The organism is Pseudovibrio sp. SCP20 (assembly GCF_057774105.1).
The window spans coordinates 688,032-802,445 of record NZ_JBYMDH010000001.1; the positions used below are offsets into that span (position 1 = coordinate 688,032).

Below are 114,414 nucleotides of genomic sequence, written 5' to 3' on the forward strand. Positions count from 1 at the left end.
CTTCAAATCAGCAGCTGATGCCCAGGCACCATCGCCGCCTTTCTTGCTGCGCTCACGATACTTACGCTGGTTGGCCGTCAGGCTTTGTCCGGCAAGCGCATCGTTTTGCGGAACCGGTCCATCAACTTGCTCGGAACCGGGCACTTCGCCATAAAGCTCTGGATGCTCAGAGGCGTTCTGCTTGTTCTCATTCCGATAGGTGTAAAGCTTCAGCTCATCTGGATCAGCGTCGGATCTCGCATTACGCGGACGTCCAAACTTGAAGCTCTTCAGGTACTCAATATCAATGATGTCCTTCATCTTCTCCTGAAGTTCAGGAGAGTTGTAGATTTTCTCCATGGCCTGCCGGAAAGCAGGGGAGTTGGACAGATCGAAATAAGCGGTACCTTTTTCGCGGATCGTAATATCGTTGTCTTCCTTGCCCTTCTTGGCACTGTCGACAATCTTGGTGAAACCACCGGCGCCCAGCTGTCCCACAACACCATATTTCGGGTTATCACCCGTATAGGCGTTCATGGCATCCAACGTGCCTTTCAGCTCATCATCCCCTTCAAGGCGCGTGAACACGGTCACGATACTCTTGATCAGGCTATCAGCTGTCTTGTGAGCGGCTTTACTTTCAGAGGCGATCTGTGCAATCGACGCTTCAACGGCCTTGTTATCGGCAACGGTGAGCTTGTCGTCTTTGGGGACGCTGGCTAGAATCTGCGCAGCCTGCTGCACATCATCAGGAAATTTGATGCTCAGCTCCTGGAAAACGCGTTTCGCCCAGCTCAGCTCGTCTTGATTTCCTGATCCCTCAGGTTGTTGTTGTGCTCCACCCAGCATAGACACACTCCTCAGAAAGATGACCATACGACTTCATCTCTGAACAATGTCGGGGGCGCATTGCATGGGCTTTAAAATAATCGATAAAATGTCTCGTGGCGTGTTCACAAAGTTCACGATGGTTATGCCAGCATTGTCATGTTGACACCGGTTTGATTAAAACTCGGCCCACCACCGTTTATAACAGGTTCTCCAGCACCTTCCGCGAAGCACAAGGCGCAAGAGAACCATTTAGGCTTTAACCGTGAGAAACAGCCTTTTGCCGCTGCAGGCTTAACGGATGACGGTCTCTCACGATCTTGTTATTGCGCAAAGTACTGTGGAGCTGACTTTAGGTAACTCCCATAGGCCTGTGCATTGGGGTAGGAGAACTGCTCAGCCAGCGGATTGCTGCGCTTGCGCTTGGCCGCTCCAATGTCCTGCAGCAACTCGTCAAAGTGCTTGAAGTGGAACGGAGCGGAGCACAGCCCGCCATAAACCTGCGCCGCAGGTCGGTCATCCCGTCGCCAGTCCAACATCTCATCAATGTTCTGACGCATCTGCGTGTCGGATGGCTGATTGGCCAACTGCCCATCTGCATACCGCACCAGCCAGTTGGCGATCATCTCGGCTGAAAGAACCGTACAGAAGCTGGAGTTGAAGCCCACAAACCCCATTTCTGGCAGGTCAGGGTTCACGGAAAGACGGTAAGTGCGATATTGCCCGTCATCTTCAATCAGCTTGTTACGATACTCCTCTGCCAAGTATGGAATACCCAGCTTCCAGCCAACGGCCAGCACGGACACGTCGCAGCCAACCTTGTCGCCTGTCGTCAACACAGCCTGATCACCCTCATAATGATCAATGGTGCCCTGAACCGGCTTGATCTTGCCGCTCTTAAAGCCCTCAAACAGACCGGGGGTAACGATGGGAATAGAGCAGGAGATGTCCTTCTCAATCGGCACCTTTGGCACCATATCCCACTTCTTCAGCCCCAACTGAAGCTTCAACAGCATCTCAAGCCCACGGAAGTTCGCCCAGATGAACGGCTTGGCCAGTGCAGCCATAGCCTTTTGCAACGGATTTCTGCCCCAGCTGTTGAACTGCAGCTCCTGCGCCCGCATGTAAAGCAACCGCTTGAAGTTAATGCCGCCCACAAAGTAAGGCACCCGCCACACGGGCTCGCGATACACCAGTGTTACCTGTGACGCTCCATTCTGCGCCGCGTTCACCGCCACATCAGTCGCTGATTTGGAACCGCCCAGCACCACGACCCGTTTGCCTTGAGCGCGGGAAGGATCAGTGTAGTCGGAGGAGTGCATCACCGCACCACCCTGTGCCTCAAACGCCTCCTGTCCGGGATGACTGATGATGTTCTTCTCAGAAAACTGACCAGTTGAAATAACAACAAAGTCAAAGTCCTCCTTACGAACCTTACCCGCCGCATCCAGTGTTAGCGTCCAACCCGGTTGGCCGTCTTCCCGCCGATCCATGGAAAGCACGGATGTGTTCAACTGAAACAGCCGATGCAGCTTGTGTTTGCGGGCGTAGGAATGCAGGTAGGCATGCACCTGCGGTCCTTTAGGCCATTCCGGATACTCATCCGGCATGGGCAGATCCGTATAGCAATACAGATCCTTCGGAGACTGTGTCTGCACCCCCGGATAGGATCTGGAAAGCTCCCAAACCCCGCCGAAATCGTGCGTGCGCTCATACCCGAACACCCGGTGTCCACGCTCGTCAAAGGCTTTCGCAGCCGCAAGACCGCTCACGCCGCCGCCAATGACGGCAACTTTCTTCTTCTTCACCATGTCAGCCACCCTTATTCAGCAGGTGGCGGAAGGAAGTCGACTTCATGAAGGGCAGAGATGCGCACAAGTTCTTCCGGATCTGTCACGCCGTCCAAAGCCTCAAACAGATCATAGAGCTTGCGGGAAGGGGCCACACCGAACACGCAGGTCGCTTCATCGCCGGAACGGTTGAAGATCCCGTGCGCAATTCCGCGTGGCATTCTGATCGTATCTCCCGGGCTGGCTTTGTGGCAGGCCTCTCCAAACTCCACCTCAAGCTCACCCGTAAGCACCGTGATCCACTCATCCTGTGTCGGATGAATATGCGGCGGCACAAATGTCCCGTCCGGTATGGCCGCATGCCAGATAAACACGTTTTCAGTCAGCACTTTAGGTGTGTATGTATGGCCAACAACATTCCAGCTGGTGTTGTCATTAATGCCTTCCCCCACAAGCGTCACACCCTGCAAAGCACCTTCCGGCGTCAAGACTTGATCAGACATAAATTCCCTCCTCCTCAATAGAATAAAGTGGCTGCTTAGCTCTGATTATTTATTTTGAAAATTTATCAATCTATCTTCGCATCTCCTCCGTCGTGAATACATAGAAATACTAGGCATTCAGGCGATGCGAATTGAGTTCATCTCGCATCTGCGAGATAACTATTTATCTGTTCTGGATAGATTCTTTTTTAAACTTAAAACAATGATATCTGCGAAGGTGAATAGTTCAAGCTTAAAATTTTACAAGAAGGGCAAAAAGGCAGGAAGGGGAGGAAAGATCGATAAATGCAAAAGGCACGTAACAAAGTCTAACCTGCGGAAATGATTGCGATTAGACTCCGTGCGGGTGGGGCAGGTCAAACGACCCCTAAATTTTTGCAGAGCCTTCTCAGAAGCGCGAAGACTCTGCAAAACGGAGAGACCAGCTGTTAGATGCGGGACATTTCGTTCACGGTAAACTCATCAACAGCACCTTCTGTTGCCACCATATAAGCAGCCAGATGCGGTGCATTCATGTGCTCCTGCCACAGCTCACGGTTCTCCCAGTTTTCATAGAACATGAAGTGGCCAGGATTTTCGTTGTCCACGTGCAGGTCATACTGTAGGCAGCCAGCTTCAGCGCGGGTGATATCAATCAGCTTTTCAAGCTCAGCCTTCACAAGATCTTCTTTGCCTTTGGCTGCATGAATGTTTGCGACAATGGTCAGGGGCATGGGAGTGATCCTCTCTTTTGTTTTCGTCACAGAGAACCTATATAGTCGCTATACCAATAACAAGTACGCACAATTTTGGCCTATAGGTACAGATTGTATACTATGGTGAGACAATGACCGATAAGAACCAGCGTTTTGAAAACTATGACTGCAGTCAGGGCTGCCCGGTAGAAGCAGCCTTGGAGCTGATTGGCGGTAAGTGGAAAGGTGTCATCCTCTTCCATCTGATGGAAGGCACCCAGCGCTTCGGTGAGCTGAAAAAGCAAGTGGGAACCGTCACACAGCGCATGCTGACCAAACAGTTGCGCGAGCTGGAAACAGATGGTCTCGTTTCAAGAAAAGTGTTTGCGGTCGTCCCACCACACGTGGAGTACTCCCTCACACCAAAGGGCGAAACCCTCCGCCCAATCATCATGGCCCTGCGCGATTGGGGCGTAGAACACGCCGTAAAAGAAGAAGCGGAAGCGTGATGAAACAAGAGCATCTCCACGTCATAAGAGGGAGATGCTCACCGGTGATCAGGTAAGAGCAGGGGGGCTCACGCCTTCATGCTCTAATGGTCGTCTCCAAACGGCCAGGAGAATGGCCAGAAAAACGGCCCGAGCCCGACAGTGCAGAAAAACAGGAAGTACGCACCAACCATCCGCACCAGATCCAGCTTATAAAGCGCCAGTGCCGCCTCATAAAACACGTAGGCACTGAACACCATAAACCCAAGCCCAATCAGCACCCGCAGGCAGATGATCACCATCTCCTGCACCGACCGCCCCTGATCCGACTGCACCACACCACCCATATCTCAATCCCTCATCTTCATCCAAACCACTCTCAGGATTCTAACAGATCCCCCAGTCACTCACATCCCACATTGTTGTGTGATGCCGTAAAGTTGTATCTCTGAGAGTAATTAGCGTCGCGCTGTGAGAACATTCAGGGCTAGTAATCGATGAGTGTAAAACCTAGGGTTGCTCTATGTTTGTGTATTAGCCCGAGAATTCCCAATGTCACCTCTGAAGATACTCAAAAGCCCGCTCTGGATTGCTGATATTGCGTTTGGGGGGAAGTCGTTTCGGGGCAATCCGATTATTGGGAGCAGATATCTGAACGAGCGCGGGTTTCATGTGTGGCGCATGGCACTGGCGGAGCGGATGGCGCAGATGCGACGCAGACAGATGGAGCACTTTCTGCTAGCTGAAGACCGGCAGTTCTTTCATGAAAATGGATATGTGGTGCGCCATAACGTATTGCCGGAGGATGTCTTCAAAGCAGTGCAGGATGAGCTGGAGCAGACAGAGTTTGCGGCGCGGGAGATGAAGCAAGGGCGGACCGTTACCCGTTTCATCGGTTTGACGCCTGCTATCTTGAAAAAACTACCTGGTCTGCAGGTCGCTGTGGGTGCCGATATCTTCCAAAAAGGCCTGCGCTATGTGGCGTCCAACAATGCAGATCCGCTTGTTTATCTGCATACCGTTCTGTGGGATCTGGAGGAAAAGCGCAAAGATCCGCAGACCAACTTTCATTCAGACACATTCCATCCTACTGCGAAAGCCTGGCTTTTCCTGAAGGATGTTGAGGTGGCAGATGGACCATTCCATTACGTACCCGGCTCACACAGACTGAATGAGGCACGCAGAAAGTGGGAGTATGAGCAAAGCCTCACCGCAGCAATACATAAGGATGGCAATCATGCTGTCGGATCGTTCCGTGTAACAGAAGATCAACTGCAGGAGATGGGCTTCAGCAAGCCTGTGTCATTCGCTGTCCCTGCCAATACACTCGTCATAGCAGATACACACGGCTTCCACGCCAGAGGCATCGCAACACGTCCGGGCCTCCGCGTCGGGCTCTATGGCTCTGTCCGTCGATCTCCATTCTCCCCATGGGCTGGAGGAGATGTTCGATCACTCCCCGGCATCAAGGGCCGCCAAACCGAAATCTTCGGCGCCTACCTTGATTGGCGCAGCAAAAGAGGGCATGGAGTATCTCATTTGGATGTTGGCAAAGTCAAAGCAATGGCACCGCGCATCCGCTAGTTGACTGTCTATACGGATGCTTTTGCGGTTAAAACATTTCAGACAAGTTTTGTGTGAGAGGCTTGCGTACTCTCACCTCTCCACCTTAACCACGCACCTCATCATTCCAGCCCGCTCATAGGTTTCTCAGTGCTGTGACTTGCCAATTTTGTGCAGAAAGGGCAAAAGACTGCGACTTGAGACTGTTTGAGACCGTCGTGAATGACTGAAGCAACAAAAAAACTCTATAATATCAATAGCCCCGTCTTCGCGGTCGCGCCGATGCTTGACTGGACGGATAGGCATTGCCGCGCATTTCACCGGGTCCTTTCCAAGAATTCGCTGCTCTATACTGAGATGGTCACCACTGGCGCCTTGATCCATGGCGACAGGGACCGTCATCTGAATTTCTCCAGGCAGGAGCAGCCGGTTGCCTGCCAGCTGGGTGGGTCTGATCCCAAAGCATTGGCTGAGTGTGCCAAAATGGTGGAAGACTGGGGCTACGATGAGGTCAACCTCAACGTCGGGTGCCCGTCTGACCGCGTACAGTCTGGTAAGTTCGGCGCTTGCCTCATGCTGGAGCCGGATCTGGTAGCAGAATGCATCGCGGCCATGAAGGATGTTGTTTCTATCCCGGTCACCACCAAATGCCGCATCGGCGTGGATGATCAGGAGCCGGAAGAAGCACTCAACGCACTGGCAGATAAAGTCATCGCCGCTGGCACAGACGCGCTGTGGGTGCATGCCCGCAAGGCGTGGCTGAAGGGCCTCAGCCCGAAGGAAAACCGCGATGTGCCGCCGCTGGATTATGACCTTGTCTACCGCCTGAAGCAGCGCCTGCCGGATGTGTTCATCGGCATCAACGGCGGCGTGGCAACACTGGAAGAAACCTCAGCGCATCTGGAAAAGCTGGACGGTGTTATGATGGGCCGCGCGGCCTATCAGAACCCGATGTTGCTGGTAGAGGTTGACCGTGTGGTCTACGGTGAGGACGGCACCGCGATCACGCCGGTTGAAGCAATGGACGCTTACCGCGGCTACATCGAAAACGAACTGACGTCCGGAACCAAACTGGCATCCATCACCCGCCACATTTTGGGAACATACCAAGGTGTTCCTGGCGCCCGCCATTTCCGCCGTATTATGACGGTGGAAGCCAACAAGGCTGGCGCTGGCATTGAGGTGCTGGAAGACGCGCTGGCAGCGGTTTCACATCATCAAAGCGTTGTGCTTGAAGCACGTGAGCAGAAAGAGGCAGCGCTGGTCTAAGCGTACTCCCGAAAAGTGGCCACCGGTTTTCGGACAAGAGTACGCGAGAAGAATGCGTACTCCCAAAAAGTGGTAGCCGGTTTTTGGGCAAGAGTACGCGCATGAAATGCAATTGGAATTGAGGAGGGGACAGCATGGACATGATTTCTGCGTCTATGCTGGGGTTCGGAGCAGCATTGATTGCTTCTGGTGCACTAGCAGGTTTTCTGGCAGGGCTGTTTGGTATTGGAGGCGGCGCGATCCTCGTGCCGATCCTTGTAACCATTCTGACAGAGGTGGGCGTCGATCCGGACGCCGTGGTCCACATCTCCGTAGCTTCGTCTCTAGGTGTCATCGTCCCAACCTCTTTGCGCTCCTTCTTCGCTCACAAGAAGAAAGGCGCTGTTGACCTGTCCTTGCTGAAAAGCTGGATTATCCCTGTGCCGATTGGTGTGCTGCTGGCCTCATACGTGGCGGCACTCGTTTCAGGTGATACGCTCAAAGGCATCTTTGCCGTGATAGCGTTTGTGGTCGCTATGCGCATGCTGTTCAATCGTGAAAGCTGGAAACTGGGATCAGATATTCCAGGCAACCCGGTGCGGGCGTTGATTGGCGTGATGATCGGCTTTTTCTCAACGCTCATGGGCATCGGTGGTGGCGTTATGAACAACACCTTCATGACCTTGTTTGGTCGCCCGATCCATCAAGCTGTTGCCACATCTTCCGGTGTTGGTGTGCTGATTTCTATTCCGGCAGTCTTCGGCATGGTCGCAGCCGGGTGGGGGGCTCCCAACCTGCCACCCTTCTCCGTGGGCTACATCAACCTGCTGGCCATTGCGCTGATCATCCCGATTACCATCTACGTGGCACCACTGGGCGCACACTTCGCCCACAACCTGCCAAAGCGCAAACTGGAGCTGGCCTTCGGTGTATTCCTCCTGATCGCCTGCGCAAGGTTCGCCTACAGCCTGCTGTAAGCTGCAAGCCATAAGAAACACAAAAGCCGCTGACATCCCTGTCCGCGGCTTTTCTTTTCTCTAAATACTGCGATTTCTTTTAACGCGCCTTCAGGATCAACTGGTTGCCTTCCACGCGCCAGCTGGCGAAGGTGTTGAGGGCGCTCATGCCAAGCAGGCTGGTTGAGAGCATCTCTTCCTGCGCCACAAATGCGGGGACTTCGTTCAGGCGCCAGTCTCCAATCTGCATGTCCTGCAAACGCACGCGGGCCACAAAGCCCATACCGTTGGCGGTAGAAACAGGGATACTGTAGGAAAGATTATTGGTGTCGATGCCAACCCGGCGCGCGTCTCCGTGAGACAAGGTGATGTGAGAGGCACCGGAGTCCACCAGCATGTCGACGGAAACACCATCCACCTGCACATCAATGAAGAACTGATGGTTGATGCCGCGGGAAATCACCATCTCGCCATCAGCAGATTGAGAGATGGAGCCGGGGAACAGCTCGGACATCACGCGGTCGCGCACGGTCATCAGCTCATAACGGAACGAGTATCCAATCACCAACAACAGTGCCAGACCGCCCCAGAACACCACGGCGCCAAACACTTCGCGGATTTGCGGGCGGCGGATAAATACGCCCATCATGATCACGATGCCCATGGCCGCAAGGGCGACCAGCCGAGGACCGTCCTCCTGAAACTTGTCGCCAAGAAACTCAGGTGTTCCAAGATATCCGGTGGCAACGCCAATCACCATGGCGCCGATGAGAATGACAAGGCCTATCGTCCAGCGCATTGCACATCCTCCTGTTTCATAGCCAGAAACTCAGCTTTTCGCGCAGGAAGCTTGGCAAGAATGGTGTGCTGAGCCTGCGCAGAAAGGGAACCCCATCCGGCAATCTCGCTGAGCAATCTCCAGCAACTCACACACATCTTCCATTCTTCATCCAGCTGGCACAGTTTTAAACACGGGCTGGCTGGTCTTTCTAAAGTGCCTGACAAAATACTGTCCTACAAAATCATCGGGTTCCAACCGCTGTGTTCACCTTAAATGCGAACTGCTTTAGCGCGTTGCGCCAACGGATCCCGGCGTGCTGATCACGATCTTCGCAGTGTTCCCCAAAAACTCGGTGAAACTGCGTCCAGCGTTTCCAAGACGTCCGCCAATGCTTTGCTGGCTGCGGCTCATCGTGCCTTGTTCAAGGGCATTGACCAGCTGCGGTCCAAACTGAGCAAGTTGCGCGAACTTGTCGTGGTTGACGCTATCCTGACCCTGCACATCCGTCAGGTCAATGACCACAACGCCCAGACTTGTCAGCTCTGCATCATTCTCAATGCCGCCCACACGTGCCTTGCCACCGGCAATGCGGCGAGAAAAGCGCAGCGCGCGGTCATCACGCGAAACCAGCACAAACACAGGGTTTGCTCTGTATCCAAGAGAGGTAATCATTGTTTTGAAAACATCAATATCGATGTCCGGCGAAGCCATCACAATGGTGACCTTCTTGTTCTTCAAAAGCCCGTGACCCTTCAGCTCCATCTGTCGCAAAGTCTCCAGCAGCAACAGGTTGCCGAGCGAGTGCGCCAGAATGGTCACCCGCTCCGCATCAGAGTTCACCAGCTCCCGCAGCACCTGCTCCAGACCATCGCGGGCAACGGTCACGCTGTTGGTGTCGTAAATGTAGTCGGTCAGATTGCCAGCGGATGCCCAGGTGAACAGGATCGGCACACGATTGATCTTGGCATCTGCCGCCATCTGCGCAAGGCGGAACACACCTTCAGAAAAGCGGGTGTTGTAGCCATGAATGAACAGCACAGCCTCGCGCTCGCGGCCAGCACGTTTTGCAATCGCTTGGTTGACCTGCTGGCGGAAAGCCGCATTGCCGTCAATGTAAGCCGCCTGCCGCACCACGAAGTCGGTGTTCGGATTACCCGGAGGTGAAGAGGCCCATTCAATCCTGCCGGGCTTGTGGGTCGGCGGAATGGAAATGGTAGCTGAAGCAAAGTCCAGCTCCTCAGCACGCTTGGAGGTGTAAAGCGCAGGGGGGTGTTCAGCACGCGCGCGCGTGGTCGCTACAAGGATATGAACATCCTTGGTCCCTTCGGCTTCTTCAAGCGAAATCTCAAGTGAATCCGGACCGGGCCTGGAGGCACAACCGGCAAGGACGGCAGCGGCCAGCCCAAGGGCAGCAGCTCGTTTGAATGCTGAAAGTGCACAAGCAAAGGATAGCTTCATAATGTCTCCGGCCCGAGAACTGTAAAAAGGGTTTCACGCGCTTGTAGGCAAACAATGCGCGTAGATTAAAGCTAAAATGCTAGCAAATGATTGCACAAAAATGGTTTCTTGCAGCGCCTTACCCACAAAAGCAGAGGAATGCCTCTGGTTTTTAAGGGGGCGAACACAGCTTCTAAAGAGAAAGGACGCCCAGCAGGAAGCCCAGTGAACCGATTTGTTGCGCAGCCCCCAAAACATCACCCGTAATGCCTTTGATTTTGGTGAGGGACAGCTTCGCCAGCGCCCACACCAGCACAAAGCTCACACCAGCCCCGATCACCACCTGCCAGAAGCTTAAGAAAAACAGGCTGACAGCAATCAGTGGCAACGCAAAGCAACCAGCCCAATAGACGGCAATGTTCTCAGGCACGCCAAAGCGCGTGGAAAGACCGCCCTGATACGCTGCTGGCATGGTGTGCCAGATCCAGACCATGCCAACCCGGCCAATCGTCTCAGCTGCCAGATAGCCAAGAGCTGTCCCAAAGCCGCCAAACGCCTCCAGCAAGGTGGCCAGCAGCAGCCAACGCAGGCTTAAGGAGAGCACGAGTGCCACAGTGCCAAACGCACCGATACGGCTGTCCTTCATGATCTCAAGCCGCCGCTCAGCCGTATGACCACCAAAGAACCCGTCTACCACATCAGAAAGGCCATCCTCATGCAGGCAGCCCTGAACAGCTGCGGCCACAGCAACCGCAATCAAAGCCACAACAGCGGCAGGCAGGGCGCTTTGTGAAAGCAGCCACAACACCAGCATGCTGGGCAGGGAAATCACCACACCGGCCAGCGGAATGCTGCGGGAGCGCAAACGAAAATCCGGAGCTGTGTTCAGATCATCCCAGCTTCCCAGCTTTGGCAGAGGAATACGGGAGAAAAAGCGCACCAACTCGGCCACCTCCGACAGAATATGGGAAGAGGAAGGAAGAGAATCTTCGTTGCGTTGATCGTCGGACATGATGGTTTCTCACAGAAATAAATCAGACCAGAAAGGCTGCCAAAATCAGTTAGAGCAACAATTTGTAGTTTGCAAAGCCGTGGAAACCACAAATAGTTGATAAGTCTCATTTGTATTCTGCTTCCGGTGGCTTATAGATCTGCGCAAACAACAAAGCGCAAAAATTCATTTTGCGGGTTAACTAATGCGTATCTCCGAAAAGTGGAAACCGGTTTTCGGACCCAAGATACGCGCAAACAAAAGTTAAAGTAGTTCAACCGCTCTAGGCTGAATGAGAACTGCTTTAAGTTCGGAGAAGCGTATGTCTCTTGCAACGTCTGCACTGCCATTCGATGATATCAGAAACCTGGTCGGCGCAATGCCGGGTCCAAGCCTTGAAGCGGTCGAGGCGGTTAAAAAACGCGATGCGCAGCTGACGAAGCCTCTGGGGTCTCTGGGCCGTCTGGAAGAGCTGGTGGAATGGCTGGCTGCCTGGCAAGGCCTGCCAATGCCCAAAGTCACCCGTCCGCTCGTAGCCGTGTTTGCAGCCAACCACGGCGTTGCTGACAAAGGCGTCTCCGCATTCCCGAAAGAAGTGACCGCGCAGATGGTCTCCAACTTTGCAGCTGGCGGCGCCGCCGTGAACCAGCTCTGCATTGCCTATGACCTCGGCCTCAAAGTGTTTGAACTGGCGCTGGAAATGCCAACCCCGGACATCTCCGAGGAAGACGCCTTTGAAGAATCCGAATGCGCAGCAACCATGGCCTTTGGCATGGAAGCAATCTCTGGTGGCACAGATCTGCTCTGCCTTGGCGAAATGGGCATCGCAAACACCACCGTAGCAGCAGCCATCTTCTACGCCCTGTTTGGCGGCACAGCAGAAGAGTGGGTTGGTCCGGGCACTGGTGTTCAGGGCGACGCGCTGAAGAACAAGATTGCCGTTGTTGAGCAGGCCGTGCAGCGGATCGGCGGTCCGGGCAAAGTTGAGCCTCTGGAAGTTCTGCGCCGGATCGGTGGCCGCGAAATCGCAGCAATGGCAGGTGTTATTCTCGCAGCACGCATGCAGCAGGTTCCTGTTGTTATTGATGGCTTCGTCACCTCCGCAGCAGCTGCCATCCTCTACAAGATGGACAACACCGCATTGGAGCACTGTGTGTTCTCTCATGCCTCCGCTGAACCAGCACACCGCCGCGCTCTGACAGAAATGGGCGGCAAGCCACTTCTGGATCTGGGCATGCGCCTTGGTGAAGGCTCCGGTGCAGCAATCGCAGCAGGCATCATCAAAGCGGCAGCAGCAACCCACTCCGGCATGGCGACCTTCGCTGATGCAGGCGTTGCAGCTCAGGACTAATTTGAGAATAACCCCTCCGCTGAGGAGGGGGATAAATTGAAAAAGGCCGCCTCACTCTGACGAACTGAGGCGGCCTTTTCTCATTTCAGCAAAGAACGCAGAAAAAACGCATTCCTTTCAAACCAACGCACATTTCAACGCAAATGCGGTTTGATGAGCTGCGTTAATCGACAAAGCGCCAGGTATCAGCGCCATCAAAATGGCGAACACGTATGTCTTTGACGTCCTCAGCAGGCACCAGACGCGTGTTCACCGCCATTCTATCCCCCTCAGGGTCAACCGGCGCCCAATGCGTGGTGTTCCCGCACGTCTTGCAGGTATGGAACTCCAGTTCCTTGTCGCCCCACACATACGCAAAAGTCGCGTCCGGGTCTTTTTCAATGGTCACGTTCTTCGGCGAACCATGAGCCCAGACGGTTCCAAAGCGACGGCAGGCAGAGCAATTACACTCTGTCAGCCACTCTGGGTTTTCCCGATATTCAAACTTAACTGCACCGCAATGGCATGAGCCACGTAGCATGTGTTTCTCCCTGATAATGAATTGAAGCACGATCCGCAAAAGCAAAGCCAGACGGCTCAAAGGATCACGCAGAAAAAGAAAGTGATTTAATCCAGAAACTGCCCTGTATCCGCACCATCAAAATGGCGAATGGGAATGTCTTTCACATCCTCAAACGGAACAAGCCGCGTGTTGACCGCCATGCGATCATAGTCCTCGTCCAGATCTGACCAGTGAGTGGTGTTTCCGCAGGTTTTGCAGGTGTGAAACGCGATCATCTTATCACCCCAGATGTAGGTGAACGTCGCATCCGGCGCTTTCTCAATGGTCACGTTCTTGGGTGAACCATGCGCCCAGATGGTGCCGTAACGACGGCATGCAGAGCAGTTGCACTCTGTAAGCCATTCTGGTTCTTCACGGAATTCAAACTTGACTGCGCCGCAATGGCATGACCCTCGAAGCATACAATCCCCCAACAGATGCATCTGGAACAAATAAGGAACGTATATCCTTATCCGGCCCGAAGCAAGGGCTCTCTGTCTTTGCCTGTGGTTGGGTCCGGCGTCGGGATCGGATCGATATGGCTCAACACGCGTTTGGCGGGCAGGGAGATGGTCGCCTGCGTTCCCTCACGCAGCTTAGAGGCCAGCTTAAACTCGCCCTCATGCATATGCGCCAAAGCCTGCACAATGGAAAGGCCAAGGCCAGTGCCTTGCTCCGCATCCTGAATAGCCTGCGTGCCCTGTCCAAAGGCCTGCAACACCACAGGGATCTCTTCCTCAGGAATACCGGCGCCGGTATCGCTGACGCTGATGTACTGTCCTCCAGCGCCATCAATGCCCACGTGAATGGAGATTTCCCCCTCAGGTGGGGTAAACTTCACGGCATTGGTCAACAGATTCAGCACCATCTGGCGCAGGGCTTTCTCATCCGCCCAGACCTTACTGAGGCCCTTCTCATAGACCTCGTGGATCTCGATGTTCTTCGCTGCTGCCCGCATATGCATCATGTGCTTGCAGGCCGCTGCCACATCGCGCAGACAGACAGGTTCTTCCTGTAGCTCATAACGGCCAGCTTCAATGCGCGACAGATCCAGAATCTCGTTGATCAGATTGAGCAGATGTTGGCCCGACTGATTGATATCCTTGGAGTAATCCAGGTATGTTTGATTATGCATAGGACCAAGAACTTCGTCCTTCATCACCTCAGAGAACCCGAGAATCGCATTCAGAGGTGTGCGTAATTCGTGACTCATTGTCGCAAGAAAACGCGTCTTGGCCAGGTTCGCTTCCTCCGCACGGCGCCGCGCTTCCTGAGAAATTGCATTCACCTGTTCCATTTCTGAAATCAGATGATCCTTCTCCGCGCGGTACTCAAGCAGGGTCAAAGCTGAGGTATGGAGCTGCTTGCTGAGGATGTAAAAGAACACTTGTGCCCCAATCGCCATCAGCCCCATCGCGTAGTGAGGCATGCTGTCATACTGCCAGAAACTGAAGATCAGGGCACCCGTAATTGGGGCTGTGGCAGCCAGCAAAGCGCCGGGCAGGGGAGAAGACAACATGGTCGCCATGGCAATGACGATCAGCATGGTCGCAAACTGGAATACACCGAACCCATAGTCCGTGTTGAACTGCAAGTTGCTGATGAAAAAGATAGCCCAAACAATGCCATAGAGCATATCGCCTGCAAAAAGTTCCCTGCGGATTGAGCGCAGATTACCTTCCTGACTAAGGCTCTTTTCCATGCGTTTTGTAGAGAGAATAATGATGGAGTGCGCGAGCAGCATGGCTACAAGCCAGCCGCCAGCCACCTCCACGGGAAGCCAGACGCTGGAGATGGTCGCGGCCACAATGGCGATCATCGGCATGGCATAGGCCACCGACAATCTGTTCTTCACGAACATCAAAATAAGATCAGCTTCAAAGCTGGGGCGGACCCCCTCGACCGTGCCAAGACGTTCGCGAGCATCCTTTACGGTACGTGCAACTTCGCGCCGGCGATTTGCTCGGGCGCGATTAATAGTTGTTTTGTCCTTACTATTCTGCGACGATCCGTTGTTCATGTATTCTCGGCCTCTGTGTGCCAATAGATTGACGGGATACTTGCCCTTTTGACCAGAATGAACATGATCTCTTAAGATTGCTCTGATTCATAGGGTTAACGTCGAGTTTACGGGGACCACAAAATGGTAGATTATTGCCCCATTTTGGGACAGTTTCTCCTGTAGATTGTGAGGGCAACAGCTCGTGATTGTTGGGAGGCACCATTGAAACTTTATAGCCATAGGCAAGCACCTAACCCCTTTCGCGTCACCCTGTTCCTTGCGGAGAAGGGCGTTAAGGTTAACATTGCCTACGTAGATTTCATGCATGGCGAATTGAAGGCAGAAGAGTTTAAAGCGATCAATCCTTGTCAGCGATTGCCCGTGCTCGTGCTGGATGATGGAACAGCCATTTCCGAAAGCTGCGCCATCTGTCGTTACATTGAAGAAATGAACCCTCTCAAGCCTTTGCTGGGCCAGACGGCCAAGGAAAGAGCGCTGATCGAGATGTGGAACCGGCGCGCTGATCTGGGCTTGTTAAATCAGGTTTCTCAGGTGTTCCGCCACACCAACCCGGCCATGGCTCCGCTGGAGCAGCCGCAAGTGAAAGAGTGGGGGGAGGCCAATCGCCCCAAAATTCTCGAAACACTCGCCATTTTCGACGCGCAGCTTGCCAACAATCACTATGTAGCTGGAGACCGATACTCCATCGCTGACATCACATTGTTCGCAGCAATCAACTTTGCCCGCGTAATTAAGCTGCAAGTCCCTGAAGAACTTGGTAATCTGCGCCGATGGTATGCAAAGATGATAGAGCGTCCGGGAGTGCAGGCAGCGCTTCAGGTGATGAAGGAAACCTCCAGCGCCTAAAAGAGCGCATAGCCGCGTGTCGGGTCTGTGTTGAGCAGCCCATCCGCCAGCCATTGCCTCATGAACCGAGGCCCGTTGTTGTGCTGTCGTCTACGGCGCGCATTGCCATATGCGGTCAGGCGCCGGGAACCCGCGTCCACGCCTCTGGCAGGCCGTTTACAGACCCTTCCGGAGATCGCCTGCGCGACTGGATGGGCATTGGTGAAGAGGTCTTCTACGACCCTGCCAAACTTGCAATTATCCCCATGGGCTTCTGTTTTCCGGGGTTGGATTCCAAAGGCGGTGACAAACCTCCAAGACCGGAATGCAAGAAAACGTGGCATCAAGAAATTTTCAGCAATATGCCGCAGATCGAAACATTGCTTGCAATAGGTGGCTACGCGCAGGCCTATCACATACCCGAACTCACCAAACCCCGCCTCTGGGAAACCATCGCTGAGTTCAGATCCGTCTGGGAAACCACCTGCGACCGCCATGCCAAAGGCCTCGGCCCAAGAGTTCTCCCCCTCCCACATCCATCCTGGCGCAACAACGCCCACATAAAAAAGCATCCCTGGTTTGAAAAAGAGCTCCTTCCGCTCCTGAAAGAAGAAGTCAGCAGCTTGCTCATGTGATTTGAGAGATTCTTTTTTTAATCCACCCCTTAATATGGCAACGCATTCCTTTAGCTCTTGCGAAATTCTATGTTGATGAAAATAAATTTCACCGATTTAAGGTGATGTAGAATGAAAACCTATATTCCTGCGAATATCTTGGCGTTTGAAGCTGGAATAACATTTCCCATGACCTTATGCTTCCTGCAATGATTTTGCGCCAAACAATAATTCCGGTGGGAGATAGGGGTATAATATGATCGATAGGATCGACCGTCGCATTCTGTCCATTCTACAAGAAGACAGCACCGTTCCTGTAGCTGAAATCGGCCGCCGTGTTGGCCTGTCCACCACCCCTTGCTGGCGCCGCATCCAGAAGATGGAAGAGGACGGTGTCATCACCCGCCGCGTTGCTGTGCTTGATCCAAAGAAGGTCAACGCAAAGGTTACCGCTTTCGTGGCTATCACCACCAATGAACACACCGACGACTGGCTCCGCAAGTTTGCCGACGTGATCCGCGAGTTCCCTGAAGTGGTGGAATTCTACCGCATGGCAGGGCAGGTGGACTACCTGCTGCGCGTTGCCGTGCCGGATATCGATGCTTACGACGACTTCTACAAGCGTTTGATTGCAAAGGTAAACATCGCAGACGTGTCCACGTCCTTCGCGATGGAGCAGATCAAATACACCACCGAGCTACCGCTCTCTTACATCGTCGCTGAAAAGCCAAAAGCGAACATGTCCTAAGAGTTTGAAGCGTTACGCACTATAAAAAAGCCCCGGTCATCTGATCGGGGCTTTTTGCGTTGTTATTTCTTATCCGCGTTGTTCAGCCGGGCAATCAGGCTGGATGTATCCCAGCGATTACCGCCCATGGCCTGAACTTCAGCATAGAACTGATCAACCAGCGCCGTCACCGGAAGGCGCGCACCAACCTCATCAGCTGCTTCCAGACAGATCTTCAGATCCTTGCGCATCCAGTCCACCGCAAAGCCGTGTTCGAACTCACCGTCACGCATGGTCTCCCAACGGTTTTCCATCTGCCAGGACTGAGCCGCACCACCGCGCACTGCTGAAATAGCTTTCTCAACATCAAGGCCAGACTTCTGCGCAAAGTGGATCGCTTCAGAAAGACCCTGCACCAGGCCAGCAATACAAATCTGGTTCACCATCTTGGTCTGCTGTCCAGCACCTACAGGGCCCATCAGGCCAGCGAACTTGGCGAAGCAATCGATGAACGGCTTTGCACGATCAAAGACCTCTTGCTCACCACCGATCATCACAGTCAGAACGCCATTTTCAGCACCAGCCTGCCCACCAGACACAGGCGCATCAAGGAAAGAAAATCCCCCTGCACGTGCTGCCTCATCCAGCTCACGCGCAACTTGCGCAGAGGCTGTTGTATGGTCCACGAAAATAGCGCCAGCCTTCATGCCGTGGAATGCACCGTTCTCGCCGGTTGTGACAGAGCGCAGATCGTTGTCGTTGCCAACACAAGCAAAAACAACGTCGCAGCCCTCAGCGGCCTCCTGAGGCGTTAGAGCGAATGATCCGCCATACTCTTTGGCCCATGCCTCTGCTTTAGCTGTTGTCCGGTTGTAAACGGTAACGTCATGCCCCCCGCGAGAGGCCAGAAAACCCGCCATTGGGTATCCCATTACGCCCAAACCAATAAACGCGACCTTTGCCATCGGACTATCCTTATAAACTTGAATCAGAGCGCAGCAACACTATCAGTTTCATCGGCAGATACCACGTAAATTCACCGGCTCTACCAATGAAAAAAGCGCAGGCTTTTGGACCTGCGCTTTCAAGTATCCATCAATGCCAGCTGGCTTATCTGTGCAAGTGACGCGTCAAACGAGCCTCAATGCGATCCCACGCCCGGCGCAGTGTTTCCACCATCACCAGATACGCAATTGCCGCCCAGACATATGCCTGGAAGTCATAGGTCCGTGAGAATGCACGACGTGTCTCACCCATCAGGTCGTAGATGGTGATGATCGCCACAATCGCAGAGCCTTTGATCATCAGGATGATCTCGTTGCCATATGGACGCAGAGACACGATCAGAGCCTGCGGAAGAATAATTTTCCAGAAGGTCAGCCACTTCGGAAGGCCCAGAGCAGACGCTGCTTCCCACTGACCCTTCGCAATGCTCTCAATAGAGCCACGCAGGATCTCAACTTGATAAGCTGCAGTGTTCAAAGTGAACGCCAGAACCGCACAGTTCCACGCATCACGGAAGAACCACCACATATCAACGGACTGCAGCGGCTCGCGGAACGTGCCAGCGCCGTAGTAGATCAGGAACACCTGAGCCAACAGCGGCGTGCCGCGGAAGAAGTAGACGTAACCATATGCAATACCGCCAAGAATGCGGTTCTTGCTCATCCGCATAAAGGTCATCGGAATGGAGAGCAGAACGCCCAGCAGCATGGAGACGGCAACAAGCTTCAACGTAATGATGAAACCTGAAACGAACTTCTCACCGTACTTGATGAGGAACTTCGCATTGTGCGTAATAGAAACAGGCAGAAGGCCGTCACCGCCAAACACCACAGCAACACTGTTGGAGTTCAGCAGGAACCATAGAATGCCAAGACCACCCGCAATCCAAAGGGTTAGCCATGTTGTGCCCACAACGCGGGCCGATGTCCACGGACGATGCTTTGGAGCAGGAGGTGGTGCCTTCGCTGCAATAGTCTTAGACTGAACGTAGCTCGCCGAAGCGCCCATAGTAACATCACTCATCTGGAAGCCTCCCCACGCTTAGCCCAAGCATCAAGGCGGGAAATGCCTCCGGAAGAAATCACGGCCAAAACAAGGTAGATCGCACAGGCGACGGCAAAGAACAGGAACGGCTCTTTGGTGGTGCGCGCCGCCATGTTGGAGTAACGAATGATGTCTGCCAGACCAATGATGGAAACCAGAGAGGTCTCCTTCAGGAGGATGAGCCACAGATTGCTCAGTGCTGGCAACGCCAGACGAACAAGTTGCGGAAGAATGACGAGACGCATTGTATGCGCATAGCCCAGACCCAGCGCAGCAGCACCTTCATACTGGCCTTGCTTGATCGCACGGAACGCAGAAAGAAACGCTTCAGAAGCGTAGGAGGAGAACACCAACGACAGGGCAATCATACCTGCGATAAAGGCGTTCACCTCAAAGTAGATATCCCCAAACAGCGAGAGCACTTGCTGAATGAGGATCTGACCGCCGTAATAGACGAGAAAGAGGGTAAGGAGCTCTGGAAGCCCTCGGAAAATTGTTGTGTAAACGTTGGCCGCAGCGCGCAGAGAAGGTTCTTGAGACTTCTTCGCAAGCGCCAGCAGAAAGCCTAAAAGCAAGCCGAAGGGAAGGCTTGCCAACGCAAGGGAGACGGTCATAACAATGCCAAGTGCTATCTCGTCGCCCCAGCCCATGTCCCCAAAGGACAAGAGTGTGAAAATTTCATTCATTACGGGGATTGCCCCTATTCTTTTTAGAACGGCGGGAAACAAGTCCCGCCGTCAGAGTGTTTTGCAGCTTGACGCCATCACTCTCCGTAGGCGTCAAAGTCGAAATATTTGTCGTTGATCTCTTTGTACTTTCCATTCTCACGTAAAGCAATAACCGCTTTGGAGAATAGGTCAGCCAAGTCTTGGTCGCTCTTACGAACGCCTACACCAACGCCTACACCATGTATCTCTGGAATAGGTGACATGGTACCGAGCAGTTTACAGCAGTTGCCGTCCTCTGACTTCAGCCAGTCAGAAAGAACAACTACGTCATCAACTACAGCATCAAGTCTACCACTTTCCAAATCGAGTTTATATTCATCAGCAGTAGGGTACAGAGACACTTCTGATTTAGTCAAAATGTCTTCAGCAAACACTGCGTGCGTCGCGCCAACCTGCGCGCCGACAAGAGCACCGTCCATACCCTCAACAGAGGCCTCGGTGATCTTGCTGTCTTTAGGTACTGCCACACCTGGAGGGGTCTGATAGTACTTTTCAGAGAACTGAATGCGCTGCTTCCGTTCTGGTGTGATGGACATGGATGCCATGATGGTATCGTACTTACCGGCAACCAGACCAGGGATCAGACCGTCCCAGTCAACCGGCATCCATTCACATTCAACTTTCAGTTCGGCGCAAAGCGCGTTGCCCAGTTCAATTTCAAAACCAACCAGCTTGCCGTCAGCGGTGGTGTAAGCAAACGGAGGGTAGGAAGCTTCAGTGCCAATTCGGACTTTCGTCCATTCCTTTGCCTGAACCTGAGTGGAAGCAAGAAGTGCGAGTGTTGCAACAGTGGCAAAGCGCATGAAGCCCATTTGTATTCCCCTTTGTAAATTCTTGGCAGGGGTCATCACGATGGCTCCCTGCACAGCCGGGGCGCATGTTTAAATGGAAGAAATTATATTTCAACCTATTTGAGTAGGTGTGTCGGCAGAAAATAGCCAATTTAATCCATCTTGAGAGGAGTAAGTTTCCATTTTGACCAGTTTTACGCATTCATATTCTGCAAAACGGTGATGCATCACAGAAACTTTCCCCAGCTTCGAATCTTTCCTGCTTCTTTTCAGCCCTTATTCTCCAAAAGCGTCCTGAGAGAAGTACTTGTCGTTGATCTTCTTGTAAGTGCCGTTTTCACGAATGGCGAGAATGGCTTGAGAGAAGCGATCTGCCAGCTCTTCCTGTCCCTTACGAACACCAACACCAATGCCCTGACCATGAAGCTCAGGCTGGATTGGCAGAGAACCGATGATCTTGCAGCAGGAACCAGCTTCAGAATCCACCCAGCTCTGCAGAACGCCCAGGTCATCAATCACCGCATCCAGACGACCGTTCTCAATGTCCAGCTTGTATTCTTCAGAGGTTGGATACAGCGCCACATCAGCATCAGCGTAAACTTCTTCCGCCACAACAGAGTGTGTCGTACCACCCTGTGCGCCAATCAGCAGACCTTCCAGAGCTTCTGGCGTGATCTCAGTAACCGGTGAATCCTTGGGAACCGCGATAGTTGAAGGGGTGTTGTAGTAGCTGCGGGAGAAGGAGATGCGCTCAAGGCGCTCTTCTGTGATGGACATGCTTGCGATGATCGCATCGTATTTGCCAGCAACCAGACCCGGGATCATTCCATCCCATTCCTGCGTGCCCCACTCACATTCAACCTTCATCTCTGCACACAATGCATTGCCGATCTCAACGTCAAAACCAGTCAGAACACCATCTGAGCCGGTGAAGTTGAATGGAGGATAAGCACCTTCAGTGGCAACACGCAGTTTGGTGATCTCATCCGCCTGAAGTGCTGAAGCAGCAGTGAAGCTCATAAGTGTGGCAAGCGCCATGCGGGCAAAAGACATCCGTGCATCCTTGTTCTTTTTGGCAGAGTGGTCGTTTTGGTTGTGCTCTGCATTTGTTGCCAAGGACACTATAAAAAATATGCCGGACTTCAACTGAAATAACGGAGATATCGGAAGAAAAATGCACCAAGTGCCGTTATTGTGAAGTGATATCCGTTATAATGACGGGTTGTGTGGAGGAAATATTTCTCTCACCAGGCTGAGTTAGTGAGAAAACTATACCTGATCGTCCCTCAAAGCTCTGAGGAGGGATTATGCGGAATCAAGCCGCATTTTCCAAAATGAAGGTCATCAGCTACCATTTTGCCAAACTGGCAATGTGGGCTGATCAAATTGGCAAAACAAAACCCCCGGGCGAACAAACACCCGGGGGTTCTGAAACCGACAGCTGATCGACAAGCTGTTCTTATTCGCCGTAAACGTCGAACTTGAAGTACTTGTCGTTGATTTCTTTGTATTTGCCGTTAGCGCGCAGAGCTGCGATGCCTTTGGTGAACAGAGCTGCAAGGTCTTCGTCGCCCTTACGAACGCCGATGCCTGCGCCTTTACCGTGGATCTCTTCAACAGACTGCATGGTGCCGAGGATCTTACAGCAAGAACCCTTGTCAGAGCTGATCCACTGTTCCAGAGCCATCACGTCGTCAACAACAGCGTCAACACGGCCGTTTTCCAGATCCAGCTTGTACTCTTCAGAAGTAGGGTAAAGAGCAACCTCAGAACCGTTCAGGATCTCTTCAGCGAACTGAGAGTGCGTGGTGCTGCCCTGAGCGCCAAGACGAACGCCTTTCAGGCCTTCAGGAGTTGCTTCGGTCAGCTCGGAGTCCTTGCGAACAGCAATGCCTGGAGGAGTGTTGTAGTACTTCTCAGAGAAGGAGATCTTTTCCATACGCTCTGGAGTGATGGACATGGAAGCAAGGATGGTGTCGTACTTGCCTGCAACCAGACCAGGGATGATGCCGTCCCAGTCCTGAGTAACCCATGTACACTCAAGCTTCAGCTCTTCACACAGAGCGTTACCAATTTCAATATCGAAGCCGGTCAGTGTTCCGTCAGCGGTTGTGTAGTTGAATGGAGGGTAAGCACCCTCAGTGCCCATGCGAACCTTTGTCCATTCTTTTGCTTCCGCGCCAGAAACTGCTGCCAACGCAATTGCTGCTACTGCTGCCAAACGCATAATACGCATATTATGTCCCCGAATTAATTATCTTGGCAGGGCTTCTTTAGGTAGGCCCCTGCATAACCGGGCCTTATGTTTCACTAAAAGCATCCGTAGATCAACCTATATGGTGGGCATATTAGGCTAATTAATAGCAAACTGACGATACTTCGCGGTAATATCTTGCAATTTTTCGCAGCTTTGAGGGTAAATTTGTTAAAATTGCAACTGCTGATCTAAGCGTGGAAAAAAGGCTCGCACGCGATTCTGAAAATGCGAGCCAGCAGAGTTACCTAAGGCCAATTTCATCAAAACTGACAAATGGCAGCAGATCACCTTTCTGAACAGAAGACACATCTTCCTTCAGTTCAATGAACCCATCCGCAAACGTCAAAGAGGACAAAAGGGCGGAGCCATCACTGTGATACTTGGTCAGTTTGATGCCTTCATCACTGACCACCCGGCGTCCACGCAGGAATTCACGGCGACCGGTCTTGCGATTGAAAATTTCAAAATCTGAAGCAATATATTGGCGTGGAGCTTCACCAAAACCGGACCCAGCAAGAGCTTCAAGCAATGGTCGTGCAAGGAATGCAAATGCAACAGTCGCGGCCACCGGATTACCCGGCAGACCGATAAAGACGCAGTCAGGTAACTCACCGACCATGAAAGGGCGGCCCGGCTTGACAGCAAGATGCCAGAAGGTGGTTTTGCCGAGTTTGGAAAGGGTGGCTGAAACAAAGTCTTTATCACCACCGCCAGCACCGCCAGAAGTCAGGATGACATCACATTGCTTGGAGGCAGCTTCCAAAGCGCTCTCCACAACCTCACGCTGATCTGCCAAAATGCCAAGATCAACCAGTTCAACCGGCAAATTGGCAAGCATCCCACGCAGGAGGAAGTGGTTTGCGTCAAAGATCTGTCCGTCTTGACGCTCAGTGCCCGGCCGGATCAGTTCATTGCCTGTCGAGAACACCCCAACCTTAAGACGCCTATATGTTTTGAGCTGGCCAAGGCCAATGGAGGCAGCAGCAGCAATCTCTTGAGGGCGGAGCAGGGCGCCTGCTTTAACAATAGGCGCACCCTTGATCTGATCCTCGCCCTTGCGGCGGATGTTGCAGCCAGCTGGATAGCTGCGGGAAAGCTCAACGCGGCGCTTGCCATCAGTCTCGCTCTCAGAGGAATCTTCCTGCGGCGCTACAAGATCAGCACCTTCGGGAACTGGCGCACCGGTAAAGATCCGCGCAGCTTCTCCCGGCTTCAGCGGTGTTTCTGGCATGGAACCAGCAAAGATCTCCATCACCACCGGAAAGGATGTCTGCCCTGACCCACCTTGTGCAATAGCGTAGCCATCCATTGCCGAGTTATCGAGCGGGGGCAGATCACACGTGGCTATGATATCCTCTGCGAGTACCCGCCCATAAGCCTCATAAAGTGACGTTTCCTCTGCAACGACTTTACAGTGACCTAATCCACGCAAGTGATTGAGGGCTTCGTCAAAGCTCAGAAAGGGCGTTTTCGTACTCATGCTTATTCCAGAAGATTTGCTAGTGGTGTTCTCTTTATTTACCAGAGGAACGCCTTAGGATTTGGCAAAAATCAAAGTTCTCACAGTGATCTGGTCGATTTCACGACTATTGCACGCGTAATTTGGCAAGATGCTCCAATGCGATCGGCACATCCTCCGGCGTATTGATGTTGAAGAATGGATCCACGCCGTTGTGGACCTCGAACTTTACGATGACAGGAGGATGGTCTTTAAAGAACCCTTTGATGCTGCGCCCGCCATTTAAAAGATACTCTTTCAATGGATCCGCAAGCGCAACAGGCCACAGACCAAACGCAAAGTGGTCTCGGTCGCCGCTGGAGCAAATCATCGGACAATCAGCGTTAGCTTCGCGATAGGATACCAGCACTTCTACCATATCCAAGGGAAAGAACGGTGTATCTACAGCAACGGTCAGCACGTCTCGTGCGTCAGGAGAGTGCTTCTCCGCCCAGCTCAACGCAGCATGCACGCCCGCCAACGGACCTAAATGCCCAGTCAGCTCATCTGCAAGTAATGGCAGTCCGAGGCTCTCATGCAGCGCGCCAGGCTCATTCACGCTCAAAACAACCTGCTCAACCTGTTTCTGCAAACGCGTCGTGACGTGTTTGAGGAGAGGAATGCCATCTAAGTCCAATAGTGCCTTATCTGCTCCGCCCATACGCCGGGATTTCCCACCGCAGAGCACGCAGCCCACTGTCAGGTTTTGATTGCTCAAAATATCAGACATTCTTGAGTTCCCACTTCCAACAAGCATGCAAATTACCAGACTTACTTGTGAAGCAGGCGAGCGCCGGGTGCAAAGCTTCATTCCGTCGCAAGCCACAAAAAAAAACGCTCCTAAAGGCAGTGGGAGGAGAGGTGCCTTTAAGAGCGTCGTGGAGCGGTGGTCATGCCACCGTGGGGAGCATAGGTATGAGCTACATCAGCGCAATTCTGCTGGTCAGCTGGCTTTCACTCATGTTCATAGAAAGCAGAAGCAACAGTTCCATCACCTCTTCACTGCATGTGCGATCAGGATGGGCAAGGAGATTGCCGAAAAACTTAAGATAATGGCTGTCCGCTTCCTCGCGCAGATCGCAAAAGTGCATCCAGCAATTATGAAAGAGCCTGAAATCCTGCTCTTCATTGGAAAGAACGGTCAGGTCGGAATGTCGCCTGTCTTCAAGCACACACTCAAATGTCCGCTTTACGGATGGCCAAGGCCCCTCCAGCAATTGGAACACATGATTGTCCGTCAGGATCAATGCGCCTGTGACGCCTGCCATGGAGTTGATGCGCCGGATACGTGTCAGCGACCGTTCAACTTCCTCATCAAGGCTATGGCGAAGCGCAGGCCAATGAATGCGACTTCTATAACATAACTGCGTAACACTCATTGTCAGATCCTCCAGTTCATGAAAGCCTGACAGCAAATTCTTCTAAAAATGTAAAATACAGTGTTTAAAACGCTGAAATGTCTCGCTTTTTGCGAAAAAGGAAAAGGCGGAGCACATGGCCCCGCCTTTCTCAAATCATGTAAGTCATTCAGACTTAGAGCGTAATGCGGTACATCGCAAAGCCGTCTTTGCCTTCACCTGCTGCCTCAATCTGCACGCCTTCTACGTTTTTCATATGTTTTTCAGCTGCAGGGCCGGTTTCGAACAGAACAGTTGTGTCTGCAACAGGCTTGAACTTCCAGTTCGCATCAGCAGATGGGTTGATTGTACCCTGTTCCACAATGTAGCGAACGATTACGTCACGGTTTGTATCCGGACCAACAAAGATGATCACATCATCATTGATGCCTGGGAAGTTGCCACCACCGCCAGCGCGGTAGTTGTTGGTTGCCACAACAAACTTCTGATCCATATCGATTGGCTTGCCTTCAAACTGAAGGTTCACGATACGGTTTGCATCAGGATGGGCCACATTGCCTTTGCCATCGTACTTGGAAGGCTGGGTCAGATCGATCTCGTAGGTGACGCCATCAATCACATCGAAGTTGTAAGAACGGAACTCAGCGTCCAGAAGAACCTGATCTTTCTTGCCTGCTTCGATCTGGTTGAACATACCAGCAGAACGCTCAAGCCATTCCTTCACGTCTTTACCGGTGATCAGCACTGCACGAGTGGTGTTCGGATAAAGGTAAAGGTCAGCAACATTCTTGATTGCGATATCGCCCGCAGCAACGTCAGTATAGTAGTCAGCACCACCGCGGCCACCAGCTTTAAACGGAGCAGCAGCAGAAAGAACAGGCAGACCAGCCCATTCCGTGTCTTTGAGCATTTCCTTGGTGTACCAAGTCTGTGCTTTAGACACGATCTGTACAGATGGATCATCAGCCACCAGAGCAAAGTAGGAATGCAGTGGAGCAGAGGTCTTACCAACAGCGCGGCGAACGTAAGACAGGGTCTTGTTGTGATCGTCCTCAACCGCTGCCAGCACTTCTTCATCACTTACAACAAGAGGAATACGCTTACGGCCTTCTTTCTTGTAGATGGATGGTACATCAGTAGTGAAGTTGGCAATGCGCCAGCCGTTGTTACCGTCGCGCTCAAGCATCAGGTCAATCACACCAAGGTGAGAACCCCAGAAACCGCCCATCGCAGCAGGTTTGCCCTGCAGCGTGCCTTTTTCTGCATCAACGCCAGGAATGCCTTCATAGTTAGGGCCTGGGAAGACATCGTGCTGGTGACCAGTGAACAGAGCATCGATACCTTCAACACCCGCGATGTGCAGTGCGGTGTTTGCAGCACCTTCTTCGTGCGCGCCACCAGCAATGCCACCGTGAACCAGTGCGATGATCAGGTCACAGCCCTGTTCCTTCATTTCCGGAACCCATGCGCGAGCTGCATCAACCATGTCACGGCTGTTTGCTTTGCCAACCAGATGACGGGAATCCCAGTTCATGATCATTGGAGGAACGAAACCGATGAAGCCCACTTTAATGGTGTGCTCAGTGCCTGCACCGTCTTTGATCTTCTTCTCAACGATTGTGTATGGCTTCAGGAACAGATCATCCTTACGGCCGTTGGAGCCTAGGGACGTGCCTTTGGAGACGTTAGAAGAAACAACCGGGAAGTTCGCGCCGGAAAGAACCTTCATCATGAAGTCCAGACCGTAGTTGAACTCGTGGTTACCCAGAGTGCCGGCATCATAACCCAGAACGTTCATGCCTTTGATGACTGGGTGCACATCACCTTCACGCATGCCGCGCTCATAGGCAATGTAATCGCCCATTGGGTTGCCCTGCAAGAAGTCACCGTTGTCTACCAGCATAGTGTTGGTTGCTTCAGAGCGCAGCTTTTTGATGATGGTAGCTGTGCGAGCAAGACCAGCTGTGTCCATTGGACGGTCTGCATAGTAATCATATGGAGCGACGTGGACGTGGAGGTCGGTTGTTTCCATCAAACGCAGGTGCGCAGTGTTCTCTTTTGCAAGAACAGAATACGGATGCACCATTGCAATGGCACCGGTAGCGGCCATGCCTCCCAGCACGCTACGACGATTCATCAAAATAGGATTAGACACGATTGCCTCCTAGCCCGTGGAAAATGCAGAACAGAATTGTCAGCATGAATTTCGCCCGATCCTCCCACTCCCGTGCGCAGCAGCAAGAGGGTTCTTAGCTTCCTAAATATCACGCATTACCCTCAGTTTGTTGAGTGATTGTATCAGGAGCATGAAACGAGCTCTCCAAAAGGTAAGGTAGATCCCCTAGCGTGCACTCTAATCCTCAGAAGACGCTGGGTTTTATCTTCAATGAAAGATTTTGCGGAATGCGCAAATATCTGTGAATTTGTGTTGGTGACCTCAACTTTGCGTGAACTCCGTTCAACTGATAGTGGCGTGGTTTAACAAAACAGATTGCGAATGCGCAAAGGACAAGGTGTATCTTTCATGAATTCTGTATTGCTCAATTCTTCTTGAGAAGTATACCAAGATACTAAAGAACCAATGGCAAAAGCTTGCAGTTTCAGCTGACAGGCATATTTACCAGCAAGATCATATTTATCCCTCTCTGCTTGGCAGAGGCTTTAAAGGGTGTGCACGATGGACAACGACAAACCAAAAGGATTGTGGGGGCGCCTGACAGGCGGGTTCACATCAGGCAAAAACCATAAGGATACCGAAAAGGCTATGGCTGGATTGACGCAAGAGCGCGTTCTTGAGGTGCTCAAACAGGTGAAATCTCCTGATGGCAAGAGCAATATTGTTGATCAGGATCTGGTCGCAGATCTGTTTGTCGCTGATGGCCGTGTCGTCTTTTCAATCAAGGTGCCTGCAGAACGAGCTACGGAACTTGAAGGTCTGCGCCAAGCTGCGGAAAAGGTTGTCGGCGTTCTTCCCGGTGCAGAAACTGTGTTGGTTGCATTGACGGCTGAAAAGCAGCCGGGTTCACCATCAACACCTCCTCCAGCTGCACGTAAAGCTCCGCCAAAAGGTCCTCCGTTGCCAGCGAAACAGGATGTTCCGGGCGTAAAGCACATCATCGCAGTAGCTTCCGGTAAAGGCGGCGTCGGCAAATCCACGACCTCCGCAAACCTTGCATTGGCCTTATCCGCGATGGGTTTGAAAGTCGGTCTGTTAGATGCTGACATCTACGGTCCGTCCATTCCCAAACTCATGGGCGCATCAGGACAGCCTGAAGTCACTGAAAACAGAATTATGAAGCCACTTGAAGCGCATGGTATCAAGTTGATGTCCATCGGCTTTCTGGTGGAAGAGGACACCGCCATGATCTGGCGTGGTCCTATGGTTGTCTCCGCTCTCAATCAGATGCTCCGTGAAGTGGACTGGGGCGAGTTGGATGCACTCATCGTTGACCTGCCACCGGGAACCGGAGACGTGCAGCTTACCATGGCTCAGAAGGTGCCACTGACAGGTGCGCTTGTTGTTTCCACACCACAGGATCTGGCGCTTTTGGATGCTCGCCGTGGTATCGCAATGTTCGAAAAAGTGGCAATTCCGGTGCTCGGCGTTGTCGAGAACATGAGCCACTTCATCTGCCCGGATTGTGGCGGAACACATGAGATCTTTGGACATGGCGGAGCAAAAGCAGAAGCCGAGAAGATGAAGGTTCCATTCCTTGGTGAAGTGCCATTGACCATGGAGATCCGCCAGCAGTCCGATACTGGCGTACCAATTACGGTGAGCAATCCAGATAGCCCGATTGCAAAAGCCTACGGTGTGATTGCAGCAGGCCTCTGGCAAGGTGTCATGCAGCCTTCCGGAGATGCAGCAAGATCAGCTCCCAAAATCGTTGTAGGCTGATAAGCTGACGATTGATTGATAAAGTCTAAGTGTAGAACGGCAGGGTCTTTAATGTGACCTCTGCCGTTTTTGCTTGTCGTGAGGCTAAGATGTTCTCTGCTCAGACGGGCAACCGATTTCAGTTCTCAATACAGTTGGCTTTTGCTTCATTTGCGCTGGGCGGGGTGCGGGGCATATTTGATTGGCTAAGCGGGACATAGTTCTTCAAGTTCAGCCTTGATCCAGTCAATAAAGACCTTGCATTTGTGCTTTTGAAAGGAGTTCTCCAAGCCAACCAACATGTAATGAGCGGTTGCAGGGATTCTCAAGTCAAACGGGTTTGTCAGCAAGCCAAGGCGCGCATCATAAGCACAAAGAACCTTTCGTCCCAGGATTACTCCAGCCCCTTCGATCGCTGCATCTTGAGCATGATCAATCTGCGAAAAGTGCATGCCTTTATCCGCCCAGGTCGTTCGAGAAACACCAGCCGATCTTAGCCAATCTTTCCAGCCCGGTGCATTCAAAAAAGTCGCCATGCTATCTTCGTGAAGCAGCGTAAAGTTCTTCAAGTCTTCCGGTTGCCGCATCTGCTCCGCCAATCGCGGTGCGCACATTGGTGTCAGATAGTCTTCCATAAGAAAGTCGACATGCAATCCCGGATAGGGGCCACGTCCAAAGCGTAGCCCAAGATCAACATCATCCTTATAGAAATCCACCAGTTTCAGATTGGCAGAGATGCGGAGCTCAATCTCTGGATAGACTTCCATGAAGCGGTAAATACGCGGTGCTATTACCTTTGAGGCTGTGCCGGGCCCCGTTGAGATGACCAGCACATTATCCTCGTTCATCCCTTTAACCCGGGCCACAGCTTCGCTGAAATTATCTAATCCAGCTTCCACTCCGGGCAACAATCGATGTCCTGCTGACGTAAGCTCGATAGCTCTGTTGAGTCGCACAAACAACTGCACCTGTAACTGCTCCTCAAGCATTTTGATCTGATAGCTTAATGCCGACGGTGTAAGCCCGAGCTCAAGAGCAGCCTTCGCAAAACTCAAATGTCTGGCAACACACTCGAATGCTCTGAAAGAGTTGAGTGGAGGAAGCGAATAACGCATATCACCTCAAATAATTTGATCTGATTGCTTGAAATTACTCGTTTGCCGAGATCTCCACCACAAGACTATTGTCCCATCGAGATGATGACTGGAGAATAATATGACGAACTTTGTTGAGACTGTGAGCTACCCAGAGCAAAAGCGACGATACACTACACCAATGCACATTCTTATGATGAAAGGCCGCTTCGAAAGATCCCGCGCATTTCACACATTATGGCAGAGCATTTTAAGATGCTTTAGTTCGGTATTGAAGTGGAGTAGGAGACACACACAATAGTAAGATTTGCACTGTGAATTTTAACGAAAAAGCAATAGAGTTAATGGAGAGTAAATTTATATTGTTTAATTTTAATTATGTAAAAATATATTAAAAACAATAAGTTATTTCGAATTTATGTATGTCGAACTTGAGCTAATAGCGCAGCGCCACTGTTGTAATTGCGTACTTCTAACATTCCTAAATTACTCCGAGAATTTGATTCATAAATTGGCAATAAATGAGGGCCTAGGGTGCCTCTAGTCCCAATGAGGAGTGGGACTTCTAGGGTTCAATACGGAGTTTAAAAATATGTTTGCTAAGTTTCTGAAAGACGATTCAGGCGCAACTGCAATCGAATATGGTATTCTTGCAGCTCTGATGGCTGTCATCGTAATTGCAGCAGTACCACTGCTCGGTGATAAAATCGTAACGCTATTTAATGGTATCAGCACAACCTTCTCTTACACACCATAAGAGAGTTAGGCTGAGTATTATTCAGCCCCGCATCTTGCGGGGCTGAACTCATTAAGTGCAATAAAACTACCCCCCTGTCATACTCATATGACGAGAAACAGATCCGGACTTATTATCCCTATCAATAATAAAGTCATGGCCCTTCGGCTTTCGCGCAATCGCTGATTCAATTGCTTCCGAAAGCACTTCATTTCCTTCAGATGCGCGCAATGCAGCACGAAGATCTTTCTGATCTTCCTGACCCAGGCACATGAACAATTGGCCAGTACATGTCACGCGCACACGGTTGCAGCTTTCGCAGAAGTTGTGAGTCATCGGTGTGATGAAGCCGAGACGACCACCAGTTTCCTCAATCCGCATGTAACGGGCAGGGCCACCGGTCTTGTACGGAATGTCCGTTAGTGTGTACTTGGCTGAGAGAGCTTTGCGCACATCGCTCAAAGGCAGATACTGTTCGTTTCGATCGCCATCAATCTCACCCAAAGGCATAGTTTCAATGAAGGTGAGGTCATGACCACGTTCGTGCGCCCACTCCAGCATTGGAATAAGCTCATCTTCGTTGAAGTTCTTCAGAGCAACGGCGTTAAGCTTGATTTTGAGCCCTGCCTTCTGAGCAGCCTCAATCCCGTTAAACACTTTCTGGATATCACCCCAACGCGTAACGTCCTTGAACTTCTCAGCGTTCAATGTGTCGAGAGAAACGTTGATGCGGCGAACGCCTGCCTCAAACAGCTCTTCGGCATATCGCTCAAGTTGTGTGCCGTTCGTTGTAATAGTGAGTTCATCAAGAGCTCCGCTATCCAGATGGCGCTTGAGGCCACGGATAAAGCTCATAATGTTTTTTCGAACGAGTGGTTCACCACCTGTCAGACGGATTTTCCGAACGCCTTTTTCAATGAAAACAGTGCAAAGGCGATCCAACTCTTCCAGCGAAAGTACGTCTTTCTTTGGCAGAAAGGTCATGTGCTCTGACATGCAATACACGCAGCGCAGGTCGCAGCGATCAGTCACAGAGACGCGAAGATACGTCACGGCGCGGCCGAACGGGTCAATCAATGCTGGGTGCGCACCCTGCTGTTTGTCCTCGGCATACTGCCCCATGGAAACCTCCACTTCCGTCTCTCTGAAACCGTCGAATTTAACAATTCTAATGTAGTACGCAATGAGTTAGCGTCAATCCATCAGTAAGGAGTTCCAGTGGATTTACCTAGGAAAATATCTTAGAACCACAGGCATAATTCCTAGATCATCAATACTGAGTTCCGTGAACTTGGGCAAGGACAAAAAAATATGTCAGATACACGTTGGCCTACGCAAATCCACTTAAAAAACAATGGGAAAAATCTTGAAATTACTTTTGATGATGGCCTCGAAGTCTCGTTTACCTCGGAGTTTCTGCGAGTGATGTCACCCTCTGCCGAGGTTCAGGGCCATACGCCAGATCAAAGAAAAGTGATCGCGGGAAAGAAGGATGTCTCGATAATCGGTGTTGATCCAGTCGGAAATTACGCAGTTAAACTGACATTTGATGATCTGCACGATACCGGCATTTTCACCTGGGCGTACTTCCAGGAGATGGAAGAGCAACGCGATTTTTTGTGGAATCGTTATCTGAAAGAACTGGAAGAACGTGGGCTCTCAAGAGAGCTGAGCTAAAAGGGCTGGCGAGCAACCAGCCCCAAGCATTCTAGCGTAGAACGACAACCTTCGTGCCAACGTTGACGTTGTCATAGAGGTGAATGACGTCTTCGTTTGCCATTCTGATGCAGCCTGAAGAAACAGCAGAACCGATGGTCCATGGCTCATTGGAGCCGTGAATACGATAGATTGTGCTGCCGATGTACATGGCGCGTGCACCAAGTGGATTGTTCGGGCCGCCTTTCATGAAGGAAGGCAGGATGCGGCCTTTGCGGCGCTCACGTTCGATCATGACCTTCGGTGGTGTCCAGCTTGGCCATTCAGCCTTACGGGTGATGCGGTGTGTACCTGCCCACTGGAAGCCTTCGCGTCCGACGCCAACACCATAAACCATGGCGGTACCGTTACCACGGATATGATAAAGACGACGATCTTTCGTGCTGATCACAATAGTGTTCGGGCCGTAGGAGCCATTGTAGCGGACTTGCTTGCGTTTGATAGGAGACTTGCCGTGTTGAGCGGAGCCATAAGTCACCCACTTCTTGGATGCATGATCAAAGAACTTTCCAGAAGCCGCAGCGTCTGCCTGTGTTCCGGTAAATAGTGCTGCAAAGCAAAGTGCAACACTCGCGATAAGTATGCGCATTGAATACCCCCTGGGATATTGTTGTTTGTTTTATCTCGTTTGCATGAGGGAATTTATGCAGCGAGTAGGGAGACGCTCGCAGCTTAGAATGTCAAATCTATTAATTGTTGAAGTAATACAGACTACAACTGCCGCTATATGCTACTTATAGCAAAGGATTTTACTAGGGATCCATTCGAAGCTGATTTACATTCGTCTCGAGCTTAATTTGCATCTAGCTAAAACACTAACTAATCGACAAAAGTAAGAGTGAATAATGCTAATTTGATGTTTGATTGATTGAAATTGTCACGAACTCTGGGCACAAAAAAGGGCACTTCGAAAAGCGCCCTAATTCAGTAAAACAGAAACCGAGTAGTTAGCTCAGGTTCAGCTCTTTAAAGAAGTCATTGCCTTTGTCGTCAACCACGATGAAGGCAGGAAAGTCTTCCACTTCGATCTTCCAGACGGCTTCCATACCAAGCTCTTCGTATTCAACCACTTCAACGCTCTTGATGCAGTCCTGAGCCAATCGTGCAGCTGGGCCGCCGATGGAACCCAGATAAAAACCACCATGAGCCTGACAGGCACGACGCACGCCCGCAGAGCGGTTACCTTTTGCCAGCATGACCATAGAACCACCAGCAGCTTGGAACTGATCGACATATGCGTCCATGCGGCCCGCTGTTGTTGGGCCGAAGGAGCCGGATGGCATGCCTTCAGGTGTTTTTGCAGGGCCTGCGTAATAGACAGGATGGTTCTTGATGTAATCAGGAAGCGGTTCACCGGCCTCAAGGCGATCACGCAGCTTCGAGTGTGCAAGGTCGCGGGCCACGATCAATGGGCCAGTCAGAGACAAACGGGTCTTGGTTGGGTGTTTTGTAAGCTCGCCAAGAATTTCGCTCATCGGGCGTGTCAGGTCGATCTTCACGACATCATCAGAAAGATCGTTGTCAGTGACTTCTGGCATGTAAACTTCTGGGTTCCGCTCCAGATCTTCAAGGAAAATACCTTCCTTGGTGATCTTGCCAGTCGCCTGACGGTCAGCAGAACAGGAAACACCAATGCCGATTGGCAGAGATGCACCGTGACGTGGCAGGCGGATAACGCGCACATCGTGACAGAAGTACTTGCCGCCAAACTGAGCACCAACACCGCTGGACTGAGTCAGTTTGTGAATTTCAGCTTCCATCTCCAAATCACGGAAAGCGTGGCCGCCTTCTGAACCTTCAGTTGGCAACTCGTCCAGATAACGCGCAGAAGCTAGCTTCACGGATTTCAGGTTCAGCTCAGCGGAGGTGCCGCCAATAACAATTGCCAGATGATAAGGAGGGCAAGCCGCAGTTCCCAGAGTGAGGATCTTCTCTTTCAGGAACTCAATCATACGATCACGGGTCAGCAGGCTTGGCGTGCCCTGAAAGAGGAAAGTCTTGTTTGCAGACCCGCCGCCTTTTGCCATGAACAGGAACTTGTAGGCATCATCACCTTCAGCATACAGCTCAATCTGAGCTGGCATGTTGTTCTTGGTGTTCTTCTCTTCGAACATGGAGAGCGGTGCCAGCTGGGAGTAGCGCAGATTCTTCTTGAAATAAGCGTCACGAGCACCTTCGCCAAGCGCCGCTTCATCGTTGCCATTGGTCCAGACCTTGCGGCCTTTCTTACCCATCACGATTGCTGTGCCGGTGTCCTGGCACATAGGCAAAACGCCCGCTGCTGCAATATTCGCGTTTTTCATGAGATCAAAAGCAACAAACTTGTCGTTTGCTGTTGCTTCAGGATCATCCAGAATTTTCCGCAGCTGCTCAAGATGAGAAGGGCGCAGGAAGTGGTTGATGTCTTTAAATGCTTCTTCAGCAAGCAGGCGCAAGCCCTCTTGCTCCACCTTCAGGACTTTTTCTCCGTCAAACTCAACTTCGCTAACAAACTCGGAAGTCAGCTTGCGATACGGGGTCTTGTCCTTACCCAATGGAAAAAGAGAGGTGTGAACGTACTCGGGAGCAAGTGTTTCAGACATCTTGGCACTCTCTGGCTATTTTGGTGTACAGCTGTACACTGTTGAATTTGCTGAGCGCCGTTTTATAGAGAAAAAGCCGAGGGGCAAAGCCCCTCAGCCTTCAAAATTCGTCAAATTTACTAGATTACGCCGAATTGACGAGAGACGTGGTGGAAAATGCAAGCCTCTCTCACGGGCAGGTCATCAACGTGTCGCGTAAAGATTCAACTTCACAGTAACTTTGTTGCTGACAGTGCTGTCTGGCACGCCATCGCCAATCTTGAAGTCACCGCGTGAAAGTGTGGCTTCACCAACAGCATGAGCAGTGTCACCTTCAATAGTCAAAGTGAACGGAAGGAACACAGCAATCTTGGCGCCTTTGAGCTCCAAAGTGCCAGCCGCTTCGTAAAGATCACCGCCCGCTGGAACCACATTGTCAACGCGGAAGATGGCATCTGGGTAGCTGGAAATGTCTAACCACTGTGCAGTGGTGATTGCACCTGCTGCCTGAGCATCTTCTGTCTTCACGCTTCCGGTGATGATGGTTGCCTGAATCTGAGCATTCTCAAGATCAGCTTTGTCGAAGATGATCTTTGCATTCCAGGTTGCAAATGTACCGGTAACGGTGTTCCCGTTATTGATGACTTCAAAGCCAAGCGTACTTTTGTTGCGATCTACGTACCATTCTTCAGCAGAGGCTGTAGAAGCGGCTGCTACCAGAATGAGTGCCAAAATTGCGCTGGCTTTAAAGAACAAGTCGGTCAATCGTTTCATAGTTTTCTCCGGATCCTCAAATTAAGCCTTTGAGGACAACATACGCTGTAAGACTTTATCCTTGGATATGAAGTAGTGCTTAAGGGCAGCTCCAACATGAGCGAGGATCACTGCGATAAACGCATACGCAGCCCAGCCATGCACTGCGGTGAAGAACGCAGACACATCCGCTTTTTGCCCCAAAAACTCAGGTGTTGGTAGGTGCGGAATCTCAAAGAGGTTAAAGAACACTGACGGAAGACCTAGCGGGCTGGATGAAACCAGAAGCCATCCTGTCAGTGGCATAATCAGCATCAGAGCATAAAGGCTGATGTGTCCCAGATGCGCTGCCAGCTTCTCCCAGCCAGGCATCTCAGCAGGCAGATCAGGTGTGATGCTTGTAATCTTCCAGAGAATGCGCAGCGCAACAAGTGCCAGAACGACAAAGCCAATGGATTTGTGAAGCTGATAAAGAGAGTAGGTTGCTGGCTCAAAAATTGGCAGGGTCACCATGTAGAGACCAAACCCAAGCATACCAATAATGAGCGTGGCTATGGTCCAGTGCAACGTGATCGCAACAATGCCATAGGCTGATCGTGTATTTCTGATCATGGAGAGATCCTTTGATCAAGGGAAGGGACGTTACAGCCCCTTCGCCAAGGTCATATGGCCTGCTAGGGCATTTGCTTCCGCACGCAGGCCAGAACCATTACTTAACGGTCGCTTCGAAGCTGATTTTGATGTTCACTTCGTCAGAAACGTAAGGAACAGCCATTGCCATGCCGAAGTCGGAGCGCTTGATGGTTGTTGTTGCGTCAAGGCCAACAGCCTTCTTCTTAGCCATTGGGTGCTCAGCGATCTGGTTCACAATCACTTCAAGGACGGTTGGCTTGGTAACGCCGCGGATAGTCAGGTCTCCGGTTACTTCCAGGTTCTTTTCACCAACCTGCTCAACCTTGGTGGACTTGAATGTTGCGGATGGGAATTTTGCAACGTCGAAGAAATCAGCGCTCTTCAGGTGCTCATCGCGTTTTGCCCAGAAGGTGTCGAGGGAGTTAACATCAATCTCAACATCAACTTTGGAGTTCGCAGGGTTTTCTTCATCGATGATCAGGGTAGGGGTCCAGGTGCCAAAGCGACCATCAGTGGTGGAGTAACCCAGGTGGTTGTAGTCGAACGCCAGATTTGCGTGGGACATATCAACGTCGTATGCAACTGGTTCAGCAACTGCTGCTGTTGCGAGGAAAGAAGCTGCAACTGCGAGCATTCCGAAGCGAACTGATTTCATTGTAATCTCCAATTTCTGTTGAACTGTGAACGTCAAGCTTGGGCATACAATTGGCACATGTTTCGGGAATTGCAATTAAACGCATTGTTCAGCCTGAGTGCACAATCACGGAAAAGTCAGCAATAACGCCGATTTTTGCAAACATTGTTACGGAAATGAGTTGTCACTGTGGCAACATAATGGAGATTGTAAAACCAGCTGATACAACTGAAAAAATATAAGGGTTTTACATCACATTTTCGTGTGTGATCTATCAGTTGCTGGCTGTGTGGTAATAGTGAGAAAGGAGGCACGCCAAGGCGCCTCCCAAAATAGCCCCTAAGGCTTGTAAGTGAAGAGAATACCGTTCTTGTCACGCAGAACTTCAAATTTCTCTTTCTTCAGCGCATCACGCAGATTTGGCAGAACACTCTTATCATCTGCGATAAGCATGTAACCACCAACACGAAGGTATCCAAGCATGCGCTGCAGAAGTTTGACGCGTGCATTGTTCGGCAGCTCGTGGAAAAAGCGGTCAGCCACAATCGCATCAAGGTCTTGAGGCGGAGTGTAACCAAGCGCATCAGCATGCACGATCTCAATCGGCAGATTTTCAACTTCAGCACGTTCCTGCAGCTGATTTAGGCCAACTTTGGAGCTATCGACTGCAATGACGTTGTAACCGCGTTTGGCGAGAAAAATCGCATCACGTCCTTGTCCGGCACCCAGATCAAGAATAGTTCCGCTATCGAAATCCAGGTTGGAAAACAATGTCGTAAATTGCTTGGAGGTATGGCCGAAGTAACTTTCGTCCTTGGCGTAAATCTTATCGTATTTCTGCATAACTCAGCCTGCATGGATCTTTAAAGGAAGCATATACAGGATCGCAGAAAATGAACAAGCCCAACCAGTGAGTTGCCAGCTGGGCTTATCGTTTTAAGTAAAGCTTTGCTTCATAAAAATTGTCGGACTACCCATATATGTCCCATCCGCATACTTCTCAAAGCCAACTCGCTCAGCAAGTGTGACACTGGCAATGTTTTCTGGCGCAATAATACAATGCGCTTCAGGAAATAAACGGGAATCCTTCAACCACGATAGACCAAGCTCGACCGCTTCACGCGCATAACCTTTGCCGTGGAACTTGGGAGAAATCACCCAACCAGCTTCAGCTAAGCCATCAAGGCTTGGTGTTATATCGCGTTTGAAGTCAGAAAAACCTACATCGCCAATCAGCTCGCCTGTATCTTTCTCAATGACAGCCCAATACCCAAAACCGGAAAGGCTCCAGTGCCCTGCGTACTTGAGAATACGCCCCCATGTGTCTGTAGGGCTGGAAGGCTTACCGGAAATGTAACGCACCACATCAGGGTCAGCCCACAAAGCACAGCAGGCGTCAAAATCAGAGGCCTGGTGTGCACGCATAATGATGCGCTCGCCTTTAAGTGTTGGCGCAGCCGTACAACGTTCTTGTTCTATAATCACGAAAGCAGTCCCCAAAAAGAAAAAGCCGGAGTGATGAACACTCCGGCTCCCCACAAAATTAACAATGAGCTTTAAAGGCCAAGCCCACCAATGCAAGAGTATTTGATGTTGATGTAATCATCGATTCCGTATTTGGAACCCTCATTGCCCATGCCGCTATCTTTGTACCCGCCAAACGGTGCATATTCCGTGGTGATCACGCCTTCGTTCACACCCACAAGACCGTACTCAAGGGCTTCCATCACGCGGAAAGTCTGGCCCAGATCCTGCGTGTAGAAGTAACAGGCAAGGCCGTACTCAGTGTCATTGGCCATCGCGATGACATCTTCTTCGCTCTCGAACTTGAAGACTGGTGCAAACGGACCGAATGTCTCTTCTTTTGCAACCTTCATGTCAGGTGTCGCGTTGAGCAGCAAAGTCGGTTCAAAGAAAGTCCCGCCCTGTGCATCCAGCTTGCCGCCGGTGACAACGGTTCCACCTTTCTCAATTGCATCTGCAATGAGTTCTTCAACTTTGGCAACTGCACCACCATCAATCAGCGGACCCTGGTTCACATCCGGTTTCAAGCCATCACCTACACGCAGTTGATCTTCAATCGCTGCCTTCAGCTTGGCAGAGAACTCTTCATAGATGCCCGCTTGAGCATAGATGCGGTTAGCACATACGCAGGTTTGGCCAGAGTTTCTGAACTTTGAGGCGATTGCACCTTCAACAGCCTTATCCAGGTCAGCTGAATCAAACACGATAAACGGTGCATTGCCGCCAAGTTCCATGGAAACTTTCTTCATGTTAGCCAATGCTTTGGAAGCCAGTTGTTTGCCAACCGGAGTGGAACCAGTGAAGGTGATTTTGCGAACCTTCTCGTTCTCGCAAAGCTCATCAGCAATCTGAGCTGCAGAGCCTGTGATGATGTTGATGACACCAGCAGGGATGCCAGCCTTCTCAGCCAGCTCGCCAAGGATTAGAGCTGAGTAAGGGGTCTGGCTTGCGGGCTTAGCAACAACCGTACAGCCGGAACCAAGAGCTGCGGCCAGCTTGCGGCCCAGCATGGAGCTTGGGAAGTTCCATGGAGTAATGGCGCCAACAACACCCACAGGCTCTTTGGTCACCATAATGCGGCGGTCCTTCCACGGGGAAGGGATCACATCACCATAAACGCGTTTGCCTTCTTCTGCGAAGAAACGAATGTAATTGGCCGTGATGGCAACTTCACCTGTCGCTTCTGCAAGAGGCTTACCCATCTCAATAGTCAGCAGTTCGGCAAGTTCTTTCTGGTTGTCAGTAATCACATCAGCCCAACGTAGCATAAGATTGCAACGCTCAACCGCAGTCATCTTAGACCAGACCGCAAATGCTGCCTGTGCTGCATCAATGGCGTCAGCCGTTTCAGTGCGACCAAATCGTGGCACGCGACCAATGATTTCACCGGTTGCTGGATTGTTCACTGAGATGGAGTTGCTTTCATCTCCGCTAACCCATTTGCCTCCTATGAGACAGGCTTCACGAAGGAGCGGAATTTCTTTGGTGAGTGAGAGTGTTGAACTCATGAGTATCTCCTGAATGAAGTCATATCCCAGCAGAAATGGGGAAGAGACAGAGAAGCAAGACTGGCTATTGGCGTAACCCGACTACACATATAAGTGGTAGATCTAGGAAAAACACCTAGTTCCCCTAGGATTTGCAAAGATTGATCCATTCTGCAATGCAAATCCATGGTCCAAACCACTGTCTCTTTCTCAATGGATTGCGGATAGATCCAAAACTCACGCAGTTATAAGCCGTTACAACGCAGTCTTTCGGACAGAGCCCGCCGGAAAAATCTGGAATGATATCATTCCCAAAATCCCGTTATCCAGTATGTTTCTGCTGTTTTGTCATCCTCGTTTCTTGCATGCCTCAATGCATCGAGGTTTGCACACCAATCGAGAGCAGGCTTCAATTGTGCTCCGGCGCAAAATATGTCACGAGCGATTTGTTAAGAACGCAAATAGTTTAAAGGCGCCTCATGTCAGACACGGTCAATCTCACATTACAAGAAGCACGCAAACTCACCATTGATGCTCTGTCTGCTAATAAAACAGATCCAGCAGTTGCTGAGATTGTTGGGCAAGCGCTGGTGAATGCTGAGGTTGATGGACAGGGAGGTCATGGTCTTTCCAGAATACCGTCCTACACAGCACAAACCCGCACCGGAAAAGTAGATGGCTATGCTAAACCGGAAGCCGAACTGATCACGCCTGTCGTGCAACGGATCGATGCCAAGTTTGGTTTTGCCTATCCAGCCATCGAAGTCGCTTTGCCTTTCCTGAAAGAAGCCTCAGCAAAAAACGGTTTGTCATTGAGTGCAATCCGCCATTCTCATCACTTTGGACAGGCAGGCGCTCATTGTGAGCGGCTGGCTCGGGATGGAATGGTTGCGTTCATCTTTGGCAATGGACCAAAGGCAATCGCTGCCTATGGCGGCAAGAACCCCATGTTTGGCACCAACCCAATCGCATTTGCTGCACCAAATGCAGACGGTGAGCCGCTTGTCATCGATCTGGCGCTGTCTCGCGTCGCCCGCGGAAAGATCATGGCTGCACAACGTACGGGCAACACTATTCCGGAAGGTTGGGCACTGAATGAAGAAGGTCAGCCAACCACGGATCCAGACGCAGCACTTGCCGGAACCATGATCCCGATTGGAGAGGCCAAAGGGGCCGCGCTGGCAATGATGATTGAAATCCTCGCAGCAGGTCTGTGCGGAACTGCGTTTGGGTTTGAGGCCTCTAGCCTGTTCTCAGGAGAAGGCGATGCGCCAAACCTTGGGCAAGTCATCCTCGCAATCAATGCAGATCTTGTCTCAGGCGGCTCATTCGCAGAACGCATGCAAACACTGGTAGCAGCTATTGAGGCAGAGCAGGGGGCTCGGTTGCCGGGTACCTCCCGCCTTGCTGCCCGTGAGAAGGCGCGTCTGAACGGCATCAATTTGCCAAAGCCAATTTATGAGGAAGCTGTCCGGCTCGCTGGGCGCACAGCCTAGTCGTACTCCCGCTCATAATAGAAGCCAGCTTTTGCATCCCCGTCTGAGCTGGCTTCCCCGCGCAGTTTAAGGAACTTGGTCACATCAATATCGACCGTCGCCGCATTATCACCCGTGGTTGGCTCCTGAGTGACACCCAGATAAATGCGCTCGTTGATGTACCCACCTACGGCCAGTTCTGGATTACCTTCCGCATCAAAGTTGATGTCGATATCACTGACGCCCAGTAGATTGCGTAGCGTGCCCAGAGGCCCTTCCGCTCCACTACCATCTGTAAGCGTAGCAATGGCGCTTGCAAGCCGAGCCAATTCAACCGGTGACAAATCATTGACAGATTCACCAAAGAGCAGCTGAGAGACGATCTCATCTTTCGGCAGGCTTGGAACAGACGTGAAGTCAATCACAGGAACGTTCGCAGGGCCACTAACCAAAACAGTCACCTCAGTTGAGCCAGAGGTTGTTGTAGCGGCAAAATCTAGAAACGGCACCAGAGACCCACTGAAGGTTACATTTCCGCGGCTGAGGGTGAGTCTCTTGGAGAGGATGTCGATCCGTCCGCGAACCAGCGAGAAGGCTCCCACGGTCTGAATATTGCTCACCGTACCGCCAATGTTGAGGGAGCCACCTGCTTCAGCATTCACACCGCGCCCGCGAATAAAGATCTTACCCGGAGCTTCAACATCCACATTCAATGTGGCTTTCTCTATTGGGCTGCTTTCATTGCCTTTCTTCGGGTTCTCACGACCTTCATCCTGAGCAAGCGCTTTTGATTGAGCTAGAACAGGCTTCGGTGCATTCAAATGTCGAACGATGACCGGATTGATGCTTGAACTAAAGGAACTTGGGATCTCAATATCAGCTTGCTCAATAACCACTTTGCCGCCAATTGCAGGTGGTGATCCCGCATCCCCAAGAGAACCTCGAAGCGACAGGTCTGCGTTAATCAAGGCGCTGACAAACGTTCCATCAACATACCGACCACCATCAATGACCAGATCGATCTGCGCAGGAAGTGCTTCACCCAAACCCAGCTTTCCATCCAGTTTGAGCGTTCCGCCATTGATGAACTTGGCGCCCAGAGCGTTGATGATAACTTCCTGCCGAGTGATCTGAATGGCACCGCTATAGTCATTCAGCGTCATGCCAGTTGAAAGCTGCGTTGTCTCCAGCTGATTTGGCCGTATCTCCATGGCAATCTGCGGATCTCGTAGACTTCCGGTAACCGAGCCGTTCAACTGGAAACCGCCGCTCCCTCCAAAGCCCAGTTCGATCAGTTTTGCTCCAACAACGTCTAGCGGGATGTTGCCGTTCGCAGTCAGTGAAACATTCTGAGCGCCAGCAATGCCGACTTTTCCGTTCGCTTGAAGGTTCAGCCCGGCGCCATTTGTAACCGCAGTTTTTTGATTGATCTCGTTCCCTGCAAAAGAGCCTGTGCTCGTGATTTGCAGCGGCAAAATTCTGTTATCTTTGAGAGGTTTTGCAGAGAAGTCGTTCAGTGCAAGGTTCCAACTGACTTCTGGCGTATCCACTTTGCCAAAGGCCCGAGCTTCTCCGTCGAGCGTTCCGCCCAGCTCCAGAGAGGGAACAAATGCATTAGCCAGCGAAAGCGGCAGTTGGTTCATCCTGGCGGTAATGTTCAGCTCAGTGCTGTCTGTGCCCGAAACTTGCAGGGATCCACTTCCGAGTTCCAGTTCAAAGGAAGTGACAGTACGACGATCTTCCAACAATGAGATGGTGGTAGGCTGCTTGAGATTGGCTTGAATGCCTTTGTAGAGCCCTTGCAGCGTGTCGATTTTAACCTGAAGTCCGTTAGGTATGGCCTGTAACACTCCGCTACTTTTCAGATTGTCATTGTTTTCCGCAAAAGCCGCATCAATTGTGAAACCGGTAGCAATGGCTGAGCTGGTTGAACCTTCAACCGGTGTTGCTTCAACAGTGAGAGCATTCAGAGCCACACCTTCAACCTCAACGCCCTCCAGCTTGATACTGGCATTGGCAGAAGGGCGTGTGAAAGCTTTGTGGATCCATCCCTTGGCCATGAAAGAGCCAACGGAGCTTTCCGCAAAACGAAGGCCTTCGCTGCTAAGATCAAACTCAACCTGAGTGTGGCCATCTTTTTGCTGGATATCGATCTCTCCTTGTGCCCGGCCTTCCATCTCAGTCAAGGCCAGCGGAGAAAGTGTGCTAAGATCATTGGCTGCAATTGAGAAGTGCCCCATCAATCCCAAGGGAAGCTGGGCAAGATCATCCGCATGAGCATTACCGGAAATCTTGTTGCCACCCAGATCGAACTCAAGTGTTGGAACTGAGAGTTTGCTATCTTCACTCACCAGCTTGAACTGACCGGCCAGTTCTTCTCCCTTGAAGCGCCCGCTCAGATTGATGTCCGCATTGGGGGCTGTCTCCGAAAGCTTAGCATCTGCAGAAAGTCGCAATTGCTCGAGGGGCACACCATCCATTTCGATCCGCTCAGACTGAACCTCTAACGTCACATTTGGTGCATTGGCACTGCCTGATATCGTGCCGTTTGCGGAGAGCATACCTCGGACGCGTGGCTCCAGAAGTTCAAGTTCGCGAATTAGAGCAGAGAAGGCACCCTCTGCTTGCTTGTCTTGTAAGCTGCCATGGGCTTCAATCTGGCCAAAGGCATTCTCAAAGCGAAGTGTCTCCAACTGTCCATAAGAGGCCAGCAAATCATTGCTGTTGAGTGTGGCTGAAAGCTTAGCAGTAAACCGGCTTGGAGAAACAAGAATACGGTCCAAACTCTCATTCTGCAGGCTCACCCGGCTGCTGGAGCCTTCCAGATTAATGTTTCCTGACTGTTTCACGAAATCTGCCAGAACTGAGAGTTGAGCTTCCGCTGAACCAGCAAACTCTTGCTGCACAAAGCTCGAAACAAACCCAAGATCTGAGATTGAGATAGTTCCCTGTGCCTGCCCGTTGTTTGGAGTAACTTCGACCAAGCTAAACCGTGCAGTCGCTCCAGCCGTCTCCGCATGAAGCTCGCTCAGCTCCAGTTTTTGCTGGTTGGGAAGAGCGGTTCCCTTCATGGAAACCGTTAGGCTCTCAAGCGCTTTATCTTGTAAAGCTGTAAAGTGAGTGCCATTGACCTGAAGATCGGCTTGTAAAGGAATGGAAATCAGCTGCTCAGATATCTTCGCTCCATCACCTTTTGCTCTAAGAGTAATCTGGCCTACATCAACATCTTGCGTTGCCAACTGATTTACGTTTGCGAACAAATCCCAGTTCAGGTTCTCCAGAGGCCCGGAAGCGGAAGCATTGAGAGCGAAGGATCCTAGCCCAACAACTTGACCATCAGTGACCAATTGCAGGGGACGGTTGCTGCCTTCTATAGTCTGAGCCTGCATTTTTGCGATTAATGCACTACCATCAGCCGAGTAGTCATTCTCCATCTGCAATACAATGGTACCAGTCGAAAGCTTAGCTTGAGCCGACAAAGGCAGATAACTCTCGTTCAGCGTAGCTGTTGCAAACCATGATGTTTGTCCGGCAAAGAGGCTGGAGGCCGTTGCCGGGAGAAACTGAGCCAGTTCACCTGATAGGTTTGTGGTCAGCGTTTTTTGCGTCCCGCTTTGCGTAAGCGAAACATCGCCTTCGATCGCACGGGCATTGTTCAAATCGACCTGAAGGGAGGAGGTCCAATCTGACAACGGTCCGCCACCTTCCATACGAAGCGCAAAACTAGGTGCTCCTTGAAGGTCGAGGAGATGTGCGGCCAAGCCGTTTGCTGCCTCTGAAACAGTCGCCTTGAAGTTGAAGATACTGTCAGCTGGAGCAAAATCTACATCTAAGTTTGCCGATCCTTGTATCTCGCCAAAGCGGGTGATGCTAATCTGGCCTGTAACTTTTTCCGGAGTGCTGGAGTAGGCTGCTGAACCAGCGATCATAAATTGCGCAGGCATCCCGGCAATCTCTGCTGGAAGTGTAACCTCTGAGATCTTAAGTTGCTTAAGCTCAATAGAGCTGAAGGGAAGGGAGAGACCCGTCTCTGCTGAGGTGGTCGGCTCTTCAGTAGTTGTTTCTGTCGCTTCAGGAAGACGCGCGAGCATCACCTGCTGCGCTGCAATCTCTTGTACATCGAGTGATCCGACCAAAAGAGCAAGAGGGGACCAGCGTATGGCAGCCTGCTGCACCGCCAGCCACTCGCCCTTCGTGTCTTCAAGTGTCACGCGTTCAGCATAGATGTTACCCGCCGCTGTAAGCTGGGGTTGGTCGATTGTAATGTCAGGCAAAAACGAACTGAGTGTAGAGCCAAGGAACTGGCGTCCGGCACTAAAACTAGTCGTCACTACAAGTCCGGCATAAATCACCAGCACCAGCACAAGAAGAAGGGCCAGCAGTTTGCCAAACAGGGCAGTGATGCGTCGAACCAGTTGCATTCGTTCTTTGATCTTTCTTTATTGTACGCGCCAGACACAGGCGCACCTACTAGAAGGCCTGACTTAAACCAATATAGACCGCAAAGGGCGGGTCATTGCGTTGAGGCTCCAACGGAACGCCCACATCCAGCCGCAGCGGACCAACAGGCGTGAAGTAACGCACACCGCCACCTACGCCGACACTCAGCGGCTCGTCAAAGTTTGGGAACTGGGTTGAGTAGGCTGCACCTGCATCAACAAACCCAACCAGCCCGATGGTTTCAGTAATACGTGTTCTGACTTCACCATTGAACAACACAAAGCTGCGGCCCCCGGTGACTTCATCATTGATGCGAGGCCCAACGTTTTTATAGGCATAGCCGCGAATGGTACCACCACCACCAAGGAAGAAGCGTCGTGCAGCAGGCACATCCTGAACGGCTGGCGCAATGATTGCACCAGCTGAAACCCGTCCAGCTAAAACAACACGATCTGTGCCAAAAATCGGCAGATAGCTTGCAATGGAGCCTTGAGAATATAGGTTCTCAGTATCGCCAAGTACGTCATAGGCCGGTTCAAAGAACAGCTTAGCTTCAATGCCGTGGGTCGGGTTCAGCGTATCATTGCGTGTATCATAGGTCAGATCCGCAGGGATACCGAGCAGGAAGTAATCATTGTTGCCAAACACATCCCGTTCGTTGGCAAAGTAAACCTCAGCTCCAATCCGCCCACTTAAGGCCGGAGTAAAATCGCGTGAGAGATAAGCGTCATAAGCAAATGATGTACTGCGATAGTTGTCTGGGTTTTCCTGAACAGCTGCCACGCTCGTTGAAAACGCTGTTAAAGGTCCGATTACACCTGGTTTTTCAAAGGTGATGCGAGCCGCATATTCAATCTGCTCATTGTTGACGGCAAGCAACTGCCCGACAGCACCAGTAACTGAAAGCCTCTCGGCTTTGCCAAATAAGTTGCGATGACGCCAGTACCCTTCAACGCCAACGCCTTCGTTGCTGGAGTAATTTGCACCAAGCCCGAAGACCTTTCGAGGTCGTTCAGCGACAACGATCGTGACTGGTAACTCTCCATTTGGATCGAGCTGGTCTGCAGGTTCAAAACGTATGCTGGAAAAGACTTCCAGATCGCGCAACCGGCGTTGCGCTTTAGATATGACATTAGCGTCCCACTGCGCTCCGCGAGGAAGGTTTGCATACGTGCGAACGAACTCCGGATCCATGTTGGCTGTGCCTGAGACTGAAACCGGACCAAACTTGGCATAGGGGCCGCTGTTAACACGCAGTTTGACCTTAAGTGCACGATTGGCATGATTGGCCAGCAGCTGCCGGTCAGCAACCTTCGCAAACGGATAGCCCTCATCCTTCAGGAAACTGACGGCCTGACTTTCTGCAGTAAGCACCTTCGCAGAAAGCGCGGGTGTACCTTCTACCAAGCCAAGTGTCTGAGCATCTGGCAAATCGAGGCCGTTCTTCGTGGCGGGTCCTTCGTAAGAGACTTCAGCTGAGCCAAAGTGGAACTGCGGTCCGCGATTGACAACGACGAGAACAGGGATGGGGCGCTCAGTTATCTTTTCAGGATGCAAGATCGCCTGATTAAGGGGCATACCAGCAACGTCGATCTCAACAAGCGCGCCATAATAGCCGTCTTCATAGAGCTTACCGATCAGACGTTCAAAGTCCTTTGTCGCACGAGCAAGAACACCACTTGCGCCGGAAGGCAGTTTTTTGACATCCTGAACCAGAAGGCTGACAGATTGCAGCTCTTCTTCCACGTCACTTGGTGCTTCTTCATCCTCACCAGTGACCCGAAACTCTACAGTATAAGGGGTTGGGTCTGGAACGCCCACATTCTGATCTTCATCACTCTCGGCTTTTTCGCCCCATAAATGATATCCAAAGAGCTCAAAGGCATGAGTTGGAGAGGCGGAACTCAGAGCAAGGAACAGGCACGCAAACAGCACAAGAAGCCGCGGTACCTTAAAAGGCCACGCCAAACGAGAGGCAAAACTGCCTCGCTTACTTGTTTGCTTGTAAAGCAACTAGGAAAAGCTCCCACAACCTTCAAATATGCAGATTATTCTCAGCTCAAAAGCTCTTGGGATTAGCTCTGAGAGAATCTGCCCACGCGATAATTAAAATTCGCATGACTTGCCCATTGAAAGCAAACCGCAATTGTCACCTCTGTGGTAACAGCACTGAAAAATGGGGCAAGGATTTGGAGAGCTGGAAAAGTCCCGGTGAAAAAGTGCTTCACCGGGACAAATCGATCAGATTTCTTCGTCAGGACGACCAATACAGGTGTAAGAGAAACCGTGTTTTTCAACTTCGTCCTTACCATAGATGTTCCGAAGGTCGACAAGGACCGGCGAAGCCATCTCTTCTTTCAGGCGACCAAAGTCGAGAACGCGGAATGCATCCCACTCGGTTACAATCACGAGGGCATGCGCATCCTTTGCAATCTCATAGGCGTTGCTTCCGAAAGTCACATCATCCATGAGCTCAACGGCAGCTTCCATGCCTTCTGGGTCGTAAGCGTGAATATCCGCGCCTTTGTCCTGAAGCGCCTGCACAATTGAAAGAGCGGGGCTGTCGCGCATGTCATCTGTGTTCGGCTTGAAGGTCAGACCAAGAACAGCGATCTTCTTGCCACGCACATCACCGCCAACAGCTGCAGCCACTTTCTTGGACATTGAGCGTTTACGCTGGTCATTGATAGAACAAGTGGTCTCAATCAGACGAACTGGGCTGGAGTTGTCCTGTGCTGTTTTAACGAGAGCGAGCGTATCTTTCGGGAAGCAAGAGCCACCATAGCCAGGACCGGCATTCAGGAATTTGGAACCAATGCGGTTATCAAGGCCAATACCACGCGCCACATCTTGAACATTGGCACCAACTGCTTCACTCAGATCCGCAATTTCGTTGATGAAAGTAATCTTCATCGCCAGGAAGGCGTTACCAGCGTACTTGATCAACTCAGAAGTACGGCGGCTGGTAAACAGCAGCGGAGAGTGATTGAGATAAAGCGGGCGATAGACTTCTGTCATAACCGCTTTGGCTCGCTCGCTGGAAAGGCCAACCACGATACGATCAGGACGTTTAAAGTCGCTGATCGCAGCTCCTTCACGCAGGAACTCTGGGTTGGAGACCACTTCGAAGTCTGCATCTGGATTTGTCTGGCGAATAATACGCTCAACTTCATCACCAGTTCCAACAGGAACAGTGGACTTTGTCACAACAACGGTAAAGCCATCCAGTGAAGATGCGATCTCTTCTGCTGCGGCATAAACATAGCTGAGATCAGCGTGTCCATCACCACGGCGGGAAGGGGTGCCAACCGCAATGAAAACAACGTCTGCTTTACGGACGGGCTCTGCAAGCTCAGTGGTGAAGCTCAGGCGTCCAGCCTTTACATTGCTTGCAACAAGCTCTTCCAGTCCCGGCTCGTAAATTGGGATCTCACCGTTCTTCAGTTTTTCAATCTTGTCTTCTGCTTTATCTACGCAAATGACTTCGTGACCAAAATCAGCGAAACAGGTGCCTGACACCAACCCCACGTATCCGCTGCCTATTACTGTAATTATCATTGTGTCTCCTGCACGAGCCGACCGCTTTTGGGTGTGCAAATAGGTTTGTTAGAGTTGAAACGCAATAGTACATAACCTGAGATGAAACACATCCCACAGTTAGGTATAGCCCCCTGATAAAGAGGTATCCTTGCCTGAAAAAAGAATGACATTGTGGTAAAATTGTAGTCGAATTGTGACGAGTATAAGAGAGTAATGCACCTTCATTTATCTAAACTTCTAGGAGAATACATTTCTTTTATAAGTAGGAAAATAATGCCTACTAAGAATTGAATGGTTAATATGTCAATTTAGATAAAATTACATTAGTCAACTCAATTACTGTAATAAGTATAAGTACGCCCGTTTTCTCGTGTTTCGAAGCTTATTTTGATTCTACTCCTTGCATATGCAGATGCTAACTTAAAATTGCTAATAGTTTATCCCAAGGATTTTTCGCGTTAAACGGGAACTCAAATATGGAGAGGATGTGGCAAAAATATGCCTCTCTGCTTTTTGTCCTACAAAATTTAAAGGTATAAAAATTTGAGGGTGAAATGCATAATTTTCCGAGAAATGGCAGAAAACAGGACCTGTAAATTGAATTAAGATAAAATTGTAAATAAATTTTATTCTTATTTTCTATTATAATTACTATAGTTTTCTGTAGGGTTTTACTTGGTTTTGAAGGTAAAAAATCTTCAAGAGAAATTGACAGAATGTGTTTCTCTGATTTACCAGCGATATATTCATTTGGGAATGAATGGGTTGGGGTTATGTATTTAATTGTTGATGAACAACAGCTTGTAACCGATGGGTATGCATCTGGATTTGAGCGCGAAGGCATCTCGACAAGCGGCTTTAGTCCGGACGACTTTCGGGATTGGCTAAATACTGCGCCTGATACAGAGTTTGAGGCCGTCGAGGCCATTTTGATTGGTGAGATTGGTGAACGAGATAAGTTTTCTCAGATTATTCGCCGTAGATGCTCACAAAAACCGGTTTTGGTTCTAAATAGCAGTCCTGTACTTGAGCAGACTTTGAAACTGTTTGCTGCTGGTGTTGATGATGTTGTTCGCAAGCCGGTCCATCCGCAGGAAATCCTTGCGCGTGTAAATGCGATCAAGCGTCGAACAACAAACCAGAGCATCAATGTTGAGCTGGGTGATCTGACGGTTTACTTCGATGGAAGGGATCCTGAGATCAAAGGTAATACGCTCGCATTGCCACGCAGAGAGCGCCGTATCCTTGAGTACCTTGCGCAAAACAACGGTCGCCGCCTGACAAAAACTCAGATCTACAACTTCGTCTATGGCATCTTTGAAAGTGAAGTAGACGAGAACGTGATCGAAAGCCACATCAGTAAGCTTCGCAAAAAGCTGCGCAGTCAGATGGGATACGATCCCATCGATTCAAAGCGCTATCTTGGCTATATTATCAATTCGCTGTAACAACAAAAAAGGCTGCATTTGCAGCCTTTTTTGTTGTTCAGGGTAATCTCAGTAAATCTTATAGTAATTGTGCAAGTTCGTTGAAGGCATCCTGGCTTGAAGGTGCGTCCAAGCCCTGTACAAGCGCACTATAGATTTTAGGGGCAATCTCAATAGCTTGATCCAAGAGTGGGTCTACACCCTCTTTATAACCGCCCATCATACGCAAATCTTTAGTATCCTCGAACTTGGCGATCATAGCCTTGAGCTTCGTGATAAGTTCCCGCTCCTGAGGAGACCAGCAGCTCTGAGCGAGGCGTGAAATGGAGCCCAGCACGTTAACGGCTGGATAGCGGCCTTCCTCAGCAATATGCCTGTCCAGAACCACGTGACCATCCAGCAGACCACGAATGTTGTCGGCAACCGGATCGTTATGATCATCGCCGTCCACGAGAACGGAGAAGATAGCAGTCATCATGCCGCTACCTTCTATTCCAGGTCCCGCGCGTTCTAAGAGGAGAGGGAGCTCGGAGAAGACGCTTGGAGGGTATCCTCGAGATAGTGCAGGTTCACCTGCCGCAAGCGCCACATCGCGCAGTGCATGCGCATAACGTGTCACGCTGTCGACGATAAGAAGAACGGATTGTCCCTGATCTCTGAAGTGTTCTGCGACAGTCATCGCAGTCTTTGGAGCAAGGCGCCTCATCATTGGGCTCTCGTCGCCCGTGGCAACAACGACGACTGATTTTGAGAGTTGATCTCCAAGGGTCTCTTCGACAAACTCACGCACTTCGCGACCACGCTCACCAATCAAGCCGATCACAACGGTATCGAAGGAGTTACTTCGGGCAATCATGGAAAGCAGCGTAGATTTACCGACACCTGAGCCTGCAAAGATACCAAGTCGCTGGCCGTGGCAAATCGGTGTGAAGAGATCAAGGACCCGCACACCAGTCAGTGCAGCGTCTTTTACACGCGCCCTATGAACCGGGGGAGGAGGGAGATTATTGAAAGAGGCGAGCGTGGGTCCTTCAGTCATTGGTTTCAGACCGTCGATAGGATGCCCAAACGCATTGATGATGCGCCCCCTCCAACTGTTGTCAGGGTAGAAGCTGAGTTCACCGCAGCGTTTGACTTTAATGCCCAGTCCAAGATCTGATCTGGACGCATAAGGCTTTACGAGCACGCTATACGGTTCAATTCGGATGACTTCGCCAAACTCTTCACCGTTGTTGCTCATATAGGAGACTTGATCTCCTAAGTTGACGCCGCCGGAAAGGCCTTTAACTCTGAGGTGATTAGGGGTAACCTCACAGAGGGTCCCACTTATCTCAATATTCCATGAACTTGATGGAATCTGAGCGGTAAGTTCCTGAATGCGCGCAAGGGCGGTCATAAACAACCTATTGAAGTGTTAGCTGTGTGCAATCGTATTGCGATGTCGTTCCTGCAGCTGCTTGAGCAGATCTTCAGGGAGCAAATTTCGAGCGTCCTGAGAAAGCTTCTCTACAGTCGGGAGTGTTGAGGACTCGCTTGGATCCTCAGAAGCTTCATCCACCTCTGATTTGCCGGCAAGCGCTTCAATCAGTTTATCTTCGCTTCCCATGGAAATTGCTTCAGCCGATGCGATATCGCCGAACAGTGGCGGGATTTCTTTGGACTTAACCGGAAGAATAGGTGTCCCCCGTTGCAAAGAGGAGGTCATATCCGGTGCAGGTTGTGGCATAGGTGGAGGAGTGCTGATCTTCTGCTCAATGACATTCAAAGCTGTCGCGTTGTCTGTCTTGGCGTTTTCGGCATCCAGTACACCAGTGATCTTCATTTCAGCGATATTGCCAGCAACAAGACCAGCCATACCCAGAGGGCCGGCAATCATGCCATAAAGAGAGCTGCCCGCGACGCGAGAGCGAACAGATGCTTCATCACCGGTGATCTCGCGGTAAAGCGTGTTGACTCCGGGAATATGCTGCAGGGGATTGATAATATCCAGTAGCTCTCCAAGGCTAAAGGGCTCAGAAGATGATTTCTGAGTGACTTTAGCCGTGTTGGTTCGATCTTCGCCGGTCGTGGCATTGATTGATTGTACTGGATTAACCGCCATTAGCCTTCTCCCAGCTTACGAATAGTCTGCTGCCGGATGCTTTCAACGCTCTGCATCATCGAGTTTGTGCTCTCAAATGCACGGGTGATGGTGATGAGCTTTGTGATTTCGGAGATAGGATTGATGTTAGCGCCTTCCACAAAACCCTGGGCAAATCCATTCTCAGCAAAGTCCAGAACAGGTTCTGCAATCGCATCTGGAATGACGCCAGAGTTCCCTGTTCGGCTCAGTTTTGCATCTTCTGGTATAGAGAAGAGGCCAAGAACACCAACCTGGCGGCCTTCCTGATAGATCGTTCCATCCTTGGAAATCTCTGGTGGGCCACCCAGTGGATCAAGAATAATAGGTGCATTGCCGCTATCAAGAACTGGATTGCCCTCGATGCTACGAAGAATGCCATCTACACCAATCTGGAAGCGGCCATCGCGGGTATACGCCACGCCATTGCCAGTCTGAATGCCGAGCCAGCCAGATCCTTCGATGGCAACATCCAGAGAGTTCCCTGTCTGCTTAATGGCACCAGCCTGTCTGGAGATGTAATTCTCACCAGTAGAAGCGAAGGTAACAGGATCTTTGCCAGGGCGTTTAACGAGGCTGTCGAACTTAACTTCGTCCGCCCGATATCCCGCAGTTTCCATGTTAGCCACATTACGTGCAACAGTTTCCAACCTCCGCTCAAGAGCCATTTGGCCGGAAAGGGAAACATAAAGAGAAGGGACGACCATAGTTAAGTCTCCAGATCCAAACGATAAAATTCGCAAAACTCTGCAAACTTGGATCGCTGCTGCTATGCACAAAGCATGTACAGAGGCGATCAAAGCAAACCTATCTGCACTCAAATACGCGTAGAGAATGCGTCAGATGGCTTGTCTGAAGCTGTATGACGGATTGCGCTGGTTTGTTTTTCTGTACGCCAGCTTCGGACAAGTAAGCCTCGCTACCACAAACTAAGAAAAGTGCTTGTCCGGTAAGTGTGTGGAGCGCAAATTGAATATTCTAGTTGGCCTCGTGATCGTTATTGGATCAATAATTGGTGGTTATGTTGCTATGGGTGGCTATATGAAGGTGCTTTGGCAACCTTTTGAGCTGCTGATTGTTGGTGGAGCTGCCTTCGGTACCTTTGTGGTGGCTAATACCTTTAAGACGATTAAGGATACCGGCCGCGGTATTCATGAGGCTTTGATGAATGCAAAGCCGAAAAAGCGTGATCATCTGGATACGCTGAGTGTGCTTTACGGGCTTATGCGAACTCTTCGCGCAAAGGGTCGTAATGATGTTGAGCAAATCATTGATAATCCGGCGGAATCTGAGTTGTTTCAGCGTTTTCCGCGGGTTCTTGCCAACGTCTCTCTAACAAGTTTTATTTGCGATTACTTCCGTCTCATTATTATTGGTAACGTGCGTCCGCATGAGATCGAAGCTCTGATGGATGAGGAGTTGCATACTCTTGGTCGTGAAGAGATGAAGCCTTACCAGGCTCTCAGTATTGCTGCTGAAACACTTCCTGCGCTCGGTATTGTTGCTGCTGTGTTGGGTATTGTGAAGGCGATGGGGGCTATTGATCAGGAGCCAGAGATTCTTGGTAGTCTGATTGGTGCGGCTCTGGTTGGTACGTTCCTAGGCATTTTCCTATCCTACGGCATCGTTAGTCCAATTGCGGTGAAGATCAAATCTATCCGTGAGCAGCGCTACCGTCTTTACATTGAAGTTAAGCAGACGCTTCTCGCATTCATGAACGGTGCAGCGCCTCAGATTGCACTTGAGCATGGTCGTAAGACAATCGGTGCTGATGATCGTCCGACAATTGATGAAGTTGAAGCTGAAACTATGAATGCTGGTCCTGTGACGTCCGCAGCTGGGAGTGAAGGTTGATGGAGCCGCAAGATCTGGATGTAGGTGATGAGGTTATTAGCCCTCAAAACGCCAAAGTTGATTTGCCTTCCCGTCTGCTGGATGCTGCAGGTCTGGGTGTTGATCGTCTTCCAATGCTTCATGTGGTCTTCGACCGTATGGCGCGACAGTACATCGATACGCTTCGACAAATGGCGGCTACAGCTCCTTACCTGGCTGTGCAGTCCGTTTCGAATGAGCGGATTGGTGATGCGCTTGAGCAGTACGAGGATCGTGCAGTAGTTGCCGTTCTTCATGCTCAGGAGTGGGATGCGCGCATTCTACTTGGCTTTGATCGCACCTTTATCTTTTCTATGGTTGAGGTTCTGCTCGGCGGAGACGGGGAAGAGGAGCCATTTCTTGAAGATCGCACTCTAACCAACGTGGAGCAGCGTCTCGCCTATCGCATGTTTGAAGAAGCTGCGACTGCGCTTGAGACAGCTTTCGAGGCAATCGCGGACACGTCTCTGAAAGTTGAGCGTCTCGAAAACCGTATGGAATTTGCGCAGACGGGTCGTAAGAGCAATCCTTGCGTGCTGGCAAAAATGACGGCTGAGATCATTGGTCGTGAAGGCGAAATCTTCATCATTATTCCGCAGTCAGTCCTTAATCCGCTTCGTGAAAATCTGACGCAGGTTCTTTCTGGTGAGGTAGCTGGTCGTGATACACGCTGGACCAAGCAGTTCCAGCAGGAAGTGCAGCGGACTGAAGTCAAACTCACTGCGATCCTTGAAGAGCAGCGTATGACGCTGGAAGAGGTTGCGCAGTTCGAGGTCGGACTTGTTCTTGAGCTTAATGCTACGCCGAAAACTGCCGTTCAGCTCGAATGTAATAGTCAGCCATTGTTTAACTGTCGCCTTGGGCAGGTTGCAGGATCTTACACTGTGCGCGTCGAAGAGTTGATCGAGCAGGAAGGGGAACTTCTCGATGATATCTTATCTAATTGATGGATTTTTACTTTTTGCTCTTTTGATCACCACTTGGCGCGTCGTTGTGATGTACCGACAGCTTAAACGGCTTTCGAGTTATCATGAGGAGTATCAGCGGATTTTTGATCAGACCTCAGAGGCGATGGATAATATCGGTCTGTCTTTGCAGGAAATCCGCGTTCGTGGCGAAGAGATTCTGAGCAATCTCGGTCAGCGTATTGATGAGGCGCGTGAAGCGACCGTTGATATCTCTGGTGTGATCCTTCAGGCGCAGACTGAAATGAAAGCACTTCAGGAGCACATTGAGTGGCTGAGCAAGAAGAGTGATGAAGTCGGTATCAGTATGGATGATGCACCGCCGCGTCCAGGTGGAGACAGAGGGCGTAGGTCTGGTCGCGCTGCAAAGCCAGCTGCCACGCGCGCTAAGCAGAAGCAAAAGCCGGTTTCAAGCGCTTCCTCAAATGCAGCAGCTCTGCTTCTCGCTGGTGGGTTGGCTAAGCCTGCTGCAGAAGAAAAAGCTGAAAACACTGCAGTGTCGGCAATTGATAATCAGAACGTCAGAGTAAGAAAAGTTTCTTTCGGCCAGAGCGCCACATTCCGATCTGTAAATGTAAAGGACGACGAAAGTCCTGAGAAGGAGAATGATCCGCAATGAGCAGCTCAAATGAAATGAGTGATGAAGCCCTCGCACTGCAGTGGGAAGCAGCTGCTTCTGAGGCCGAGATGGACATGGATATGGCAGCTCCGGCTGCGTCAGCCCAGCCTGCGGCATCTGCGCCAGAGAAGGGCGTCAGCGATGAAAACGTTGATCGTAACCTAGATGCAGTTCTCGGTATTCCTGTCGACATGCAGGTGGTTCTTGGCTCTGCGACCATGCCAGTGGCAAGCTTATTGAAGCTGGGTCGTGGTGCGGTAATCCCACTTGATCACCGTGTTGGTGAGCCGGTCGATATCGTCGTGAATGGTCGTACCGTGGCGCGTGGCGAGATCGTGGTGGTTGAAGATGATAACTCCCGATTTGGTGTGTCGCTGACCGAGATCGTAGGTGCAAAAGGCAACTACGCCTGATCTCACCTGAGCTGTGCTTGATTTATATGTGTATCCGAGGCGCGTAGAGAATGAACAGTGTTGTTCCAGCTGAAATGGGAAGCGTCATTTCCAAAAAGAATGGCCATCAGAAAGCAGCAGCTTTGCTGTTGGCTATGGGAAGTGACAAGGCAACTCGTGTTCTGAAGCATTTCGATAATGACGAAATGCGGATGATCATCCGGGCTGCAGCTGATCTGGGCACAGTTCCTGCCAGTGAACTCGATGAGTTGATTGAAGAATTCATCGAGTTGTTCTCAGGCGGGGTCAACCTGTTCGGCACAGCGGAGGGTGCGGAAAGCCTTCTGAAAGGCATTCTGCCAGAAGACCAGGTCGCAGAAATTATGTCGGACGTTATGGGCTATTCCAAACGTTCGATTTGGGACAAAGTCTCGCAAATTTCGGAGCATGTTCTTTCTACCTACTTGCAGAAAGAACATCCGCAAACGGCAGCAGTTATTCTTTCCAAAATCTCTGCCAGTGGCGCAGCGCGTGTGATTTCCCAGATTCCGCGTAGAAAGCGTAATCAGATCGTCCGTCGTATGTTGACGCTGAAGCCAATCGTTGAGGATGTCATGGAGGAGGTGCAGAAGACGCTGCACGAAGACTTCATGGTCAACTTCGCGAGAACTGTGGGTACAGATGCGCACGTACGTATGGCTGACATCCTTAACAAAATGGAACGCGACGATCTTGAAGATACATTGGGCAATCTGCGAGAGGCTCTGCCAAAATCTGCAGAACAGCTTGATGCACTGCTCTTCACCTTCGATGATATCCAAAATCTGGATCTGCGTACCAGAACTGCTATCTTTGATGATGTCACCAGTGAAGTCATTACGGCAGCTCTTAAAGGCACCAACCCAGAATTCCGTCAGGCTATCCTTGCAAGTATGGCCTCCCGTGCACGCCGTATCGTTGAGAGCGATCTGGCTTCCGGCGAGCCTATGACACAGCGCGAAGTTATGGATGCGCGTAGAGCGATCACTGACCTTGCTCTGGAAAAAGCCAATGCGGGTGAGATTGATCTTGAGATCGGGCGTGGAGAAGAGGTCTACGTCTAAAGCTTCGGCATGACTTTTTAAATTTGTCAGACCACCTTGAGAAGCGGCAGGTTTCATGTCTGAAGATCAGGATCCCGATAGCAAAACCCAGGAACCCACGGAGAAAAAGGTCCGTGATGCCTTGGAGAAGGGTAACATCCCAGTCTCCAAGGAAGCTTCTGTGCTTGCCTCTATGCTGGGTCTCCTGCTGATCCTGTCCTTCATAGCTGTCGATAAGGCGCAGGGGCTAGTACAATTTCTGAAATGGTTTCTGGATAACCCAGGCGAAATCAGTTTTGTCAGTGCAGCGGAGCCTCTTCAGTTGATGTCTGCTGTAGCGTTCGAGTTGATTTGGTTTCTTGGTCCAATTGTGGCCCTTCTGATTTTCTTTGGCTTGGCTTCATCTTTTATGCAGAACACGCCGCGACTTGTGCTTGATCGTATTGAACCGAAGCTAAGCAAAATCTCTTTGAAGAAAGGATTTGGCAGACTCTTCAGCGTCAATGGCGCTATGGAGTTTGTGAAGTCTCTCTTTAAACTGGTGACGGTCATCGTTGTTGCTACGTTGGTTTTGAAATCGCAGCAAGCAGTTGCGTTAACGTCCATGTACAGCGATCCAACTCAGCTGCCACAGCTTATTTTGTCTGTGGCGATGACGTTGCTCTCCGGTATCTGTGTAGCCACCATTTTTCTGGTTGGCTTCGATTTGGTTCTCGCCCGTTTCCAGTGGCGTAAGAACTTGCGTATGTCGCATCAGGAGCTCAAGGACGAGTTTAAACAGGCGGAAGGTGATCCGCTGATCAAAGCTCGCTTACGTTCTCTCGCGCGTGACAGAGCGCGTAAGCGTATGATGTCATCTGTTCAGGATGCGACAGTTGTTGTTGCAAACCCGACCCACTTCGCCGTTGCGCTGTATTACGAGCGTGATGGTGACCAAGCTCCGCGGGTCGTCGCAAAAGGGCAGGATATTATCGCCCTGAAAATCAAGGAGCTTGCCTATATTCATGATGTTCCGGTTGTTGAGGATCGACAATTGGCACGTTCACTGTATGCCGCCGTAGAGATAGATCAGAGTATTCCAGAAGAATATTATCGCGCGGTAGCAGAAATTATTTCATATGTTTATTTAAAGCGCTAAACACTTAGGTGAAGCGCATTTTCGCCTTGCGAGGGTAATTTTGTCGATTAAGACCACTTTGAAGAATAATGACTTGCCAGCAAAGTCTGAAGATGTCCTGCGGGAAGCCTTAATTGCAAACGCGATGAAGCCGATTGCCGCTGAACTGCGGCTTTGTGACTTGTCGTCGCTAGCTCGTCATATCCTTTCCAATGAATCTGCAAATCTCACTGATTTGTTGGAGTCCTCAACCGAGCTTTATTTTAAGCCAGAAACATTGATGTATGCGGGGACGTCCTCCATTGATTTGAACTGGAACGGGGACGTGACGGTTTGTCTGCACATGAAGTTCACCAATGACGGTGTCAGCGTCATGTTCCACTTGTTCTTACTGGCATTAAACTCAGCTGTTGATGTAAAATTTATCGCCTTTGATCAGCCTTCTGATGATCCGCAGGAGAACACAAAACGGCTGGAAACTGCGCTTTCAAACGCGCGCTTAAACTCCTAAATATAATTTTTACGTTTTATTAAGTTAAAATTTTAAGATAAAAAGATATACTTGACTAACTAAGTATATCTTTTTTGCCTTTCTCGGAAATATTGATTCCACCAGCTACGGACAAGATTGCACTGCTATCCACTTTGAGCAGTTTTTGTAGTGGAGTGGAATTTTTGGAGCCCGTATATCTTTTTAGTTTGGTTTCGCGGCAAAATTCTTGGCTGTCAGTTCGTCAGTCAACAATTTCCGAAAATATCGCGAACGTTGATACTCCTGGTTTTGCGAGTAGGGATGTCGAGCCTTTTAAGGATGTCCTGGATAAAACCAGTATGCAGATGGCTGCAACGCAAGCCGGTCACATTAGTGAGGATGGAACGAATTCTCGTCGTGTTCGCGTGAATGATGGTGAAGCGTGGCAGGTGACGGTTTCCGACAATTCCGTTTCCCTTGAGCAAGAGCTGATTAAGTCAGGTGAGGTCGCTAGGCAGCACTCGCTTAACACCCAATTGGTTGGGTCCTTCTACGGTTTGATGAAGTCCAGCTTAGGGAGATAAGTTTTATGATTGATCCACTTGTAGCTTCTCTGAAAATTTCCTCCTCTGGTTTGAGGGTTCAGTCGCAACGCATGCGCATTGTTTCTGAAAACTTGGCGAACGTTCAGTCAACTGGCGATACCCCAGGTGCAAACCCATACCAGCGCAAGACGATCACTTTTAAAAGTGAAGTGGATCGTGCGCTCGGAGCTAATCTTGTTGCTGTAAAAAATATCGGCTCGGACAAAGGTGATTACCGTGTTGAGTTTGATCCATCGCATCCAGCTGCTGATGAAAACGGCAACGTAAAATATCCAAACGTTAATACTCTGATTGAACTTGCAGACATGCGTGAAGCCTCCCGTTCTTATGAGGCTGGTCTGCAGATGATGGTGAAATCCAGAGAAATGATTACCCGTACAATTGATTTGCTGAGGAGTAGGTAATGGCGGATCTTTCGGCGTTGAGCACAGTATCTCGCGTATCGACGTTTACCAGTGGTGTAAATGACGTTTCTTCTACTGCTCGCACCCGTCAGTACCTGGTTGGTGGTCCTCAGGGCACTCAGGCGACACAAGGCGTTCAGGGTAGCTTTGCCGATACAATGGCAGATGTGGTTCGTGAAACCGCAGGCGATCTGAAAACTGCTGAAGCAACTTCTGTTGCTGCTGTGCGCGGCGAAGTTTCCGCTCAAAAGGTGGTTGAAGCTGTAATGAAGGCAGAGCTTTCCTTGAAGAGCGCAGTTGCTGTGCGTGACAAGGTTGTTGAGGCCTATCAAGAATTCTCTCGTATGAGTATCTGATTGTTTGAGAAAAGGTTTTACTCATGAAAGCTCTTGCTATCGCTGCGACGGGTATGTCTGCTCAGCAGAAAAACCTCGAAGTTATTTCCAATAACATCGCAAACATGAATACGACTGCGTTCAAGGCATCTCGTGCAGAATTTTCTGATCTTCTATATCAAATGGATCGTGCGGCTGGTGTTTCCAACCGCGGCGGCGCAGCCCCAGTTCCAGAAGGTATTCAGCAGGGCTTGGGTGTGAAGACTGCAGCTGTCCGTAAGTTGCATGCACAAGGTGCTCTACAGCAAACCAATAACGCTTTCGATCTTGCGATTGACGGTCAGGGTTGGTTTGAGATTACAGGTCCTGATGGTGAGGCGCTTTTCACTCGTGCAGGTGCTTTTAACGTGAATGGCGAGGGTGCTCTTGTCACGCTCGATGGTTATGAAGTCCAGCCTGGTATTACGGTTCCGATTGAAGCTGTTAAGGTGACTGTCAATGAAAGTGGCGAAGTTTTCGCAACTTACGCTGATGGTAACCCGGCGACAAATATTGGTCAGCTGAGCCTGACGAGTTTTGTGAATGACGCTGGTTTGAAAGCAATCGGCGGCAATCTGTTTCGTGAAACTGAAGCCTCTGGTGCGCCAAACACTGGTATCGCAGGTGAGGGGCCTCTTGGCGTAATCCGTCAGGGTTACCTTGAAGGTGCCAACGTTGATCCAGTGAAGGAAATCACTAGCCTGATCAGCGCACAGCGCGGCTATGAGATGAACTCCAAAGTTATTCAGGCTGCCGATGATATGGCTGGAACCGTATCTAAGGGCATTCGCTAGGGCCTGAGCATGATTGCCTCAAAGCGCCTCTCTAAACTGGCATTGCTATTATGCTGCGTGCCGCTGGTAATTACAGCGGCATCAGCGGCAAGTCGGCGCGAAGTTGTAAAGCTTCCTGTGCCGGCCATGATGATCTACCCGGGCGATAAGATCGAAGAAGGAATGCTTCGTGAGCACGGGTTCTTCAAAAAGTCTGTTGCGCAGCTTTCGATTGTTAGTCGGATGCAAGACGTGGTTGGTCTGGAGGCGCGGCGTACTCTTTTCCCTGGAAAGCCTATCCCAAAAAACGCAGTTCAGGATCCGGTTGTTGTAAAGCGCGGTTCCTCTGTTCTGCTTGTGTTTAAGGAAGAGGGGCTGGAAATCCGCGCTATTGTTGAGGCGCAGGAATCCGGCGCAATTGGTGCAAACATCAGGGCGCGTAACCCTGATACTGGTTTAAGTGTTTTAGGCAAAGTGCAAGAAGACGGATCTTTGCTGGCTGAAGGAGAATAAAATCGTGCGTTCTGTAGGCCGTTCTCTGGGGGCAATGTACCTTGCTATTCTTGCATTGTTTTTGTCATTTGACAGCGCATCCGCGCTCGTTCGTATCAAGGATATAGCTGACCTGCGCGGTATGCGTTCAAACCAGCTTGTTGGCTACGGTATTGTGATTGGCCTGAATGGCTCTGGCGATACAATGCGTAACTCTCCTTTCACTGAACAGTCCCTGCAATCCATGTTGGAACGTATGGGCGTGAATGTTCGTGAAGCGAACTTGAGTTCACGAAATGTAGCAGCCGTTGTCGTAACAGCTGAGCTACCACCATTCATCGGCAATGGTGCTCGTATTGACGTTTCTGTGGGATCTTTGGGGGACGCGAAGTCGCTTCAGGGTGGCACATTGCTCGTGACGCCTTTGATGGGTGCTGATGGTAACGTGTATGCAGTAGCGCAGGGCTCTGTTTCAGTCTCTGGTTTCGCTGCAGAGGGTGATGCAGGCAGTTTGACGCAAGGCGTACCAACTGCCGGTAATGTTCCAAACGGTGCTCTGATTGAGAAAACCCTGCCGGACTATTTCTCCTCTATGCCGCAGTTGGTTCTGGAACTTAAAAATCCAGACTTCAAAACCGCTGTGCGCGTAACTGATGCGATCAATGCATTTTCTCTGAACCGTTATGGCCTGAAGCTCGCAAGTGAGCTTGATTACAGATCTGTTCAGGTGCAGCGCCCAGCTGGCATTAGTTCAGTGCGATTTATATCTCAGATCGAAGGTCTGATGGTTCAGCCTGATACGCCTGCTCGTGTTGTTGTCGATGAACGTACAGGCACCGTTGTTATTGGTCAGAACGTTCGGATTTCAACAGTTGCGGTTACACATGGCAATCTGACGGTTCGTGTCTCTGAGCGTCCGGAAGTGTCTCAGCCTAATCCGTTTGCTCAGCAAGGTGAAACCACTGTTGTACCACGCACGGACATCGATATTCAGCAGGAAGATGGTCAGTTGCAGCTGATTGGTGGTACCGACTTGCAGACTTTGGTGCGTGGTTTGAACCGCATAGGTCTGAAGCCAAGCGGCATCATCGCAATCCTTCAGGCGATCAAGCAGGCAGGGGCTCTGCAGGCAACTCTCGTGGTCAAGTAAGACCGTACGGCATTTGGATAAGCCACGGGCAAGCTTGTGGCTTCAATGTACCGCTAAACCTATTGGAACTGAGTTGTAATGCCTCTCTTAAAGCTCTCTAAGAAGACGTTCTTTCCCCTTAAGTGTGCAGCGGTGTCTCTTGGTTTGTGTATTTCACTTGCCACAGCAAGCGCGCAAACAGCTGAAACTGAAACAGAAGATCTGAGCGCTGCGATTGAGCAAGCGAAGAACTATTGTGAAGCAATCGCTGATCAGGCAAAGGATGCTCGGATTGCATGGCAGATGCGGGCGCTCTTTGATGTTGAGCATCAGATGAAAGCCAAAATCACTGAGCTCGATGCCAAAATTGCTGAGCTGCGCAGTTGGGTGCAGCGCCGGGATGAAATCCTGCAGAGAGCTGAAGGGCATGTCGTTGATATTTATGCAAACATGCGCCCAGACGCAGCCGCGTTGCAATTGACGTCTCTGGACGATGAGACTGCTGTTTCTATTCTTCTTCAGATGAAAGCGCGTAAAGCAAGTTCAGTTCTCGCTGAACTCTCTTCTGAGCGTGCTGCTTACCTGACTGACATGATGGCAGAACTTACAGCTCGTAAAGCCGGCAAACTGAATATGGGAGTTTCACAGTGAAGCGCACCTTGGTATGCATTCTCGCCGCAATTACGCTCACTGGCTGTAATGCCATGAAGAACGTCGGCAAGGAGCCGCATCTGACGCCGTTAGGGCAGGGGCTCCAGCCAAGTGTTGCAAGCCTTCCGGCAACTCCTGCAAAGAGCAGTGGACGTAGTAATCGAGCGTACCACGGCCTCTGGGCTGATGGAGAACAAGACTTCTTCCGTGATCCGCGTGCGAAACAGGTTGGCGACGTACTGACTGTCGCAATCAAGATCAAAGACAAAGCGAAGCTTGATAACTCAAGCGAGCGCAAACGCGATTCCTCTCGATCAACTGGTCTGAAAGGTGCATTTTCCTGGGCCGGCGTGGACTCTGGCGAGGCAGATTTGAGTGTCTCTGGGACTGGCGCTACCGCTAGCAAAGGCGAAGGTGCCATCGATCGGAGTGAAGAGATCGAACTATCAATCGCAGCGGTTGTGACCAATGTGCTTCGAAACGGAAATTTGATCATTTCTGGCCAGCAGGAAGTGCGGGTGAACTATGAAGTTCGCGTTCTCTCTGTTGCAGGTATCGTTCGTCCTGAAGATATTACAGGTCGCAATACCATTCAGTACGACAAAATCGCTGAGGCGCGCGTTTCTTATGGAGGCCGAGGCCGCATGACAGAAGTGCAGCAGCCGAGCGTTGGTCAGCAAGTTATTGATATCATTAGCCCGTTCTAAGGGAGGCTCCGATGGCTATTAAAGCTCAGTTGCCAAAGCCGCAGTTGCCAACCTCCGAGAACTCTTGGGTGAGTGTCGCGATAGCTGCAGCGGTTGTTACTGTTGTTGCAGGTGCTGGTGGAATGGGGATCGGTTCAACGCTGGTTGATCAGGTTCACAGCAAGTATCTAGAAGAGCAGAAAGCCAACAGTGGTGCTCTGATCAATCCGGAATACACCGAAAGTAGTCAGATTGTTTCTTTGAAGCCGATCGTGACCAACTTGCTTTCTTCTTCAAAGAACTGGATCCGCATCGAAGCATCTGTTGTTCTTATGCAGCGTGGCATCGAAGAGCAGGACCATTCGCTTCTGGTGAAACAGGTAGAGCAGGATCTGCTTCTCTACGCGCGAACGCTTGGTCCTCGTCAGCTGGAAGGCACGCGTGGTCTGCTGCGTCTGAGAGATGATCTCAATGAACGCGCTAAGATGCGTGGCGGAAAATTCGTGAAAGAACTCGTACTTGAATCCGTGGTGATTCAGTGATGCGTTATCTTGCGTTTTTTACGGGATTTTTGAGTTTATTTGCGTTGTTTTGGGTGGCTCCGGCCTCTGCGCAGGAAATCAGCCTAAGTGACTTGCTCCCAGCAGGGCAGGCATCCGCAAGCGGTCGCATTATCCAATACGTCATGATCCTTACGGTGCTGTCTTTGGCGCCAGGTATCCTGATCATGGTGACGAGCTTTACCCGTTTCGTCGTGGCACTGTCTTTTTTGCGTTCCGGTATAGGGCTTCAAACGACACCAGCAAACATAATCCTCATCTCGCTGGCATTGTTCATGACCTTCTACGTCATGGCACCAACGTTCGATGCCGCCTGGAAGAACGGCCTTCAGCCACTCATAAAGGAAGAGATCTCCGAGGAAGTAGCCTACGAGGAAATGACGAAGCCTTTCCGGCGCTTTATGTTGGATAACGTGCGCGAGAAAGATCTGGTTCTCTTCGACGATCTGGCTGTCAGTGCATTCAATTACGAAAAAGATGCGCCAGTGGAAGAGTTGGACCTCCGTGTCCTCATCCCAGCCTTCATGATCTCAGAACTTCGCCGTGGTTTCGAAATAGGCTTCCTGATAGCTTTGCCCTTTGTTGTCATCGACATGATCGTTGCAACAATAACCATGTCCATGGGCATGATGATGCTCCCACCGACGGTGATCTCGCTCCCCTTCAAGGTGCTGTTCTTTGTCCTGATCGACGGATGGTACTTGTTAACCGGCGGGCTAATAAGGTCGTTTACATAGTGTTAAGCATAAAGAGCCCCTTTGAGGGGCTTTTTTCTTGCTAAGTTACGAGAGTCAGGTTCGCGTAAGTTTGGAGAAGCAAGATTTGTAATCTGTTACAGGCTTTGATCTTCAAAGTGCATGATGCAACTCTGTAACTCCGGCAATTTGATCCGGAATGTCCCAATTCTTCTTACTCAGGGACAAATATTATGTCTTCTCTTTTGACTAACTCCTCCGCAATGGTCGCGTTGACCACTCTTCGTGGTATCAACGACAGCATGGCAATGACACAGAACCGCATTTCTACCGGTATGCGTGTTGCTGATGCATCCGACAACGCGGCTTACTGGTCTATCGCAACAACCATGAAGTCTGATAACTCAGCTCTTTCTGCTGTAAAAGACTCCCTGGGTCTTGGTGCTGCGACTGTTGACGTTGCATTTACTGCAATGGACCAGACAGTTGATATCGTTAGCCAGATCAAAGATAAGCTGACTGCTGCTACCAACGGTACTGTTGACCGCGGTAAGATCCAGGCTGATATTGAGCAGCTTCAGAAGCAGCTTGAAACCATTGCGTCTTCTGCAACCTTCTCCGGTGAGAACTGGCTGCAGCAGGACATGGCAACTGACGCTCTGAACAAAGAGATCGCTGGTTCCTTTACCCGTGATGCTGCTGGCAACACACAGATCGAGAACATCGTTGTTGACACTCGTACAACCGTTCTGGTTGATACGCGCGCAACCGCAGCTGATAACACTGGTATTCTGACAGAAAACCTCATGGGCGATGCTCATGGTACCCTTGCAATGACACGAGGTGATATCAACTCTCTCGATGTTCCTGCAGGCGCTGGTGGAGATGGTATTCTCCGTAAAGCTGTTGAAGCTGCGATTGTTAAATATTATGACGGGCTTGATGATGCAGCAAAGGCTGATTTTGGTATCACTGACTCCGGTACCCCAATTGCTGATAAAAATGCGACAGAAATTGCTGCTGAAGTAACTGATCGTCTTGAAGCGCTGTCTGGTACATCTGCAACGACGCTTGAAGCGATTTCATTCCTTGATGTTGATATCTCCGAGCTTGGTAACAATGCTGTAGATAACGGCATTCTTGCAGCTTACATCGACGTTGTTGACGGTCAGCTTTCTGCGATCACCGATGCGGCTACTGAACTTGGTTCTGCTAAGGCTCGTGTAGACATGCAGAAAGAATTTGCAAGCAACCTGTCTGACGCAATTGATCGTGGTATCGGTCAGCTTGTTGATGCAGACATGAACGCTGAATCCACTCGTCTGCAGGCTCTTCAGACCCAGCAGCAGCTTGGTATTCAGGCTCTGTCTATTGCAAACTCTGGTTCCCAGAACATCCTCAGCCTGTTCCGTTAATTCGGAAAGCTCTGAGAACCTTAGAAGCATTAAGGCCCCGGTTAATCGCCGGGGCCTTTTTTAATCTAATTTATTGTTTTATTTATATATTAACTATAGTTCAGTGCGATTATGTTGGATGCTAGTAATTGAGATCGTGGTCAGGTTCGCGTAAGTTTGGAGAAGCATGATTTGAAGTCTGTTACAGGCTTTGAAATTCAAAGTGCATGATGCAACTCTGTAACTCCGGCAATTTGATCCGGAATGTCCCAATTCTTCTAATTAAGGGACAAATATTATGTCTTCTCTTTTGACTAACTCCTCCGCAATGGTCGCATTGACCACTCTTCGTGGTATCAACGACAGCATGGCAATGACACAGAACCGCATTTCTACCGGTATGCGTGTTGCTGATGCATCCGACAACGCGGCTTACTGGTCTATCGCAACAACCATGAAGTCTGATAACTCAGCTCTTTCTGCTGTAAAAGACTCCCTGGGTCTTGGTGCTGCGACTGTTGACGTTGCATTTACTGCAATGGACCAGACAGTTGATATCGTTAGCCAGATCAAAGATAAGCTGACTGCTGCTACCAACGGCACTGTTGACCGCGGTAAGATCCAGGCTGATATCGAGCAGCTTCAGAAGCAGCTTGAAACCATTGCGTCTTCTGCAACCTTCTCCGGTGAGAACTGGCTGCAGCAGGACATGGCAACTGACGCTCTGAACAAAGAGATCGCTGGTTCCTTTACGCGTGATGCTGCTGGTAACACTCAGATCGAGAACATCGTTGTTGACACACGTACAACCGTTCTGGTTGATACGCGTACGACAGGTGATAACACTGGTATCCTAACGCAGAACCTTAATGGTGGTGATGCAATTGTAGCACACGGAACGGCTGGTGACATGAGCACGCTCTCTGTTACCGTTGCTGCTGGCGATGAGGACGGTATCATCCGTAAGGCTACGGAAGCTGCTATCTTGAAGCACTATGAGGGGCTTTCTGATGCAGATAAGGCTACTTTCGATGCGACTGTTGCCCTAGCTTCTGGTGATACTATTGCAGAAGAAGTAGCTGCCAAACTTGAGACGCTTTCTGGTTCTACCACAGCTGGTACTATCGATCCAATTTCCTTCTTGGATCTTGATATCTCAAGTCTCGGCAACAATGCTGTAGATAACGGCATTCTTGCAGCTTACATCGACGTTGTTGACGGTCAGCTTTCTGCGATCACCGATGCGGCTACTGAACTTGGTTCTGCTAAGGCTCGTGTAGACATGCAGAAGGAATTTGCAAGCAACCTGTCTGACGCAATTGATCGTGGTATCGGTCAGCTTGTTGATGCAGACATGAACGCTGAATCCACTCGTCTGCAGGCTCTTCAGACCCAGCAGCAGCTTGGTATTCAGGCTCTGTCTATTGCAAACTCTGGTTCCCAGAACATCCTCAGCCTGTTCCGTTAATTCGGAAAGCTCTGAGAGCCTTAGAAGCTTTAAGGTCCCGGTTAATCGCCGGGGCCTTTTCTATTTGCTGTAACGGAATGTTACTTTAAACACTTTCTGATGATGTAATTTGATAATCGATATATTCTGCGTGGATTTCATAAAATCTTATGGTTCGATCAGTTTGGCGTAAGTTTCGTGAGTCAATCTAATTTTCTGTTACAGGCTTTGAAATTCAAAGTGCATGATGCAGTTCTGTAACTCCGGCAATTTGATCCGGAATGTCCCAATTCTTTTTTGTTAAGGGGCAAGTATTATGTCTTCACTTTTGACCAACTCCTCCGCAATGGTCGCATTGACCACCCTTCGTGGTATCAATGATAGCATGGCAACCACACAGAACCGCATTTCTACCGGTATGCGTGTTGCTGATGCATCCGACAACGCGGCTTACTGGTCTATCGCAACAACCATGAAGTCTGATAACTCAGCTCTTTCTGCTGTAAAAGACTCCTTGGGTCTTGGTGCTGCGACTGTTGACGTTGCATTTACTGCAATGGACCAGACAGTTGATATCGTTAGCCAGATCAAAGATAAGCTAACTGCTGCTACCAACGGTACTGTTGACCGCGGTAAGATCCAGGCTGATATTGAGCAGCTCCAGAAGCAGCTTGAAACCATTGCTTCTTCTGCAACCTTCTCCGGTGAGAACTGGCTGCAGCAGGACATGGCAACTGACGCTCTGAACAAAGAGATCGCTGGTTCCTTTACGCGTGATGCTGCTGGTAACACTCAGATCGAGAACATCGTTGTTGACACACGTACAACCGTTCTGGTTGATACGCGCGCAACCGCAGCTGATAACACTGGTATTTTGACCTCAGATTTGATGGGTACGGCTGTTGATACTAGTGCTACCGGCGGCATTAATATGGCTATGGGTGATATCGGTTCGTTAGAGGTTGATTTGCCCGCCGGTCCTCCTGCATCGGTTGATGGTATACAGCGTAAAGCGATTGAAGCTGCAATTATTAAAACCTTTGAGGGTCTTCCTGAAGGCACGGGTGCAGGTACTCAGGGTAACTTTGATGCCGCTGCAGCCCAAACTGTTGGTGCTGCTGTAGCTACCAGACTTGGTGCCTTGACTGGTGGTACAGAGTCATTCTTGGAACTCGACATTTCCACGCTTGGCAACAATGCAGTAGATAACGGCATTCTTGCAGCTTACATCGATGTTGTTGACGGCCAGCTTTCTGCAATCACCGATGCGGCTACCGAACTTGGTTCTGCTAAGGCTCGTGTAGACATGCAGAAAGAATTTGCAAGCAACCTATCTGACGCTATTGATCGTGGTATCGGTCAGCTCGTTGATGCGGACATGAACGCTGAATCCACTCGTCTGCAGGCTCTTCAGACCCAGCAGCAGCTTGGTATTCAGGCTCTGTCTATTGCAAACTCTGGTTCCCAGAACATCCTCAGCCTGTTCCGTTAATTCGGAAAGCTCTGAGAACCTTAGAAGCTTTAAGGCCCCGGTTAATCGCCGGGGCCTTTATTTATATTTATGATAAAAATTTAGATAAAATTATAATAAGTCAGGTTAGCGCAAGTTCGATAAAATATACCAGTATTTGAGATAAGCTTTCTTAAGCTTTATCTCGTGTTGGGTGGATTGAGTTAAGCGGTGCCGGATGTTGAGTAATCAGTTGAATATCCCTGGAGTAGGGGAGCGGGAAATCGAGCATCTGGATCTCTCTGAGCTTGCGTCAGAAAAGAAGCTCGAAGGTTTGACATTTGCTCTGCGTGGCAATGAGCGCTTCTGGAGTTCTGTTGTTGCTCTTGCGCGCGATGTTCTCTTTGAACAAGAAGGGCAGCTGCGCCAGATTGACTGCGGCGCCAATACTATTGTTGCGATCAATGCAACCGCGGATCGTGTGAGTAAGCGTCTTAAGCAACAGAGTTGTGGTCTCTCGGTGAATGGCCTGCCGAGCATTCAGCGCATTTCGAATGCTGGTGTCTATCTCTAATCAGCTTTGGTTTTTCAGCGAAAGCGCCTTAGGTCGCTGAGAAACCGTGGATTTTCAATCAATGTAAATCCTGATCACGTTCGCGCAAGGTTGAAAAGCGAAGGTAGCGCCATTGATACACCTGCAGAGGTCGCAATGGCAGCTCGTGAAAACGCCGAAAAAATCTATAGTAATCTGGCAGAGTTAGGTGCGAAGCGCCTGATAGTGCTCGCATTTATTGGGTTATTTACGTTTGTTGCGATTGGCGCAGCAGCATATCTCTTGTCCCGTCCAGAGCAGGAAGTGCTCTACGCAAACCTTGAACGGGATGATGTTACTCAAATCGGTATGGCGCTTCAGGCCAGTGGTATTCCATTTGATGTAAGTGCAGATGGCTCAGCTATTTCTGTAGGTGTTGGTGCAACAGCGCGTGCACGTATGTTGCTGGCGGAAAAAGGACTGCCGCGCGGGTCCGGCGCAGGTTATGAGCTCTTTGATGAGATGGGCTCCCTGGGTCTGACGTCTTTCATGCAAAGTGTAACCAAGATCCGTGCCCTTGAAGGTGAAGTTGCGCGTTCCGTTCAAAGTATGCAGGGTGTTAAAGCTGCGCGCGTGCATCTAGTACTTCCTGAGAAGGCGACGTTCCGCCGTGAAAACCAAAAGCCGACTGCATCTGTTCTTATTCGCACCGAAGGTATTCAAACCAACTCCATCGCACAGTCCATTCGCTATCTGGTTGCGGCAGCGGTTCCAGGTCTGACAGCAGAGGCTGTAACTGTTCTTGATACTGAAGGTCAGTTGCTTGCGGCCGGTGAAGATGCGCAGAGCGCGTCGACAGGCCGGAAGGCAATGTTGGAATCTGACCTGGCATCGCGCAAAGAAAATGCGATCCGTCAGGCTTTGGCGCCTTACCTCGGTGTCAATAATTTCGAAGTCAGTGTCTCCGCATCTGTCAATACAGACAATCAGCGCGTTTCTGAGACTTCCTATGATCCGGAAACTCGTGTTGAGCGGTCCTTCCGTGTTGTGCGTGAAAACGCAACCTCGCAAAATGCGAGCCTTGAAAATCCAACAACTGTTGAGCAGAATTTGCCTGAAGAGGCTGTGTCTTCTCAGTCTGGTGAGCGATCCTCTGAAGAGAATGAGCGCCGCGAAGAGTTGACCAACTACGAGATTTCTTCTCGTACCGTCGAAACCATTTTTGACGACTATCGCATCGAGCGCATGAGTATTGCGGTTCTTGTCAATCGTGATCGCCTTGTTGAGGAAATGTCTCGCCGTGTTGAAGGTCAAAAGGGCGATGCGGTTGTTGAGGGTGAAGCTGCTGACCTGACTGCCAAGGTTGAAGAAATTGAAGAAATCATCGCGACTGCAGCTGGTGTTGATACAGCGCGCGGCGATAAGGTCTCTGTTTCTGCCGTAAACTTCGTTCTTGCCGGTCAGCAATTGGCGGCTATCCCAGAGCGCACCTGGCAAGATGTGCTGATGCGCAATATGGGGTCCGTTGTGAATGCTGGTGCCATCCTCATTGTAACGCTGATGATCATCTGGTTTGGCCTGCGTCCTGCTGTTGCCTTCCTTATTCCGAAAACAGAAGTCGTCGAGGAAGGATTGCCGGTTGGCGCGAATTCCAACAGTGCTGCAGTGCGTGATGGAGAGATCGAAGGCGAAGATGGTCAGCTGCCAGACTACTCAAATGGAGATGGTCTGGGCGGTGAAAGTGTGGATGCCACTGTCGTGAATCGCGATAATCTCCGCAAGCTGGAACGCGCTGTTGAGATGGATGACATGCAGGCAGCAATCATTCTGAAACAGTGGATGTATGATCAGGAGCGTGCCGTATGACGCGCGGCATCAATGACTTCCTAGCTGATTTTACCACGGATACGGGCGTTACCACTAAAGACCTGCAGGATATGCAGGAAGTTATCTCCATGTTGCCGAAAGGCTACGGAGAAGGTGGTGACTGGGTCAATCGCGTATTCGAAGCTTACGAAAACGGCTTTTCTGAAGGCGAAGAGGCTGCAAAATCTGGTGCCGAAGAGCGCATCAAGAAGATGAAGGAAGATCTGGAAGTCGAGCTTGCTGCACGCGAAACGGCTTTTAAGGAGGGGGAGGGTGAGAAGCTTAAACTGGCTTTTCAGGAATCCCTCGTAGAAATTGAAGATCGTCTTTCAAAAACGGTCTCTGAAATTCTTGTGCCTTTTATCGAAGAGAGTGCGCGCAATCGTGCGGTAGCGTCACTCGTGCAAGTGCTGCGTCGTCAGCTTTCCGAGACCCCGGAGATTCTGATCAATGTGTCAGGGCCGGAACACCTTTTTGATTTGTTCAATAAGAAGACTGGTGAACTTTCAAACACCATTAAATTTTCTGAAAACTCCAGCACTGATCTTGAGGTGAAGGTGTCAGATATGACTCTTTCAACCGGTTTGACGGAATGGTGCGAGGAGCTTCGTAATACGCTGGGAGAGTAGTAGCCATGGCGTTGGAACCACAAGAACTGATTATCGTTCGCAGGCGTAACAGCGACATGATCACCACACCTAAATCAGGTGTTTGGAAGATTGCATACGCTGACTTTGCAACAGCAATGATGGCCTTCTTTCTTCTCATGTGGTTGGTCAATGCATCCGACGAGGCCTCTCAGCGCGGTATTGCAAGCTACTTCAATCCGATCAAACTGGTTGATTCAACCGCGAGCCCAAAAGGCATTCGTGATCCGGAAGAAACGCCATCTCCTACTGATAGTGACGAGGGTGTCGACAACGGTAAGCCAATCGGTGCTGGTGGTACTGAAAAACAAGGTCCGACTTCCGGCGGTGGAGCTGATAAAGCAGAGCCAATCTCAGACCGCGATACAGGTGAGAACTCCACATTCGCTGGCGCCAATGCTGAAGACGGCGGTGCAAAAGCGACCAGTGTGTCCAATCGTGATTATGAGCGTGAAGCCCGCTACACCGAGGCGCAGCTCTTCGATAATCCATATGCTATTCTTGCAGCACTTGCTGCTGAAGCGGAAGCAACTGTAGAGACTGATGGGTCTCCAGGCACTGGTGGTATCGGTGCTTTGAAGATGGCAAAGACGCCAGTTCTCTTCGCACTTCCTAACCGCGACCCTGACGGTCAGGGCCTTGCGGATGGCACTAGTTTCCGAGATCCGTTCGATCCTTCTGGTTGGCAGGAAGATGAGCTGCCAGGTAATGCTCCGCTTCTTGCGCAAATTCCCATCCTTCACGAGAAGGAGGAGGGTATAGCTGCGAATGAGCTGACTGCTGAGCAGATTAAAGTTCTTGAGGAAGCCTCTGAACTAGCTCGTGGCGGTAAGGTCCTGCCATCCGTTGCAGGTGAAGCATCTGCTGAGAGCTCAGTTATCGTGATTGGTGATGCACCTGACGGCGAAGGTGAGAAGTTGGCTGAAGGAGAAATCCTGAAGCAGCTGACTCAAACCCAGGCTGATGAAGCAGGTGAAGATGCCGTGATGACACGCCTTGTTTTTGCTGAGGTGAAAAAAGGTGAAGCTGCGGCGAAGGTTGATGAAAAAGACGTTCCAGAGCTGGTTGAAGAAACCGAAGAAACGCTGAAAATTGAGATTGTCGAAGCAGAACCAACTCCGGCAGAGCCTGTATCCGAACCAATAGAAGTTGCTCAGACAGATCCTGAAACTCTCCCAATGGTCCCTGCAGCCAAACCAACAGAAGCAGCTCAGGGAGCGGAGTCTGGTGATGATGAAGACGACGAAGGTGATAAACAGCTCGTCTCTATCGCAAACTCCGTCGGGGCTGCACTGGATGGCCTTAAAACTGGCGCAAGCATTGAGTTCACGCATTCCCGAGATGGCGTACTGATCCGTATTATGGACAATGACGATTTCGGAATGTTCGCAGTTGGATCTTCAGAGCCGCATCCGGATGTTGTGAAGGCAATGGAAAAGATTGCCAAGGTTCTGGAAGAAGAGAACGGTGAGATCGTCATTCGCGGACACACAGATGCACGTCCATTCAAGTCCAAGCGCAATGATAACTGGCGTTTGTCGACTGCGCGTGCACACATGGCTTACTTCATGCTTGTCCGTGGTGGGCTGGATGAAAATCGTATCGTTGGCATTGAAGGATACGCTGATCGCCGTTTGAAGGATGTTGAAGAGCCATACGCACCACAGAACCGTCGCATTGAAATTATGCTGATGAAAGGGCAGGCCTGATGCCAGTGAGAACTGCAAGACGTACTGGTACTTCTCTTCTGAAATCAGCTTTGCTCTCTGCTGGTTTGCTTGTGGCTGCCGGTCCTCTCGCAATGGCACCGCAGCCTGTATCAGCACAGATGATTTCAACAGCTGACCCAGATCTGATGGTTTTGGAACTGCAGATCCTTCAGGATGAGATCATCAAGGGTAACCTTGAAGCGTACAACCTCCTGCAGCCATCACTTATTGTCATCGGCCGTCGTTTCCTTCGGTTGGATCGCGAGTTGTGGAAGCAAGAGAAGAATTCCCGCGCTGCAATCTCATTCATGCTCAGTGGTGGTTCTGGATCTGTATTTCAGGAGCTTGCAGTTCAGGGCGTTGTGTTCAATGCGGATCCAAATTTGTTTGCAGGCGCGATGGCCTACTCGCAGGGCAACCGCCAGATGGCGCTGAACCTGCTGCTGAAGGTCGACCCGCTCACGCTTCCGGTTGCGGTTGCCGGGCAGGTAGCACTTGCACAAGCAATTCTGATCTCAAACACCGATCCCGCTGGAGCGCAGCGCTATTTCGATCTCGCGCGCCTCATGATGCCAGGAACACTGGTTGAAGAAAGTGCGCTTCGCAGGCAAGCGCCTATGGTTGCAGAGCTTGGAGATACCCAAAAGTTCGAGCGCCTGTCTCGCCGTTATCTCTTCCAGTACAGCACCTCCGTATTCGCATCTGAGTTTCGCGATACTGTCGCCGATGTGATCAGTGGATCTGAGTACCTGAAGAAAGAAGATGAATGGGACCGCGTTTTTCAATTGGTCTCAGAATTTGATGCCGAGTCCCAGAACATTCTCCTGCTTCGTTTGGCAAAAGCAGCCTTGGTCAGCGGCAACACTGCATTTGCGGTCAAAGGTAGTGAAGCCTTTCTGGAGCACGGTTCCGAGAACGCTGAGCAGATTAATGAAGCCAAACTCTATCTATCTGCGGCAAAAGCTTCTGGTGAAGATTGGGAAGAGGCGATCACAGGTTTGGTTGATGTGAAATCGACAGATCTAAGTCCCGAAAATCAACTGCTTCAGATCAGCGCTATTGCAATGGCAAACACCATTCGGGAGTGGCCGCAGCCAGAAACGCCGGATGCTTCCGAATATGTTCCTTATGTCCCCAAAGTTGGGCTGAAGAGCAAGCTTCACAATGTCGACGTTCTGAATCCGTTCGAAGATGCACTGAATGATGCCGATGAGGCACTGAAAGAGGCCGAGTTTTGATGAATACCACTCTTCCAAACATTGATCGTAGTGCACCTGTGAAAGACGCAGCAGAAGCGCGCAAGGATGCGGCCCGCAACGATAATGATAACGGCAAGGAGCGTTTTGATAAGGTCATCGATAAGGTTCGTGATGACCGGAAAGTTCCTGAACGCCGCAATCCTGCTGATGACCGGAAAGGAAGCGCCGCTGACGAGAAAAACGCTTCAACTGGTTCTGAAGAGACCGAAGCCTCTGATGCGTTGAAGGAGCTGATCAAGAAGGCAAGTTCGAACACAGCTGGTGAGAATGTCGCTCAGATGCCGGATGGAGCGAAAGACGCTGGCGTAAGTGGAGAAAATCTGCCGGATCCGACTGAAGAGTTGGTAGCTAAACAGCTTGTGGCCAATGCAATCATGACCGCTGAGCAAAAAGCCGGCCTGCAGATGAGTGCGGTCACAGGTCTTGTGAATGCCTCAGGTTCGGCCTCTGTAGACAAAACAAGTGCGATGGCACAGGTGTTGAATGCACTGGGGACGCGTGATCAAAAAGCTTTAAATGGTGATGTTCAAACGTCTGCATCTAAGTCAGACATTGAGGCTGTTAAACAGGGCGCGACGGCTAACAGTGATATCAAGTCAGGCATACAATCTGCAAAGCTGGACAGCAGTGGTGCGATCAACTTGCCAAAGAATGATGGCCTCACAGTCGGCAACAAGCAAACACCTGCTGATTTCCTTCTGAAGCAGGGAGCGGCTCAGCCTGAGGCCTCTGCGAACCAGAGCGCTGGTAAGGCTGCAGGTGGCGAAGTCAAAGTTGTGAGTGTTGAGACGCATCTGCCACCAGCTGATATGGGGCGTCCAGCACATCAGGTTGCAAGTGTGCTGACGAAGCAGCTTCCAGCTGCCGCATCAGCGGCCAAAGCGGCTCAGGAAGTCCTGGCACAAACAGCTGAGGCACAGGCTGCAAAGCCAATGAAGGCGCTCGAAATCCAACTGCGCCCGGATAATCTCGGTGTAGTCCGCGCGAATATTCAGATGCGCGGTGGCGAGCTGGAAATTTCCCTTATCACCAGCACTCAGGAAGCTGCTGATATGTTGAAAGGGGATCGTCAGGCTTTGGCACGTGTGCTTCAGGATGCTGGATATCGCACTGAGACTCAGAACATCACCGTCAACTTCAAAGACGAGATGTCTGATCAGATGCGTCAGCCAGGTCAAAACCAGGAGCGTTTTGGTCGTGGCAACAACAGTGACAGTGAAGCAGGTGAGGGCGGTTCTCAGCAAAACTGGGATGAGCAACCTCAGGCAGAGTTTGCCGGAACAGGGCAGAATGAAGCGAACACTCAAGATCTTCGCAGCGGCATCTATCTGTAGCCTTCTGGCAGTTTCTGCTCATGCAAGCGGAAAGAAAACTGCCATTCGGCTCTGCGAACGTCAAATGCAACACGCGGCACAAAAATATGACGTGCCGCTTGGCATCCTGTATGCGGTTGGTCTGACTGAGACTGGCCGCAAAAATTCCCTGCATCCTTATGCCCTGAACATCGCGGGGAAAGCCTATTTTGCCGATAGTGCAACTGAAGCGCTTGCAGCAATCAAGAGATCCCGCAATCGTGGCGTAAAGCTGATTGATGTTGGCTGCATGCAGATCAATATTTATTATCACCTCGATAAGTTTCAGGATCTCAAGGCAATGCTGGATCCCACCCAGAATGTGGGGTACGCAGCAAGGTTCCTTTCCGAGCTGAAGCAGCGTGAAAAAAGCTGGACAATGGCAGTCGCCAGATACCATGCAGGGCCTAACAACAATCCCGCACAAAAACGCTATGTCTGCCGTGTTATCAAGAACATCGTTGCTTCAGGCTATGGCCGCTGGACGCCGAACTCATTAAAATTTTGTAAATAATTCAACGGGTTTCGGGTCAGGCTCAGACAAGATTAACAAGCTTTACTGCGATGAGTTAATTTTGCAATTGATGTAGCTAGGAGCAGACCATGGGCCTCTACGGAATTATGAATACCAGCGTGTCAGGTATGAACGCGCAGTCGAACAAACTCTCAACTGTCGCGGACAATATCTCCAACGCCAATACCGTAGGCTACAAACGCTACAAAACAGCATTCTCTTCCCTCGTCGGCTCTGGTGGTACGTCCGGACATGAATCCGGTATCGTGAACACAACAGTTGTTCAGACCGTTCGCCAACAAGGTGCCTTCAACTTTACCTCTCGCGGTACAGACTTGGCGATCAACGGTAAAGGTTTCTTCCAGGTTCAGGATTCTCAGGGTAGTACTTACTACACCCGCGCTGGTGATTTCGTTCTCGACAAGAATGGTCAAATGGTGAACTCAGGTGGCTACAAGTTGCTGTCTGCTGGCGGTGCGCCGGTAACTGTCGATCTCAATACTCCTGTCTGGCAGGCGAGTAGTGAGGGTGAGCTTGGTGTGAATTTGGCGTCTAGTACACCCGTACGTACCGGTGCTCCGAGTTACCCGGGAAACTTTGACTACAAAACATCGGTCAGCGCTTATGATCAGAATGGTAATGTAGTTAAGATCGATCTCGTTTACTCAAAAATCGGTCAGAATATGACCGGTAGTACGGTTGATGATTCAACCTGGAAAGTTCAGGCCTACAATCAAGATACTCCGCCAGTTGAACTGGCAAACGTTGATCTGGTTTTTAATGGTGATGGTACACTTCAGACTGGTTCGCCTGATGAGCTGGCATTCACCGTGCCAAATGGTGAGACGCTGACTCTTGATCTGAGTAAGACAGTAACTGCAGGCGATAAGTTCAGCGTCAACAAGGTTGATGTGGACGGTTATGGGCCTTCAACTATTAAGACCATTCGTATTGAAGCTGATGGTCGGGTATTTGGGGTCTATGAGGGAAGTGCTGAAAAGCTCCTTGACCAAATTCAGATCGTTAACTTCTCTAACCCTGACGGCTTGCAGGCAAAAAGCGGTAATGTTTATGCCGCAACAGATGCCTCCGGCGATCCAGCGGTAGGTTTTCCAGGAGATAATGGATTTGGTTCTCTCTACTCAGGTGCGGTTGAGGGGTCTAACGTGGACCTTGCTGCTGAGTTGACCGAAATGGTTCAGGCGCAACGTACCTACAGCGCGAATACGAAAGTATTCAATGCAAGTTCTGAGCTTCTTCAAGAGCTGAATAACTTACGTTAAGGGCGCTAAGTATGTCACTTACCTCCGCAATGCTTACGGCGCAGTCTTCCATTGCAGCACGCTCTGCTGAGATGGCGATTGCGTCGCGCAACGTCGCTAATGTCAATAATCCAGGCTACTCTCGTCAGGAGGCGGTAGTTCAGAATATTGTCAGTGACACTGGCTCTGTTGTTTATGTTTCGCACGCGTCGCGGATGGTCAATCAGGCGGCGTTCAAGGCAACTCTGAAGACTGGTAGTGCTGCAATTGCATCTGGCTCCTATGCCAATATGCTGGATCAGCTCAATCCATCTGGGCAGGTGCCTTTTGGTACGAGTATTGCCTCAGGAATTGGTACATTAGGTGAAGCGATCGTGTCATACGGCAACGATCCTTCAAACCAGGTATTAGGTCAGTCGGTTGTGAACTCTGCTACCGCACTGGTTGATGATATAAAGCAATCTTCTGAATCCTTGAAAGAAACTCGCCTTGAAGCTGATGCAGCAATGGGGCGTGCTGTCGATAACATCAATAACATCCTTTCAGACTTGGAAGAAGTTAACGGTAAAATCGTTACTGGTTCAAATGCTGGCCAGGATGTGAACAGCCTTATGGATCAGCGAGATGAAATGCTGCGGGTCCTTTCTGAGGAAATCGGCATTACGGTTCTCGATCAGGAAAACAATGGTGTCGCAGTTTACACTGACAGCGGTGTGACACTTTTTGAGAAGGTGGCTAGAGAAGTCTCCTTTGAGACATCTTTGTCGCTTGGATCAGGAGAGGTCGGCAAGAACATCTTGGTTGATGGGATCGCGGTGGCAGGGCCGGGCGCAACAATGCCGGTATCCGGGGGTGCGATCGCCGGTTATGCGAAAATTCGTGACGATACTCTTGTTACGATGCAGACCCAACTCGATGAAGCTGCAGAAGCATTAGTTGATGCCTTTCAAGAGACACAGCCAGGTGGAACAGCACCTCAAGATGGCCTGTTTACTTTTGCTGCCGGTACTGGAGATCTAATTGGTCGCTTAAAAGTGCATGATGCTGTGAATCCTGCAGCTGGTGGGGACGTAAAGCTTTTGCGTGACGGTGGTATCAATGGTGCCGCGTACAAACACAACACCGGCGATAATGCAGGCTATTCTGACCTTTTAAAGAGCTACGAAGCGGCTTTAAATCAAGAGCGAACATTTGACCCATCCTCAGGCGTGAACCCAACATCAACACTGAAAGATTTCGCATCCAACACTGTCAGTTGGTTTAGTGCAGAGCGCAAGATCGCGACGGAAACATCAACACTTGATGCATCGGCTTTCAGTTCAAATGCGCAAATGCTCTCCAATAAAACGGGTGTGAATATTGACACCGAAATGCAGCGCCTCTTGACGATTGAGACCGCTTATTCTGCATCTGCACGACTGATGACGGCGGTTGATCGAATGTTCCAAGAGCTTCTGAGCGCAGTGAGGTAACTATGGTTTATACAGTATCAACATTATCTAGTTCGATCCGGCTCTCAGACTATCTGACTGAACAGCGTGCGCGGTTGGATAAAGCCGTTATTGAGAATGCTTCAAAGAAACACGCTGACATGGGATTGGCATTAGGAGCGCAAACTGGTGCTTCTACGTCTTTTCGTTCAGAGTACTCACAGCTGGAAAGTCAGTTGGATACGAACCGCCAGTTGGTTACACGACTTGATGTGATGAACACTGCGTTGGACAACATTCACGAGAGCAATGCTGACTTCCGTTCTGATCTTATTGCTTTGAAGAGCAACTCCAACAATCTGAAGACAGCCTCTAATCTCGCATATACTGAACTGGATAAACTCACTAACGCTCTCAACACAAATGTGAGCGGCGTTTATGTGTTTGGTGGGATTAACACAGGGACTGCACCTGTAAACGACTTTAAAAGTCTACCAGGTGGACCTGAAGTCCAGATTGAACAAGCTTTCCAAACATTCTTTGGTCATTCCATTGATGATCCTGCAACAGAGTCCATTCCTGCAAAGGGGGATCCTGCTGGTAAAGACTGGGAGACTTTCCTCGATAGTGCAGGGTTTAAAGATATCTTTGGCGCGGATTGGACGACGCACTGGTCTTCTGCAACTGACGAAAAGATGACGTCCACGATTGAAAATGGTGTGACAACTACCGGCTCGGGCTCTGCAAATGAAAAGGCATTTGGTGAGTTGGCCGAAGGGCTCTCTATCGTTGCGGTGTTTGGGAAGCTCAATCTCAATACTGAGGCTGAGAAGTTTATCACTGATCGTGCAGTGAACAGTTTGAACAGTGGTGTCGATAAAACCATCGTTATCGAAGCGCAAAATGGTGCGATCAAGACGAATGTTGAGCGCACCAACTCAGATATTATCGCCAAAAAAGACGTTTTGAACATGCGCATCAATGACCTTGAGAACATTGATGAAAACCGCGCAGCAGTAGAATTGAGTCTTGCTCAGACTCAGCTTGAGGCGACTTACGCTATTACTGCAAAAATCAAAGACCTGAACATTATGAAGTATCTGTAGGTGTTTAAGGATACGAGTGAAACACTCTTGGAGTACTGAATGTATCAAATGTCTTACGCCGAAACGCTTGAGGATTCTTCTGAAGATAGAAGAGGGCAAGAGCGTGAACTGTTTTCTCTGGTAGTTGCTCAATTGCAGGCCGCAGACGAGCATGGAAGTGCATCGAGCGAAGCAGCGCAGGCATTGACCTCAGTTCATCGCCTCTGGAGCATCCTGATCAGTGATTTAGGGAGTCCCGAAAATGGGCTTCCCGGTGAGTTGCGTGCAGATCTCATTTCCATCGGGATCTGGTGTGTTAAGCAAGCTGATTTGATCCGTGAGGGGAAGTCTGACGATTTCAAGAGCCTGATTGAGATTAATGAACTTGTTCGTGACGGTTTAAGTTAAGCGAGGGAACTCTTATGCGTTTGCACCTAAAAGCAGGTGAGAAAGTATTTATCAATGGCGCTGTTTTGTCATTCGAGCAAAAGACGTCAGTAAAGCTTTTGAATGACGCAAGTTTTCTTCTTGAAGCTTATGTCATGCAGCCAGAAGACACAACGACGCCACTTCGTCAGCTATATTTCTATGTTCAGAATGCGTTGATCGATCCTAAAACTGAGCTGGAAAGCCTTCATGGTGCTCTCTTGATGCTTGCGTCAATCCATAGGGCTGTTGAAAATCCTGAGCTTATTGAGGGGCTAGGGATCGTCGAAAAGAAGATCAAGGATAAGAGATACTTCGACGCTCTTCGTACTCTGAAGAAGCTCTTCGCTGTTGAGATGGCTATTTGGTCTGAGGAACAGTCGAAGAGCGAAAGCGAACAGTCTGAAAACGTTGTTATGCCATTTGCTCGCGCAGTGGGCGAGAACTAAAGGAAATTGAGATGAGTGTTGACCCGGTAGGATCCGCCAATGGAGCTTCATCCAACGAGCCTGTTTTCAAGCCACAGGGCAGTGAGCAGGCGTATTTGGATTACAATGCGTTCCTGATGCTTTTCATGGAGTCTCTGAAGAGCCAAGATCCGACAGATCCGCTTGATACAGCTGAGTATATGGGCCAGCTGGCGCAGTTCTCTGCAGTAGAACAGTCCACTAAGACTAACACTCACCTGACAGCGATGCTGCAGCAGCATTCTATCAATCAGGCGAACAATCTGATTGGCGCGACTGTCGAAGTGCCAAATGCAGATGGCACTGAGACCACCACCGGTGTGATCAAGTCAGTTCAGATCCTGACTGACGGCTCTATTGCGACACTGGAAGACGGCACAAAAGTCGCTCTCGTACCAGGTATTGAGATTTCTCGCCCTCAGGCAGATCCTCAGCCTGAAGCTGATGCTTAAGGTGGAAGTGAGACCATCCGGCGATGAATGAGGCAGATGCACTCGATATTGTGCGAACAGCAATTTGGACTGTTATTACAGCGACAGGCCCCGCAGTTGCGGGCGCCATGTTCGTTGGTTTGATTATCGCCTTGTTTCAAGCTCTCACGCAAATTCAGGAAATGACACTCACGTTCATTCCTAAGATTGTTGTGATCTTTATTTTGATTGCTATGACCGGACCATTTATCGGTTCACAGATCTTCTCACTGACTGAGATGGTCTACGGTCGCATTGAGCACGGGTTCTGATCCCGGCAGTTTCAGCTTTTATTCTTCAAGCGAGGAGGGGATAGGTCAATCACGATCCCCTCCAGACCACCCTCACACAAGCTTCCTTCTTCAATGTTTCGGCCTAAGTAGCCGCAGTATGCTTATGCCGAATTGAAGGGTGCGAATGTCTCAGACCGTGACGGGGATTGCTGCTCCAAACAGCAAACGTGATATTGGATTTGCAGTCGGAATTATCTTCATTCTGTCTGTACTGTTTCTCCCCATGCCGACGTTCATGATCGACTTCGGCCTTGCAATTTCAGTCGCATTTTCCGTTCTCATTCTGATGGTGTCGCTGTGGATTCAGCGCCCGCTTGAGTTCTCCTCTTTCCCGACCATTCTATTGATTGCGACCATGCTCCGGTTGGCGCTGAATATTGCGACAACCCGTGTCATACTGGCGAACGGTCACGAAGGTCCTCTGGCGGCAGGGTATGTGATCAACGGCTTCTCGCAGTTCGTCATGAGCGGCGACTTCGTGATTGGTCTGATTGTCTTCGCAATTCTCGTAACTGTGAACTTCCTCGTGATCACCAAAGGTGCCAGCCGTATCGCTGAGGTCGGCGCGCGTTTTACTCTGGATGGTATCCCGGGCAAGCAGATGGCAATCGATGCTGACCTGTCTGCAGGGATGATTGACGATAAAGAAGCGCAGCGCCGCCGTGCTGAACTGGAGGAAGAAAGCTCTTTCTTCGGTGCTATGGATGGTGCGTCCAAGTTCGTGCGTGGTGACGCGGTCGCTGGCCTCATCATTACCGTTGTGAACGTTCTGGGCGGCATCATCATTGGTGTAACCCGCTACGGTATGGATCTGGGCGAAGCGGCTGACGTCTTCACCAAGCTTTCTGTCGGTGATGGTCTCGTTTCTCAGATCCCAGCACTGATCGTATCGTTAGCAGCGGGTCTGCTCGTTTCCAAAGGGGGCACAAGAGGCTCAGCAGAGCAGGCTGTTCTTGGCCAGCTGGCAGGTTACCCACGGGCGCTTGCGGTTGCTGCTTTGTTGCTCATGCTGCTGTCATTGCTGCCAGGCCTTCCATTTCTGCCGTTTGTTCTGCTCGGCGGCGCGCTCGGCTTTGCGGCCTATATCATTCCACTGCGGGTGGAAGAGGCGAAAGCTGAGCAGGCAAAAGCTGAGCTGCAGAAAGTTGAGATGGAAAAAGAAGTCAAGAAAGAGTCCGTCAAGGACAGCCTTGAACTTGCTGAAATCGAAATGCGCCTTGGCAAGCAGCTCACCGCGCGCCTTCTTGCTGCCAAGCCTGAGATCGGCAACCGCATCAACAAGATGCGCAAGAAGTTTGCTGAACAATACGGCTTCGTGGTTCCGGAGATTAAGGTCACCGACAACCTCAATCTGGAGCCGAAGAGTTACGAGTTCCGCATCCACGGCACCATTGTCGCCTCTGAGAATATCAAGGTTGGCGAGCTGATGGTCATCGGTGGTAATCGTGAACTACCAGCATTGCCAGGTACAGAAACACGTGAGCCAGCATTCGGTATGCAGGCCATGTGGATCCCGACTGCATTTGAACATGAAGTAAAGCGTCAGGGCTACACCACAGTCGATAACCTTTCCGTGGTGCTGACACACCTGTCTGAAGTGATCAGAAACAACCTGTCCCAGCTGCTTTCCTATAAGGACATGCGTAAGCTGCTGGATCGTCTTGATCCAGCCTACACCCGTCTGATCGATGATATCTGCCCGCAGCACATTTCTTACTCTGGCCTGCAAGCTGTATTAAAACTGCTTTTGGCGGAACGTATCTCCATCCGAAATCTGGCCCTGATCATGGAAGCGATTGCTGAGATTGCACCGCATGCCCGGCGTCCGGAACAAATCGCGGATCACGTGCGTATTCGCATGGCAACGCAGATCTGTGGTGATATCGCAGGCGATGGCAGCCTGAAGGTTCTGCGCCTTGGCAACCGCTGGGATCTCGCATTCCATCAGGCACTGCGCCGCGATACCAATGGTGAAGTGATCGAGTTTGATATGGAGCCACAGCAGGTCGAAGAGTTTGCTCGCGACAGTGCTGAGGTTATCCGTGAGCACATTTCCTCCGGTCAGCGTTTTGCTGTGGTGGTTGCGCCTGAAGCGCGCCAGTACGTGCGCATGATCACCGAACGTATGTTCCCAGCTCTGCCAATTCTTTCTCATCTGGAAGTGGCGCGCGGCGTAGATATCGAGGCATTAGGATCAATTTCGTGACCCTAGAAAATGCTCCAGAGGCGATCCTAAGCGTCTTCGTGGTGTTCTGCCGCGTTGGAGCATGCCTTATGGCCATGCCAGGGTTCTCGTCACCTCGTGTCATGGTGCAGGTGCGCCTGTTCATAGCCATTTCGGCAACTCTGGCGATCTCACCGCTCATTCTGGTGCTGGTGGAGCCAATCATTTCTGCAGCATCTTTGGATGAGCTGCTGCGCATCATCTTCGTTGAATTGTTGATCGGCTTTCTGATTGCTGCATTTGGGCGTGCTTTCTTCGGCATGCTGCAAATGATGGCCGGGGCCGCCGCCAACGCGTCTAGCTTTAACCAGCCGGCACCAATCGTCGAAGAATTCCAGCAGCTGCCGCCTATGGCGGGTCTGATCACTCTGACGGCCACGGCCATGTTGTTCATCACCGGTGCACATGCCGATGTGTTCATCGGGTTAGCGGAGAGCTATCAAGCTATACCGGTGGGGGGAGACTTTGTTCCGTCAGCCGCAGTTGATCAGTTTTCGACCAAGCTCATGCAGGGATTGCTTCTGGCGTTGCGCATCACCAGCCCGTTTCTGATCTATGGCATCGTTGTGAACCTGACACTCGGTCTCACCAACAGGCTCATGCCGCAGATGCCTGTTTACTTCGTTGCGCTGCCTGTTGTGGTGATGGGTGGTCTCTTTGTTCTCTGGCAGATCATCACAGAGCTTTTGCGCCTGTTTTATGCTGGTCTGGGAGACTGGTTGGTATTGCAGTAGTCCATGGATAAAGCACGCGTCACACGCCTTCGTCGCATCATGAAGGTTCAGGAACAGAAAGAGCAAATGATCAAGTACGACATTGCTGTTCTGGAAAATGAAATTCAGCGCTGTGATGAAGAGGAGGGGAAGCTGGTCAGCCACTGGGGGCAGCACGAAGGGGAACTTCGTGAGGTGATGAACCGTGCGATCTCCAGACGCCTTGATGCAAACAACCGCAGCAAGTCTCTGAAGCAAAAGCAAAAAGGTGAGTTGCTCGAAAAGTTGCTGGATCAGAAGCGTCAAACCAACATGACCGAGAAGCATCACGACAAGGCGCTGGTCTCTTATCACCGGACTGAAGAAAAGAAGCTGCTTCAGGAGATTGCAGAGCTGCACGCAGATATCAGTAAGGTCAGGTCCAGATAAGTCTCAGAAACTAGGGTCTTTTCGACTATACATGCCCTTCTTGTGACTAATGGGAGTGCTTATGGCCATTCAGCCTGTCAGCGACCTTGTTCTGGACGTTATTAATCAAGCGGATCCTACAGAAGTGAGAGCAGCTACCCGTGCGCTCAAAGCTCCCGCCGTTGTTTCAAAAGATCTTCCGGTGTCTGAGCCGTCCTGGGCGTCCAGCAGTTTCTCTAGATTTATGGCAGAAGCTGAAAGCGCAAAGGCGAAAGGGCAGGAGGGTGTTGAGCAACTCAACTCGATGGCCAACCGCTACTCCAAGAAGCTGGACAATGCTGATCTTGGCGAAAAGCTTGAAAGCGCAATCCTCCAGACCTTCGTGAAGTCCATGCTACCGAAGGAAATGGAAACTGTTTACGGCGGTGGAACGGCTGGTACCATGTGGAAGGGCCTGATGGCTGAGCAGCTCGCCAACCAGCTGGCCAAATCCGGGTCTATCGGTCTGGCTGAGATGCTCCTGCCGGATACCATTCGTCCAACTCTCCCTAAAGAAGAGGCATAAATGTCTGAAGTGATCGACAGCGAACGCAACGAGCTGGTTCTGCATGAAGAAAAGCCGGTGGTTCAGGATGCCGAGCAATCAGAGGACAAGGATGCCTACATCCTGCCTGAGGATTACATCGCCCTGTCCAAAAGCATCGACCGTGTAGACAATCTGCTGAACGCAGAAAACGAAGCGCTGGTCGGCAAAGGGGATATCGATCTGGAGGAGAGTGCGTACCTGAAAGGGCGCGCCATGCTCGATCTGGATATGGCTGGTAAAGCCGTTGGCCCGGAGAACCTGCCAAGCGAGATTGTTGTCCGTCTGCAGGACCTTCAGGAAAAGCTGTCAGTCAACATGAAGCTGCTGTCTACCCAGCTGAATGCTGTGAAAGAGGTCTCAGGTATGCTTTCTCAGGTCATGAAGGATCACGATTCCGATGGCACTTATGAATCAATGGTTGGAAGCTGGTAAGAGCGTATGTTGAAAGTTCTCGTAACCGGAGTTTGGATTTGTCTTGTAACGGTTGTTGCAGCGTATTTCACTGCACTCTACAAGACGGATTTTGATCCGATGCTGCAAAAGAATGCGCATCTGGAAGGCTTGGATTATCAAAGCACCCCAACAATCAATGTGCCGGTGCTAGAAGACGGTAAGATCCACGGTTACATCGTAGCTCAGTTTGTTTTCACCGTTGATAGTGAGCTGCTTGCCAAGCTCGCCGTTCCACCACATGCATTTATTGTCGATGAAGCCTTCCGCCTGATTTACAGCAAGGCAGACAAGGAATTCGCTCAGCTGAAGAAGTCCGATCTTAAGCAGCTGACGGAAGAGGTTCGTGATCGCGTCAATGAGCGCTTCGCAACCGACATCGTGCAGGACGTCCTCATTCAGGACTTCACCTTCCACGTGCCTGCGAGTTTGAGGGACAATATCATGGAGAATGCTGCACAGCAGGCAGCGGCTTCATGATGTATCGACGACGATTGATCAGATGAATTGCCAGTATAAGATTTTGCACCGGGCCGTTGGCGCCGTTGATGCCCAGGATGAAGGGCGTGATATCAGAGCCAACGCTGTAGTGGTCATGCGCCCTGCAGCAGCGCCGCCTTCCTATGAGATCCTTTATGCCCCTGTCATGCTCTCACAAGTGTCCACGGGCATGTTTGAGGGCAAGACACCACACGGTGAGATCCGTGTACGTCTTTCAGGGATCTACGGTGCAAAGCGACCGGTCATTCAAAGAGATCAACCGTACCTGCTCCTGTTAGGAGCCAGTGGGCGAAATGCCCGCATTGATGTGTTTACGCCCCCAAAGAGTGGGCAATAAAAAAGCGGAGCATGTGCTCCGCTTTTTGCTTTTCAGTCATCTGATCTGATTAAACGCTGTCGCCAGCCTTTTCTGCCTGCTTCACTGCAAAGTTGGTCAGGTGATCCATCATCTCAACAGTTGCAGCTTCAGCCTTCTCAGCATCGTTGTTTGCCAAGGCTTCAGCCAGCTTGTGGTGACGAATAGCAGAATCTTCGAGCTTCTCAGCACCGCGGAAGGCGCTCCATGCCCGGCGGCTCATAGTCTGCAGAGGAGCCACAGCGCGTGCTGTAAACGGGTTACGGGACACAGCGCAGAGCACTTCATCAAACACCTTGTCAGCCCGCAGGTAGCCCTTCACATCGCCTGCACGTGCCTGTGCGAGGATTTCCTCAGCACACTGATGCAGAGCTTCGCGCTCTTCCGGTGTCGCACGCTTAACGGCAGAAGCCACCAGAAGCTGCTCTAGAGGCTTTCTGGTTTCCAGCACCAGCACGTACTCGGAGGTTTCGATCTCTGAAACGAACAGCCCTTTACGAGGGCGAATGACGATCAGGCCCTCGGTTGAAAGGCGCTTGATGGCTTCGCGCACTGGGGTCCGGCCAATTCCGGTCCGTTCGCAAAGGTCGCCTTCAGTCAGGGCCATGCCCGGAGCAAGGTCAAGGTTGACGATCAACTCTTCAATCAGACGATAAGCTTTATCAGCAAGGCTCTCCTTTTTATGGGTCGCCAGAATCTGCTCAATAGCCATTGGGTTTCTTTCTCATCCAGGCTTTTTTGTTCCCAGGTGCTGCGCAAAAAGTACAGCAGTGGCAGCCCTTATAGGCGGCGGAACAGAAAATTGTATTCTTCACTCGCGTAACGTTGAGTGATCCACGAAAAAAGGGCCTGCGTTCAAGCAACAGCAGACCTGTCATCTCTTAATATCAGGTTTCCCCTTACCTGAGTATACCTATCTTTGCTGATGTTCAGCAGGAAAATAGTTTCCTCTTGGTTTAGGAAAGCCCTGTTTGCTCAGTAATGTGGAGGTTTCTGGTTGGCTGGTGCTTGTTCAACCAACTCCTGAATATCAAGCAGGTGGTCTTTCATCTGTCCCATTGCTGAAACGAGTCGGTCGATCACCTGTGCCTGATTGGAAACCACATCATTGAGCGTTTCGATCGTCTCGTTCTGATGTGCGATATGCACTTCCAGATCGTCGATCCGTTCCTCAAGACTCTTAGTCATAACTTATCCTAGAACGTGCCTTCGCCTGCAGTCTTCCGCGTTAAGACGGAAGCTACGCATACATGTACATGTCACTGAAACAACCTAAGCCAAAGGCAAGCAGCTTCAGTAGGCGTCGTAGCGGCAGAGGTCTTCCAAATGACCCAAATTGTCAAGTGAAGCAATTGCGGCTGCGCAATTAAAATTCAAAAATGCGCAGCTTAATGAAGTTCTATGGCATCTCCTGTGGGTTTATCCCGTGCTTTTTTACAAAGCGGTTTCGATTTTTCGCAATATTACCTATCTGGCTAATTGCAATTTATGGTAATTTCTGATGGTTATCCTATAGGTAAAGATTAGGAAGATAACGAGAAGTGGTAAACCTGCTGACAGTTTAGTGATAGAGTGTAATCACACTGGTGAGGCTTTACGAGGACGTTAGGTAACGTCAATTGGACTTTCTCGATAAGGGGGATGCATGTCTGTCAAAAGAGAAGAAACGCGAAACCCTCTTGAGGAAGCGGAAAAAGCCAGCGGTCGCTCTGATCAGGAACTGTTCGGCATTGGTGATCTGGCTGAAGAATTCGAGATCTCGACCCGCTCCATTCGCTTTTATGAAAGCAAGGGGCTCATCTCTCCTCAGCGTGTGAATGGCGTACGCATCTATAACCGCAAGGACAGGGCGCGTCTGGCGCTAATCCTGCGCGGGAAAGCCATCGGTTCCTCACTCTCCGAGATCAAGCACTTCCTCGACCTCTATGGTCAGCACGGGGAAGGGCACCGTCAGCAGCTTGAATACCTCGCTTCGCGAACAGGGGAAGTCCTCAAGGAGCTCAGTGCAAGAAAAGATGCATTGGAAGTGACTATTTCTGAGATCCAGTCCATACATGACGAGTGTATGGCCAAGCTTACAGAAGAATAAACTCAGCCCAAAACTGTTGGAATTACAGGCTTGTGTGACACGCTTTACGTGTGTCTGCAGGCCCGTAGTCGTATAAGCTCCTGATAGTATTGTGTAAAAACTGTATAAATATTCGTCTCCGATTCTAAAGTATAATTACCTCCTCGCGAATATGTGGTAAGAATACCTATGTAATTTCAGGTAAGTAAGAAGGAATAAAACAACCTGAAGATGCAGTTCTAGGTAGTCGTACCGATTAGACAGTGCTTCTGAAATTTTTAATTATTTCCGAAGTCAGAAACGAAACTTAATGCTCTAAAATCATCTGTCGAAGAATTAATCGCACATACTTGTGCGGTGTCGGTGATTTGGTTTGAGCTATGAGTGAGTAATCTCGTCGCGGAATTACGTGCAAGCCGAAATCGAAAAGCCCGAAGGATGCTCGTCCTCGCAGTCATGCGTGTGCACCTTTGCGTTGAGAAAACGGTCTTCCATCCTCCCGCTGCCTGAATAGTCCCTCACGGCAAAGATCCCTGAAGAAACTGCAGCAATAAGCAGTAGTGAAGAACAACTGGAACAAGCAAAAATAACGGAATGAGAACACTGATGTCCTTGAAGAAAAGCCTCTTGCTTGGTGGTAGCCTGTTCGCAGCAGCAGTTGTGGCTGGTCCTGTAATGGCAAAAACTCTCGTGTACTGCTCTGAAGGGTCTCCGGAAGGCTTTACACCGTCTCTCTACACCGCAGGGACCACATTTGATGCAAGCTCGCGTCAGATCTACAACAAGCTGGTAGAGTTCAAGCCTGGTACAACCGAAATTGTTCCGGCACTGGCAGAAAGCTGGGAAGTCTCCGACGATGGCAAGGAATACACCTTCCACCTTCGCAAAGGTGTCAAGTTCCACACCACAAAGTGGTTCACACCAACGCGCGACTTCAACGCTGATGATGTAATTTTTTCATTCGACCGTCAGGACAACAAAGACAATCCGTATCATAATGTGTCCGGTGGTACTTACGAGTACTTCAACGCGATGGACATGCCTGATCTGATCGACAGCATCGAAAAAGTTGACGACTACACCGTCAAGTTCAAGCTGACCCGTCCAGAAGCACCAATGATCGCAAACCTGGCGATGGGCTTTGCTTCCATTCAGTCAGCTGAGTACGCAGACGCGATGCTGAACAGCAAGGAAACCTTCGATCAGAAGCCTGTTGGCACTGGTCCTTTCCAGCTGGTTGCTTATCAGAAAGACGCTTTGATCCGCTATAAAGCGAACCCGGATTATTGGAGAGGCAAAGCCCCACTGGACAATCTGGTGTTTGCAATCACTCCGGACGCATCCGTACGCTACCAGAAACTTGCCGCTGGCGAATGTCATGTCATGGCTTATCCAAACCCGGCTGATCTGGAAGCAATGTCCAAAGATCCAAACATCACCCTCCTGCAGCAGGAAGGTCTGAATGTTGGTTATCTGGCCTACAACACCCAGCAGGCACCGTTCGATAATCCTAAAGTGCGTAAAGCGCTGAACATGGCGATTAACAAACAGGCCATTCTGGATGCAGTGTTCCAGGGTGTGGGGCAGGTTGCGAAGAACCCGATCCCGCCGACCATGTGGTCCTACAACAATGAAGTTGTTGATGATCCATATGATCCGGAAGCTGCAAAAGCAGCGCTGGAAGCTGAAGGTGTCACAGATCTGGAAATGAAGATCTGGGCAATGCCTGTACAGCGTCCTTACAACCCGAACGCACGCCGTATGGCTGAGCTCCTTCAGGCTGACTTCGCAAAAGTCGGTGTTGACGTCGAGATCGTGACCTACGAATGGGGTGAGTATCTTAAGCGGTCTGCTGACGAGAAGCGTGACGGCGCAGTTCTGCTGGGCTGGACCGGTGACAACGGTGATCCGGACAACTTCCTCGCAGTACTTCTGTCCTGTGACGCTGTGGGTGGCTCAAATCGTGCACAGTGGTGTAACGATGAATTTAATGAACTCGTTGAAAAAGCGAAACAGGTATCTGACGTAGATGAACGCACGAGACTTTATGAAGAAGCTCAGGTAGTATTCAAGCGTGAAGCGCCTTGGGCAACTATTGCGCATTCTCTCGTCTCTGAGCCTATTAGTGTTCGTGTTGAAAACTACAAGATTGACCCCCTCGGCGGTCATTACTTCTATGGTGTAGATCTGAAGTAGAAATAATTTTCCGCTGGACAATTTGTATCCCGGCGATGTATTCGCCGGGATACTTTTTTGGAAAAGTCTTCCATACCGCAGGTGGTTTCCTGCGGATAAACAATCCTCTGATTGGTGTGACTGAAGTATGCTTCGTCTCATATTTAAAAAACTGGGTTTGCTCGTCCCGACTTTTATCGGGGTTACATTGACCTCGTTCTTCTTCATTCGCCTGCTTCCAGGCGATCCAATTTTGCTTCTGGCTGGCGAGCGCGGTGTCAGTCCTGAGCGTTACAACGAGCTGATGGTCCAGTTCGGTTATGATAAACCGGTCTGGGAACAGTATCTTTCTTATCTGGGCAATTTGTTCCAGGGCGACCTTGGCGTATCTATCGTCACAAAACAGCCGGTTCTTCAGGAGTTTATGACCCTGTTCCCGGCAACCGTAGAGCTCTCCATCTGTGCGATTATCTTCGCCGTGGTTGTTGGTCTTCCTGCAGGTATTATCGCGGCAGTTAAACGCGGTAAGACTTTGGACCACACCGTGATGACAACAGCTCTGGTTGGGTATTCCATGCCAATCTTCTGGTGGGGCCTGCTGCTGATCATCTTCTTCTCCGGCATTTTGGGATGGACGCCGGTATCAGGACGTATCTCGCTGCTCTACTGGATTGAGCCTGTCACCGGCTTCATGTTGATCGACACGTTGCTGGCTGATGAGCCAGGTGCATTCGCATCCGCGGTGAGCCACCTGATTCTTCCCACAGTCGTTCTTGGCACAATTCCACTGGCTGTGATCGCTCGTCAGACACGATCTGCCATGCTGGAGGTTCTGGATGAAGATTATGTGCGTACCGCGCGTGCAAAAGGTCTGTCCAACTTCCGCGTTATTGGCATTCATGCACTGCGTAATGCATTGATCCCTGTGATCACCATCATCGGCCTTCAGATCGGCGTTCTGTTCGCCGGTGCGATCCTGACTGAGAGCATCTTCTCATGGCCAGGCATCGGCAAGTGGATGGTTGATAGTATTTTCCGCCGTGACTACCCGGTCGTTCAGGGCGGTCTCTTGATGATTGCTGCAATCGTCATGATCGTGAACCTGATTGTGGACCTGATGTATGGTCTGATTAATCCGAAAATTCGGCATACGGAGTAAATCATGGCTGACGTGACACAAAATTCCGCGCCGGATACCCGGTTTGAACTTATCGTCAACTTCTGGAGACATTTCCGCACCAACAAAGGGGCTGTTGCGGGTCTGATCTTCTTTGTCGCGCTTGTGATTATCGCACTTGGCGCCGTGGTCATCGCACCACACTCACCAATCGAGCAGTACCGCGATGCGCTGCTGCTGCCGCCTGCATGGCAGGAAGGTGGGGACTGGTCCTACATTCTCGGCACCGACGCTGTTGGACGTGACCTGCTGTCCCGTCTGATCTACGGCAGCCAGTTCTCGCTGTTCATCGGTGTGGTGGTTGTTTCTGTAGCGCTCGTTGTTGGCGTCTGCCTCGGTCTTGTGGCTGGTACGTTTGGTGGTTGGATTGATACCATCATCATGCGCATCATGGACATCATCCTGGCGTTCCCATCCTTGCTGCTGGCTCTGGTGCTTGTTGCAATCCTCGGTCCATCGCTCATCAACGCGATGATCGCGATCGCGATTGTTCAGCAGCCATACTACGTGCGTCTGACCCGTGCATCTGTGATGTCCGAGATGAGCCGCGAGTATGTGATGGCCGCACGCGTGTCCGGTGTTGGCACTCTGCGTCTGATGTTCGTGACCGTGCTGCCAAACTGCATGGCACCGCTCATCGTTCAGGCTGCGCTGTCCTTCTCCACCGCGATCCTCGATGCTGCAGCTCTCGGCTTCCTCGGCATGGGTGCGCAGGCTCCGGATCCGGAGTGGGGCACTATGCTTGCTGAATCCCGTGAGTTCATCCTGCGTGCGCCATGGGTCGTGACCTTCCCGGGTCTTGCGATCCTGTCTACCGTGCTGGCGATCAACCTGATCGGTGATGGTCTGCGTGACGCACTCGATCCTAAGCTGAAGAGGAGCTGATCATGGCCCTTCTTGAAATTGAAAACCTCACAGTTGAATTCGACACAGTCGATGGGCGTTTTCGTGCTCTGGATGGTGTGAGTTATTCCATCGAGGCAGGCGAAGTGCTTGCCGTTGTGGGCGAGAGTGGCTCCGGTAAATCCGTCGCCATGCTTGCTGTGATGGGCCTTTTGGCAAATAATGGTCACCTGTGGGCCGATAAGCTGGAGTTTGAAGGCTACGACCTTCTGACCATGTCTGCAAAACAGCGCCGTGAGATCATTGGTAAAGACATTTCCATGATCTTCCAGGAGCCAATTGCCAGCCTCAACCCATGCTTCACCGTGGGCTCTCAGATCGATGAGACTCTGAAAGAGCACACCAGCATGAGCCGCGGCGAGCGCAAAGCACGTGCGATCGAACTTCTGGAATCTGTTGGGATGCCAGAGCCGGCAAAGGCTCTGAAAAAGTATCCGCACCAGATGTCCGGTGGTCAGTGTCAGCGCGTCATGATCGCTATGGCAATTGCCTGTAAGCCAAAACTGCTGATCGCGGATGAGCCAACCACTGCGCTTGACGTGACCATCCAGAAGCAGATCCTTGATCTTCTTTTGGACCTTCAGCACGAAAGCGGCATGGGCCTGATCATGATCACTCACGATATGGCTGTGGTGGCAGAAACTGCGGACCGCGTGATTGTGCAGTACAAGGGCAAGAAGATGGAAGAGGCTGATGTCTTGTCTCTCTTCGAAAGCCCGAAAAACGCATACACCAAAGCTCTGTTGTCAGCGCTTCCGGAAAATGCGACAGGAGATCGTCTGCCAACGGTGTCTGATTTCCACCTTGGTGATGGAGGTGCATCCTAATGGCTGGCGATATCATCCTCGAAGCACGTAATCTGGTGCGTGAGTACCGGACCAAAGAAGGCCTCTTCGGCAAAGAGCACGTCAACCGTGCGCTGAAGGGCATCAGCTTCTCTCTGGAACGCGGCAAGACCCTTGCTGTGGTTGGGGAATCCGGCTGTGGTAAATCCACACTCGCCCGTATCCTGACCCTGATCGATCCGGCAACCGAAGGTGAGCTCCTCATCGAAGGCAAGCCAATCGATATTTCCAAGGAAAAGCTGTCCAAGGACATGCGCTCCAAAGTGCAGATCGTGTTCCAGAACCCATACGGTTCTTTGAACCCGCGTCAGCGCATTGGGGACGTGCTCACTGAGCCGCTCATGATCAACACCGACATGACACCGGCAGAGCGTCGCGACAAAGCGATGGAGATGCTGGTTAAGGTTGGCCTTGGTCCGGAGCACTACAGCCGCTACCCGCACATGTTCTCCGGTGGTCAGCGTCAGCGCGTCGCCATTGGACGTGCTCTGGTGCTTAATCCGTCACTGCTCATCCTCGATGAGCCAGTTTCAGCGTTGGATCTGTCCGTTCAGGCGCAAATCCTGAACTTGCTGGCGGATCTGCAGGACGAATTTAACCTCACTTACCTGTTCATTTCTCACGATCTGTCCGTGGTGCGCTACATCGCAGACAAGGTGATGGTGATGTACTTTGGTGAGGTGGTTGAGTACGGCACCCGCGACGAAGTGTTTGGAAATCCTCAGCATGAGTATACCCGTACACTCTTTAACGCGACGCCTCAGGCGGACATCGCGCACATCAAGGCGCGACTGGCTGCTTCTCAGTAAGCTAAGTTAGCAATTTAATATACAAAGCGGCGGTTCCCAAGAGGGAGCTGCCGCTTTGTCATTTCATTAACGATTTTCCCCATTCAGTGCAATGTTGAAACAAATTCTTTGAAAAATACGCAATTAAGAGGAGATTTTACCGACAATTACGTATAAGGTACTCCCGTTTGCAGCTGTTGCGTATGGGGTGTGCTGGGGAGGACACAACGCAGCGGAGGGGAGGCTCAATGTTGTGCTCTATCCGCGCTATTTCTTCCCGATAACACTCTGAACTCGGCTTTCTCCTGGTGGGGAAGTTCGTAGGCTTGAGGTGAGCCTGCGGCATGGCACTGCAAAATCCTATGAGAAGAACTGCATCAAGCAGCTTCGACAAAATGATCAAAGGCCTAAGCTTTTGCATTCACTTTAGGTGATTGGGGACACGAGAAATGAAAAAATCAATTCTTATGGGCAGTGTGTTTGCTGCGACATTGGCGTTTGCTGCACCAAGCATGGCAAAGACGCTTGTATACTGCTCAGAAGGTTCTCCTGAGGGCTTCACACCAGCTCTCTACACAGCTGGTACAACATTCGACGCGTCTTCCCGTCAGATGTTCAACCGTCTGATCGAATTTGAGCGTGGCGGCACCAACATCGTTCCAGCTCTGGCTGAAAAATGGGAAGTTTCCGAAGACGGTAAGGAATACACCTTCTATCTTCGCAAAGGCGTAAAGTTCCACACCACAAAGAACTTCACTCCAACCCGCGACTTCAATGCAGACGATGTGATCTTCTCCTTTGAGCGTCAGGGCAAAAAAGATCATCCGTACCATCTGGTATCCGGCGGTACCTATGAGTACTTCGGTTACATGGATCTGGCGAACCTGATCGAAAAAATCGAACGTGTTGATGATTACACAGTTAAGTTCGTGCTGAAGCGTCCAGAAGCACCAATGCTTGCAAACCTGGCAATGGACTTTGCTTCCATCCATTCTGCTGAATATGCAGACAACATGATGGACAACAAGGATGCATTCGACCAGAACCCGGTCGGCACTGGCCCATTCCAGATGGTTGGTTACCAGAAAGATGCGATGATCCGCTATAAAGCTCACCCAGACTACTGGGCAGGCAAAGCGCCAATCGACAATCTGGTCTTCGCAATCACTCCGGATGCATCTGTTCGCTATCAGAAGCTGAAAGCAGGCGAATGTCATGTAATGCCATTCCCGAACCCAGCTGATATTGAAGCAATGAAGGAAGATCCTGCGATCAACCTGATGCAGCAGGAAGGCCTGAACGTTGGTTATCTGGCTTACAACACCAAAGTTGCGCCATTTGATAATCCAAAAGTTCGCCGTGCTCTGAACGCAGCAATGAATAAGGATGCGATCATCGACGCAGTCTTCCAGAGTGCTGGTAAGGTTGCTAAAAACCCACTTCCACCAACAATCTGGTCATACAACGATTCTATCGAAGATGATGTTTATGACGTGGAAGCTGCAAAAGCTGCTCTGGCAGCAGAAGGCGTTAAAGATCTCAAGATGAAGATCTGGGCAATGCCAGTTCAGCGTCCTTACAACCCGAACGCACGTCGTATGGCTGAAGTTATTCAGTCCGACTTTGCTGAGGTCGGTGTAGAAGTTGAGATCGTTTCCTACGAGTGGGGTGAGTACCTGAAGCGCTCTAAGGAAGAAGATCGTGACGGTGCTGTTCTTCTCGGCTGGACCGGTGACAATGGTGACCCAGACAACTTCCTTGCTGCTCTTTTGAGCTGTGAAGGCGTTGGCGGTTCCAACCGTGCTCAGTGGTGTAATGCTGAGTTCCAGGACCTGATTTCTAAAGCGAAGCTGACTTCAGATATCGCTGAGCGTACCAAGCTTTATGAGCAGGCACAGGTGGTCTTCAAGCGTGAAGCTCCATGGGCAACCATCGCTCACTCAGTTGTATCTGAGCCAGTCTCCGTAAAGGTAGACAACTACAAGATTGACCCATTCGGCGGTCACATCTTCTACGGTGTTGGCCTGAAGTAATTCAGAGCTCTCTGATCTACGAAAAGCCCCGGCCTTGTGCCGGGGCTTTTTTGTTTGGGTATACGGGAGTTGAAAAACTTATCCCCCTTGCTTGAAGTCATGCCCATACTAAACCCATGCCTACGTAACGGGCTGCTGGCGGAGCGACCGTCAGTGTGTCGTAGGCTGGGCGGGGCTATTGGAAGAGGTAACGCAGCTTTCGGTGGTCCGGTGAACCGAACTTCAAACGTGGCCGCATGGTTTGAGGGGAAGGGCCCAGGAATATAGGGTATCACGCGGTGACGGGGACACGAGCACCGGCAAGGGGACTTGCTTTTGCAAATGTGTCTGTCAGAGACGGAGGGACTGTTTGAGTAGGGAAACCTGACTGGATAAGCCACTGTCTTTCCGGGAAACCGGCTATCGTGCCTTATAGGCAAAAGAGGCGATGTTGTTCATCAAAAGAAAGCCCGGGCAAGGCGAGTAGCCAATGCCGAAGAATTAGTTTCAATAAGTAGCGCAGGTATTGCCTGCCGCCTTGCTCATCCCGATCAACTCGGGAACTCCAGCTTCACCACTGCATGGGATGCCATGCGGTGCTTTAAGTGCTTGTTTATTTGTCAAGAAATCAGTGACTAGTTCCAATTGCCAGATGGATCGGCCCACGCAGCTTAAAGTAGCATCATCCCTACACATATAATCAATGGGCTGGGAGAGCGTGAGCAGATGGACAATTACTTAAAAGAGTTTCCAAACAAAGAAGGCTACTTCGGAGAATACGGTGGTGCATTCCTGCCGCCTGAGCTGGTACCTCAGTTCGAAGAGATTGCCAAAGCCTATGACAAAATCTCAGGCGATGCCTCCTACATCAATGAGCTGCGTTACATCCGCAAACATTTTCAGGGGCGTCCAACGCCAGTTTCTCACGCTCGCAACCTGTCCAATCGCATTGGCTCCGGCGCAAACATCTATCTGAAGCGTGAAGACCTCAACCACTCCGGTGCTCACAAGCTCAACCACTGCATGGCAGAGGCACTGCTGGCCAAGCACATGGGCAAAAAGAAGCTCATTGCGGAGACTGGGGCGGGGCAGCACGGCGTGGCACTGGCAACCGCAGCGGCCTACTTCGAGCTGGAATGTGAAATCCACATGGGGGAAGTGGATATCGAAAAAGAGCACCCAAACGTGGTCCGTATGCAGCTGCTTGGCGCAAAGCTTGTCCCGGTTGGCTTCGGTGGCCGTACGCTAAAAGAGGCCGTGGACTCAGCTTTCACCTCCTATTTGGAGCAGGCAGATGAGGCGCTGTTCGCAATCGGCTCTGTGGTTGGCCCGCATCCATTCCCACGCATGGTCCGCGACTTCCAGCAGATCGTCGGGATCGAGGCGCGGGAGCAGTTCACGGAAATGACCGGCAACCTGCCAGATCACGCAGTGGCCTGTGTTGGCGGTGGTTCAAACGCCATGGGCCTGTTCTCCGGCTTCATTCAGGACAAGTCTGTCAAACTCCATGGCGTTGAGCCAATGGGCAAGGGCCCTGAGCTTGGTCGGCACGCAGCAACCATGACATTCGGCAAGCCGGGCATGCTTCATGGCTTCAAGTGCCGCGTTCTGGAAGATGCAGAAGGCAATCCGGCACCAGTTCACTCAATTGCATCTGGTCTGGATTATCCGGGCGTTGGTCCTGAACATTCCTACCTGCACGACATCGGCAAGGTGCACTACGGCTCTGCAACGGATGACGAAACCCTGCAGGCATTCTGGGCGCTATCCCGCTATGAGGGCATCATTCCAGCGCTGGAAAGCTCCCACGCTGTCGCCTACGCCATCAAGCTGGCCAAGGAATGTCCGGGTGAAACGATCCTCGTGAACCTGTCCGGTCGTGGTGATAAGGATCTGGATTATGTGGCTGATAACTTCGGCACAGGCGAAGATCTGAAGATGTAAGGCACGCCATTGCCCCGTTGGATGGGGGAGTGAAGTGTAAGAGCAAGATGCATAAAGGGAGCTCAGGCTCCCTTTTTCAAAGCGAAGGTGTGCCCGTCACACATTCCTGTTTCGGATCGCCATATAAGAGGTGTAAGAAACACCACCTGCGCCAGAGATAAACGCTGCAACATCCCGTGCCGGACCGCCATACATGACAGTCTGGAATACAACGATGAAAAAGAACAGCATCACAGAGGCTGCAAAGGTTTTGCCGATAAACAAGAAAATTCGGTTCATATGCGTGATCCCGACTGAATAACTGCCCAAAGGAGTGAAGCTCATTTTAGAAAGATGACTTGCTTCAAAACAAGGCGTTACAACGCTTTGCAACCAGTGAAGTGTTTGCAAAGTGCTTTAACTCCCATTGAGCCAATATGGGGTAGGGGATTAATCCTACAAGGTAAAAGCTGTGAGAAAATAAAAAAGCCTCTGCGAATATTCGGGAGACTTGAAGTCCTCTGGAAGAGGAATGGTGGGCGATGAGAGACTCGAACTCCCGACATCTTCGGTGTAAACGAAGCGCTCTACCAACTGAGCTAATCGCCCCCGTAGGGTGGTACGCCGTGTGGCGTGATGAGGTGTTTAGGCCCTTTGCCGGGTTCTCGCAAGCCCCCTCAGAAACTTTTCCCAAAAGAATTCAAAATATCTCAGATATATCGTCGTGATGGGTACGGCGCATCCAGACCGGTCTCCTATTGCTTATATTTATCAGAGGGTTGAGCTTGGTGGTAATTCGCATAAGGCATGTTGCTCACAATCAGCAAAGGCTTGCGGGATGGCCGGCGGAACATGAACAGCTTGGCCACATAAAGCCGGTAGGCTGTAAACAGCGCCAGCGAACCACTCAGGCTGATCAGGATGAAGTCAGGCGTCTTGGAGCCAAGGATAGGGGCAAGGATACTGATAAGCGTAGGACCAGCCACACTGCCAGCTGCCCAGATAAAGAGCAGGTAAGTCGACAGCGCAACACTACTCTCCGGTTTCCGTTCAAATGCGTGCGCCACGCAGATCGATTGCAGCGGGAAGGCGAGACCACCAAGAACAGCCAGCACCAGACCCAGCATGGTCAGTAGGTGATAATTGCGCAGGAAACCAGAGTTCCAGCCGGTAAACGGATCAGCAAGCAGGAAGGTCACCATGATTGCAGTGATCAGTGTGGAGGAACCAAGGATCAGCCATCTGCGATCCATACGGTCAGCAAGGGAGCCAAACGGCCACTGGAACATCAGACGCCCAATGTAAAGCATAGCAATCATGAGAGCCGTTGTGCTGCCACCAACACCAGCTTTGGAAAGGGAAAATGGCACAATAGTCAAAAGGCTTGTCACAATCGCACCGGAAGCAAACGCACCCAGGACCGCAACAGGAGACTGCGTCCAGATCTCACGAAACTTCACACGCTTGGACTTGTAAGTCCGCGGAGGCACAGAACGCGTCATGCACAGCAGAACCACAGCCGCCAGCAAAATGGCGCTCAACAGCTCCAGCATCTGCAAAGGAACCTCAGTGTAATGGGCAACGAAAATCTGTGAGAGAATAGCCATTGCACCAATCACAATGGAATTTACGGAAAGAACACGGCCACGGACTTCATCTTTCACGGTCTCGTTCAACCAAGCATCCGCCGTTGCAAACAACATGGCAAAGGCAGCACCCATAAAGAAGCGCAGAACAGTCCAGAAAATGATGCTCTCAGAGTTCTTGAAAAGGAGAACCAACAAGGCAGTCAAACCAGCTGCACCAGCAAAGGCCCGGATGTGACCGATGCGGTTGATCATCCGCACACCGCGCATGCACCCGGCCATAAAGCCAAGCGAATAGGCACCCGCCACAAGGCCAGCCTGTGAGGCAGAACCTCCGATACTGGCGATCTGAAGCGGCAGGCTCGTCAACAAAGCAGAGCTCGCCAACTGTGCAAGAGCACTGGCAAGAATGATCGCAAACAACGAAACAAGTGAAGCTTTTACCATGCAGCAATAGACCAGCGCCTGTCCTGACGCGGTGTTCCTGTGTTGATTTCATTTAGTGGAAAACAGAGCTTTCCGATGCTGGATGTTTCGCAGGGGAATGTGACTGCATTGAGCGAAAATTCGCACCAAGCGGTGATTTTATGATGGGATTTACGTGGGGGAAATACGACGGATTTGCGGCTGCAAACAAAACTGCCGCCCAATGCAAAAGCACAGGCGGCAGATTAATCTTTATCTGTATCAAAGAGTTAGGAAGGAGCGTTCTCTTCACTCAGCTCTTTAACAGCTGCTTCCAGCTGATTGTAATGAGAAATCACCACATCCGGGCCAAGTTCGCGAACCGGAATATCGGTGTACCCGAAATCAACTGCAATCACTGGCAGGCCAGCGTTGCGCGCAGCAGAAATGTCAGCTTTGGAGTCACCTACGAAAATGGAACCGGCACGGGAACCGCCCGCAATGTCGATCGCGCCAAACACTGGCATCGCATCCGGCTTGTTCTTGGAGAAGGTGTCACCACCGACTACCGAGTCAAACAGATGTTCCATTTCCATGGCCCGAACCAGAGGCTTGGCCAGTTTTTCCAGCTTGTTTGTGCAGATAGCGGTTTTCCAGCCTGCTTCTCTCAAGCGCGCAATTGTTTCCAGCGCCTGAGGAAAAGCGTGAGTGTGATCGGCAATGTGGGTTTCGTAGTAACGAATAAACTTGGCAAGCAGCGGTTCCAGAACTTCGTCTGTCACTTCAATCTTGTTTGCCTCAAGCCCACGGGTCATCAGCACTTTCACACCAGCACCCACCATTTTTCTAACCCGTTCAGGTTCAATGGCTTCAAATCCGGCTTCTACCAAAACATGATTCATCGACGCTGTAAGGTCTCCCATGGTCTCCAGGAGAGTACCGTCTAGGTCGAAAACCAGAACTGGTGTTGTCATACTTAAGCTCGTTTCTGTTGAGAAAATCCGCGCCACCCTAACGAAATTCGCCGTGAAGTCAATTTGCGAGGAAAACCTATAGTGTGTTGGGTGGATTGCTGCTTGGCGGGGCTGGCACCTCATGGTAATCAGCAGGAGTTATGTCAGAGTAGACCCAAGCGGTATAACTAGGCAAAATTGTTCTGAATTGTGAATGTTTCCTAAGAAGCTTAGGGTCCGGGGAAGAGAAAATAGTCAGATGGCAATGAGTTTGAAGGCGCAGGCCGCAGCTGCAGCACTCAAGGAAGTTAAGCCCGGCATGAAGCTGGGGATAGGTTCTGGATCAACAGTCAACGAAATGATCCGCCTTCTGGCAGATATGGTCAAGGATGGTTTCGAGATCATCGGCGTTCCAGCCTCCTCTTACTCTCAGGCGCTTTGTGATGAACTGGGAGTTCCACTGACCACACTGGATGAAACGCCGGTGCTGGATCTTGTAATTGACGGTGCGGACGAGATCGATCCGCAGCTGAACCTCATCAAAGGTGGCGGTGCGGCGCTGCTCCGCGAAAAAATCATCGCGGCAGCATCTGGCCGTATGCTTGTCATCGCAGATGAGAGCAAAATTGTTGATACCCTCGGAAAGTTCCCGCTTCCCGTGGAGGTTATCCCATTCGGGCTTGAGGCTACCCGGCAGATGATGCAAAACAGCTTGGACGCTGAGGGGCTGCAAGGCGAGATGATCCTGCGTATGGCAGGTGATAAGCCACTTGTAACCGATAACGGCAACTACATTCTCGATTGCCACCTGAAGGCAATCAGCGATCCGAAGTCACTGGCAAAACGCCTGGAAGTTATTCCAGGTGTCGTTGAACACGGGTTGTTTATTGATATGGCGGTACGGGCTTATGTCGCCGGTACTGATGAAATTCGTGTCTTGGAACCTTAAGCTATCCTGACAGTCATTTAAGGACAGCTGATTAAAATATAGGGGAGCCATTTTATGCTCGCTAAGTTCAAGTCTGCAGCAATTGCAGGTGTCGCATCACTGGTTGTTGCTGGTGTGCTGATTTCCAGCCCGGTAATGGCTCAGGACAATTCCATTTCTGAAAGCCACATCGAAGCTGCAAAAGCAGCCGTTCGTGCAACAAAATCCATCGAGAACTTTGACAACATCCTTCCAGATGTTGCTGAGCGCACGCGCACCCTGTTCATCCGCTCCAATCCGGCAATGAGCGCTGAGATCGACATTGCTGTCAACGAAGCTGCTGTTGAGCTTATCCCACGCCGTCAGGAACTGGACCGCGTGATCTACGAAGTGTGGGCACGCCGCTTCACCGAAGAGCAGCTCAACGAAATCGCAACTTTCTACAACTCTGACACTGGCAAGCGTCTTGCTGACCTGTCCGGCACACTGTCCGCGCTGACCATCGGTGCAGCAAAGCAGTGGGGCGACGCAATCAGTACCGACATGGTTGCGATCGCACGTCAGAAACTTGCTGCGATGGCTGCTCAATAAGCGATCACGAAATCGCCATCCAAAATGAACAGTTAGATCAGATACGCCCCTTGAAATTTGGGCGTATCTGGCCCAAGTCTGAGCCTACGTTTTTATAAGACAAGACCTTAGAGCGAAACGAAACGTCGTTGCATAAGGTTCTATTGCTAACGAAAGTGGGCTGTAATGACTAATTTCGACTACGATCTCTTTGTTATTGGGGCTGGTTCCGGCGGTGTGCGCGCAGCACGTATCGCAGCAACCCATGGCGCCCGTGTTGGTATTGCTGAAGAATTTCGCTACGGCGGTACCTGCGTAATCCGCGGCTGCGTTCCAAAAAAACTCTTTGTATATGCCTCCAAGTTCACGGAAGAATTCGCCAACGCTGACGGGTATGGCTGGAGCCTGAACGGCACGCCGACCTTCTACTTTGATAAGCTGGTTGAAAACAAAGACAAGGAAATCACCCGCCTCGAAGGCATCTACCGCCGCAACCTGGACAAGTCCGGTGTTGAACTACACGACAGCCGTGCTGTGATCGAAGGCCCGAACACCGTTCGCTTGCTCTCCACCGATCAGGTTATCACAGCTGAACGCATTCTCGTTGCTGTTGGTGCAACGCCAAACGTGGATGCTGGCCTTGTTGGCTGTGAGCACACAATCACGTCCAACGAAGCATTCCATCTCTCCGAGTTCCCGAAACGCACCATTGTTGTTGGTGGCGGCTACATCGCGGTCGAGTTCGCTGGCATCTTCAACGGAATGGGCTCTGAAACCACGCTGGTTTACCGTGGCGAAGAGATCCTGCGCGGTTTTGATATGGATCTGCGCACCGGTCTGCATGAGCAGATGGAAGAAAAAGGCATCACAGTCAAAACCAAGTCCACCATCGCTTCTATTGAGAAGCATGAGGGCGGTCTGACAGTGACCACTCATGCTGGTGAAGTGATCGAGGCAGATCAGGTGCTTTATGCAATCGGTCGTCGTCCAAACACAGCAGGCCTCGGCCTCGAAGAAGCTGGTGTTGAGCTAGATAAGGCAGGGGCAGTTGTTGTTACCCCGCAGAGCCAGAGCTCCGTTCCAAGCATCTTTGCGGTCGGTGACGTAACCAACCGCGCCAACCTGACCCCAGTTGCGATCCGCGAAGGTCATGCGTTCGCTGACAGCACTTATGGTGACAAAGAATGGCACGTGGATCACTCCATGATCCCAACCGCTGTCTTCTCCCAGCCAGAAATCGGCACTGCCGGCCTGACGCAGGAAGAAGCCGAAGCGCGCTTTGACAATATTGATATCTACACTTCCTCCTTCCGTCCGATGAAGAACACACTTTCCGGCAAGCCAGGCAAGATGTTCCTCAAGATGCTGGTGGATGCAGACACCGATAAGATCCTCGGCATTCACATCATGGGCCCAGATTCTGGTGAACTGATCCAGATCATCGGCGTCACGCTGACCATGGGTGCTACCAAGGCAGATTATGATCGCACCATTGCGGTTCACCCAACTGCCGCGGAAGAACTGGTGACAATGCGCGAACCAACTGAGCGTATCCGCAAGAATTAAACTTTAGTCGACTTTCAAAGAACCGCTAGTCCTTGCTAGCGGTTCTTCTTTGCCTTGCGACAAGAGCAGGGCATCTCTCAAGTTTTGATAGGAATACCCGTGACTGACCTCACACAGGACCAGATTTGCTATTTTGGTTATGGCTCACTTGTAAACGAAGAAACCCTGCCAACCGGCACAACCGTGATTGCCGGGCAGCTGAGTGGATGGAAACGGGAATGGCGCGGCTGCTCAAAAGGCAAAGAAGGCAATGGCCGCATGTCCGGTGTCGGCGTCTGTGCACTTGGTGTTCGCCGTGAAGAAGGTTCAGTCATCCGTGGCGCGATGGTTCTTGATACCAAAGCCAACCTGCCGGCACTAGACAAACGCGAATGGCACTATTCCCGCAAGTCTCTGACTGAAGGAAGCTTCGTGCCAGACTGTGGCAGACAAATGCCTGTGGACACGTTCCTCTATCAGGTTCAGGACCAGTACGCCCACTGGGGCAATGATGAGCACCCAATCCTGCAGAGTTATGCAGACTGCGTCATGGCTGGTTTCTACCGCCTGTGGGGGCAGGAGGGCCTGGAGCACTTTGTGGAGACCACCGATGGGTGGGACCGCGTGCCGATCCTGAAGGACCGCGAAGATCCGTACTATCCACGGGCAATCGTGCTCTCAAAAGAGTTGGCCGCGACCATTGACGATCTGCTCAAATCTGTGAATGCTCAATATTTAAATCGCTGAAATATGCCTTGAGGATCAGCAGTGTGAACGCTTCATGTATCTTTACACAAGTGTTCATCCGCGATCCAAAAGGATGCTTTGAAATAATTCTCTACCAAGTTTCGATTCTTTGGAACATAATAGCTCTAAAGGAGATTGGTTTGATGGATTCTCGTGAGAGCTGAATTTTTTGAGGTATCCTCAACCTACAGCGATAAAACAACGTATACGTACCCCTAGTCAGACAAACGGGCGGCGTGTATAAGCCTTTCTGGGCTTTTGTCAGAAAATGAGAACTGCTCGAAAGAATTATAGCTGCCAAAGACAAGTGCATTGGGCGCGCTGGCAGCATTCCGTATTGATGGAGTTTTAAAATGGCGGAGAAATGGACACCGGATTCCTGGCGATCAAAACCGATCGTGCAGGTGCCGGACTATCCAGATAAGGAAGCATTGGCAGACGTTGAAAGTCGCCTCGCATCTTATCCGCCGCTCGTGTTTGCAGGTGAGGCGCGCAAGTTGAAAGCGCAGCTCGCTGATGTTGCCGAGGGGCGTGGATTCCTCTTGCAAGGTGGTGATTGTGCGGAAAGCTTTGCGGAGCACCACGCTGATCACATCCGCGACTTTTTTAGAGCATTCCTGCAGATGGCTGTGGCCCTTACCTATGGTGCTCAGCAGCCGGTTGTGAAAGTAGGCCGTATTGCAGGTCAGTTCGCAAAGCCACGTTCTTCCAACATTGAGAAGAAAGATGGCATCGAGCTGCCAAGCTACCGTGGTGACATCATCAACGGTATCGAGTTCAACGAAGAGTCTCGTATCCCGGATCCTGAGCGTCAGGTGAAGGCATACCGTCAGTCTGCTGCGACCCTGAACCTGCTGCGTGCATTCGCACAGGGTGGTTTTGCAAACCTTGACCACGTGCACCAGTGGATGCTCGGCTTCGTAAAAGACAGCCCGCAGGCACACCGCTATCAGGAAATGGCAGACCGTATCTCTGATGCGCTGTCCTTCATGCGCGCTTGCGGCATTGATCCGGACAACACACCTCAGCTGCGTTCCACCGAGTTCTTCACCAGCCACGAAGCGCTGCTTCTGGGCTATGAAGAAGCTCTGACCCGTATCGATTCCACCACTGGCGAATGCTACGCAACTTCCGGCCATATGCTTTGGATCGGTGACCGTACCCGTCAGCTGGATCATGCACACGTTGAGTTCTTCCGTGGCATCAAGAACCCGATTGGCCTGAAATGTGGTCCATCTCTTGATCCTGAAGATCTGATCAAGCTGATCGATGTTCTGAACCCTGAAAACGAAGCTGGTCGTCTGACACTGATCACCCGCTTCGGTCATGACAAGGTATTCGAACATCTGCCAGCAATGGTTCGCGCTGTTGAGCGTGAAGGTAAGAAAGTCGTCTGGTCCTGTGACCCGATGCACGGCAACACCATCACCGCAAACGGCTACAAGACCCGTCCATTCGAGCGTATCCTGCGTGAAGTGGAAGCATTCTTCGCGGTTCACCGCGCTGAAGGCACCCACGCTGGTGGTGTTCATGTTGAGATGACTGGTCGCAACGTGACTGAATGTACCGGTGGTGCACGTGCACTGTCTGCAGAACAGCTCGGTGATCGTTACCACACACATTGTGATCCGCGTCTCAATGCAGATCAGGCTCTGGAACTGGCGTTTACAATCGCTGAGAACCTCAGAAAAGAATCTGAATCTCGCGTTGCAGTGAACACTTAACTCTATCTAGAGTATTCAATTGATGATCAGGGGTTGCACATTGTGCAGCCCCTCTTTTTTTGATAAATACTCATATGCGATGCACATAGAAAATTGGAATTATGTGCTTCCTGCCTTTAACAGCTCGGTTTATTTCTGGGTTTTTTCGCCCTCAGGGAGAGTTTGTTGCTTCAGAGCGATTCTTTGTTGTCTGGCTATTCAATCCTCATTGTAGATGACAACAACTACATGCGTTCCATCTTGCGCACCATGGTCTCCGGCTTTGGTGTCCGCTCGATTTATGAGGCAGGAGACGGGGCAGACGCGATCGCAATTCTGCTTGATCGCCGACCAGACATCGTTTTGTGCGACTGGATCATGCATCCCATCGATGGCAATGACTTCCTCCGTATCCTGCGGCAGGATCAGGATTCTGAAATCGCCAAAACACCGGTGATCGTTATCACCGCAGATTCCCGGCGCTCCGTGGTCGTTGCCGCGCGCAATGCGGGCGTAAATTACTTTCTTGCCAAACCAATCGCCCCAGCCATTCTGTATGACCGCCTGAAGGCGATTGTCATGCAGGGGGATGAGTGCGTTCAGGCCAGAGACATGGCGCAATTGCCCATGGGCACACGCCTGCAGCAGCATCTGGACGTGATGGCAAAAGCAAAAGACTCCGGCACCTTAAAGAAGAAGTCCTCTGACTAATCAGAGACTGTGAATCCTTTCCTCCAACCATCAACTATGTGATGGATCGACTTTTCTAAGCTATAAAAACGCTGTACATGAGATGCAAAGCTACGAAAGCTCGAAGCAATCAGGGCAATCCCGTTAACCCATTATAGCCTTTGAAGTTCATATGATGATTAAAGACCAGTTCCGTCTGGCCGTCGTGCAGGCCAATCCGTGTGTAGGTGATATTTCCGGTAATGCTGAAAAAGTGCGGCATCACAGAAAGCTGGCAGCCGAGCAGGGCGCTGATCTGGTCTTGTATTCCGAACTCTTTCTTGCCGGATATCCGCTGGAAGATCTGGTGCTTAAGCCTTCCTTCGTCGCAGCTTGTAAGCGCGAGCTGGAAGCTTTGGCAAAAGAAACCGCAGATGGTGGTCCGGGCCTTCTCGTAGGTCTGCCATGGGCTGACGGAGAGAAGCTCTATAACGCTGTGGCCTTGTTGGATAACGGCAAGGTAGAAGGCCTGCGCTACAAGGTCGATCTGCCAAACTATGGCGTGTTCGATGAAAAGCGTGTCTTTGATGCCGGACCAAACCCGGGCCCAATCAGCTTCCGTGGTGTTCGTCTGGGCGTCCCTATCTGTGAAGACACATGGACCGATGAGGTTTGCGAATGTCTGGAAGAAACTGGCGCTGAAATCCTCCTTGTTCCAAATGCCTCGCCTTACAACCGGGAAAAGACCGAAGAGCGCATGCAGCTCATGATCTCCCGTGTGGTTGAGACAGGCCTGCCATTTGTCTACTGCAACCAGGTCGGAGGGCAGGACGAGCTTGTCTTTGATGGTGCCTCCTTTGCACTTAATCATGATCGATCGCTGGCCATGCAGCTGGGTCAGTTCGCCGAAGAAACTGGCTACCTCAACTTCAAAAAAGATGCTGACGAGAACTGGCTGATCGAGCCTGCGCGCGTCGTTCCGATGCCAGATACTCAGGAAGCTGACTGGCTCGCCTGCGTGCTGGGTCTCAAAGACTATGTCAACAAGAACGGCTTCCCGGGTGTTGTGCTTGGTCTTTCCGGTGGTATTGACAGTGCCATCTGTGCAGCCATGGCGGTGGATGCGCTGGGTGCTGATCGTGTTCACTGCATTATGCTACCATACCGCTACACCTCCGAGGAAAGCATCAAGGACGCTAAGGCGTGTGCTGATGCGCTCGGCGTGAAGTACGACACCATTCCAATCGCAGAGCCTGTAGAAGGCTTCCAGAAGACATTGTCAGGCGTATTTGCCGGCACTGAGAGCGGTATCACAGAGGAAAACCTCCAGTCCCGTTCTCGCGGTGTCATCCTCATGGCGGTCTCCAACAAGTTTGGCGCTATGGTTGTCACCACGGGCAACAAGTCAGAAATGTCTGTCGGCTATGCAACCCTTTACGGCGACATGAACGGCGGCTTTAACCCGATCAAGGATCTGTACAAGACCGAGGTCTACCGCTTGTCTGACTGGCGTAACAAACACCACCCGGCAGGTGTTATGGGCCCGGCAGGTGAGGTGATCCCGAACAACATCATCGTCAAAGCGCCAACTGCTGAACTGCGTGAAAACCAGACGGATCAAGACAGCCTGCCAGAGTATGATGTATTGGACGACATCCTGCACTGTCTCGTGGAACAAGAGTTGAGCCTTGACGAGATCGAAAAGCGCGGTCACTCTGTTGAGACCATCCATCGAGTCGAACACCTTCTTTACATCGCTGAGTACAAGCGTCGTCAGGCAGCTCCGGGCGTCAAAATCACACTAAAGAACTTCGGACGCGATCGCCGCTACCCAATCACCAACCGTTTCCGGGATCGAAACTAGAAACAAACGGGACTTCAGATCTTAGTTTAAGATCTCGCGCACTAGGCTTGATCTCCCGTGTTCAGGCAGGCATCCGGCTTTGCCTGAATCACTTTCTACACTTCTTAGGTTAAGTCTATGACTTTGTTTGAATTTCTCCAGCGCAACCTGCGCTGGGTCGCGGGCGGATTTCTGCTCGGCTTTGGCTCCAGCTTCGGCCAGACGTTCTTTATTGCGCAATTTTCCTCTCAGATCCGCGAGACCTACAGCCTGTCTCACGGAGATTTCGGCTCTATCTACATGTTCGCCACGCTGGCAAGCGCGGCAACCCTTATCTATCTCGGCAAAATCGTCGACTATTACCGTCCAGTGGTCGTGGGCTGTGCAGCAATTGTGATCCTTGCCGGATTCAGTTTCTTAATGAGCTGGCATAACTCCATAATATTACTGGGTATTTGTCTCTATGGCTTGCGCTTGTTCGGGCAGGGCATGCTGCCCCATACCTCACAGACGGCCATGTCGCGCTGGTTCCATGGCTCCCGCGGCAAAGCGCTGAGCCTTGCCTCCTTCGGCAACATGGCCGGTGAAGCTCTTCTGCCACTGGCAGCTGTAACACTCATGGTCTCCATGTCTTGGCGCGATCTCTGGTCCGCTGCCGGTGTTACTCTGCTCCTCGTGTTCCTCCCTCTGGCATACCTGACACTCAAGAAAGACCGCACTCCGGAAAACCCGCTTGAGTCATCCCGATCAAATGGCCCGGCTGTCAGCTGGACCAGAAAACAGGTGATGGCCGACTGGCGTTTCTGGGTTGTGATGACCGCCGTGCTGGCAGTGCCATTCCTCGTCACCGGCCTCATGTTCCATCAGGTCCACTTTATGGAAGCCAAGGGATGGGAGCGCACCGTGATGCCGTCTTATCTGCCGCTCTATGCTGCTGCTGGTGCTTTGTTCTCCATGCTGGCCGGCATGCTGATTGACCGGTTCTCTGCTGTCTCTCTGCTTCCTCTCTCCGTAGTGCCGCTCGGTGTCAGTGTCCTCGTGTTTGCTTTTGCAGGCGAAGAGTATTTCGTCCCCGTGGCGTTTATCATCCTGGCCATGACCGTCGGGTCATGGGGGGCAGTTGCCTCCGCTGTTCTGGCCGAGCTGTATGGCACAGCCCACCTTGGGTCCATTCGTGCCATCTACTCCGCCATGATGGTCTTTGCCTCCGCACTGGCTCCGGGTCTCATGGGTGTCCTGCTGGACTATGGTGTTGAGCTCGACACACAGTTTGCCTTCTCCAGCCTCTACTGCTTCGGTCTGGGCCTGGTTCTGTTTGCTGTAAAGCCGCAGCTGATGCTGGTGCGCTCTCCAGCCTGAAAACAGGAAAACCCGAGATATTCCGTAGGTATTCAAGATTGGCTGGTTGACCCGTACCGGCCAACGCGATACCCGAGTGTCAAACTTGTTTATTGATGAGAAGGCTCAGCCATGAGTGTTACGGTTCGCTTCGCGCCATCTCCGACTGGTCACATCCATATCGGCAATGTGCGCCCGGCGCTTTTCAACTATCTCTTTGCCAAAAAGCAGGGCGGTAACTTCGTTCTGCGTTACGACGACACCGACGTGCAGCGCTCTAAGGAAGAGTATGCTGTCGGCATCGCCGAAGACCTGAAATGGCTGGGCATCAACCCTGATCGCGTCGAAAAACAGTCCGAGCGCTTTGCATTGTATGATGCAGCTGCCGCCAAGCTGAAAGACGCCGGTCTGCTCTACGCCTGTTACGAGACACCGGAAGAGCTGGAACGCCGCCGCAACCGTGCCCGCGCTCTGGGCCGTCCTCCTGTCTAC

At 51.0% G+C, this 114,414-nt stretch carries 115 protein-coding genes and 1 tRNA gene (2 of these 116 running past the window's edge); 72 read left to right on the forward strand and 44 right to left on the reverse strand.

Annotated elements, in window-relative coordinates:
• The 4 genes from AC3CB2_RS03160 to AC3CB2_RS03175 all read right to left on the reverse strand — a co-directional run.
• Positions 1-828: the 5' portion of a type III effector gene (locus tag AC3CB2_RS03160; protein ID WP_352930907.1), read on the reverse strand. The gene continues 657 nt to the left of window position 1, outside the view; only the first 828 of its 1,485 coding nucleotides appear in the window; the start codon lies at positions 826-828; its stop codon lies beyond the left edge, outside the window.
• Between the two features lie 302 nt (positions 829-1,130).
• Positions 1,131-2,618 carry a flavin-containing monooxygenase gene (locus AC3CB2_RS03165; RefSeq protein WP_008549875.1) on the reverse strand — a complete coding sequence of 496 codons (1,488 nt, stop codon included), beginning with the start codon at positions 2,616-2,618 and terminating at the stop codon, positions 1,131-1,133.
• An 11-nt stretch (positions 2,619-2,629) separates the two neighbouring features.
• Positions 2,630-3,100 carry a cupin domain-containing protein gene (locus tag AC3CB2_RS03170; protein WP_014285182.1) on the reverse strand — a complete coding sequence of 157 codons (471 nt, stop codon included), beginning with the start codon at positions 3,098-3,100 and terminating at the stop codon, positions 2,630-2,632.
• 428 nt (positions 3,101-3,528) lie between these two features.
• Positions 3,529-3,813, reverse strand: coding sequence for a putative quinol monooxygenase (locus AC3CB2_RS03175; RefSeq protein WP_352930904.1), 285 nt, complete (start codon positions 3,811-3,813; stop codon positions 3,529-3,531).
• 113 nt (positions 3,814-3,926) lie between these two features.
• Between AC3CB2_RS03175 and AC3CB2_RS03180 the strand changes: the two genes are divergently transcribed.
• Positions 3,927-4,283 carry a winged helix-turn-helix transcriptional regulator gene (locus AC3CB2_RS03180; protein ID WP_014285184.1) on the forward strand — a complete coding sequence of 119 codons (357 nt, stop codon included), beginning with the start codon at positions 3,927-3,929 and terminating at the stop codon, positions 4,281-4,283.
• An 83-nt stretch (positions 4,284-4,366) separates the two neighbouring features.
• On the opposite strand, the gene AC3CB2_RS03185 is transcribed toward AC3CB2_RS03180, so the two are convergent.
• Positions 4,367-4,609, reverse strand: a complete 243-nt coding sequence (locus tag AC3CB2_RS03185; RefSeq protein WP_008551917.1) for a hypothetical protein — start codon at positions 4,607-4,609, stop codon at positions 4,367-4,369.
• 205 nt (positions 4,610-4,814) lie between these two features.
• Here AC3CB2_RS03185 and AC3CB2_RS03190 point away from each other — a divergent pair, with 205 nt between their 5' ends.
• The 3 genes from AC3CB2_RS03190 to AC3CB2_RS03200 all read left to right on the forward strand — a co-directional run bounded on the left by AC3CB2_RS03190 (position 4,815) and on the right by AC3CB2_RS03200 (position 8,050).
• The gene (locus AC3CB2_RS03190; RefSeq protein WP_352930902.1) at positions 4,815-5,846 is read left to right on the forward strand and encodes a phytanoyl-CoA dioxygenase family protein; all 1,032 of its coding nucleotides are present in this window, start codon (positions 4,815-4,817) and stop codon (positions 5,844-5,846) included.
• A gap of 201 nt (positions 5,847-6,047) precedes the next feature.
• On the forward strand, positions 6,048-7,094 hold the full coding sequence (gene dusA, locus AC3CB2_RS03195; protein WP_352930900.1) for a tRNA dihydrouridine(20/20a) synthase DusA: 1,047 nt from the start codon (positions 6,048-6,050) through the stop codon (positions 7,092-7,094).
• Between the two features lie 134 nt (positions 7,095-7,228).
• Positions 7,229-8,050 (forward strand): sulfite exporter TauE/SafE family protein, encoded by an 822-nt coding sequence (locus AC3CB2_RS03200; protein ID WP_008552000.1) that lies wholly within the window; start codon positions 7,229-7,231, stop codon positions 8,048-8,050.
• A 79-nt stretch (positions 8,051-8,129) separates the two neighbouring features.
• Here the strand turns inward: AC3CB2_RS03200 and AC3CB2_RS03205 are convergent, their stop codons facing one another.
• The 4 genes from AC3CB2_RS03205 to AC3CB2_RS03220 form a co-directional block, all read right to left on the reverse strand.
• Positions 8,130-8,828, reverse strand: a complete 699-nt coding sequence (locus AC3CB2_RS03205) for a retropepsin-like aspartic protease family protein (RefSeq protein ID WP_352930898.1) — start codon at positions 8,826-8,828, stop codon at positions 8,130-8,132.
• Positions 8,813-9,034 carry a DUF1289 domain-containing protein gene (locus tag AC3CB2_RS03210; RefSeq protein ID WP_352930896.1) on the reverse strand — a complete coding sequence of 74 codons (222 nt, stop codon included), beginning with the start codon at positions 9,032-9,034 and terminating at the stop codon, positions 8,813-8,815. The genes AC3CB2_RS03205 and AC3CB2_RS03210 overlap by 16 nt, the downstream gene beginning before the upstream one ends.
• Positions 9,035-9,095: 61 nt before the next feature.
• Positions 9,096-10,268, reverse strand: coding sequence for an alpha/beta hydrolase (locus AC3CB2_RS03215; RefSeq protein WP_352930894.1), 1,173 nt, complete (start codon positions 10,266-10,268; stop codon positions 9,096-9,098).
• A 172-nt stretch (positions 10,269-10,440) separates the two neighbouring features.
• Complete coding sequence (locus tag AC3CB2_RS03220) at positions 10,441-11,259, reverse strand: adenosylcobinamide-GDP ribazoletransferase (RefSeq protein WP_352930892.1); 819 nt, start codon at positions 11,257-11,259, stop codon at positions 10,441-10,443.
• 301 nt (positions 11,260-11,560) lie between these two features.
• Between AC3CB2_RS03220 and cobT the strand changes: the two genes are divergently transcribed.
• The gene (gene cobT / locus AC3CB2_RS03225) at positions 11,561-12,589 is read left to right on the forward strand and encodes a nicotinate-nucleotide--dimethylbenzimidazole phosphoribosyltransferase (protein ID WP_352930890.1); all 1,029 of its coding nucleotides are present in this window, start codon (positions 11,561-11,563) and stop codon (positions 12,587-12,589) included.
• A 163-nt stretch (positions 12,590-12,752) separates the two neighbouring features.
• Here the strand turns inward: cobT and AC3CB2_RS03230 are convergent, their stop codons facing one another.
• The 3 genes from AC3CB2_RS03230 to AC3CB2_RS03240 form a co-directional block, all read right to left on the reverse strand.
• Entirely contained in the window at positions 12,753-13,109 is a 357-nt protein-coding gene (locus AC3CB2_RS03230; protein WP_352930888.1) for a GFA family protein, read from the reverse strand.
• Positions 13,110-13,195: 86 nt separating this feature from the next.
• Positions 13,196-13,552 (reverse strand): GFA family protein, encoded by a 357-nt coding sequence (locus AC3CB2_RS03235; protein WP_208608708.1) that lies wholly within the window; start codon positions 13,550-13,552, stop codon positions 13,196-13,198.
• A gap of 47 nt (positions 13,553-13,599) precedes the next feature.
• Complete coding sequence (locus AC3CB2_RS03240) at positions 13,600-15,150, reverse strand: sensor histidine kinase (protein ID WP_148266140.1); 1,551 nt, start codon at positions 15,148-15,150, stop codon at positions 13,600-13,602.
• Positions 15,151-15,354: 204 nt separating this feature from the next.
• On the opposite strand from AC3CB2_RS03240, the gene AC3CB2_RS03245 reads away from it, so the two are divergent.
• The 3 genes from AC3CB2_RS03245 (at position 15,355) to AC3CB2_RS03255 (ending at position 17,340) form a co-directional block, all read left to right on the forward strand.
• Entirely contained in the window at positions 15,355-15,999 is a 645-nt protein-coding gene (locus AC3CB2_RS03245) for a glutathione S-transferase (RefSeq protein WP_352930886.1), read from the forward strand.
• 80 nt (positions 16,000-16,079) lie between these two features.
• On the forward strand, positions 16,080-16,613 hold the full coding sequence (locus AC3CB2_RS03250) for a uracil-DNA glycosylase family protein (RefSeq protein ID WP_352930884.1): 534 nt from the start codon (positions 16,080-16,082) through the stop codon (positions 16,611-16,613).
• Between the two features lie 238 nt (positions 16,614-16,851).
• Positions 16,852-17,340 carry an Lrp/AsnC family transcriptional regulator gene (locus AC3CB2_RS03255; protein ID WP_208608758.1) on the forward strand — a complete coding sequence of 163 codons (489 nt, stop codon included), beginning with the start codon at positions 16,852-16,854 and terminating at the stop codon, positions 17,338-17,340.
• A 62-nt stretch (positions 17,341-17,402) separates the two neighbouring features.
• Here the strand turns inward: AC3CB2_RS03255 and AC3CB2_RS03260 are convergent, their stop codons facing one another.
• The 5 genes from AC3CB2_RS03260 to AC3CB2_RS03280 all read right to left on the reverse strand — a co-directional run bounded on the left by AC3CB2_RS03260 (position 17,403) and on the right by AC3CB2_RS03280 (position 21,940).
• Positions 17,403-18,284, reverse strand: coding sequence for an NAD(P)-dependent oxidoreductase (locus AC3CB2_RS03260; RefSeq protein ID WP_054784753.1), 882 nt, complete (start codon positions 18,282-18,284; stop codon positions 17,403-17,405).
• 145 nt (positions 18,285-18,429) lie between these two features.
• The gene (locus AC3CB2_RS03265) at positions 18,430-19,347 is read right to left on the reverse strand and encodes an ABC transporter permease (RefSeq protein ID WP_352930881.1); all 918 of its coding nucleotides are present in this window, start codon (positions 19,345-19,347) and stop codon (positions 18,430-18,432) included.
• The gene (locus AC3CB2_RS03270) at positions 19,344-20,054 is read right to left on the reverse strand and encodes an ABC transporter permease (RefSeq protein WP_014285200.1); all 711 of its coding nucleotides are present in this window, start codon (positions 20,052-20,054) and stop codon (positions 19,344-19,346) included. Before AC3CB2_RS03270 ends, AC3CB2_RS03265 begins: the two co-directional genes overlap by 4 nt.
• 77 nt (positions 20,055-20,131) lie before the next feature.
• Positions 20,132-20,908, reverse strand: a complete 777-nt coding sequence (locus tag AC3CB2_RS03275) for a transporter substrate-binding domain-containing protein (protein WP_008551842.1) — start codon at positions 20,906-20,908, stop codon at positions 20,132-20,134.
• Positions 20,909-21,163: 255 nt separating this feature from the next.
• Positions 21,164-21,940 carry a transporter substrate-binding domain-containing protein gene (locus tag AC3CB2_RS03280; RefSeq protein ID WP_352930879.1) on the reverse strand — a complete coding sequence of 259 codons (777 nt, stop codon included), beginning with the start codon at positions 21,938-21,940 and terminating at the stop codon, positions 21,164-21,166.
• A gap of 254 nt (positions 21,941-22,194) precedes the next feature.
• Here AC3CB2_RS03280 and AC3CB2_RS03285 point away from each other — a divergent pair, with 254 nt between their 5' ends.
• Positions 22,195-22,332 carry a hypothetical protein gene (locus tag AC3CB2_RS03285; RefSeq protein ID WP_352930877.1) on the forward strand — a complete coding sequence of 46 codons (138 nt, stop codon included), beginning with the start codon at positions 22,195-22,197 and terminating at the stop codon, positions 22,330-22,332.
• Positions 22,333-22,346: 14 nt separating this feature from the next.
• Here the strand turns inward: AC3CB2_RS03285 and AC3CB2_RS03290 are convergent, their stop codons facing one another.
• From AC3CB2_RS03290 to AC3CB2_RS03310, 5 genes are all read right to left on the reverse strand, one after another.
• Entirely contained in the window at positions 22,347-23,123 is a 777-nt protein-coding gene (locus AC3CB2_RS03290; protein ID WP_352930875.1) for a transporter substrate-binding domain-containing protein, read from the reverse strand.
• A 262-nt stretch (positions 23,124-23,385) separates the two neighbouring features.
• Positions 23,386-24,624 (reverse strand): molybdopterin molybdotransferase MoeA, encoded by a 1,239-nt coding sequence (locus AC3CB2_RS03295; protein WP_352930873.1) that lies wholly within the window; start codon positions 24,622-24,624, stop codon positions 23,386-23,388.
• Between the two features lie 106 nt (positions 24,625-24,730).
• A complete protein-coding gene (mobA, locus tag AC3CB2_RS03300) occupies positions 24,731-25,372 on the reverse strand; it encodes a molybdenum cofactor guanylyltransferase MobA (RefSeq protein WP_352930871.1) in 642 nt (213 codons plus the stop codon).
• Between the two features lie 190 nt (positions 25,373-25,562).
• Positions 25,563-26,021, reverse strand: coding sequence for a BLUF domain-containing protein (locus AC3CB2_RS03305; protein WP_352930869.1), 459 nt, complete (start codon positions 26,019-26,021; stop codon positions 25,563-25,565).
• A gap of 154 nt (positions 26,022-26,175) precedes the next feature.
• Positions 26,176-28,137 carry a bifunctional 2',3'-cyclic-nucleotide 2'-phosphodiesterase/3'-nucleotidase gene (locus AC3CB2_RS03310; protein ID WP_488389873.1) on the reverse strand — a complete coding sequence of 654 codons (1,962 nt, stop codon included), beginning with the start codon at positions 28,135-28,137 and terminating at the stop codon, positions 26,176-26,178.
• A 627-nt stretch (positions 28,138-28,764) separates the two neighbouring features.
• On the opposite strand from AC3CB2_RS03310, the gene apbC reads away from it, so the two are divergent.
• Entirely contained in the window at positions 28,765-29,898 is a 1,134-nt protein-coding gene (gene apbC, locus AC3CB2_RS03315; RefSeq protein WP_352931757.1) for an iron-sulfur cluster carrier protein ApbC, read from the forward strand.
• A gap of 185 nt (positions 29,899-30,083) precedes the next feature.
• On the opposite strand, the gene gcvA is transcribed toward apbC, so the two are convergent.
• A complete protein-coding gene (gene gcvA, locus AC3CB2_RS03320) occupies positions 30,084-30,992 on the reverse strand; it encodes a transcriptional regulator GcvA (protein ID WP_352930867.1) in 909 nt (302 codons plus the stop codon).
• Positions 30,993-31,563: 571 nt separating this feature from the next.
• Here gcvA and AC3CB2_RS03325 point away from each other — a divergent pair.
• Positions 31,564-31,728, forward strand: coding sequence for a Flp family type IVb pilin (locus tag AC3CB2_RS03325; RefSeq protein ID WP_352930865.1), 165 nt, complete (start codon positions 31,564-31,566; stop codon positions 31,726-31,728).
• Between the two features lie 66 nt (positions 31,729-31,794).
• Here the strand turns inward: AC3CB2_RS03325 and moaA are convergent, their stop codons facing one another.
• Positions 31,795-32,829: a GTP 3',8-cyclase MoaA gene (gene moaA, locus AC3CB2_RS03330; protein ID WP_352930863.1), complete on the reverse strand. Its 1,035-nt coding sequence runs from the start codon at positions 32,827-32,829 to the stop codon at positions 31,795-31,797.
• A gap of 189 nt (positions 32,830-33,018) precedes the next feature.
• Here moaA and AC3CB2_RS03335 point away from each other — a divergent pair, with 189 nt between their 5' ends.
• Positions 33,019-33,384 carry a gamma-butyrobetaine hydroxylase family protein gene (locus AC3CB2_RS03335; protein WP_352930861.1) on the forward strand — a complete coding sequence of 122 codons (366 nt, stop codon included), beginning with the start codon at positions 33,019-33,021 and terminating at the stop codon, positions 33,382-33,384.
• A gap of 31 nt (positions 33,385-33,415) precedes the next feature.
• Here AC3CB2_RS03335 and AC3CB2_RS03340 read toward each other — a convergent pair whose 3' ends face one another.
• The 8 genes from AC3CB2_RS03340 to AC3CB2_RS03375 all read right to left on the reverse strand — a co-directional run bounded on the left by AC3CB2_RS03340 (position 33,416) and on the right by AC3CB2_RS03375 (position 41,036).
• Positions 33,416-34,012 carry a L,D-transpeptidase gene (locus AC3CB2_RS03340; RefSeq protein ID WP_014285214.1) on the reverse strand — a complete coding sequence of 199 codons (597 nt, stop codon included), beginning with the start codon at positions 34,010-34,012 and terminating at the stop codon, positions 33,416-33,418.
• 358 nt (positions 34,013-34,370) lie between these two features.
• Positions 34,371-36,005, reverse strand: coding sequence for a fumarate hydratase (locus tag AC3CB2_RS03345; RefSeq protein ID WP_054784759.1), 1,635 nt, complete (start codon positions 36,003-36,005; stop codon positions 34,371-34,373).
• Between the two features lie 183 nt (positions 36,006-36,188).
• Positions 36,189-36,758, reverse strand: coding sequence for a YceI family protein (locus AC3CB2_RS03350; protein ID WP_352930859.1), 570 nt, complete (start codon positions 36,756-36,758; stop codon positions 36,189-36,191).
• 21 nt (positions 36,759-36,779) lie between these two features.
• Positions 36,780-37,349, reverse strand: a complete 570-nt coding sequence (locus tag AC3CB2_RS03355; RefSeq protein WP_014285216.1) for a cytochrome b — start codon at positions 37,347-37,349, stop codon at positions 36,780-36,782.
• Positions 37,350-37,446: 97 nt separating this feature from the next.
• Positions 37,447-38,025, reverse strand: a complete 579-nt coding sequence (locus AC3CB2_RS03360) for a YceI family protein (protein WP_352930857.1) — start codon at positions 38,023-38,025, stop codon at positions 37,447-37,449.
• A 318-nt stretch (positions 38,026-38,343) separates the two neighbouring features.
• The gene (locus tag AC3CB2_RS03365) at positions 38,344-38,847 is read right to left on the reverse strand and encodes a class I SAM-dependent methyltransferase (protein WP_352930855.1); all 504 of its coding nucleotides are present in this window, start codon (positions 38,845-38,847) and stop codon (positions 38,344-38,346) included.
• 93 nt (positions 38,848-38,940) lie between these two features.
• Complete coding sequence (locus AC3CB2_RS03370) at positions 38,941-39,489, reverse strand: GNAT family N-acetyltransferase (RefSeq protein WP_352930853.1); 549 nt, start codon at positions 39,487-39,489, stop codon at positions 38,941-38,943.
• 71 nt (positions 39,490-39,560) lie between these two features.
• A complete protein-coding gene (locus AC3CB2_RS03375; RefSeq protein ID WP_352930851.1) occupies positions 39,561-41,036 on the reverse strand; it encodes an NAD-dependent succinate-semialdehyde dehydrogenase in 1,476 nt (491 codons plus the stop codon).
• A 458-nt stretch (positions 41,037-41,494) separates the two neighbouring features.
• Here AC3CB2_RS03375 and AC3CB2_RS03380 point away from each other — a divergent pair, with 458 nt between their 5' ends.
• Entirely contained in the window at positions 41,495-42,511 is a 1,017-nt protein-coding gene (locus tag AC3CB2_RS03380) for an Ldh family oxidoreductase (RefSeq protein WP_352930849.1), read from the forward strand.
• Here the strand turns inward: AC3CB2_RS03380 and AC3CB2_RS03385 are convergent.
• The 3 genes from AC3CB2_RS03385 to AC3CB2_RS03395 all read right to left on the reverse strand — a co-directional run bounded on the left by AC3CB2_RS03385 (position 42,508) and on the right by AC3CB2_RS03395 (position 50,488).
• Complete coding sequence (locus AC3CB2_RS03385; RefSeq protein WP_352930847.1) at positions 42,508-46,911, reverse strand: translocation/assembly module TamB domain-containing protein; 4,404 nt, start codon at positions 46,909-46,911, stop codon at positions 42,508-42,510. The two genes, AC3CB2_RS03380 and AC3CB2_RS03385, sit on opposite strands and share 4 nt — an antisense overlap.
• Positions 46,912-46,960: 49 nt before the next feature.
• Positions 46,961-48,943 carry an autotransporter assembly complex protein TamA gene (locus tag AC3CB2_RS03390; RefSeq protein ID WP_352930845.1) on the reverse strand — a complete coding sequence of 661 codons (1,983 nt, stop codon included), beginning with the start codon at positions 48,941-48,943 and terminating at the stop codon, positions 46,961-46,963.
• Between the two features lie 228 nt (positions 48,944-49,171).
• Positions 49,172-50,488 (reverse strand): UDP-glucose dehydrogenase family protein, encoded by a 1,317-nt coding sequence (locus AC3CB2_RS03395; protein WP_352930843.1) that lies wholly within the window; start codon positions 50,486-50,488, stop codon positions 49,172-49,174.
• Positions 50,489-51,243: 755 nt separating this feature from the next.
• Here AC3CB2_RS03395 and AC3CB2_RS03400 point away from each other — a divergent pair.
• Positions 51,244-51,918: a response regulator transcription factor gene (locus tag AC3CB2_RS03400; RefSeq protein ID WP_008551907.1), complete on the forward strand. Its 675-nt coding sequence runs from the start codon at positions 51,244-51,246 to the stop codon at positions 51,916-51,918.
• A gap of 58 nt (positions 51,919-51,976) precedes the next feature.
• On the opposite strand, the gene fliI is transcribed toward AC3CB2_RS03400, so the two are convergent.
• Genes fliI through flgF form a run of 3 tightly spaced genes read right to left on the reverse strand, consistent with a single transcriptional unit; the run spans position 51,977 to position 54,723 of the window.
• Entirely contained in the window at positions 51,977-53,293 is a 1,317-nt protein-coding gene (fliI, locus tag AC3CB2_RS03405; protein WP_352930841.1) for a flagellar protein export ATPase FliI, read from the reverse strand.
• Positions 53,294-53,311: 18 nt separating this feature from the next.
• Positions 53,312-53,998 carry a hypothetical protein gene (locus tag AC3CB2_RS03410; RefSeq protein WP_352930839.1) on the reverse strand — a complete coding sequence of 229 codons (687 nt, stop codon included), beginning with the start codon at positions 53,996-53,998 and terminating at the stop codon, positions 53,312-53,314.
• Positions 53,998-54,723, reverse strand: coding sequence for a flagellar basal-body rod protein FlgF (flgF, locus tag AC3CB2_RS03415; RefSeq protein WP_008551866.1), 726 nt, complete (start codon positions 54,721-54,723; stop codon positions 53,998-54,000). The genes AC3CB2_RS03410 and flgF overlap by 1 nt, the downstream gene beginning before the upstream one ends.
• A gap of 262 nt (positions 54,724-54,985) precedes the next feature.
• On the opposite strand from flgF, the gene motA reads away from it, so the two are divergent.
• From motA to AC3CB2_RS03620, 41 genes are all read left to right on the forward strand, one after another.
• Positions 54,986-55,870 carry a flagellar motor stator protein MotA gene (gene motA, locus AC3CB2_RS03420; protein WP_008551824.1) on the forward strand — a complete coding sequence of 295 codons (885 nt, stop codon included), beginning with the start codon at positions 54,986-54,988 and terminating at the stop codon, positions 55,868-55,870.
• Positions 55,870-56,835, forward strand: coding sequence for a flagellar motor switch protein FliM (locus tag AC3CB2_RS03425; protein WP_352930837.1), 966 nt, complete (start codon positions 55,870-55,872; stop codon positions 56,833-56,835). The genes motA and AC3CB2_RS03425 overlap by 1 nt, the downstream gene beginning before the upstream one ends.
• Positions 56,816-57,472: a hypothetical protein gene (locus AC3CB2_RS03430; protein WP_352930836.1), complete on the forward strand. Its 657-nt coding sequence runs from the start codon at positions 56,816-56,818 to the stop codon at positions 57,470-57,472. Before AC3CB2_RS03425 ends, AC3CB2_RS03430 begins: the two co-directional genes overlap by 20 nt.
• Positions 57,473-57,540: 68 nt before the next feature.
• A complete protein-coding gene (fliN, locus tag AC3CB2_RS03435) occupies positions 57,541-57,885 on the forward strand; it encodes a flagellar motor switch protein FliN (protein WP_371256390.1) in 345 nt (114 codons plus the stop codon).
• A gap of 50 nt (positions 57,886-57,935) precedes the next feature.
• Complete coding sequence (locus AC3CB2_RS03440) at positions 57,936-58,967, forward strand: flagellar motor switch protein FliG (protein WP_352930834.1); 1,032 nt, start codon at positions 57,936-57,938, stop codon at positions 58,965-58,967.
• 55 nt (positions 58,968-59,022) lie between these two features.
• On the forward strand, positions 59,023-60,084 hold the full coding sequence (gene flhB, locus AC3CB2_RS03445) for a flagellar biosynthesis protein FlhB (RefSeq protein WP_352930832.1): 1,062 nt from the start codon (positions 59,023-59,025) through the stop codon (positions 60,082-60,084).
• 40 nt (positions 60,085-60,124) lie between these two features.
• Positions 60,125-60,574: a hypothetical protein gene (locus AC3CB2_RS03450; RefSeq protein ID WP_352930829.1), complete on the forward strand. Its 450-nt coding sequence runs from the start codon at positions 60,125-60,127 to the stop codon at positions 60,572-60,574.
• A 155-nt stretch (positions 60,575-60,729) separates the two neighbouring features.
• Positions 60,730-61,119, forward strand: coding sequence for a flagellar basal body rod protein FlgB (gene flgB / locus AC3CB2_RS03455; RefSeq protein ID WP_235861691.1), 390 nt, complete (start codon positions 60,730-60,732; stop codon positions 61,117-61,119).
• A gap of 8 nt (positions 61,120-61,127) precedes the next feature.
• Positions 61,128-61,544: a flagellar basal body rod protein FlgC gene (gene flgC, locus AC3CB2_RS03460; protein WP_054785332.1), complete on the forward strand. Its 417-nt coding sequence runs from the start codon at positions 61,128-61,130 to the stop codon at positions 61,542-61,544.
• Positions 61,544-61,900, forward strand: coding sequence for a flagellar hook-basal body complex protein FliE (gene fliE / locus AC3CB2_RS03465; RefSeq protein WP_352930827.1), 357 nt, complete (start codon positions 61,544-61,546; stop codon positions 61,898-61,900). The genes flgC and fliE overlap by 1 nt, the downstream gene beginning before the upstream one ends.
• Before the next feature lie 23 nt (positions 61,901-61,923).
• Entirely contained in the window at positions 61,924-62,712 is a 789-nt protein-coding gene (gene flgG / locus AC3CB2_RS03470; RefSeq protein WP_014285234.1) for a flagellar basal-body rod protein FlgG, read from the forward strand.
• Between the two features lie 9 nt (positions 62,713-62,721).
• Entirely contained in the window at positions 62,722-63,204 is a 483-nt protein-coding gene (flgA, locus tag AC3CB2_RS03475; RefSeq protein ID WP_352930825.1) for a flagellar basal body P-ring formation chaperone FlgA, read from the forward strand.
• A gap of 4 nt (positions 63,205-63,208) precedes the next feature.
• The gene (gene flgI, locus AC3CB2_RS03480; protein WP_352930823.1) at positions 63,209-64,333 is read left to right on the forward strand and encodes a flagellar basal body P-ring protein FlgI; all 1,125 of its coding nucleotides are present in this window, start codon (positions 63,209-63,211) and stop codon (positions 64,331-64,333) included.
• Between the two features lie 78 nt (positions 64,334-64,411).
• Entirely contained in the window at positions 64,412-64,963 is a 552-nt protein-coding gene (locus tag AC3CB2_RS03485; protein WP_352930821.1) for a MotE family protein, read from the forward strand.
• Positions 64,960-65,670: a flagellar basal body L-ring protein FlgH gene (gene flgH / locus AC3CB2_RS03490; RefSeq protein ID WP_352930819.1), complete on the forward strand. Its 711-nt coding sequence runs from the start codon at positions 64,960-64,962 to the stop codon at positions 65,668-65,670. The genes AC3CB2_RS03485 and flgH overlap by 4 nt, the downstream gene beginning before the upstream one ends.
• Before the next feature lie 11 nt (positions 65,671-65,681).
• Positions 65,682-66,191, forward strand: a complete 510-nt coding sequence (locus tag AC3CB2_RS03495; RefSeq protein WP_054785324.1) for a flagellar basal body-associated FliL family protein — start codon at positions 65,682-65,684, stop codon at positions 66,189-66,191.
• Positions 66,191-66,946, forward strand: a complete 756-nt coding sequence (gene fliP, locus AC3CB2_RS03500) for a flagellar type III secretion system pore protein FliP (protein ID WP_352931754.1) — start codon at positions 66,191-66,193, stop codon at positions 66,944-66,946. Before AC3CB2_RS03495 ends, fliP begins: the two co-directional genes overlap by 1 nt.
• Before the next feature lie 191 nt (positions 66,947-67,137).
• Complete coding sequence (locus AC3CB2_RS03505; protein ID WP_352930817.1) at positions 67,138-68,319, forward strand: flagellin N-terminal helical domain-containing protein; 1,182 nt, start codon at positions 67,138-67,140, stop codon at positions 68,317-68,319.
• A 277-nt stretch (positions 68,320-68,596) separates the two neighbouring features.
• On the forward strand, positions 68,597-69,766 hold the full coding sequence (locus AC3CB2_RS03510) for a flagellin N-terminal helical domain-containing protein (protein WP_352930815.1): 1,170 nt from the start codon (positions 68,597-68,599) through the stop codon (positions 69,764-69,766).
• Positions 69,767-70,061: 295 nt separating this feature from the next.
• Complete coding sequence (locus AC3CB2_RS03515) at positions 70,062-71,237, forward strand: flagellin N-terminal helical domain-containing protein (RefSeq protein WP_352930813.1); 1,176 nt, start codon at positions 70,062-70,064, stop codon at positions 71,235-71,237.
• 211 nt (positions 71,238-71,448) lie between these two features.
• Positions 71,449-71,769 carry a hypothetical protein gene (locus AC3CB2_RS03520; RefSeq protein ID WP_352930811.1) on the forward strand — a complete coding sequence of 107 codons (321 nt, stop codon included), beginning with the start codon at positions 71,449-71,451 and terminating at the stop codon, positions 71,767-71,769.
• Between the two features lie 135 nt (positions 71,770-71,904).
• On the forward strand, positions 71,905-73,593 hold the full coding sequence (gene fliF, locus AC3CB2_RS03525; protein WP_352930809.1) for a flagellar basal-body MS-ring/collar protein FliF: 1,689 nt from the start codon (positions 71,905-71,907) through the stop codon (positions 73,591-73,593).
• Entirely contained in the window at positions 73,590-74,222 is a 633-nt protein-coding gene (locus AC3CB2_RS03530) for a FliH/SctL family protein (RefSeq protein WP_054785320.1), read from the forward strand. The genes fliF and AC3CB2_RS03530 overlap by 4 nt, the downstream gene beginning before the upstream one ends.
• 5 nt (positions 74,223-74,227) lie before the next feature.
• Positions 74,228-75,949, forward strand: coding sequence for a flagellar motor protein MotB (locus tag AC3CB2_RS03535; RefSeq protein WP_352930807.1), 1,722 nt, complete (start codon positions 74,228-74,230; stop codon positions 75,947-75,949).
• A complete protein-coding gene (locus AC3CB2_RS03540) occupies positions 75,949-77,187 on the forward strand; it encodes a hypothetical protein (protein WP_352930805.1) in 1,239 nt (412 codons plus the stop codon). The genes AC3CB2_RS03535 and AC3CB2_RS03540 overlap by 1 nt, the downstream gene beginning before the upstream one ends.
• Complete coding sequence (locus tag AC3CB2_RS03545; protein ID WP_352930803.1) at positions 77,187-78,542, forward strand: flagellar hook-length control protein FliK; 1,356 nt, start codon at positions 77,187-77,189, stop codon at positions 78,540-78,542. Before AC3CB2_RS03540 ends, AC3CB2_RS03545 begins: the two co-directional genes overlap by 1 nt.
• The gene (locus AC3CB2_RS03550) at positions 78,499-79,074 is read left to right on the forward strand and encodes a transglycosylase SLT domain-containing protein (protein WP_008552023.1); all 576 of its coding nucleotides are present in this window, start codon (positions 78,499-78,501) and stop codon (positions 79,072-79,074) included. Before AC3CB2_RS03545 ends, AC3CB2_RS03550 begins: the two co-directional genes overlap by 44 nt.
• Before the next feature lie 107 nt (positions 79,075-79,181).
• Complete coding sequence (locus AC3CB2_RS03555) at positions 79,182-80,357, forward strand: flagellar hook protein FlgE (protein WP_488393236.1); 1,176 nt, start codon at positions 79,182-79,184, stop codon at positions 80,355-80,357.
• Positions 80,358-80,368: 11 nt separating this feature from the next.
• Positions 80,369-81,808 (forward strand): flagellar hook-associated protein FlgK, encoded by a 1,440-nt coding sequence (gene flgK, locus AC3CB2_RS03560; RefSeq protein WP_352930799.1) that lies wholly within the window; start codon positions 80,369-80,371, stop codon positions 81,806-81,808.
• Between the two features lie 2 nt (positions 81,809-81,810).
• Positions 81,811-82,872 (forward strand): flagellar hook-associated family protein, encoded by a 1,062-nt coding sequence (locus AC3CB2_RS03565; RefSeq protein WP_352930797.1) that lies wholly within the window; start codon positions 81,811-81,813, stop codon positions 82,870-82,872.
• Between the two features lie 39 nt (positions 82,873-82,911).
• Positions 82,912-83,259 (forward strand): flagellar biosynthesis regulator FlaF, encoded by a 348-nt coding sequence (gene flaF / locus AC3CB2_RS03570; RefSeq protein WP_352930795.1) that lies wholly within the window; start codon positions 82,912-82,914, stop codon positions 83,257-83,259.
• A 14-nt stretch (positions 83,260-83,273) separates the two neighbouring features.
• A complete protein-coding gene (locus tag AC3CB2_RS03575) occupies positions 83,274-83,726 on the forward strand; it encodes a flagellar biosynthesis repressor FlbT (protein WP_352930793.1) in 453 nt (150 codons plus the stop codon).
• Between the two features lie 11 nt (positions 83,727-83,737).
• Complete coding sequence (gene flgD, locus AC3CB2_RS03580) at positions 83,738-84,196, forward strand: flagellar hook assembly protein FlgD (RefSeq protein ID WP_014285254.1); 459 nt, start codon at positions 83,738-83,740, stop codon at positions 84,194-84,196.
• 23 nt (positions 84,197-84,219) lie between these two features.
• Positions 84,220-84,486, forward strand: coding sequence for a flagellar biosynthesis protein FliQ (fliQ, locus tag AC3CB2_RS03585; RefSeq protein ID WP_008552027.1), 267 nt, complete (start codon positions 84,220-84,222; stop codon positions 84,484-84,486).
• 145 nt (positions 84,487-84,631) lie between these two features.
• Complete coding sequence (flhA, locus tag AC3CB2_RS03590; protein ID WP_008551884.1) at positions 84,632-86,713, forward strand: flagellar biosynthesis protein FlhA; 2,082 nt, start codon at positions 84,632-84,634, stop codon at positions 86,711-86,713.
• On the forward strand, positions 86,710-87,465 hold the full coding sequence (locus tag AC3CB2_RS03595; RefSeq protein WP_037037899.1) for a flagellar biosynthetic protein FliR: 756 nt from the start codon (positions 86,710-86,712) through the stop codon (positions 87,463-87,465). The genes flhA and AC3CB2_RS03595 overlap by 4 nt, the downstream gene beginning before the upstream one ends.
• A 3-nt stretch (positions 87,466-87,468) precedes the next feature.
• The gene (locus AC3CB2_RS03600) at positions 87,469-87,873 is read left to right on the forward strand and encodes a hypothetical protein (RefSeq protein WP_352930790.1); all 405 of its coding nucleotides are present in this window, start codon (positions 87,469-87,471) and stop codon (positions 87,871-87,873) included.
• A 61-nt stretch (positions 87,874-87,934) separates the two neighbouring features.
• A complete protein-coding gene (locus AC3CB2_RS03605) occupies positions 87,935-88,417 on the forward strand; it encodes a rod-binding protein (RefSeq protein WP_008551927.1) in 483 nt (160 codons plus the stop codon).
• Positions 88,418-88,870: a hypothetical protein gene (locus AC3CB2_RS03610; RefSeq protein WP_352930788.1), complete on the forward strand. Its 453-nt coding sequence runs from the start codon at positions 88,418-88,420 to the stop codon at positions 88,868-88,870.
• A gap of 6 nt (positions 88,871-88,876) precedes the next feature.
• Positions 88,877-89,368: a flagellar basal body-associated FliL family protein gene (locus AC3CB2_RS03615; protein WP_014285260.1), complete on the forward strand. Its 492-nt coding sequence runs from the start codon at positions 88,877-88,879 to the stop codon at positions 89,366-89,368.
• A complete protein-coding gene (locus AC3CB2_RS03620) occupies positions 89,340-89,726 on the forward strand; it encodes a hypothetical protein (RefSeq protein WP_352930786.1) in 387 nt (128 codons plus the stop codon). The genes AC3CB2_RS03615 and AC3CB2_RS03620 overlap by 29 nt, the downstream gene beginning before the upstream one ends.
• A gap of 49 nt (positions 89,727-89,775) precedes the next feature.
• Here AC3CB2_RS03620 and AC3CB2_RS03625 read toward each other — a convergent pair whose 3' ends face one another.
• Positions 89,776-90,456, reverse strand: coding sequence for a GntR family transcriptional regulator (locus tag AC3CB2_RS03625; RefSeq protein WP_008551859.1), 681 nt, complete (start codon positions 90,454-90,456; stop codon positions 89,776-89,778).
• A gap of 263 nt (positions 90,457-90,719) precedes the next feature.
• Positions 90,720-90,932, reverse strand: coding sequence for a SlyX family protein (locus AC3CB2_RS03630; RefSeq protein WP_008551763.1), 213 nt, complete (start codon positions 90,930-90,932; stop codon positions 90,720-90,722).
• A 457-nt stretch (positions 90,933-91,389) separates the two neighbouring features.
• On the opposite strand from AC3CB2_RS03630, the gene AC3CB2_RS03635 reads away from it, so the two are divergent.
• The 8 genes from AC3CB2_RS03635 (at position 91,390) to trpB (ending at position 101,656) form a co-directional block, all read left to right on the forward strand.
• On the forward strand, positions 91,390-91,833 hold the full coding sequence (locus AC3CB2_RS03635) for a MerR family transcriptional regulator (RefSeq protein ID WP_014285261.1): 444 nt from the start codon (positions 91,390-91,392) through the stop codon (positions 91,831-91,833).
• Between the two features lie 585 nt (positions 91,834-92,418).
• Positions 92,419-94,008, forward strand: a complete 1,590-nt coding sequence (locus AC3CB2_RS03640; RefSeq protein WP_008551800.1) for an ABC transporter substrate-binding protein — start codon at positions 92,419-92,421, stop codon at positions 94,006-94,008.
• A gap of 127 nt (positions 94,009-94,135) precedes the next feature.
• Positions 94,136-95,146, forward strand: a complete 1,011-nt coding sequence (locus tag AC3CB2_RS03645) for an ABC transporter permease subunit (RefSeq protein WP_037037896.1) — start codon at positions 94,136-94,138, stop codon at positions 95,144-95,146.
• A gap of 3 nt (positions 95,147-95,149) precedes the next feature.
• On the forward strand, positions 95,150-96,049 hold the full coding sequence (locus tag AC3CB2_RS03650) for an ABC transporter permease subunit (protein WP_014285264.1): 900 nt from the start codon (positions 95,150-95,152) through the stop codon (positions 96,047-96,049).
• Positions 96,050-96,051: 2 nt separating this feature from the next.
• Positions 96,052-96,894 carry an ABC transporter ATP-binding protein gene (locus AC3CB2_RS03655; protein WP_008552065.1) on the forward strand — a complete coding sequence of 281 codons (843 nt, stop codon included), beginning with the start codon at positions 96,052-96,054 and terminating at the stop codon, positions 96,892-96,894.
• Positions 96,894-97,721: a dipeptide ABC transporter ATP-binding protein gene (locus AC3CB2_RS03660; RefSeq protein ID WP_008551751.1), complete on the forward strand. Its 828-nt coding sequence runs from the start codon at positions 96,894-96,896 to the stop codon at positions 97,719-97,721. The genes AC3CB2_RS03655 and AC3CB2_RS03660 overlap by 1 nt, the downstream gene beginning before the upstream one ends.
• A gap of 428 nt (positions 97,722-98,149) precedes the next feature.
• A complete protein-coding gene (locus AC3CB2_RS03665; RefSeq protein WP_008551774.1) occupies positions 98,150-99,733 on the forward strand; it encodes an ABC transporter substrate-binding protein in 1,584 nt (527 codons plus the stop codon).
• A gap of 705 nt (positions 99,734-100,438) precedes the next feature.
• A complete protein-coding gene (gene trpB, locus AC3CB2_RS03670) occupies positions 100,439-101,656 on the forward strand; it encodes a tryptophan synthase subunit beta (protein ID WP_352930781.1) in 1,218 nt (405 codons plus the stop codon).
• A 96-nt stretch (positions 101,657-101,752) separates the two neighbouring features.
• On the opposite strand, the gene AC3CB2_RS03675 is transcribed toward trpB, so the two are convergent.
• The 4 genes from AC3CB2_RS03675 to AC3CB2_RS03690 form a co-directional block, all read right to left on the reverse strand.
• Positions 101,753-101,935, reverse strand: a complete 183-nt coding sequence (locus tag AC3CB2_RS03675; protein ID WP_352930780.1) for a hypothetical protein — start codon at positions 101,933-101,935, stop codon at positions 101,753-101,755.
• Between the two features lie 233 nt (positions 101,936-102,168).
• A tRNA-Val gene (locus tag AC3CB2_RS03680) sits at positions 102,169-102,244 on the reverse strand.
• Positions 102,245-102,390: 146 nt separating this feature from the next.
• Complete coding sequence (locus AC3CB2_RS03685) at positions 102,391-103,668, reverse strand: MFS transporter (protein WP_352930779.1); 1,278 nt, start codon at positions 103,666-103,668, stop codon at positions 102,391-102,393.
• 248 nt (positions 103,669-103,916) lie between these two features.
• Positions 103,917-104,600 (reverse strand): HAD-IA family hydrolase, encoded by a 684-nt coding sequence (locus AC3CB2_RS03690; protein WP_041768445.1) that lies wholly within the window; start codon positions 104,598-104,600, stop codon positions 103,917-103,919.
• Between the two features lie 238 nt (positions 104,601-104,838).
• Between AC3CB2_RS03690 and rpiA the strand changes: the two genes are divergently transcribed.
• From rpiA to gltX, 9 genes are all read left to right on the forward strand, one after another.
• A complete protein-coding gene (rpiA, locus tag AC3CB2_RS03695) occupies positions 104,839-105,528 on the forward strand; it encodes a ribose-5-phosphate isomerase RpiA (RefSeq protein WP_008551913.1) in 690 nt (229 codons plus the stop codon).
• Between the two features lie 54 nt (positions 105,529-105,582).
• Entirely contained in the window at positions 105,583-106,098 is a 516-nt protein-coding gene (locus AC3CB2_RS03700; RefSeq protein ID WP_008551909.1) for a DUF2059 domain-containing protein, read from the forward strand.
• 165 nt (positions 106,099-106,263) lie between these two features.
• Positions 106,264-107,643: a glutathione-disulfide reductase gene (gene gor / locus AC3CB2_RS03705; RefSeq protein WP_352930778.1), complete on the forward strand. Its 1,380-nt coding sequence runs from the start codon at positions 106,264-106,266 to the stop codon at positions 107,641-107,643.
• Positions 107,644-107,742: 99 nt separating this feature from the next.
• Positions 107,743-108,369 (forward strand): gamma-glutamylcyclotransferase family protein, encoded by a 627-nt coding sequence (locus AC3CB2_RS03710; protein WP_352930777.1) that lies wholly within the window; start codon positions 107,743-107,745, stop codon positions 108,367-108,369.
• Positions 108,370-108,722: 353 nt separating this feature from the next.
• A complete protein-coding gene (locus tag AC3CB2_RS03715) occupies positions 108,723-110,093 on the forward strand; it encodes a class II 3-deoxy-7-phosphoheptulonate synthase (RefSeq protein ID WP_008551873.1) in 1,371 nt (456 codons plus the stop codon).
• A 165-nt stretch (positions 110,094-110,258) separates the two neighbouring features.
• Positions 110,259-110,783: a response regulator gene (locus AC3CB2_RS03720; RefSeq protein WP_208608700.1), complete on the forward strand. Its 525-nt coding sequence runs from the start codon at positions 110,259-110,261 to the stop codon at positions 110,781-110,783.
• Positions 110,784-110,937: 154 nt separating this feature from the next.
• On the forward strand, positions 110,938-112,605 hold the full coding sequence (locus tag AC3CB2_RS03725) for an NAD+ synthase (protein ID WP_352931752.1): 1,668 nt from the start codon (positions 110,938-110,940) through the stop codon (positions 112,603-112,605).
• A gap of 117 nt (positions 112,606-112,722) precedes the next feature.
• Positions 112,723-113,943: an MFS transporter gene (locus tag AC3CB2_RS03730; RefSeq protein ID WP_014285272.1), complete on the forward strand. Its 1,221-nt coding sequence runs from the start codon at positions 112,723-112,725 to the stop codon at positions 113,941-113,943.
• 111 nt (positions 113,944-114,054) lie between these two features.
• A protein-coding gene (gene gltX, locus AC3CB2_RS03735) for a glutamate--tRNA ligase (protein WP_352930776.1) crosses the window boundary here: on the forward strand, positions 114,055-114,414 show its start. Its footprint extends 1,005 nt past the window's final position; 360 of the gene's 1,365 nt are visible here — the first part of the coding sequence; it begins with the start codon at positions 114,055-114,057; its stop codon lies off the right edge, out of view.

Bases quoted from the DNA above. Each gene is read 5' to 3' on its own strand.
- AC3CB2_RS03165 (WP_008549875.1), bottom strand. From the start codon at position 2,618: ATGGTGAAGAAGAAGAAAGTTGCCGTCATTGGCGGCGGCGTGAGCGGT.
- AC3CB2_RS03170 (WP_014285182.1), bottom strand. From the start codon at position 3,100: ATGTCTGATCAAGTCTTGACGCCGGAAGGTGCTTTGCAGGGTGTGACG.
- AC3CB2_RS03175 (WP_352930904.1), bottom strand. From the start codon at position 3,813: ATGCCCCTGACCATTGTCGCAAACATTCATGCAGCCAAAGGCAAAGAA.
- AC3CB2_RS03180 (WP_014285184.1), top strand. From the start codon at position 3,927: ATGACCGATAAGAACCAGCGTTTTGAAAACTATGACTGCAGTCAGGGC.
- AC3CB2_RS03185 (WP_008551917.1), bottom strand. From the start codon at position 4,609: ATGGGTGGTGTGGTGCAGTCGGATCAGGGGCGGTCGGTGCAGGAGATG.
- AC3CB2_RS03190 (WP_352930902.1), top strand. From the start codon at position 4,815: ATGTCACCTCTGAAGATACTCAAAAGCCCGCTCTGGATTGCTGATATT.
- dusA (WP_352930900.1), top strand. From the start codon at position 6,048: ATGACTGAAGCAACAAAAAAACTCTATAATATCAATAGCCCCGTCTTC.
- AC3CB2_RS03200 (WP_008552000.1), top strand. From the start codon at position 7,229: ATGGACATGATTTCTGCGTCTATGCTGGGGTTCGGAGCAGCATTGATT.
- AC3CB2_RS03205 (WP_352930898.1), bottom strand. From the start codon at position 8,828: ATGCGCTGGACGATAGGCCTTGTCATTCTCATCGGCGCCATGGTGATT.
- AC3CB2_RS03215 (WP_352930894.1), bottom strand. From the start codon at position 10,268: ATGAAGCTATCCTTTGCTTGTGCACTTTCAGCATTCAAACGAGCTGCT.
- AC3CB2_RS03220 (WP_352930892.1), bottom strand. From the start codon at position 11,259: ATGTCCGACGATCAACGCAACGAAGATTCTCTTCCTTCCTCTTCCCAT.
- cobT (WP_352930890.1), top strand. From the start codon at position 11,561: ATGTCTCTTGCAACGTCTGCACTGCCATTCGATGATATCAGAAACCTG.
- AC3CB2_RS03230 (WP_352930888.1), bottom strand. From the start codon at position 13,109: ATGCTACGTGGCTCATGCCATTGCGGTGCAGTTAAGTTTGAATATCGG.
- AC3CB2_RS03235 (WP_208608708.1), bottom strand. From the start codon at position 13,552: ATGCTTCGAGGGTCATGCCATTGCGGCGCAGTCAAGTTTGAATTCCGT.
- AC3CB2_RS03240 (WP_148266140.1), bottom strand. From the start codon at position 15,150: ATGAACAACGGATCGTCGCAGAATAGTAAGGACAAAACAACTATTAAT.
- AC3CB2_RS03260 (WP_054784753.1), bottom strand. From the start codon at position 18,284: ATGGCAAAGGTCGCGTTTATTGGTTTGGGCGTAATGGGATACCCAATG.
- AC3CB2_RS03265 (WP_352930881.1), bottom strand. From the start codon at position 19,347: ATGAGTGATGTTACTATGGGCGCTTCGGCGAGCTACGTTCAGTCTAAG.
- AC3CB2_RS03270 (WP_014285200.1), bottom strand. From the start codon at position 20,054: ATGAATGAAATTTTCACACTCTTGTCCTTTGGGGACATGGGCTGGGGC.
- AC3CB2_RS03275 (WP_008551842.1), bottom strand. From the start codon at position 20,908: ATGGGCTTCATGCGCTTTGCCACTGTTGCAACACTCGCACTTCTTGCT.
- AC3CB2_RS03280 (WP_352930879.1), bottom strand. From the start codon at position 21,940: ATGTCTTTTGCCCGCATGGCGCTTGCCACACTTATGAGCTTCACTGCT.
- AC3CB2_RS03285 (WP_352930877.1), top strand. From the start codon at position 22,195: ATGCGGAATCAAGCCGCATTTTCCAAAATGAAGGTCATCAGCTACCAT.
- AC3CB2_RS03290 (WP_352930875.1), bottom strand. From the start codon at position 23,123: ATGCGTATTATGCGTTTGGCAGCAGTAGCAGCAATTGCGTTGGCAGCA.
- AC3CB2_RS03295 (WP_352930873.1), bottom strand. From the start codon at position 24,624: ATGAGTACGAAAACGCCCTTTCTGAGCTTTGACGAAGCCCTCAATCAC.
- mobA (WP_352930871.1), bottom strand. From the start codon at position 25,372: ATGTCTGATATTTTGAGCAATCAAAACCTGACAGTGGGCTGCGTGCTC.
- AC3CB2_RS03305 (WP_352930869.1), bottom strand. From the start codon at position 26,021: ATGAGTGTTACGCAGTTATGTTATAGAAGTCGCATTCATTGGCCTGCG.
- AC3CB2_RS03310 (WP_488389873.1), bottom strand. From the start codon at position 28,137: ATGAATCGTCGTAGCGTGCTGGGAGGCATGGCCGCTACCGGTGCCATT.
- apbC (WP_352931757.1), top strand. From the start codon at position 28,765: ATGGCTGGATTGACGCAAGAGCGCGTTCTTGAGGTGCTCAAACAGGTG.
- gcvA (WP_352930867.1), bottom strand. From the start codon at position 30,992: ATGCGTTATTCGCTTCCTCCACTCAACTCTTTCAGAGCATTCGAGTGT.
- AC3CB2_RS03325 (WP_352930865.1), top strand. From the start codon at position 31,564: ATGTTTGCTAAGTTTCTGAAAGACGATTCAGGCGCAACTGCAATCGAA.
- moaA (WP_352930863.1), bottom strand. From the start codon at position 32,829: ATGGGGCAGTATGCCGAGGACAAACAGCAGGGTGCGCACCCAGCATTG.
- AC3CB2_RS03335 (WP_352930861.1), top strand. From the start codon at position 33,019: ATGTCAGATACACGTTGGCCTACGCAAATCCACTTAAAAAACAATGGG.
- AC3CB2_RS03340 (WP_014285214.1), bottom strand. From the start codon at position 34,012: ATGCGCATACTTATCGCGAGTGTTGCACTTTGCTTTGCAGCACTATTT.
- AC3CB2_RS03345 (WP_054784759.1), bottom strand. From the start codon at position 36,005: ATGTCTGAAACACTTGCTCCCGAGTACGTTCACACCTCTCTTTTTCCA.
- AC3CB2_RS03350 (WP_352930859.1), bottom strand. From the start codon at position 36,758: ATGAAACGATTGACCGACTTGTTCTTTAAAGCCAGCGCAATTTTGGCA.
- AC3CB2_RS03355 (WP_014285216.1), bottom strand. From the start codon at position 37,349: ATGATCAGAAATACACGATCAGCCTATGGCATTGTTGCGATCACGTTG.
- AC3CB2_RS03360 (WP_352930857.1), bottom strand. From the start codon at position 38,025: ATGAAATCAGTTCGCTTCGGAATGCTCGCAGTTGCAGCTTCTTTCCTC.
- AC3CB2_RS03365 (WP_352930855.1), bottom strand. From the start codon at position 38,847: ATGCAGAAATACGATAAGATTTACGCCAAGGACGAAAGTTACTTCGGC.
- AC3CB2_RS03375 (WP_352930851.1), bottom strand. From the start codon at position 41,036: ATGAGTTCAACACTCTCACTCACCAAAGAAATTCCGCTCCTTCGTGAA.
- AC3CB2_RS03380 (WP_352930849.1), top strand. From the start codon at position 41,495: ATGTCAGACACGGTCAATCTCACATTACAAGAAGCACGCAAACTCACC.
- AC3CB2_RS03385 (WP_352930847.1), bottom strand. From the start codon at position 46,911: ATGCAACTGGTTCGACGCATCACTGCCCTGTTTGGCAAACTGCTGGCC.
- AC3CB2_RS03395 (WP_352930843.1), bottom strand. From the start codon at position 50,488: ATGATAATTACAGTAATAGGCAGCGGATACGTGGGGTTGGTGTCAGGC.
- AC3CB2_RS03400 (WP_008551907.1), top strand. From the start codon at position 51,244: ATGTATTTAATTGTTGATGAACAACAGCTTGTAACCGATGGGTATGCA.
- fliI (WP_352930841.1), bottom strand. From the start codon at position 53,293: ATGACCGCCCTTGCGCGCATTCAGGAACTTACCGCTCAGATTCCATCA.
- AC3CB2_RS03410 (WP_352930839.1), bottom strand. From the start codon at position 53,998: ATGGCGGTTAATCCAGTACAATCAATCAATGCCACGACCGGCGAAGAT.
- flgF (WP_008551866.1), bottom strand. From the start codon at position 54,723: ATGGTCGTCCCTTCTCTTTATGTTTCCCTTTCCGGCCAAATGGCTCTT.
- AC3CB2_RS03425 (WP_352930837.1), top strand. From the start codon at position 55,870: ATGGAGCCGCAAGATCTGGATGTAGGTGATGAGGTTATTAGCCCTCAA.
- AC3CB2_RS03430 (WP_352930836.1), top strand. From the start codon at position 56,816: ATGATATCTTATCTAATTGATGGATTTTTACTTTTTGCTCTTTTGATC.
- fliN (WP_371256390.1), top strand. From the start codon at position 57,541: ATGGACATGGATATGGCAGCTCCGGCTGCGTCAGCCCAGCCTGCGGCA.
- AC3CB2_RS03440 (WP_352930834.1), top strand. From the start codon at position 57,936: ATGAACAGTGTTGTTCCAGCTGAAATGGGAAGCGTCATTTCCAAAAAG.
- flhB (WP_352930832.1), top strand. From the start codon at position 59,023: ATGTCTGAAGATCAGGATCCCGATAGCAAAACCCAGGAACCCACGGAG.
- fliE (WP_352930827.1), top strand. From the start codon at position 61,544: ATGGCGGATCTTTCGGCGTTGAGCACAGTATCTCGCGTATCGACGTTT.
- flgG (WP_014285234.1), top strand. From the start codon at position 61,924: ATGAAAGCTCTTGCTATCGCTGCGACGGGTATGTCTGCTCAGCAGAAA.
- flgA (WP_352930825.1), top strand. From the start codon at position 62,722: ATGATTGCCTCAAAGCGCCTCTCTAAACTGGCATTGCTATTATGCTGC.
- AC3CB2_RS03485 (WP_352930821.1), top strand. From the start codon at position 64,412: ATGCCTCTCTTAAAGCTCTCTAAGAAGACGTTCTTTCCCCTTAAGTGT.
- AC3CB2_RS03495 (WP_054785324.1), top strand. From the start codon at position 65,682: ATGGCTATTAAAGCTCAGTTGCCAAAGCCGCAGTTGCCAACCTCCGAG.
- fliP (WP_352931754.1), top strand. From the start codon at position 66,191: ATGCGTTATCTTGCGTTTTTTACGGGATTTTTGAGTTTATTTGCGTTG.
- AC3CB2_RS03505 (WP_352930817.1), top strand. From the start codon at position 67,138: ATGTCTTCTCTTTTGACTAACTCCTCCGCAATGGTCGCGTTGACCACT.
- AC3CB2_RS03510 (WP_352930815.1), top strand. From the start codon at position 68,597: ATGTCTTCTCTTTTGACTAACTCCTCCGCAATGGTCGCATTGACCACT.
- AC3CB2_RS03515 (WP_352930813.1), top strand. From the start codon at position 70,062: ATGTCTTCACTTTTGACCAACTCCTCCGCAATGGTCGCATTGACCACC.
- fliF (WP_352930809.1), top strand. From the start codon at position 71,905: ATGGCAGCTCGTGAAAACGCCGAAAAAATCTATAGTAATCTGGCAGAG.
- AC3CB2_RS03530 (WP_054785320.1), top strand. From the start codon at position 73,590: ATGACGCGCGGCATCAATGACTTCCTAGCTGATTTTACCACGGATACG.
- AC3CB2_RS03535 (WP_352930807.1), top strand. From the start codon at position 74,228: ATGGCGTTGGAACCACAAGAACTGATTATCGTTCGCAGGCGTAACAGC.
- AC3CB2_RS03540 (WP_352930805.1), top strand. From the start codon at position 75,949: ATGCCAGTGAGAACTGCAAGACGTACTGGTACTTCTCTTCTGAAATCA.
- AC3CB2_RS03545 (WP_352930803.1), top strand. From the start codon at position 77,187: ATGAATACCACTCTTCCAAACATTGATCGTAGTGCACCTGTGAAAGAC.
- AC3CB2_RS03550 (WP_008552023.1), top strand. From the start codon at position 78,499: ATGAAGCGAACACTCAAGATCTTCGCAGCGGCATCTATCTGTAGCCTT.
- AC3CB2_RS03555 (WP_488393236.1), top strand. From the start codon at position 79,182: ATGAATACCAGCGTGTCAGGTATGAACGCGCAGTCGAACAAACTCTCA.
- flgK (WP_352930799.1), top strand. From the start codon at position 80,369: ATGTCACTTACCTCCGCAATGCTTACGGCGCAGTCTTCCATTGCAGCA.
- AC3CB2_RS03565 (WP_352930797.1), top strand. From the start codon at position 81,811: ATGGTTTATACAGTATCAACATTATCTAGTTCGATCCGGCTCTCAGAC.
- flaF (WP_352930795.1), top strand. From the start codon at position 82,912: ATGTATCAAATGTCTTACGCCGAAACGCTTGAGGATTCTTCTGAAGAT.
- AC3CB2_RS03575 (WP_352930793.1), top strand. From the start codon at position 83,274: ATGCGTTTGCACCTAAAAGCAGGTGAGAAAGTATTTATCAATGGCGCT.
- flgD (WP_014285254.1), top strand. From the start codon at position 83,738: ATGAGTGTTGACCCGGTAGGATCCGCCAATGGAGCTTCATCCAACGAG.
- fliQ (WP_008552027.1), top strand. From the start codon at position 84,220: ATGAATGAGGCAGATGCACTCGATATTGTGCGAACAGCAATTTGGACT.
- flhA (WP_008551884.1), top strand. From the start codon at position 84,632: ATGTCTCAGACCGTGACGGGGATTGCTGCTCCAAACAGCAAACGTGAT.
- AC3CB2_RS03600 (WP_352930790.1), top strand. From the start codon at position 87,469: ATGGATAAAGCACGCGTCACACGCCTTCGTCGCATCATGAAGGTTCAG.
- AC3CB2_RS03605 (WP_008551927.1), top strand. From the start codon at position 87,935: ATGGCCATTCAGCCTGTCAGCGACCTTGTTCTGGACGTTATTAATCAA.
- AC3CB2_RS03610 (WP_352930788.1), top strand. From the start codon at position 88,418: ATGTCTGAAGTGATCGACAGCGAACGCAACGAGCTGGTTCTGCATGAA.
- AC3CB2_RS03615 (WP_014285260.1), top strand. From the start codon at position 88,877: ATGTTGAAAGTTCTCGTAACCGGAGTTTGGATTTGTCTTGTAACGGTT.
- AC3CB2_RS03620 (WP_352930786.1), top strand. From the start codon at position 89,340: ATGCTGCACAGCAGGCAGCGGCTTCATGATGTATCGACGACGATTGAT.
- AC3CB2_RS03625 (WP_008551859.1), bottom strand. From the start codon at position 90,456: ATGGCTATTGAGCAGATTCTGGCGACCCATAAAAAGGAGAGCCTTGCT.
- AC3CB2_RS03630 (WP_008551763.1), bottom strand. From the start codon at position 90,932: ATGACTAAGAGTCTTGAGGAACGGATCGACGATCTGGAAGTGCATATC.
- AC3CB2_RS03635 (WP_014285261.1), top strand. From the start codon at position 91,390: ATGTCTGTCAAAAGAGAAGAAACGCGAAACCCTCTTGAGGAAGCGGAA.
- AC3CB2_RS03640 (WP_008551800.1), top strand. From the start codon at position 92,419: ATGTCCTTGAAGAAAAGCCTCTTGCTTGGTGGTAGCCTGTTCGCAGCA.
- AC3CB2_RS03645 (WP_037037896.1), top strand. From the start codon at position 94,136: ATGCTTCGTCTCATATTTAAAAAACTGGGTTTGCTCGTCCCGACTTTT.
- AC3CB2_RS03650 (WP_014285264.1), top strand. From the start codon at position 95,150: ATGGCTGACGTGACACAAAATTCCGCGCCGGATACCCGGTTTGAACTT.
- AC3CB2_RS03655 (WP_008552065.1), top strand. From the start codon at position 96,052: ATGGCCCTTCTTGAAATTGAAAACCTCACAGTTGAATTCGACACAGTC.
- AC3CB2_RS03660 (WP_008551751.1), top strand. From the start codon at position 96,894: ATGGCTGGCGATATCATCCTCGAAGCACGTAATCTGGTGCGTGAGTAC.
- AC3CB2_RS03665 (WP_008551774.1), top strand. From the start codon at position 98,150: ATGAAAAAATCAATTCTTATGGGCAGTGTGTTTGCTGCGACATTGGCG.
- trpB (WP_352930781.1), top strand. From the start codon at position 100,439: ATGGACAATTACTTAAAAGAGTTTCCAAACAAAGAAGGCTACTTCGGA.
- AC3CB2_RS03675 (WP_352930780.1), bottom strand. From the start codon at position 101,935: ATGAACCGAATTTTCTTGTTTATCGGCAAAACCTTTGCAGCCTCTGTG.
- AC3CB2_RS03685 (WP_352930779.1), bottom strand. From the start codon at position 103,668: ATGGTAAAAGCTTCACTTGTTTCGTTGTTTGCGATCATTCTTGCCAGT.
- AC3CB2_RS03690 (WP_041768445.1), bottom strand. From the start codon at position 104,600: ATGACAACACCAGTTCTGGTTTTCGACCTAGACGGTACTCTCCTGGAG.
- rpiA (WP_008551913.1), top strand. From the start codon at position 104,839: ATGGCAATGAGTTTGAAGGCGCAGGCCGCAGCTGCAGCACTCAAGGAA.
- AC3CB2_RS03700 (WP_008551909.1), top strand. From the start codon at position 105,583: ATGCTCGCTAAGTTCAAGTCTGCAGCAATTGCAGGTGTCGCATCACTG.
- gor (WP_352930778.1), top strand. From the start codon at position 106,264: ATGACTAATTTCGACTACGATCTCTTTGTTATTGGGGCTGGTTCCGGC.
- AC3CB2_RS03715 (WP_008551873.1), top strand. From the start codon at position 108,723: ATGGCGGAGAAATGGACACCGGATTCCTGGCGATCAAAACCGATCGTG.
- AC3CB2_RS03725 (WP_352931752.1), top strand. From the start codon at position 110,938: ATGATTAAAGACCAGTTCCGTCTGGCCGTCGTGCAGGCCAATCCGTGT.
- AC3CB2_RS03730 (WP_014285272.1), top strand. From the start codon at position 112,723: ATGACTTTGTTTGAATTTCTCCAGCGCAACCTGCGCTGGGTCGCGGGC.